Origin of the sequence: Streptosporangium saharense (genome assembly GCF_014203715.1) — a bacterium.
GTDB classification, from domain to species: Bacteria; Actinomycetota; Actinomycetes; order Streptosporangiales; family Streptosporangiaceae; genus Streptosporangium; species Streptosporangium saharense.
In genome coordinates this window covers 1-113749 of record NZ_JACHJP010000010.1, presented here as the reverse complement: position 1 = coordinate 113749, position 113749 = coordinate 1, and the positions used below count along the sequence as shown (strand labels likewise).

At 70.8% G+C, this 113749-nt stretch carries 107 protein-coding genes and 1 rRNA gene (1 of these 108 cut by a window edge); 37 read left to right on the top strand and 71 right to left on the bottom strand.

Annotated features, from left to right (window positions below; all coding sequences use genetic code 11):
- Positions 1-258, bottom strand: the beginning of a protein-coding gene (locus FHS44_RS32770) for an AMP-dependent synthetase/ligase (protein ID WP_184721885.1). 1587 nt of this gene lie to the left of the window's left edge; only the first 258 of its 1845 coding nucleotides appear in the window; the start codon lies at positions 256-258; its stop codon lies beyond the left edge, outside the window.
- Positions 259-436: 178 nt separating this feature from the next.
- Between FHS44_RS32770 and FHS44_RS32765 the strand changes: the two genes are divergently transcribed.
- The 3 genes from FHS44_RS32765 to FHS44_RS32755 all read left to right on the top strand — a co-directional run bounded on the left by FHS44_RS32765 (position 437) and on the right by FHS44_RS32755 (position 2932).
- Entirely contained in the window at positions 437-1939 is a 1503-nt protein-coding gene (locus FHS44_RS32765) for a peptide MFS transporter (RefSeq protein ID WP_184721882.1), read from the top strand.
- 38 nt (positions 1940-1977) lie between these two features.
- A complete protein-coding gene (locus tag FHS44_RS32760) occupies positions 1978-2589 on the top strand; it encodes a trimeric intracellular cation channel family protein (protein ID WP_184721879.1) in 612 nt (203 codons plus the stop codon).
- A 106-nt stretch (positions 2590-2695) separates the two neighbouring features.
- Entirely contained in the window at positions 2696-2932 is a 237-nt protein-coding gene (locus FHS44_RS32755; RefSeq protein WP_184721876.1) for a hypothetical protein, read from the top strand.
- On the opposite strand, the gene yczR is transcribed toward FHS44_RS32755, so the two are convergent.
- On the bottom strand, positions 2933-4354 hold the full coding sequence (gene yczR / locus FHS44_RS32750) for a MocR-like transcription factor YczR (RefSeq protein ID WP_184722396.1): 1422 nt from the start codon (positions 4352-4354) through the stop codon (positions 2933-2935).
- 86 nt (positions 4355-4440) lie between these two features.
- Here yczR and yczE point away from each other — a divergent pair, with 86 nt between their 5' ends.
- The 4 genes from yczE to grpE all read left to right on the top strand — a co-directional run bounded on the left by yczE (position 4441) and on the right by grpE (position 8143).
- Entirely contained in the window at positions 4441-5046 is a 606-nt protein-coding gene (gene yczE, locus FHS44_RS32745) for a membrane protein YczE (RefSeq protein ID WP_184721873.1), read from the top strand.
- A gap of 33 nt (positions 5047-5079) precedes the next feature.
- Positions 5080-6840 (top strand): glycoside hydrolase family 15 protein, encoded by a 1761-nt coding sequence (locus FHS44_RS32740; RefSeq protein ID WP_184721870.1) that lies wholly within the window; start codon positions 5080-5082, stop codon positions 6838-6840.
- A gap of 133 nt (positions 6841-6973) precedes the next feature.
- Positions 6974-7222, top strand: coding sequence for a hypothetical protein (locus FHS44_RS32735; protein ID WP_184721867.1), 249 nt, complete (start codon positions 6974-6976; stop codon positions 7220-7222).
- 84 nt (positions 7223-7306) lie between these two features.
- The gene (gene grpE / locus FHS44_RS32730; protein ID WP_184721864.1) at positions 7307-8143 is read left to right on the top strand and encodes a nucleotide exchange factor GrpE; all 837 of its coding nucleotides are present in this window, start codon (positions 7307-7309) and stop codon (positions 8141-8143) included.
- Between the two features lie 2 nt (positions 8144-8145).
- Here grpE and FHS44_RS32725 read toward each other — a convergent pair whose 3' ends face one another.
- Positions 8146-8706 (bottom strand): RNA polymerase sigma factor, encoded by a 561-nt coding sequence (locus FHS44_RS32725; protein ID WP_184721861.1) that lies wholly within the window; start codon positions 8704-8706, stop codon positions 8146-8148.
- Positions 8707-8969: 263 nt separating this feature from the next.
- Between FHS44_RS32725 and FHS44_RS32720 the strand changes: the two genes are divergently transcribed.
- Positions 8970-10805, top strand: coding sequence for a dynamin family protein (locus FHS44_RS32720; protein ID WP_184721858.1), 1836 nt, complete (start codon positions 8970-8972; stop codon positions 10803-10805).
- A gap of 38 nt (positions 10806-10843) precedes the next feature.
- Positions 10844-12775 carry a dynamin family protein gene (locus tag FHS44_RS32715; protein ID WP_184721855.1) on the top strand — a complete coding sequence of 644 codons (1932 nt, stop codon included), beginning with the start codon at positions 10844-10846 and terminating at the stop codon, positions 12773-12775.
- 52 nt (positions 12776-12827) lie between these two features.
- On the opposite strand, the gene FHS44_RS32710 is transcribed toward FHS44_RS32715, so the two are convergent.
- The 3 genes from FHS44_RS32710 to FHS44_RS32700 all read right to left on the bottom strand — a co-directional run bounded on the left by FHS44_RS32710 (position 12828) and on the right by FHS44_RS32700 (position 17396).
- Positions 12828-15299, bottom strand: a complete 2472-nt coding sequence (locus tag FHS44_RS32710) for an Hsp70 family protein (RefSeq protein WP_184721852.1) — start codon at positions 15297-15299, stop codon at positions 12828-12830.
- Between the two features lie 190 nt (positions 15300-15489).
- Positions 15490-16425, bottom strand: a complete 936-nt coding sequence (locus FHS44_RS32705) for a hypothetical protein (RefSeq protein WP_184721850.1) — start codon at positions 16423-16425, stop codon at positions 15490-15492.
- A gap of 38 nt (positions 16426-16463) precedes the next feature.
- Positions 16464-17396 carry a S66 peptidase family protein gene (locus FHS44_RS32700; protein WP_184721847.1) on the bottom strand — a complete coding sequence of 311 codons (933 nt, stop codon included), beginning with the start codon at positions 17394-17396 and terminating at the stop codon, positions 16464-16466.
- A gap of 30 nt (positions 17397-17426) precedes the next feature.
- Here FHS44_RS32700 and FHS44_RS32695 point away from each other — a divergent pair, with 30 nt between their 5' ends.
- On the top strand, positions 17427-18308 hold the full coding sequence (locus FHS44_RS32695; RefSeq protein WP_184721844.1) for a sulfotransferase family protein: 882 nt from the start codon (positions 17427-17429) through the stop codon (positions 18306-18308).
- Here FHS44_RS32695 and FHS44_RS32690 read toward each other — a convergent pair.
- From FHS44_RS32690 to FHS44_RS32670, 5 genes are all read right to left on the bottom strand, one after another.
- Positions 18299-20209: an ABC transporter ATP-binding protein gene (locus FHS44_RS32690; protein WP_184721841.1), complete on the bottom strand. Its 1911-nt coding sequence runs from the start codon at positions 20207-20209 to the stop codon at positions 18299-18301. The genes FHS44_RS32695 and FHS44_RS32690 overlap by 10 nt on opposite strands.
- A gap of 52 nt (positions 20210-20261) precedes the next feature.
- Complete coding sequence (locus FHS44_RS32685) at positions 20262-21071, bottom strand: enoyl-CoA hydratase/isomerase family protein (RefSeq protein WP_184721839.1); 810 nt, start codon at positions 21069-21071, stop codon at positions 20262-20264.
- 128 nt (positions 21072-21199) lie between these two features.
- Complete coding sequence (locus tag FHS44_RS32680; RefSeq protein WP_030507271.1) at positions 21200-21415, bottom strand: helix-turn-helix domain-containing protein; 216 nt, start codon at positions 21413-21415, stop codon at positions 21200-21202.
- 114 nt (positions 21416-21529) lie between these two features.
- A complete protein-coding gene (locus FHS44_RS32675) occupies positions 21530-23128 on the bottom strand; it encodes an ABC-F family ATP-binding cassette domain-containing protein (protein ID WP_184721837.1) in 1599 nt (532 codons plus the stop codon).
- A gap of 217 nt (positions 23129-23345) precedes the next feature.
- On the bottom strand, positions 23346-24002 hold the full coding sequence (locus tag FHS44_RS32670; RefSeq protein WP_184721835.1) for an acVLRF1 family peptidyl-tRNA hydrolase: 657 nt from the start codon (positions 24000-24002) through the stop codon (positions 23346-23348).
- A 117-nt stretch (positions 24003-24119) separates the two neighbouring features.
- Here FHS44_RS32670 and FHS44_RS32665 point away from each other — a divergent pair, with 117 nt between their 5' ends.
- Entirely contained in the window at positions 24120-25253 is a 1134-nt protein-coding gene (locus tag FHS44_RS32665) for an EAL domain-containing protein (protein WP_312863900.1), read from the top strand.
- Positions 25254-25270: 17 nt separating this feature from the next.
- Here FHS44_RS32665 and FHS44_RS32660 read toward each other — a convergent pair whose 3' ends face one another.
- Positions 25271-25657: a nuclear transport factor 2 family protein gene (locus FHS44_RS32660; RefSeq protein WP_184721831.1), complete on the bottom strand. Its 387-nt coding sequence runs from the start codon at positions 25655-25657 to the stop codon at positions 25271-25273.
- Positions 25658-25945: 288 nt separating this feature from the next.
- Between FHS44_RS32660 and FHS44_RS32655 the strand changes: the two genes are divergently transcribed.
- Complete coding sequence (locus FHS44_RS32655; RefSeq protein ID WP_184721829.1) at positions 25946-26788, top strand: siderophore-interacting protein; 843 nt, start codon at positions 25946-25948, stop codon at positions 26786-26788.
- A gap of 14 nt (positions 26789-26802) precedes the next feature.
- Here the strand turns inward: FHS44_RS32655 and FHS44_RS32650 are convergent, their stop codons facing one another.
- The 16 genes from FHS44_RS32650 to FHS44_RS32575 all read right to left on the bottom strand — a co-directional run bounded on the left by FHS44_RS32650 (position 26803) and on the right by FHS44_RS32575 (position 41320).
- Entirely contained in the window at positions 26803-27408 is a 606-nt protein-coding gene (locus FHS44_RS32650; RefSeq protein ID WP_184721827.1) for a response regulator transcription factor, read from the bottom strand.
- Positions 27405-28574 carry a sensor histidine kinase gene (locus FHS44_RS32645; protein WP_184721825.1) on the bottom strand — a complete coding sequence of 390 codons (1170 nt, stop codon included), beginning with the start codon at positions 28572-28574 and terminating at the stop codon, positions 27405-27407. The genes FHS44_RS32650 and FHS44_RS32645 overlap by 4 nt, the downstream gene beginning before the upstream one ends.
- The gene (locus tag FHS44_RS32640) at positions 28571-29305 is read right to left on the bottom strand and encodes an ABC transporter permease (protein ID WP_184721823.1); all 735 of its coding nucleotides are present in this window, start codon (positions 29303-29305) and stop codon (positions 28571-28573) included. Before FHS44_RS32640 ends, FHS44_RS32645 begins: the two co-directional genes overlap by 4 nt.
- The gene (locus FHS44_RS32635; protein WP_184721821.1) at positions 29305-30189 is read right to left on the bottom strand and encodes an ABC transporter ATP-binding protein; all 885 of its coding nucleotides are present in this window, start codon (positions 30187-30189) and stop codon (positions 29305-29307) included. The genes FHS44_RS32640 and FHS44_RS32635 overlap by 1 nt, the downstream gene beginning before the upstream one ends.
- 70 nt (positions 30190-30259) lie before the next feature.
- A complete protein-coding gene (hisG, locus tag FHS44_RS32630; protein ID WP_184721818.1) occupies positions 30260-31105 on the bottom strand; it encodes an ATP phosphoribosyltransferase in 846 nt (281 codons plus the stop codon).
- 57 nt (positions 31106-31162) lie between these two features.
- Positions 31163-31426 (bottom strand): phosphoribosyl-ATP diphosphatase, encoded by a 264-nt coding sequence (locus FHS44_RS32625; RefSeq protein WP_184721816.1) that lies wholly within the window; start codon positions 31424-31426, stop codon positions 31163-31165.
- 198 nt (positions 31427-31624) lie between these two features.
- The gene (locus FHS44_RS32620) at positions 31625-33352 is read right to left on the bottom strand and encodes a DEAD/DEAH box helicase (RefSeq protein ID WP_184721814.1); all 1728 of its coding nucleotides are present in this window, start codon (positions 33350-33352) and stop codon (positions 31625-31627) included.
- A 367-nt stretch (positions 33353-33719) separates the two neighbouring features.
- Entirely contained in the window at positions 33720-34085 is a 366-nt protein-coding gene (locus FHS44_RS32615) for a metal-sulfur cluster assembly factor (protein WP_184721812.1), read from the bottom strand.
- Positions 34082-34519, bottom strand: coding sequence for a Fe-S cluster assembly sulfur transfer protein SufU (sufU, locus tag FHS44_RS32610; RefSeq protein ID WP_184721810.1), 438 nt, complete (start codon positions 34517-34519; stop codon positions 34082-34084). Before sufU ends, FHS44_RS32615 begins: the two co-directional genes overlap by 4 nt.
- A gap of 19 nt (positions 34520-34538) precedes the next feature.
- On the bottom strand, positions 34539-35798 hold the full coding sequence (locus tag FHS44_RS32605; RefSeq protein WP_184721808.1) for a cysteine desulfurase: 1260 nt from the start codon (positions 35796-35798) through the stop codon (positions 34539-34541).
- Positions 35798-36529: a Fe-S cluster assembly ATPase SufC gene (gene sufC / locus FHS44_RS32600; RefSeq protein ID WP_312863916.1), complete on the bottom strand. Its 732-nt coding sequence runs from the start codon at positions 36527-36529 to the stop codon at positions 35798-35800. The genes FHS44_RS32605 and sufC overlap by 1 nt, the downstream gene beginning before the upstream one ends.
- A gap of 44 nt (positions 36530-36573) precedes the next feature.
- Positions 36574-36891 (bottom strand): Rieske (2Fe-2S) protein, encoded by a 318-nt coding sequence (locus FHS44_RS32595; RefSeq protein WP_184721804.1) that lies wholly within the window; start codon positions 36889-36891, stop codon positions 36574-36576.
- A complete protein-coding gene (gene sufD, locus FHS44_RS32590; RefSeq protein ID WP_184721802.1) occupies positions 36888-38018 on the bottom strand; it encodes a Fe-S cluster assembly protein SufD in 1131 nt (376 codons plus the stop codon). Before sufD ends, FHS44_RS32595 begins: the two co-directional genes overlap by 4 nt.
- A complete protein-coding gene (gene sufB, locus FHS44_RS32585; protein WP_184721800.1) occupies positions 38018-39430 on the bottom strand; it encodes a Fe-S cluster assembly protein SufB in 1413 nt (470 codons plus the stop codon). Before sufB ends, sufD begins: the two co-directional genes overlap by 1 nt.
- Positions 39427-40218 (bottom strand): helix-turn-helix transcriptional regulator, encoded by a 792-nt coding sequence (locus tag FHS44_RS32580; RefSeq protein WP_246436465.1) that lies wholly within the window; start codon positions 40216-40218, stop codon positions 39427-39429. The genes sufB and FHS44_RS32580 overlap by 4 nt, the downstream gene beginning before the upstream one ends.
- A 361-nt stretch (positions 40219-40579) precedes the next feature.
- Positions 40580-41320: a VOC family protein gene (locus tag FHS44_RS32575; RefSeq protein WP_184721798.1), complete on the bottom strand. Its 741-nt coding sequence runs from the start codon at positions 41318-41320 to the stop codon at positions 40580-40582.
- 214 nt (positions 41321-41534) lie between these two features.
- Between FHS44_RS32575 and FHS44_RS32570 the strand changes: the two genes are divergently transcribed.
- From FHS44_RS32570 to FHS44_RS32560, 3 genes are read left to right on the top strand one after another with little or no spacing between them, the layout of a single operon-like run.
- Positions 41535-42443, top strand: a complete 909-nt coding sequence (locus tag FHS44_RS32570) for an ABC transporter ATP-binding protein (protein WP_184721795.1) — start codon at positions 41535-41537, stop codon at positions 42441-42443.
- Between the two features lie 43 nt (positions 42444-42486).
- Positions 42487-43254 (top strand): ABC transporter permease, encoded by a 768-nt coding sequence (locus FHS44_RS32565; protein ID WP_376771626.1) that lies wholly within the window; start codon positions 42487-42489, stop codon positions 43252-43254.
- Between the two features lie 59 nt (positions 43255-43313).
- Positions 43314-44243 carry an EamA family transporter gene (locus FHS44_RS32560; RefSeq protein ID WP_184721793.1) on the top strand — a complete coding sequence of 310 codons (930 nt, stop codon included), beginning with the start codon at positions 43314-43316 and terminating at the stop codon, positions 44241-44243.
- 13 nt (positions 44244-44256) lie between these two features.
- Here FHS44_RS32560 and FHS44_RS32555 read toward each other — a convergent pair whose 3' ends face one another.
- The 6 genes from FHS44_RS32555 to FHS44_RS32530 all read right to left on the bottom strand — a co-directional run bounded on the left by FHS44_RS32555 (position 44257) and on the right by FHS44_RS32530 (position 49941).
- A complete protein-coding gene (locus FHS44_RS32555) occupies positions 44257-44940 on the bottom strand; it encodes a GntR family transcriptional regulator (RefSeq protein WP_246436463.1) in 684 nt (227 codons plus the stop codon).
- A gap of 322 nt (positions 44941-45262) precedes the next feature.
- Positions 45263-46264 carry a proline racemase family protein gene (locus FHS44_RS32550; RefSeq protein ID WP_184721791.1) on the bottom strand — a complete coding sequence of 334 codons (1002 nt, stop codon included), beginning with the start codon at positions 46262-46264 and terminating at the stop codon, positions 45263-45265.
- The gene (locus FHS44_RS32545; protein ID WP_184721789.1) at positions 46261-47151 is read right to left on the bottom strand and encodes a dihydrodipicolinate synthase family protein; all 891 of its coding nucleotides are present in this window, start codon (positions 47149-47151) and stop codon (positions 46261-46263) included. Before FHS44_RS32545 ends, FHS44_RS32550 begins: the two co-directional genes overlap by 4 nt.
- On the bottom strand, positions 47148-48518 hold the full coding sequence (locus tag FHS44_RS32540; RefSeq protein ID WP_184721787.1) for an FAD-dependent oxidoreductase: 1371 nt from the start codon (positions 48516-48518) through the stop codon (positions 47148-47150). Before FHS44_RS32540 ends, FHS44_RS32545 begins: the two co-directional genes overlap by 4 nt.
- On the bottom strand, positions 48515-48781 hold the full coding sequence (locus tag FHS44_RS32535; RefSeq protein WP_184721785.1) for a (2Fe-2S)-binding protein: 267 nt from the start codon (positions 48779-48781) through the stop codon (positions 48515-48517). Before FHS44_RS32535 ends, FHS44_RS32540 begins: the two co-directional genes overlap by 4 nt.
- The gene (locus FHS44_RS32530) at positions 48778-49941 is read right to left on the bottom strand and encodes an NAD(P)/FAD-dependent oxidoreductase (protein ID WP_184721783.1); all 1164 of its coding nucleotides are present in this window, start codon (positions 49939-49941) and stop codon (positions 48778-48780) included. The genes FHS44_RS32535 and FHS44_RS32530 overlap by 4 nt, the downstream gene beginning before the upstream one ends.
- 123 nt (positions 49942-50064) lie before the next feature.
- Here FHS44_RS32530 and FHS44_RS32525 point away from each other — a divergent pair, with 123 nt between their 5' ends.
- Together FHS44_RS32525 and FHS44_RS32520 are read left to right on the top strand one after the other, a co-directional pair.
- The gene (locus tag FHS44_RS32525; protein ID WP_184721781.1) at positions 50065-51033 is read left to right on the top strand and encodes a COX15/CtaA family protein; all 969 of its coding nucleotides are present in this window, start codon (positions 50065-50067) and stop codon (positions 51031-51033) included.
- A gap of 49 nt (positions 51034-51082) precedes the next feature.
- Positions 51083-51796 (top strand): SanA/YdcF family protein, encoded by a 714-nt coding sequence (locus FHS44_RS32520; RefSeq protein ID WP_184721779.1) that lies wholly within the window; start codon positions 51083-51085, stop codon positions 51794-51796.
- On the opposite strand, the gene FHS44_RS32515 is transcribed toward FHS44_RS32520, so the two are convergent.
- Positions 51778-52983 (bottom strand): PrsW family intramembrane metalloprotease, encoded by a 1206-nt coding sequence (locus FHS44_RS32515; RefSeq protein ID WP_184721777.1) that lies wholly within the window; start codon positions 52981-52983, stop codon positions 51778-51780. The two genes, FHS44_RS32520 and FHS44_RS32515, sit on opposite strands and share 19 nt — an antisense overlap.
- 117 nt (positions 52984-53100) lie before the next feature.
- Positions 53101-54054 (bottom strand): heme o synthase, encoded by a 954-nt coding sequence (locus FHS44_RS32510; protein WP_184721775.1) that lies wholly within the window; start codon positions 54052-54054, stop codon positions 53101-53103.
- Between the two features lie 322 nt (positions 54055-54376).
- On the opposite strand from FHS44_RS32510, the gene tkt reads away from it, so the two are divergent.
- The 6 genes from tkt to pgl all read left to right on the top strand — a co-directional run bounded on the left by tkt (position 54377) and on the right by pgl (position 62676).
- Entirely contained in the window at positions 54377-56473 is a 2097-nt protein-coding gene (tkt, locus tag FHS44_RS32505; protein WP_312863899.1) for a transketolase, read from the top strand.
- A gap of 2 nt (positions 56474-56475) precedes the next feature.
- Complete coding sequence (gene tal / locus FHS44_RS32500; protein WP_184721773.1) at positions 56476-57579, top strand: transaldolase; 1104 nt, start codon at positions 56476-56478, stop codon at positions 57577-57579.
- Positions 57580-57584: 5 nt separating this feature from the next.
- On the top strand, positions 57585-59213 hold the full coding sequence (locus FHS44_RS32495; protein ID WP_184721771.1) for a phosphoglucose isomerase-related protein: 1629 nt from the start codon (positions 57585-57587) through the stop codon (positions 59211-59213).
- Positions 59214-60881 (top strand): glucose-6-phosphate dehydrogenase, encoded by a 1668-nt coding sequence (gene zwf, locus FHS44_RS32490; protein WP_246436458.1) that lies wholly within the window; start codon positions 59214-59216, stop codon positions 60879-60881.
- Entirely contained in the window at positions 60882-61793 is a 912-nt protein-coding gene (locus FHS44_RS32485) for a glucose-6-phosphate dehydrogenase assembly protein OpcA (protein WP_184721769.1), read from the top strand. It begins immediately after the preceding gene.
- A gap of 109 nt (positions 61794-61902) precedes the next feature.
- Positions 61903-62676, top strand: coding sequence for a 6-phosphogluconolactonase (gene pgl, locus FHS44_RS32480; RefSeq protein ID WP_184721767.1), 774 nt, complete (start codon positions 61903-61905; stop codon positions 62674-62676).
- Positions 62677-62682: 6 nt separating this feature from the next.
- Here pgl and add read toward each other — a convergent pair whose 3' ends face one another.
- Together add and FHS44_RS32470 are read right to left on the bottom strand one after the other, a co-directional pair.
- Complete coding sequence (add, locus tag FHS44_RS32475; protein ID WP_184721766.1) at positions 62683-63723, bottom strand: adenosine deaminase; 1041 nt, start codon at positions 63721-63723, stop codon at positions 62683-62685.
- A 61-nt stretch (positions 63724-63784) separates the two neighbouring features.
- The gene (locus FHS44_RS32470) at positions 63785-64831 is read right to left on the bottom strand and encodes a GNAT family N-acetyltransferase (RefSeq protein WP_184721764.1); all 1047 of its coding nucleotides are present in this window, start codon (positions 64829-64831) and stop codon (positions 63785-63787) included.
- Between the two features lie 166 nt (positions 64832-64997).
- On the opposite strand from FHS44_RS32470, the gene FHS44_RS32465 reads away from it, so the two are divergent.
- From FHS44_RS32465 to FHS44_RS32445, 5 genes are all read left to right on the top strand, one after another.
- On the top strand, positions 64998-66398 hold the full coding sequence (locus FHS44_RS32465; RefSeq protein ID WP_184721762.1) for an NAD(P)/FAD-dependent oxidoreductase: 1401 nt from the start codon (positions 64998-65000) through the stop codon (positions 66396-66398).
- Positions 66399-66454: 56 nt separating this feature from the next.
- Positions 66455-68068: an amidohydrolase gene (locus tag FHS44_RS32460; protein WP_184721760.1), complete on the top strand. Its 1614-nt coding sequence runs from the start codon at positions 66455-66457 to the stop codon at positions 68066-68068.
- Positions 68069-68124: 56 nt separating this feature from the next.
- Complete coding sequence (locus tag FHS44_RS32455; RefSeq protein WP_184721758.1) at positions 68125-68868, top strand: hypothetical protein; 744 nt, start codon at positions 68125-68127, stop codon at positions 68866-68868.
- 104 nt (positions 68869-68972) lie between these two features.
- Complete coding sequence (locus tag FHS44_RS32450; RefSeq protein WP_184721756.1) at positions 68973-69356, top strand: hypothetical protein; 384 nt, start codon at positions 68973-68975, stop codon at positions 69354-69356.
- Positions 69357-69398: 42 nt separating this feature from the next.
- The gene (locus FHS44_RS32445; RefSeq protein WP_184721754.1) at positions 69399-69722 is read left to right on the top strand and encodes an SseB family protein; all 324 of its coding nucleotides are present in this window, start codon (positions 69399-69401) and stop codon (positions 69720-69722) included.
- Here FHS44_RS32445 and FHS44_RS32440 read toward each other — a convergent pair.
- The gene (locus tag FHS44_RS32440) at positions 69685-70719 is read right to left on the bottom strand and encodes a M4 family metallopeptidase (protein ID WP_184721752.1); all 1035 of its coding nucleotides are present in this window, start codon (positions 70717-70719) and stop codon (positions 69685-69687) included. The genes FHS44_RS32445 and FHS44_RS32440 overlap by 38 nt on opposite strands.
- Positions 70720-70985: 266 nt before the next feature.
- On the opposite strand from FHS44_RS32440, the gene FHS44_RS42535 reads away from it, so the two are divergent.
- Positions 70986-71342 (top strand): transposase, encoded by a 357-nt coding sequence (locus FHS44_RS42535; protein ID WP_184721750.1) that lies wholly within the window; start codon positions 70986-70988, stop codon positions 71340-71342.
- A 48-nt stretch (positions 71343-71390) separates the two neighbouring features.
- On the opposite strand, the gene FHS44_RS32430 is transcribed toward FHS44_RS42535, so the two are convergent.
- Positions 71391-73898: a collagenase gene (locus tag FHS44_RS32430; RefSeq protein WP_281401653.1), complete on the bottom strand. Its 2508-nt coding sequence runs from the start codon at positions 73896-73898 to the stop codon at positions 71391-71393.
- Positions 73899-74082: 184 nt separating this feature from the next.
- Between FHS44_RS32430 and FHS44_RS32425 the strand changes: the two genes are divergently transcribed.
- Positions 74083-75039 (top strand): LysR family transcriptional regulator, encoded by a 957-nt coding sequence (locus FHS44_RS32425; RefSeq protein WP_184721748.1) that lies wholly within the window; start codon positions 74083-74085, stop codon positions 75037-75039.
- Positions 75040-75134: 95 nt separating this feature from the next.
- On the opposite strand, the gene FHS44_RS32420 is transcribed toward FHS44_RS32425, so the two are convergent.
- On the bottom strand, positions 75135-76295 hold the full coding sequence (locus tag FHS44_RS32420; RefSeq protein ID WP_184721745.1) for a UDP-N-acetylglucosamine--N-acetylmuramyl-(pentapeptide) pyrophosphoryl-undecaprenol N-acetylglucosamine transferase: 1161 nt from the start codon (positions 76293-76295) through the stop codon (positions 75135-75137).
- A 207-nt stretch (positions 76296-76502) separates the two neighbouring features.
- Entirely contained in the window at positions 76503-76973 is a 471-nt protein-coding gene (locus FHS44_RS32415; RefSeq protein WP_221461568.1) for a GNAT family N-acetyltransferase, read from the bottom strand.
- Between the two features lie 229 nt (positions 76974-77202).
- On the opposite strand from FHS44_RS32415, the gene FHS44_RS32410 reads away from it, so the two are divergent.
- Positions 77203-77865, top strand: a complete 663-nt coding sequence (locus tag FHS44_RS32410; RefSeq protein WP_312863915.1) for a TetR/AcrR family transcriptional regulator — start codon at positions 77203-77205, stop codon at positions 77863-77865.
- 99 nt (positions 77866-77964) lie between these two features.
- Here FHS44_RS32410 and FHS44_RS32405 read toward each other — a convergent pair whose 3' ends face one another.
- The 12 genes from FHS44_RS32405 to uvrA all read right to left on the bottom strand — a co-directional run bounded on the left by FHS44_RS32405 (position 77965) and on the right by uvrA (position 90996).
- The gene (locus tag FHS44_RS32405) at positions 77965-78312 is read right to left on the bottom strand and encodes an RNA polymerase-binding protein RbpA (RefSeq protein WP_012892502.1); all 348 of its coding nucleotides are present in this window, start codon (positions 78310-78312) and stop codon (positions 77965-77967) included.
- Between the two features lie 80 nt (positions 78313-78392).
- Positions 78393-78623 carry a preprotein translocase subunit SecG gene (secG, locus tag FHS44_RS32400; RefSeq protein WP_184721741.1) on the bottom strand — a complete coding sequence of 77 codons (231 nt, stop codon included), beginning with the start codon at positions 78621-78623 and terminating at the stop codon, positions 78393-78395.
- A gap of 125 nt (positions 78624-78748) precedes the next feature.
- Positions 78749-79534, bottom strand: a complete 786-nt coding sequence (gene tpiA, locus FHS44_RS32395; protein ID WP_184721739.1) for a triose-phosphate isomerase — start codon at positions 79532-79534, stop codon at positions 78749-78751.
- A 109-nt stretch (positions 79535-79643) separates the two neighbouring features.
- Complete coding sequence (locus FHS44_RS32390) at positions 79644-80831, bottom strand: phosphoglycerate kinase (protein WP_184721737.1); 1188 nt, start codon at positions 80829-80831, stop codon at positions 79644-79646.
- Positions 80831-81835, bottom strand: a complete 1005-nt coding sequence (gap, locus tag FHS44_RS32385; RefSeq protein ID WP_184721735.1) for a type I glyceraldehyde-3-phosphate dehydrogenase — start codon at positions 81833-81835, stop codon at positions 80831-80833. Before gap ends, FHS44_RS32390 begins: the two co-directional genes overlap by 1 nt.
- Before the next feature lie 289 nt (positions 81836-82124).
- A complete protein-coding gene (whiA, locus tag FHS44_RS32380) occupies positions 82125-83105 on the bottom strand; it encodes a DNA-binding protein WhiA (protein ID WP_012892507.1) in 981 nt (326 codons plus the stop codon).
- A gap of 90 nt (positions 83106-83195) precedes the next feature.
- Positions 83196-84131: a gluconeogenesis factor YvcK family protein gene (locus FHS44_RS32375; protein ID WP_184721733.1), complete on the bottom strand. Its 936-nt coding sequence runs from the start codon at positions 84129-84131 to the stop codon at positions 83196-83198.
- Positions 84128-85000 (bottom strand): RNase adapter RapZ, encoded by an 873-nt coding sequence (gene rapZ, locus FHS44_RS32370; RefSeq protein ID WP_184721731.1) that lies wholly within the window; start codon positions 84998-85000, stop codon positions 84128-84130. The genes FHS44_RS32375 and rapZ overlap by 4 nt, the downstream gene beginning before the upstream one ends.
- Positions 84997-86910: an excinuclease ABC subunit UvrC gene (uvrC, locus tag FHS44_RS32365; RefSeq protein WP_184722376.1), complete on the bottom strand. Its 1914-nt coding sequence runs from the start codon at positions 86908-86910 to the stop codon at positions 84997-84999. Before uvrC ends, rapZ begins: the two co-directional genes overlap by 4 nt.
- A 134-nt stretch (positions 86911-87044) precedes the next feature.
- On the bottom strand, positions 87045-87488 hold the full coding sequence (locus FHS44_RS32360; RefSeq protein ID WP_184721728.1) for a Rieske (2Fe-2S) protein: 444 nt from the start codon (positions 87486-87488) through the stop codon (positions 87045-87047).
- Positions 87489-87649: 161 nt separating this feature from the next.
- Positions 87650-88063 carry a Rieske (2Fe-2S) protein gene (locus FHS44_RS42530; protein WP_184721726.1) on the bottom strand — a complete coding sequence of 138 codons (414 nt, stop codon included), beginning with the start codon at positions 88061-88063 and terminating at the stop codon, positions 87650-87652.
- Between the two features lie 92 nt (positions 88064-88155).
- A complete protein-coding gene (gene uvrA, locus FHS44_RS32350; RefSeq protein WP_184721724.1) occupies positions 88156-90996 on the bottom strand; it encodes an excinuclease ABC subunit UvrA in 2841 nt (946 codons plus the stop codon).
- Between the two features lie 222 nt (positions 90997-91218).
- Between uvrA and FHS44_RS32345 the strand changes: the two genes are divergently transcribed.
- Positions 91219-92022, top strand: coding sequence for a maleylpyruvate isomerase family mycothiol-dependent enzyme (locus FHS44_RS32345; RefSeq protein ID WP_184721722.1), 804 nt, complete (start codon positions 91219-91221; stop codon positions 92020-92022).
- Entirely contained in the window at positions 92019-92660 is a 642-nt protein-coding gene (locus FHS44_RS32340; RefSeq protein ID WP_184721720.1) for an MBL fold metallo-hydrolase, read from the top strand. Before FHS44_RS32345 ends, FHS44_RS32340 begins: the two co-directional genes overlap by 4 nt.
- A gap of 61 nt (positions 92661-92721) precedes the next feature.
- On the opposite strand, the gene pssA is transcribed toward FHS44_RS32340, so the two are convergent.
- The 12 genes from pssA to FHS44_RS32280 form a co-directional block, all read right to left on the bottom strand.
- Entirely contained in the window at positions 92722-93567 is an 846-nt protein-coding gene (pssA, locus tag FHS44_RS32335; protein WP_184721718.1) for a CDP-diacylglycerol--serine O-phosphatidyltransferase, read from the bottom strand.
- Complete coding sequence (locus FHS44_RS32330) at positions 93554-94228, bottom strand: phosphatidylserine decarboxylase (RefSeq protein ID WP_184721716.1); 675 nt, start codon at positions 94226-94228, stop codon at positions 93554-93556. Before FHS44_RS32330 ends, pssA begins: the two co-directional genes overlap by 14 nt.
- 100 nt (positions 94229-94328) lie before the next feature.
- A complete protein-coding gene (locus FHS44_RS32325; protein WP_312863914.1) occupies positions 94329-95324 on the bottom strand; it encodes a TerC family protein in 996 nt (331 codons plus the stop codon).
- A 246-nt stretch (positions 95325-95570) separates the two neighbouring features.
- Complete coding sequence (locus FHS44_RS32320) at positions 95571-96683, bottom strand: glycosyltransferase family 4 protein (RefSeq protein ID WP_184721712.1); 1113 nt, start codon at positions 96681-96683, stop codon at positions 95571-95573.
- Positions 96676-98352 (bottom strand): murein biosynthesis integral membrane protein MurJ, encoded by a 1677-nt coding sequence (murJ, locus tag FHS44_RS32315; RefSeq protein ID WP_184721710.1) that lies wholly within the window; start codon positions 98350-98352, stop codon positions 96676-96678. Before murJ ends, FHS44_RS32320 begins: the two co-directional genes overlap by 8 nt.
- Positions 98352-99215: a hypothetical protein gene (locus FHS44_RS32310; RefSeq protein WP_184721708.1), complete on the bottom strand. Its 864-nt coding sequence runs from the start codon at positions 99213-99215 to the stop codon at positions 98352-98354. Before FHS44_RS32310 ends, murJ begins: the two co-directional genes overlap by 1 nt.
- 5 nt (positions 99216-99220) lie before the next feature.
- Positions 99221-100186: a copper transporter gene (locus FHS44_RS32305; protein WP_184721706.1), complete on the bottom strand. Its 966-nt coding sequence runs from the start codon at positions 100184-100186 to the stop codon at positions 99221-99223.
- Positions 100183-101394, bottom strand: a complete 1212-nt coding sequence (gene steA / locus FHS44_RS32300; protein ID WP_184721704.1) for a putative cytokinetic ring protein SteA — start codon at positions 101392-101394, stop codon at positions 100183-100185. The genes FHS44_RS32305 and steA overlap by 4 nt, the downstream gene beginning before the upstream one ends.
- Positions 101395-101556: 162 nt before the next feature.
- Positions 101557-103269 (bottom strand): DNA repair protein RecN, encoded by a 1713-nt coding sequence (recN, locus tag FHS44_RS32295; protein WP_184721703.1) that lies wholly within the window; start codon positions 103267-103269, stop codon positions 101557-101559.
- A gap of 90 nt (positions 103270-103359) precedes the next feature.
- On the bottom strand, positions 103360-104265 hold the full coding sequence (locus tag FHS44_RS32290; protein ID WP_184721701.1) for an NAD kinase: 906 nt from the start codon (positions 104263-104265) through the stop codon (positions 103360-103362).
- Positions 104266-104290: 25 nt separating this feature from the next.
- Positions 104291-105109: a TlyA family RNA methyltransferase gene (locus tag FHS44_RS32285; RefSeq protein WP_184721699.1), complete on the bottom strand. Its 819-nt coding sequence runs from the start codon at positions 105107-105109 to the stop codon at positions 104291-104293.
- The gene (locus tag FHS44_RS32280; RefSeq protein WP_184721697.1) at positions 105106-105279 is read right to left on the bottom strand and encodes a hypothetical protein; all 174 of its coding nucleotides are present in this window, start codon (positions 105277-105279) and stop codon (positions 105106-105108) included. Before FHS44_RS32280 ends, FHS44_RS32285 begins: the two co-directional genes overlap by 4 nt.
- Before the next feature lie 394 nt (positions 105280-105673).
- Between FHS44_RS32280 and FHS44_RS32275 the strand changes: the two genes are divergently transcribed.
- Complete coding sequence (locus FHS44_RS32275) at positions 105674-106021, top strand: SCP2 sterol-binding domain-containing protein (protein WP_184721695.1); 348 nt, start codon at positions 105674-105676, stop codon at positions 106019-106021.
- 26 nt (positions 106022-106047) lie between these two features.
- Here the strand turns inward: FHS44_RS32275 and FHS44_RS32270 are convergent, their stop codons facing one another.
- Together FHS44_RS32270 and FHS44_RS32265 are read right to left on the bottom strand one after the other, a co-directional pair.
- Positions 106048-107067 carry an HAD-IIA family hydrolase gene (locus tag FHS44_RS32270; RefSeq protein WP_184721694.1) on the bottom strand — a complete coding sequence of 340 codons (1020 nt, stop codon included), beginning with the start codon at positions 107065-107067 and terminating at the stop codon, positions 106048-106050.
- A gap of 37 nt (positions 107068-107104) precedes the next feature.
- Positions 107105-107536: a tetratricopeptide repeat protein gene (locus FHS44_RS32265; protein WP_184721692.1), complete on the bottom strand. Its 432-nt coding sequence runs from the start codon at positions 107534-107536 to the stop codon at positions 107105-107107.
- Positions 107537-107653: 117 nt separating this feature from the next.
- On the opposite strand from FHS44_RS32265, the gene FHS44_RS32260 reads away from it, so the two are divergent.
- Positions 107654-109003, top strand: a complete 1350-nt coding sequence (locus FHS44_RS32260) for a DUF1015 family protein (protein ID WP_246436452.1) — start codon at positions 107654-107656, stop codon at positions 109001-109003.
- A 37-nt stretch (positions 109004-109040) separates the two neighbouring features.
- On the opposite strand, the gene FHS44_RS32255 is transcribed toward FHS44_RS32260, so the two are convergent.
- The gene (locus FHS44_RS32255; protein ID WP_184721688.1) at positions 109041-109580 is read right to left on the bottom strand and encodes a single-stranded DNA-binding protein; all 540 of its coding nucleotides are present in this window, start codon (positions 109578-109580) and stop codon (positions 109041-109043) included.
- Between the two features lie 161 nt (positions 109581-109741).
- Here FHS44_RS32255 and FHS44_RS32250 point away from each other — a divergent pair, with 161 nt between their 5' ends.
- Positions 109742-110617: an MBL fold metallo-hydrolase gene (locus tag FHS44_RS32250; protein WP_221461581.1), complete on the top strand. Its 876-nt coding sequence runs from the start codon at positions 109742-109744 to the stop codon at positions 110615-110617.
- Positions 110618-110668: 51 nt separating this feature from the next.
- Here the strand turns inward: FHS44_RS32250 and FHS44_RS32245 are convergent, their stop codons facing one another.
- Complete coding sequence (locus FHS44_RS32245) at positions 110669-111715, bottom strand: hypothetical protein (protein WP_184721684.1); 1047 nt, start codon at positions 111713-111715, stop codon at positions 110669-110671.
- Between FHS44_RS32245 and FHS44_RS32240 the strand changes: the two genes are divergently transcribed.
- On the top strand, positions 111659-113182 hold the full coding sequence (locus FHS44_RS32240) for a hypothetical protein (RefSeq protein WP_184721682.1): 1524 nt from the start codon (positions 111659-111661) through the stop codon (positions 113180-113182). The genes FHS44_RS32245 and FHS44_RS32240 overlap by 57 nt on opposite strands.
- 483 nt (positions 113183-113665) lie before the next feature.
- Here FHS44_RS32240 and rrf read toward each other — a convergent pair.
- Positions 113666-113749, bottom strand: a 5S ribosomal RNA gene (gene rrf / locus FHS44_RS32235); the annotation flags it as partial.

Below are 113749 nucleotides of genomic sequence, written 5' to 3'. Positions count from 1 at the left end.
GCTGCGGTTGGCCATCATCAGCGCGACCGCCTCGCCCTCGCGCAGCCCGAGGACCGTGAACCCCGCGGCGATCTCCAGCACCCGCCGCCTGACCTCGCCGTAGGTCATGGTCGTCCAGCCCTGCCCTGAGGGCCCCGAGGGGTCGGAGTATGCGGGTGCCCCCGCGTCCCGTTCGGCCGCCTCCCACAACTGGGCACAGACGGTACGGCCCGCGATCTCCCGTTCGATCGCGGCCCGCTCCTCAAGGACACCGGCCATCGAAGCGCCTCCTGGAAGTGCTCACTCGCCTTGTGAGGCATGCATCGCATCACACGGGATACGGGGGAACAAGACCTTCGGCGTTAAGGGACCAACCACGTACGACCTTTCGGTCCGCCCTCGCCGGAACGGACACACAGAGTTACAGTGCGATCACAGGGCGAGGCCGGGAGGCGACATGACATCGGGGACAAAGGCGGACGATAAGACCTTCTTCGGGCATCCACGCGGCCTCGCCACACTGTTCGGCACCGAGATGTGGGAACGCTTCAGCTGGTACGGCCTGCGCGCGATCCTGGCCACCTTCATGGCCGCCTCCCCCGCCGTCGGCGGGCTGGGCATGGGCAAGGGGACCGCGCAGGCGCTCGTCGGCGTCTACGGCGCCCTGATCTATCTGGTCGCCCTGCCCGGCGGTTGGATCGCCGACCGGGTCCTCGGCGCCCGCAGGGCGGTGCTGTGGGGCGGCCTGGTCATCATGTTCGGGCACATCAGCATGGCGATCCCGGTCGGGACGGGCGTCTTCGTGGCCCTTGGCCTGCTGCTCATCATCGCCGGGACGGGGCTGCTGAAGCCGAACATCTCCGCGATGGTCGGCAAGCTCTACCCGGAGGACGCCGACGCGCGCAGGGACGCGGGCTTCTCCCTGTTCTACCTCGGCATCAACCTGGGGGCCTTCATCGCCCCGCTCGTGGTCGGCTGGCTCGCCTCCGGCGACCGCTGGCACCTGGGCTTCGGGGCGGCGGCCGTCGGGATGGCCCTGGGCCTGGTGCAGTACGTGGCGGGCCGCTCCCACCTGCGGGGGGTCGGCGACGAGCCGGGGCACCGGCTGACCCCCGCCGAGCGCGGGCGCTTCACCCTCGTCGCCGTCGGCTCGGCCGTGGCGGTCGCCGTGGTCCTGGCGCTCTGGGCGGCCTCGGGCACCTTCAGCCTCGACGCCTTCGCGCTGGCGCTGACCGTGGTGATCGTGATCGTCCCGGTGGTCTACTTCGGCTACATCCTGCTGGGCAGCCACAACCTGACCCCGGCGGAGCGCGCGGGGATGCGGGCCTATATCTGGCTGTTCGCCGCCGCGGCCGTCTTCTGGATGATCTACGACCTGGCCCCGACCGTGCTGCTGTTCTTCGCCGACGACCACACCGACCTGACGCTGTTCGGCGTGCGCATCACCGCGGCGGCCACGCAGTCGTTCAACCCGCTGTTCATCATGCTCCTGGTGCCGGTCTTCGCGGCGCTGTGGGTGAAGCTGGGCGAGCGGGTCACGGCCCCGCAGAAGTTCGCCTTCGCGCTGCTCATGGTCGGCCTGAGCTTCGTGATCATGGCGGTGGCCTCCACGCTGGCCGGCAGCGGGCGGGTCTCGGTGTGGTGGCTGGTGCCGGTCTACCTCGTCCAGGTCTTCGGGGAGCTGGCGCTGAGCCCAGTCGGGCTCTCGGTCACCAGCAAGCTCGCCCCCCAGGCGTTCAAGGGGCAGATGCTCGGCGTCTGGTTCATCGCCATCTCGATCGGCGACGCGGTCGGCGGGCAGACGGGCAGGCTCAGGGAGTACATGTCAGATCCGGCCTACTTCCTCACGCTGGCGGCGATCGCGGTGGTGGCGGGCGTGCTGCTGTTCCTGTTCGTGCCACGGCTGCGGGTGCTGATGCGGGAACATGACCACACAGCCCCCAGAACCTCGGAAATGTGACGTAAAACCCATAGAGCCGGTCATGGGATGATTTATCAGTGAATCAGCTGCTCGACCTCGTCGGAATATTCGTCTTCGCTCTCTCCGGGGCGCTCGTGGGAGTCCGCAGGCGACTGGACGTGGTCGGCATGGCCGTACTGGCGGAGATGACCGCGCTCGGCGGCGGCATCCTGCGCGACCTGATCCTCAACGTGCGGCCCGCCGCCTTCACCAGCACCGGCTACGTGCTCGCCCCCGTGATCGCGACGGGCATCGTGTTCTTCTGGCATCCGCACGTGCAGCGGGTGATGCCCGCCGTCAACGTGTTCGACGCGGCCGGTCTCGGCCTGTTCTCCGTGGTGGGCACGGAGAAGGCGCTGAGCTACGGCCTGAGCCCGCTGCACGCGACGCTGCTCGGGGTCACCACGGGCGTCGGCGGCGGCGTGCTGCGCGACGTCCTGTCCGGGCAGATCCCCATCCTGCTGTACGACCGCCAGCTCTACGCGGTGCCCGCCCTGTTCTGCTCGGCGGTGATGGCCGTGCTCTACAGCATGGACCTGCACGGATGGCCCGCGACGCTGGCCGCGGCCGTGCTCGGGTTCGGGCTGCGCATCGCCGCGATGCGGCTGCGCTGGCGCGCCCCGCTCGCCAGGGGCGTCGCCTCGGAGTAGCGCCCCCCGAACGGCCCGTGTGGTGAAAAGCCTGGTCAAGTCGCGTTACGCGGCCTATCAGCCCGGGCATCGCGCCGGTAGGCGCCCCAACTCACGGGAGGCCACCATGGCCAAGGCGAAGAAGTCCGGGGGCTGGCCCCACGAGGTCACACTGCCGCTGGCGGGGACGGTGAAGGTGCCGCCGCCGGAACGGCTGGCCTTCTACGCGGTGCTCGGGGTACTCGGCGCCCTGGAGATCATCGACTGGCCCGTCGCGGTCGTCGTCGGCGTCGGTCACCTGCTCTCCGAGCAGCACCGGTCCCACACCCTGCAGGAGGCGGGACAGGCGGCCGAGGCCGCCTGATCACAGGGCGGGGGTCAGCGGCGGGGCGTGGCGGGTGCCGTACGGGCCCCTGATCCTGGCCTCGGCGATGCGGGCGACCGCCTCCGTGACGACCTGCAGTGACTGGGTGAAGGGAAGGCGCAGCCTGCCTTCGAGCGTGCCGTCCACGCCGAACCAGGTGCCGGGGGCGAGCCGTACACCCTGGCAGGCGGCGGCCTCGGCCAGCAGGCTGCCCGAGGGCTCCGGCAGCCTGACCCACAGCGAGCCCCCGCCCTTGGGCACGGTGAAGTCCCAGTCGGGCATGTGCTCGGCCAGCGCGGTGACCAGGGCGGTCCTGGAGGCGCCGAGGCCGCGGCGGCGCTCGGCCCTGGTCTCCTCGATGTCCTCGAACAGCCTGGCCACGACGAGCTGCTCGAACAGGGAGCTGGCGATGTCGACGAAGGCGCGCAGGGTGGCCAGGCGGCGCACCATGGCGGACCCGGCGCGGATCCAGCCGATGCGCAGGCCGCCCCACCACAGCTTGGAGGCGGAGCCCAGGCTGATCACCCTGCCGTCGGTGTCGAAGGCGGCCAGCGGGCTGGTCCTGGGCACCTCGTCGATGTCCAGTTCGCTCCAGGTCTCGTCCACGATCAGCGTGGTGTCGTATCTCCTGGCCGCGCCCACCAGCCCGGCCCTGGTGGCGTCGTCCATCAGGTGCCCGGTGGGGTTGTGGAAGTCGGGGATGACGTAGGCCAGGCGGGCCGCGGACTGGCGCATCGCGCAGGTGAGCAGGTCCAGGTGCCAGCCGTCGTCGGGGATGCCGACCGGGACGATCCTGGCGCCGCGCTCCCTGGCCACGTCGATCGCGTGCGGGTAGGTCGGCGACTCGATCAGGAACGGGTCGCCCGGCGAGAGCAGTGCCATGGCCAGCAGGTGGAGGCCGTGCTGGGCGCCCGCGGTGACGAAGATCTGCTCGGGCCTGGTGGCCAGCCCACGCTCGCAGTAGCGGTCGGCGATGGCCTGGCGCAGCGGCGCGATCCCGACCGGGTCGTAGCCCATGCCGAGCGTGTAGCGCGGATAGCTCTCCCCCGCCGCGGCGATGGCGGCGGGCAGCGTCCTGGACGCCGAGGGGGCCGCGCAGTGCAGCGGCATCATCCCGTCGTCCTCGGCGGCGATCCAGGGGTTCTCCGCGCCCAGCGAGCCCGCGTCCGGCAGCGCCGTCCAGCTTCCCGCCCCCTGTCTGCTCTCCAGGTAACCCTGCTCGCGCAGCCGGTCGTAGGCGGAGGTCACGGTCGTACGGCTGACGCCGAGCGCCTCGGCGAGGTGCCGCTCGGCGGGGACGCGCACCCGCACGGGCAGCCGCCCGTCGAGGATCAGCGATCTCACGGTCTCGGCCAGGGTCCTGTAGTACGGCTTGGCGCCGGGGTCGATCGCCAGGAGGCGAGCGAGCTGGACGCCGCTCATGTAGCGGTCCACCTCACCCACTATAAGGCCATTTTTCGGGATTGGCCCTTTTGGTGAGGAGTAATGGCATGGACGATAAGGCCATTATGAGCGAGGCTTCTCTTCCCACCCTCGGGTCGTTCCCCGGTCGTCTCCTGCGCCTGTACTCCGGGCTGGCGCTCTACGGCGTCGGCATCGGCCTGCAGATCGAGTCACGGCTCGGCGGCAGCCCGTGGGACGTCTTCCACCAGGGACTGTCCATCCACCTCGGCCTGTCCATCGGCACCTGGATCATCCTGGTCGGCGCCGCGGTCATGCTGCTGTGGATCCCCCTCAGGCAGCGGCCCGGCATCGGCACCCTCAGCAACGTCCTGTTCCTCGGGCTGTTCGCCGACGCCGCCATGTGGCTGGCTCCGGAGCCGGGACCGCTGGCCGTACGGTGGGCGTATCTGCTGCTCGGCGTCGTCGCGACCGGTGCGGCGACCGGCCTGTACATCGGCGCGGGCCTGGGGCCCGGGCCGCGCGACGGCCTGATGACCGGCCTGAACCGCCTGGGCCTGTCCATCCGCTCGGCCAGGACCCTCATCGAGGTGACCGCGCTGGCCGTGGGCTGGCTGCTCGGCGGAACCGTGGGTCTTGGCACCCTGGTCTTCGCGCTGGCCATCGGCCCGCTGACCCAGTTCTTCATGCCGTTGATGCGGCCCAAGGACTGATCGGGGCGCCGCGGAGGCGTTAGCGTCAAGCACATGCGGATCGAGGACTACGCCCTCATAGGCGACATGCAGTCGGCGGCCCTGGTCGGCCGCAACGGCTCCATCGACTGGCTCTGCCTGCCCAAGTTCGACTCACCGGCGTGCTTCGCGGCGCTGCTCGGCGACAAGCACCACGGGCAGTGGTGGCTCGGCCCCGCCGACACGGGGCGGGCCGACGCCACCCGGCGGAGCTACCGGGGTGAGTCCCTGGTGCTGGAGAGCGAGTGGGACACCCCGACGGGCACGGTCCGCGTCACGGACTTCATGCCGACCAGGCACGTCAACCCCGACCTGGTCAGGATCGTCGAGGGCGTCTCCGGCACCGTCGAGATGGCCACCGAGATCCGCATCCGCTTCGACTACGGCCGCATCGTGCCCTGGGTGCGCCGCAGCGACGGGCTGCTGCAGGCCGTCGGCGGCCCCGACTCGGTGTGGCTGCACTCCCCCGTCCCGCTGCACGGCGGCGACTACGCCCACAAGGCGAGGTTCCGCGTCAACGAGGGCGACCGTCTGGCCTTCGTCTTCACCTGGCACCCCTCCCACGAGGCCAGGCCCGTCGAGATCGACCCCTTCGAGCAGCTCGCCCAGACCGAGCAGCTCTGGGAGGAGTGGCTCGGCCAGTGCACCTACCAGGGCCCGTGGCGCGACGCCGTGGTCCGCTCGCTCATCACGCTCAAGGCGCTCACCTACGCCCCGACCGGCGGCATCGTGGCCGCCCCGACCACCTCGCTGCCCGAGGACCTCGGCGGGGTCCGCAACTGGGACTACCGCTACTGCTGGCTGCGTGACGCGACCATGACGCTCGAAGCGCTCATCGGCGCCGGTTACCTGGACGAGGCCCGCTCCTGGCGGGCGTGGCTGCTGCGCGCCATCGCGGGCCGCGCCCAGGACCTGCAGATCATGTACAGCGTGACCGGCGAGCGCAGGCTGACCGAGCTCGAACTGTCCTGGCTGCCCGGCTACGAGGCCTCCCGCCCGGTCAGGATCGGCAACGACGCGGTCACCCAGCTCCAGCTCGACGTCTACGGCGAGGTGATGAACTCCCTGTACCTGTCGCGCGTCTCGGGCATGGAGCCCGACGACAGGGCGTGGACCATCCAGCGTGAGCTGATCGGCTACGTGGAGGCCCACTGGGACGAGCCCGACGAGGGCCTGTGGGAGGTCAGGGGGCCGCGCAGGCACTTCACCCACTCCAAGGTGATGTGCTGGGTCGCCCTCGACCGGGCCGTCAGGCAGGTCGAGCGGTTCGGCAGGACGGGCCCCGTCGAGCGCTGGCGGGAACTGCGCGACCGGATCCACGCCGAGATCTGCCACAAGGCCTTCGACACCGCGCGCGGCACCTTCACCCAGTCGTACGGCTCGGCGGAGCTGGACGCCTCCCTGCTGATGATCCCCATGGTCGGCTTCCTGCCCCCCGAGGACCCCAGGGTGGTCGGCACCATCGAGGCGATCCAGCGCGAGCTGATGGTGGACGGCTTCGTGCTGCGTTATCCGGTGCAGGAGGACAACGACGTGGACGGCCTGCCCGGGGGTGAGGGCGCGTTCCTGGCGTGCAGCTTCTGGCTGGCCGAGGCGCTGGCGATGATCGGGCGCAAGGAGGAGGCCGTCGAGCTGTTCGAGCGCCTGCTGGCGCTACGCAACGACGTCGGGCTGCTCGCCGAGGAGTACGACCCCCGCTACGGCCGGATGGTCGGCAACTTCCCGCAGGCCTTCAGTCACGTCCCGCTGATCCATGTGGCCCGCGCGTTGAGCTGAACCGGTCCTGACGAGCCAGAATGCGGCAGATCCGGAAGGTCGGAAAAGTCGTGAAAAAATTTTCCCCCTCGGGTGCAACTAAACACGGCCAAGGTCACTCTCACCTGTTGAACACCACCCGAAAGGAACGAACATGAGCGACTTCGCCACCTCCGACCTGGTCGACTACGACGGTGACGGCAGCGCCGACGCCCAGCTGATCGACACCGACGGCGACGGCTACGCCAACGAGGAGCGCTACGACACCGACGGCGACGGGGTGACCGACGTCGTCTACCTCGACAACGACGGTGACGGCTACATCGACGAGGCGCGGATCGACTACGACGGCGACGGCGTCGCCGACTACACCCAGACCTCGGGCCCCTTCCCCACCGCCTGACCGCACGAGCAGCGTGAGCCCGTGTGACCACCAGGGGGGAACCCGGTCGCGATCCACACGGGCGACAGACGAGAAAGACACCCGATGAGAGACCGACGCGCGCTCCTGCCCCTGTTGTTCCTGCTGGCCTGCGCGGCGCTCGGCGCCTGCGGCCTCGTGGGAGGGGCGGCGGACGGGCGGACGCGGACCGTCGCCACCTCATCGGAGCCCGAGGGGCCGGACGTCTCCCAGGGAGAGGCCGTACGGCCCCTGCGCAGGGGGCAGGGGGTGACGCCCGGCGAGGCGGGGACGCCGGGCGGACCGTTCCCGCTCCCCGTCCCCCTGCTGGTCGCACTCGCCGCCGCGCTCGCCGTGGCGGGCGCGGGAGGCTTCTATCTGTGGTCACGGGGTCGGCGGACGGCCTCCCCCGCGGCTTCCTGGCAGGGCGCCCCCGTGGCTCCTGAGGGGGCTCCCGGGGCGCCGCCGTACCCGTGGCAGCCCTCCCCCTCGCCGGCGCCGCCCGCCGTACCGGAAAGAGATCCGCTGGCCGAGGCGCTCACCGAGGTCGCGGGCAGCGGGATCAGCCAGGCGCTCACCCAGCAGGTCGAGCGGCTGTTCTCCGGGGGGCATCCGGGCAGGCAGGCCCTGGTCGAGGCCTGCATCGGCTGCCGCGACCAGGTCGCCGAACGCCATCCCCGGCTGGCCGACGTCCTCGGGGACGGCCTGAACAGGGCCGGGGTGCGGGAGATCGTCCCGGACGGGCAGCGGTTCGACCCGCGCCTGCACGAGGCGTTCGGCACCGAGCCGACCGACCGGCCGGAACTGCACGACACGGTCGCCGAGACCGTCAAGAAGGGCTACGCCGACGGCGGCCGGGTGATCCGCGTACCGCAGGTCGCCGTCTACCGCCACGAGGCGCCCAGGAGCGAGAGTGCGGGGTGAGATCAGCCGTCGGCCAGGCCGGTCCGCAGCCGTCCTCTGGCACGGTGAATCCAGGTCCTGACCGTGTTCAGCGGCACCCCGAGCGAGAGCGCGACCTGCTCGTAGGTCAGACCACCCGCCCACAGCAGCAGTGCCTCCCGGTGGGAGGCGGGCAGACCGGCGAGCGCCCTGCGCAGGTCGGCCAGCCGGGCGACCGAGTCCTCGAAGGGGTCGGCGACCAGCAGTTCCTCGGCGACCTCGGCCATGTGAGCGCCGAGGGGAGGACGGCGCCTGATCACCGAGTGGGAGGCGTTGCGCGCGATGGCCAGCACCCAGGCCCTGAAGGGCGACCTGCCCTGGAAGCCCGACAGGTTGCGCCAGGCCGCGAACTGCGTGTCCTGGAGCGCGTCGAGAGCGTCGGCGCGGTTGCCGGTCAGGTGGTAGCAGACGCCGAAGGCCGGGCTCCGCGCCATCGACCACAGCTCCGCGAAGGCGCTCTCGTCACCCCGGCGGGCCGCGGCGACGAGCAGGCTCTCGTCCTCGGTTCCGTCCTTCACGGCCCCGCCCAACGACACGCTCGTCATCGGTCACCCATCGTCCGGGAGCGGAAAATCAGCCAATGACATCACGTCCCACGATCGCCCGGTATGCGGTGGTCCGCCATGATATTGGACCGTGATAATCCCCCCCTCGGATCGTCCCGTGACGAGTCAGACAACCTGACTGACCTGCGTCGACTCCCCTCCGGGACGACCAGGAACCCGACACAGGAGGAGAATCTGCCCATGTTCCCGCGGACGTTCTCGTCCCCCGCCCTCCATGTACGGCCCGCACCCGGCGGTGCCACGTGACGGCGGGCCCCGCGGACCTGCTGCGCCGCCTCTGCGACTCCACCTCGGCCAGGCTCGCCGGGGCCGAGCTGCGCGAGCGGGTCGCCCAGGTGCGCGCGAGCCTTGACGCCCCGCTGCGGGTCGCGGTCGCGGGCGCGGTCAGCAGCGGCAAGTCGACCCTGGTCAACGCCCTGCTCGGACTGCCCGTTGCCCCGGTCGACGCGGGCGAGTGCACCTTCGTCGTCACCCAGTACGAGTACGGCACCGACGACGGCCACATCACGATCGAGCTGCGGGACGGCGAGGTCGCCCACTCACGGCTGCTGCCCGGCCACCGGCTGCCCTCGGACCTGGGGGTCGAGGTCTCCAGGATCCGGCGGCTGCGCGTCACGCTGGACCAGCCCTCCCTGCGCACGGTCACCATCGTCGACACCCCCGGCATGAACACGGTGACGGCCGCCAACGAGCAGGCCGCCAGGAGCATGCTGTTCGGCTCGGGGGACGAGGACGACCGCGCCCAGGCGATGATCTACGTGCTGCGCTACGTCCAGAAGTTCGACGACACCACCCTCGCCGAGTTCCGCGGCCTCACCGGCGCCTGCGGGATGAGCTGCGTCAACACCCTGGCCGTGCTCGGCCAGGTTGACCGGCGCGGTGACGAGGACGACCCCTGGCCGACCGCGCGGCGCCTCGCGGCCAAGGGCTACCAGGACCTGCGGACCTCCGTCTTCGACGTGGTCCCGGTGATCGGCCTGCTGGCCGAGACCGCGCGGGCGTGCCCACCGGGCGCCGAGGAGTTCGCGGCGCTGTCCACGCTGGCCGGGATGGACGAGGACGACCTGGAGGACTATCTCCTCGACCTGGAAGACTTCCGCACCGCCCCCGACCTGCCCGTCTCCTCCGAGGTACGGCACCGCCTGGTCGAGCGGCTGCACCGCTACGGCATCATGACCGCGGTGCGCGCCCTGCGCGAGGGCGTCGTCAGCGACCCCAAGGGGCTGGCGGCGCACCTGCTTGAGCGGTCGGGATACGCCTCCGCCGGACGGGCCGCGACCGGCTCGGTCGCCGCGGGCATCGCCCACTTCGCCCGCCGCGCCGACCACCTGAAGGCGCTCGACGCCCTGACCAGGCTGCGCGCCATAGCCCGCACCCCCGCGCTCGGCTCGGACCGTTCCACCCTGGACGCGCTGGCGGCCCAGCTCGACGAGAACAAGCCCATCGCGACCGCGCTCGGCGGCCTGCGGATCTTCGCCGCGGCCGAGGCGCTCGGCAGGGGCACGCTCGTCCTGAACGAGGAGATGACGGCCGAACTGCTGCGCATGGCCCGCCACGACGACCCCGCGGAACAGCTCGGGCTGGCCGCGGGGGCACCGAAGCCGGAGATCGCGACCGCGGCCACCGCCGCCTCGATGCGCTGGCGCACCCTGGCCATGATGAGCGAGGGCCGTACCGGAGGGCACCGGGCCAGGGACGTGCTGACCGTCCTTGAGGACGTCGTCGGCGCGGCACTCGCCGAGGACCGCAAACCGGCCACGGCCACCGGCGGGGGGCCGCTTCCCCCGGTCTCCGTCGACCGGGCGGCGGCCGAGGCGCTGCGCCTGTCCCCGATGGTCCCCGTGGACGACCGGCGCGCCCTCGAACTGCTGCTGAGCGGGACCGAGCTGGCGGTCCAGCTCGGCGCTCCTCCCTCGGCCCCCCGCACGGAACTGGCCGGCTACGCCGCCGCGCTGGCCGCCAGGTTCCGCGTGCTGACCCACAGACCGCTCCCCATCAGGCAGCGCAGGGCGGCCGAGACCCTCTGCGAGGCCTACGAGGCCATCTGGGCGCGCTGCGACCGGCCGGACGGCCCGTGACCCCCCACCGGCACGATCCCGACAGGAGAACACCTCAGATGACCACCCCCGAGCAGGCGGGCCCGGTGGCCCGGCTGTTGCGCTACGCCAACGAGGTCCACGGCCTTGCGGGCCGCTGCGGCAGGCAGGACCTGGCCGAGGTGCTGGCCGCGAGCGCGGCCAGGTGGAAGGACGAGTGCACCGACATCGTGGTCGCGGGCGCGCAGAAGCGGGGCAAGAGCCGCCTGCTCAACACGCTCGTCGGCCACCCCGACCTGCTGCCCGTGGATGCCGACGTCGCGACCAACTGCTTCCTGTCCCTGCGGCGCGGGCCCCGCCTCACCGCCGTCGTGCACCGCAACACCGGCACCGGGCTTGTCGAGACGCCGATCACCGTCGAGTCGATCCCCGACTACGCCTCGATGCGCGGCGACGCGGGCAAGCGGCGCGACGTCGTCAGCGTGGACATCACCCTGGACAACCCGCTGCTCGACGGCCTGCGCCTGCTCGACACCCCCGGCGTCGACAGTCTGACCGTCGGGCACAGGCAGGTGACCGTGGCCATGCTCCAGCGGGCCGACGCGCTGCTGTTCACGCTCAGCGCGCAGGACCAGCCGGTGCTCAGGCACGAACTCGAGTTCCTCGCCGAGGCCGCGGAACGGGTCCAGGCGATCGTGTTCGTGCTGACCAAGGTGGAGGACTCGACCAACTGGCGGAGCCTTCAGGAGGAGAACCAGGCCAGGCTGCGGACCTTCGTCACCGAGGCGATCGCCGCCGACCCCGGCAGGGCGGCGACGCTGAGCCCGCTGCTGCGGGCCCCCTGGATCCCGGTCAGCTCGAAGCTCGCCGAGGCCGCGGCGGCCAAGCGCAGGGAGGGCCGCGCCGAGCGGGCCGACGCGCTACGGGCCCGCAGCGGCATGGACGTGCTGGAGCGGCACCTGCGCGGGTTCGCCGAGGGCAGGGAGTCGGCACGCGGCGCGACCGTGGTCTCCGCCGCGCTCTCCGTGCTGAACGCGCTGGCGACCGGGGCGCAGGACGACGTCGCCGCGGGCTCCGACGACGCCGGGGACGTCACCGCCAGGCTCGCCGAGCTGGACGCGGAGCTGGCCGCCCTCGGGGAGCTGGTGGCCAGGCGCAGGGCGGGGGCGGTGGCCAACACCTTCCTCGGTCGCGAGGTCGGCGGCATCGTGGCCGCCAGGGTGGCCGAGATCCGCCAGCCGTACGAGAACGCGATCGCCACGCTGAAGAAGCAGGAGCAGATCGACAGATACATGGCGGAGCTGCCGGAGAGCGTCCAGCGCTCCCTTGAGGCCGCCTGGTCGCAGATCGTCTTCGACGTGGAGAAGCTGGCCAGGACCACCCTGGACGCCTTCGCCCGCGACCTGGGCCTCGGCCCTGTCGAGCTGTCGGCGGACAGGAGCGGGATGCCCAACCTGTCGCAGGTCCAGGTCAAGGGGGACCAGGCCGCGGACGCGCCAGTCGACGTGGACATGGTGCGGGACGTGCTGCCCTCGATCTCGATGGCCGCCTCGTTCGGTGGCCTGGCCGCGGCCATGCTCGGCCCCATCGGCTTCCTTCTGGTGGCCCCGGCCATCGGGGCCTCCATCTTCCTCGGGCGGCGCTCGCTGGAGAAGGTGCAGCGCAACCAGGCCGCGATCAGGGGGGCGCTGCGAGACCAGTTCTCCGTCGTGGCCAGGGAGATGACCCTCGACCTGGAGCGGATGGTCGCCACCTGGCGGGTCGGCGTCGAGCAGGCGGCCGACGACAGCCTGACGCGGCGGCGCAAGGAGCTGGAGAGCAGGCGGGCGGAGCTGAAGTCCGCCTCGGCCCGCTCCGCCGCCGACCGCCAGAAGTCACGGCAGTCCGGTCAGGACCGCATCTCCGCGATCAACACCCTCACCAGGCGCGGCCACGCGCTGCGCGAGGAACTGGCCACCGCGGTCGCCGCCCTCGGCGCGGCCCCCGCTGCGGCTCCCGCGCCGGTCTCCTGAGGCCCTGTACGGCTGTGCCCCCGGCGGATTCGTCCGCCGGGGGCACACGCGTTCACAACGGCAGGTGCACCAGGGCCGCGGGCTGGTCGCGGGTCGCCCCGGTGGTGTCCCCGGGCCGGTGCAGGCACAGCAGGCCACTGGGAACCCGCACGACCGGCTCGAACAGCCCCGGCGTGCGGTGCACCTCCCGCGCCCCCGCCGGGGTGACGTGCACGAGCCTGCTGCGGCCCGCGTCCAGCATGGTCAGCCAGATCGAGTCGCCGTCGGCCACCAGCCTGGGCCGCTCCCAGCGGTGACGCGAGGTCAGGTGCCCGGCCAGGGTCGCCGACTGCTTGCCCATCAGGAACTCCAGCGTGTGCGAGCGCTGGTTGAAGATCCCGACCGACCAGCCCCGCGCGGGACTCACCTGGTCGGTGCCGACCGCGTAGATCTGGCCGCCCGCGGGGACCCAGCGCAGGGCGCCCGCCCTCGGCCTGGGCATGACGAGCTTGGTCCTGCCGTCGGCGGCGTCGGCCTCAAGTCCTGCCGAGCTTGAGGTGAACCACCTGCCGTTGTGCAGCACGACCTGGTGCAGCCAGCTACGCCCCGGCTCCCTGACCGTCGGGCGCACGACGCCGCCCGGGTCGATCAGGCACAGCACCTGCCAGGGCCTGAAGTCGTGGTGCCTGTTCTGGAACATCGGCTTGTTGCTGCTGAACTGCCCGAGCACCACCGTGCAGCCGGGCGCCCCGACGGAGGGCGCGGGGTCGTTGCCGCTCGGCCCCTCCTGGTCCACGAGCCGCCGCAGCCGGTTGTCCTCGTTGAGGAACCACTGGGTGTACGGTCCCAGGTCGCGTGGCTGCGGCGCCTGGAACATGAAGCCCCCGCCCAGGTCGAACTCCACAACCGAGAGCTGGCCGGTCTCGCCCCAGGGCAGGCCGACCGAGCTGTCCACCGGGGTCGGCTGGCGCGGCTGGAAGAAGACCCACGAGGTACGGCCGTGCGCGAGCACCGTGGGGTTGCCCCACACCTGGAGCGGGTGGGTGCCGCGGATGGCCAGGTCGGGGGTGAGGACGCGCACCAGCGTCTGCGCCGGGCCGACCTGCTCGACCGCGGCGACGCCCTCGCGGGAGACGGCCCATTCGACCAGCCTGCCGAAGCGCAGTTCCCGGTCGTATCTCCCCTCGACGCCGTCGAGCCTGCGCAGCAGGTGGCCGCTGTCGAAGGCCTGGTGGACGAAGACCCTTCCCCCCTCCACCCGGGCGTCGAGCACGCCGTCCAGCACCTTGGCGACGCCGGGGACGACCGGCCCGCCCGGCTGCGCGACCTGTGGCCTCGCCCTGGGGCCGCCCTCGGGGACCGGGTGGCCCCCGGTGTGCCCGCCCGCGGGGCCGGTGAAGGTCCGCTGCCCGCCGGTCGGCTCGACACGGCTCACCGGCAGGCTCTGGGACTGCTCGGGGTCGCGCTGCTCGACCTTGAGCTTCCAGGCGAGCTGGGCGGCGCCGTACGCGACGACGATCTTCGGGTCGTCGTAGGTGCGCACCCGGTCGCCGAGCCGGTCGCGCACGGCCTCCTGGACCAGCGGCATCCGGCTCGCGCCACCGGTCATGAACACCGCCGCCAGCTCGTCCCGGGTGATCCCGGCGCCGCGGATCGTCTCCTCCAGGATGTCGACCGTCTTGACGATCTCGGTCCCGATGAGGTCCTCCAGGTCGCCCCTGGCGATGTGCACGTCCTCGTTGATGCCGACCACGTAGTGGGAGGAGGTGTCGAACTTCGACAGCGCCTCCTTGGCCTCCCTGGCCATCTTGAGCAGGTCGGCGGCGTAGCTCACGTAGCGGCGCTCCGGGTTGGTGGTCACCTGCTGCCACCACTCGGCGTCCAGGCGCTCGATCTGCGTGCCGAGGAAGGCGAAGACCTGCTCGTCGAACACCTCCCCGCCGATCTCGTCGCTGCCGCCGGGCTCGCCGACGACCTTGAAGTCGCTGCCGTCCACGGTGAGGACGGCGGCGTCGAACGTGCCGCCGCCGAGGTCGTAGACGGCCAGGTGCGAGCCGCCCGCCCGCCCGGCCCCGGCGAAGTAGCGGGCCGAGGCGACGGGCTCGTCCACGAGCACGATCCGCACCCCGCGTACGACCTGCCTGGCGGCCTCCAGCAGTACGGCCTTGCGGTCCTCTCCCCAGGCGACGGGGTGGGTCAGCGCGATGCAGTCGGGCGGGGCGCCGTCGAAGCGCCGTTTGCCCTCGCTGACGAACAGTTCGAGCAGCGCCGCCATGGCGTCGGCGACGGCGACCGGCACCCCGCCGAGCAGCATCCGGCCCCGGCCGACGTAGCGCTTGGGGTTGCGCTCGACGCGTTCCGGGTTGAGCGCGATGCCCCGCTGGGCGACGCGGCCCGCGACCAGCGTGCCGCGCTCGTCGAGCATGACGGCCGAGGGGATGCGCCGCTCCCCCTCGACCTCCAGGACGTCGAAGCGCCCTTCGGCGGCTATGACCCCGGCGGAGAAACTCGTCCCGAGATCGACACCGAGGCACCACTGCGCCATTTGCCACTCCTCGTAGATGCGGACCCGGTCATCCCGCATTCACGGGCCGCGGCCGATCGTGGCGGGCACGCCGGAGGGACGGCCGGGGTGCGCGGGAGGCTCCTCGGGGTGAGTGCGGGGCGGGAAGGCACCATCTTACGGTTCCCCGAGCTCCCACGGTGATCCCGTGGCGTCCCTCCGGGGATCGTTCTCAGCCTCCGGGACCGCCCTCCGGACGGGCCGCCAGGGCGGCGAGCACCCGCGCGAACGCCTGAGGTGGGGCGACGACCAGCCGGACCTGCCCGTCCTGGCTGACGAGGTCGGCCCTGATGAGGGTGAGCCTGCCGTCGTGCCACCAGTAGACCTGGGGGCTGAGCCCGCCGGCCTCCGGGTCGCACTCGCGCTGGGCGAACAGCCGCAGCCGTTCGATCGCGCGGACGACCTCGATGCCCTCGACCGGGTGGACGACCATCGCCGAGTGGCTCGGCAGGGCGACCAGCACGCCGTCGGCGGGCACGCGGAGATAGTCGCCGAGGCGGCGCAGGTGGGCAGCGGCGCTTCCGGTGGTGCCGCTCAGCCGCAGCGCGGTCGCGCCGCCGAGGTCGATCGCCTCAACCGAGAGCCGCCCGTCGCGCGCCGCGTTGCCCACGGCCTCCTCAAGGGCCTGCGCGGCGGCGATCGGCCAGCAGCCGACCTCCTCCGGGCGGACCGGCCTGGCGGCCTCGCCGTACCCGACGGTGAGCACCTCGACCAGGTCGGCGCTGAGGTGGCGGCCAACGACACCGGTCTCGGCGTCGTCGGCGGGCCGGAGCCTGGTGCGCAGCAGCGGGCGGACCTGGTCCAGGTCGCAGGCGTCGAAGGGCTCCCCCGCCGTGGCCAGCACGTGGGACAGGTGCCCGGAGACGAGCACCGGCCAGTCCTCGCGCGAGCGCCTGCGCGCCTCGGCCCGCAGCCCCGCCAGCCGTACCGTGTGCCCGGTCTGCTGTTCGTCCGACGTCAGGGTCAGCGTGCCGCCGTCGGCGGAGAAGGCGCAGGCGTAGCCGAGGCTGTCGGCGACCAGGGCGAGCAGGGAGTCGAGATCGACGTCTTCGACCGGCCGCGCGGCTCTCCTCGTCTGCCGGTCACGACGCCGCCGGAACAGCCTCACACGCCCATCCCCTCTGCTCTCTCCTCCTAGGTCCGCACCTAGACTGCCTTCACGGGGGCGGTGTTTGAGCCGGTCAGAGAGCACGATTCTGCATCAATAGCACCAAGTGCCCCTAAGAGCACACTCAGCTGTGGTGTGCCGTGCCCCACGGGAAGACCGGCGATCACCGGCACCCTGAGCGGTTCAAGCCGCTCCCGCAACACCGGGTAGGGGTCGCCGCAGCGGACCCAGGAGCCGAGGGCGAACCCGGCCGCCCCGTCCAGCGCCCCCGACATGAGCAGCTGGGTGATCATCCGGTCGATCCGGTAGGGCGCCTCGGTGACGTCCTCAAGCAGCACGATCCTCCCCCGCGCCCTCAGCTCGTACGGCGTGCCGCACAGCGCCGCGAGCAGGCTGAGGTTCCCCCCGGTCACCGGCGCCTCGACCCGTCCCGGGACGATCACCCGGTCCCCCACGACCGGCGCGGGCGTGCCGAACAGGGCGGCGGCCAGGTGTTCGAGGGTACGCGGCTCCGGCCCCTCGGGGTCGCTGAGGGTCGAGCAGGCGGGCATCGGCCCGAACCACGAGGCGACGCCCAGCATGACGGAGAAGGCCCGGTGCAGCGCGGTGACATCGCTCGAACCGACCAGCGTCTTGGGCCCCGCGGCCCGCATGGCCTCCCAGTCGAGCAGTTCGAGCACCCGCGTCGCCCCGTAGCCGCCCCTGGCGCACAGCACCGCGGCCACGTCGGGGTCGCACCAGGCCGCCTGCAGGTCGGCCGCCCGCGCGGCGTCCGTCCCCGCGAGGTAGCCCTCCCGGTCGAGCACGTGGGCACCGGTGACGACCTCAAGCCCCAGCTCCCGCAGCAGTGACGCCCCACGGGCGAGCCGCTCGGGGTCGGGAGGCCCGCAGGGCGCGACGACCGCGACCAGGTCACCGGGGCGGAGCCTGCGCGGGACGGTCACCGGATCGGGCGCGACCGGTTCGCTCATCCCCCAAACGGTGCCACACTGGGCTCACATATGCGACCTCCGACCCACATCCTCGTGGTCAACGGCATCAAGGTCCGCCAGCCGGTGTTCGTGCTCGCCGCCCCGCACTCCGGTTCGGACCTGCTTGCCCGGGCCCTCAAGCGCTCCCCCGGCTTCCACGTCACGATGGGGCGCGCCTCGGTGACCCATGTCGTGTACGCCTTCGCCAGGCGTCCCTCCATCACCCGCAGGGGCATGGGCGCGACCCGGGTGCTGCGCGACGCCCTGGCCGAGTCGTGGCAGATCCTGCCCGGCGCGTGCCTGGAGTGCCCGGCCCCCTGCCGGGAGGCGGGCGGGGTGACCGGGGAGGGGCCGTGCGTGACCTCCGGTTCTGTGGCCCGGTTCGGTGACGCCAGCCCCGACCTGATCTACAGCGCCTCGGTGCTGCTGCAGGCCTTCCCCGACGCCAGGTTCGTCCAGCTCATCAGGGACGGCCGTGACGTGGCGGCCGACATGATGGCCGATCCCGCGGTGCTGTCGTGGTTCAGGCCCGCCATGCTGAGCGAGGAGACCGAGTTCCCCAACCCTTTCCTCGGCGTCAACTCCGGCGAGCACGGGGAGCGCTGGAAGGCCATGCCGACGGCGGGAAAGTGCGCCCTGCGCTGGCGCAGCGCCGTACGCCTGTCGGCCACGCTCCACAGGGAGCTGCCCCGCGAGCAGCTGCTGACCCTGCGCTACGAGGACCTCGCCACCTCTCCTGCGGAGGCCGCCCAGGGCCTGTCCGACTTCCTGGGCACCCGGGTCTCCAAGATCGGCCTGTACGGCAGGCACGCGCCGCAGGTGGGCGTCTGGCGCGCCCGGCTGCGCGGCACCGACGCCGAGCTCGTCGGGAAGGTCGCCCGTGAGGAGCTGACCCGCCTCGGCTACCGCTGAGCCGTCTCCCGCGGCGCGTCCGCGGAGGCCGCCGGGGAGCTGAACTGGGTGCGGTACAGCTCGGCGTAGAGGCCGCCCCCGGCGAGCAGCTCCTCGTGGCGGCCCCGCTCCACGACGCGGCCTTCCTGGAGGACCAGGATCTGGTCGGCCTCGCGGACGGTGGACAGCCGGTGGGCGATGACCAGTGAGGTCCGCCCGGCCAGCGCGCTCTTCAGGGCCCGCTGCACCGCGGCCTCGGACTCGGAGTCCAGGTGCGCGGTCGCCTCGTCGAGCACGACCACCCCGGGCGCCTTGAGCAGCAACCTGGCCAGCGCCAGACGCTGTTTCTCCCCGCCGGACAGCCGGTGCCCCCGGTCGCCGACCACGGTCTCCAGCCCCTCGGGCAGCGCCGAGACCAGGTCGGCGATCTGCGCGGCGCGCAGGGCCTCCCAGATCTCCGCCTCGGTCGCCCCCGGCCTGGCGTAGGTGAGGTTGGCCCCGATGGTGTCGTGGAAGAGGTGGGCGTCCTGCATGACGACGCCGACGTTCTCGCGCAGCGAGGCGAAGGTGGCGTCGCGGACGTCGAGGCCGTTGATCCTGACCGTGCCCTCGGTCGCGTCGTAGAGCCGGGAGACCAGGCTCGTGACGGTAGTCTTGCCCGCCCCCGAGGGACCGACGAGCGCGACCATCTCCCCTGGTCTGGCCGTGAAGGAGACCCCGCGCAGCACTTCCTGCCCGGGAGAGGTCTCGGGGCGGGCCACCGCCTCAAGGGAGGCGAGCGAGACCTCGGAGGCCGCCGGATAGCGGAAGCGGACGTCCTCGAACTCGACGGTCACCGGCCCCGGCGGGACGGCGACCGCGTCCGGCCGCTCGGCGACCATCGGCCGCAGGTCGAGCACCTCGAAGACCCGGTCGAAGCTGACCAGCGCGGTCATCACGTCCACGTGCACGTTGGACAGGCTGGTCAGCGGGCCGTACAGGCGCATCAGCAGGGCGGTCAGCGCCACGAGCGTGCCCAGCTCGAAGGCGCCGCCGACCGCCAGCACGCCACCGACGCCGTAGACCAGGGCGGTGGCCAGCGCGGCGACCAGGCCGAGGCCGACCCGGAAGACCGTCCCGTACATCCCGACGACGACGCCGACATCACGCACCCGGCCCGCCCTGCGCCCGAAGGACTCGGCCTCCTCGTGCGGCCTGCCGTACAGCTTGACGACGGTCGCGCCCGCGACGTTGAACCGCTCGGTCATCATGGAGCTCATCTCGGCGTCGAGCTGCATCTGCTCGCGGGTGAGCCCGGACATCTTCCTGCCGATCCACCTGGCGGGCAGCAGGAAGAGCGGGAGCAGCACCAGCGCGACGAGCGTGATCTGCCAGGACAGCACCAGCATGGCGCCCAGGACGAGCACCAGCATGACCACGTTCGACACGACGGAGGACAGCGTGCTCGTCAGCGCCCGCTGCGCGCCGATCACGTCGCTGTTGAGCCGGGAGACCAGGGCGCCGGTCTGGGTGCGGGTGAAGAAGGCCACGGGCATGTGCTGCACGTGGTCGAAGACCTCGGTGCGCAGGTTGTAGATCAGGCCCTCGCCGATCCTGGAGGAGAACCAGCGCTGCGCCAGCGTCAGGGCCGCGTCGGCGACCGCGAGCGCCGCGATGACCGCGGCCAGGGTGACCACGACGCCGGAGCGGCCCGGGGTGATGCCGTCGTCGATGATCGCCTTCATCAGCAGCGGGTTGACGACCACGATGACGGATCCGGCCACGACCAGCGTGAGGAAGGCGAGGATGTGCCGGGTGAAGGGACGCGCGTAGCGCGCGATGCGCCCGACCGTGCCCGGCGTGAGCCGCTCCTTGGTCACCGAGCTGTCGCGCCGCAGGGAACGCATCGCCTGGGGTCCGAACCCCCCGCCCATCATCGTCATGTGGCCTCCTCCGCCGGTGTGAGCACCGCGGCGGCCCCTGGCATTCCTTGCGTCAGCTACCGGCGAACAACGCCCTGACCCGGGCGATCTGCTCCTGACGCTCGGCTGCGGCCTGCTCCTCCAGCGTGCGCTCCCGCGCCCCCTGGAGCAGGCGCTTTGTCGCGGTCGCGGCGCCCCTGTCGACGGAGAGCAACGCGGCTGCCAGGTCCTGTACGGCCCGCGTCAGCTCGTGCGGGGCGACGACCAGTTCGGCGAGACCGAGGGCGAGCGCCTCCCGCGCCCCCACGGCACGGGCGGTGAGACAGATCTCAAGGGCCCTTGGCAGGCCGACCAGGTCGGCCAGTGGCTTGGTGCCCGTCAGGTCGGGGACCAGCCCCAGGGCGGGCTCCCTCATGCACAGTGTGGCGTCCTCGGCCAGGATCCTCAGGTCACAGGCCAGGGCCAGTTGGAATCCGGCTCCGATCGCGTGCCCGTTGACGGCGGCGACGGAGACGATGTCCGGGCGGCGCAGCCACAGGAACCCCTGCTGTGCCTGGGCTATCCGCTGTTCGAAGATGGGGTCTTCGGCCGCCGCGAGAGTCGCGAGCGAGCCCTGACCCGGGATTCCCTCGGGGGCGAGCAGACGCAGGTCGATACCTGCCGAGAAGGACGGCCCCTCACCTCGGACCACGACGACCCTCACCTGCTGCGGCAGGGTGTCACCGATGCGAGCCAGCTCCGACCAGGTAACGAACGTCTGTGCGTTACGTTTCTCCGGCCGGTCCAGCGTGATCGTCGCGATCTCGCCGTCCACCTCGAAGCGCAGACCGGCCTCCTCGTGAGAGACCTTCTCCGCGCTCCCCCCGATCGCCGCTTCCGCCATCGCCCGCTCCAAGCTGTCGTGTGCGTCTCGCCCGAGCCTATCGACTCTCTAGAAGGAGGTTCTACAGGCCCGAGCGGGACGTGTCAGCGGAGGACGAGCGGCTGCGGTCGCGCGTTTCCGAGGCGGGGTCAGCGCTTCGACTTACCTCGGGTGGCGCCGCCGCGTCCACGCAGAGTCACACCGGACTCGCTGAGGATGCGGTGGATGAAGCCGTATGACCTGCCGGTTGAAGCGGCCAGCGCCCGGATGCTCTCACCGGCGCTGTAGCGCTTCTTCAGATCGGCGGCCAGTTTTTCACGGTCGGCCCCGGTCACCCGGGTGCCCTTCTTGAGAGTCTCGGCCACGAGTACCTCCTGTAGTGCCAGACTTCCGCAGCGTTACTCACGCCATGATCAGTCATTTCTGCGAGATCGGCTACCTACTCCATGGGAAAAGATCCGTACCCGCTCAAATTAAGATCAGGCAAGTGCCACAAGATCGGAAAATTCCTCGCTCCAAGCGTCTTCGACTCCGTCTGGTAGCAAGATCACCCTATCGGGTCGTAGAGCCTCTACAGCCCCCTCATCATGCGTAACAAGGACAATCGCCCCAGAATAGGATCTTAGTGCAGATAGAACCTGCTCCCTGCTGGCCGGGTCCAGGTTGTTCGTCGGCTCGTCGAGCAGCAGAACGTTGGCGGACGAAAGCACCAGCGTGGCCAGGGCGAGCCGCGTCTTCTCCCCTCCCGAGAGAACCCCCGCGGGCTTGTCCACGTCGTCCCCGGTGAACAGGAACGACCCGAGAACCTTCCGCAGGTCGGAGTCGGCCAGTTCCCCGCCCGCGGAGCGCATGTTCTCCAGCACGGTCCTCGACGGGTCGATCGTCTCGTGCTCCTGGGCGTAGTAGCCGAGTTTGAGCCCGTGGCCCGGCCTGACCTCCCCGGTGTCGGGCTCCTCGATGCCGCCCAGAATGCGCAGCAGAGTGGTCTTTCCCGCGCCGTTCAGGCCCAGGATGACGACCCTGCTGCCCCTGTCCACGGCCGCGGCGACGTCGGTGAAGACCTCAAGCGAGCCGTAGGACTTCGACAGGCCCTCCGCGCTGATCGGCGTGCGGCCGCAGGGGGCGGGCTCGGGGAAGCGCAGCTTGGCCACCCTGTCACTGCGCCGCTCGGCCTCAAGACCGGACAGCAGCCGCTCGGCGCGACGCTGCATGTCCTGTGCCGCCTTGGCTTTCGTCGCCTTGGCCCGCATCTTGTCGGCCTGCGACATCAGCGCCGAGGCCTGCTTCTCGGCGTTGGCCCGCTCGCGCCTCCTGCGCTTCTCGTCGGTCTCCCGCTGGGTCAGATAGGCCTTCCAGCCGACGTTGTAGGTGTCGATCACCGCCCGGTTGGCGTCCAGGTGCAGGACCCGGTTTACCGTCGCTTCAAGAAGCCCGACGTCGTGGCTGATAATGATCAAACCGCCCTGATGGGATCGTAAAAAATCACGAAGCCACCCAATTGAGTCTGCATCGAGGTGGTTTGTCGGCTCGTCAAGCAGGAGAGTCTCCGCTCCGGAGAACAGGATCCGGGCCAGCTCGACCCGCCTGCGCTGGCCTCCTGACAGCGTCTCCAGCGGCTGTCCGAGCACCCGGGCGGGCAGTCCGAGGCTGGAGGCGATCGAGGCGGCCTCCGACTCGGCGGAGTAGCCCCCCAGGACGTGCAGCCGGTCCTCAAGGCGGCCGTAGGCGCGCACCGCGCGGTCCCTCGTGCGCCGGTCCTCCGAGGCCATGCCCTGCTCGGCCTCGCGCAGCTCGCGCAGGACCTCGTCGAGCCCGCGCGCCGACAGGATGCGGTCACGGGCCAGCACCTGGAGGTCGCCGGTGCGCGGGTCCTGCGGCAGGTAGCCGACGGAGCCCGTCGTCGAGACCGTGCCCGCGGCGGGCAGGCCCTCACCCGCGAGCACCCTGGTCAGGGTGGTCTTGCCCGCGCCGTTGCGGCCCACCAGACCGACCTTGTCGCCGGGGCCGATCCGGAAGGAGGCCCCTTCGATGAGCAGCCGGGCCCCGGCGCGAAGTTCGATGTCAGAAGCTACGATCATGGTTGGAGAACACTCCCAGAATGGACATAAACCGGCTCACCTCACTGGCCGAACCCGCCGCCGCCCCGTGTCTCCCGGCTCCGGCCCGGCTGTCTCGCCTCATCGGGGGGCGGCGTCAGTCGGAAGTGCGCATACCGATCAGTGTACGGCGCGCCCGCACAGCCCCGACCTCCCCGAAGCGCCGGTGACCGGCCCGGCGACGCCGTACGGCTCGCGCTCAGTCCGGGTGGGTGACCCTGATCCTGACGGCGCGGAACTCGGCGGGGGTTCCCGCGAGCACCACGAGCCGGGGGTCGGGCACCGTCAGGAAGGGCTCCGCCTCCAGCGCGAAGACCGGGGCGAGCCTGCGGTCGGCGCGCAGCGCGTCCACCGCCCTCCTGTCCCCGCCGAGGACCACGGCCTCAAGCTCCGCCACGTGCGGCCCGAGGACGCGCAGCGCCACCTCCGCCGCCGCCTCGTGCGCCTGGCCGACCTGCTTCTCCCTGCGCCTGGCGAACCTCTGCTGGGACCAGCCGCCCGCCGCGCTGCGGCCGTGGACCTGCCGGGAGCCCACCTTCGAGGACAACAGCTCCTCGCCGTGGAAGATCCCGGCCGCGTGGCCGCCGAGCCGTACGAGAAAGACGCCGATCCTGCGCTCGGTGCGCGCGTGGGTGATGAGGCGGGCCAGCGGGCCGCCACCGGAGGCGGTCAGCGGCGGGAAGGGCACCTGGCACTCGGCGACGGCGCCGTCCGCGCCGAGCAGCCGCACGACCTTCTCCTGCGCCGTCACCGAGGGCGGCCCGTGCCGCTCGACGAAACCGTCGATCCAGCGGCCGAGGCGGGCGGGGCCGACCTGGACCCAGCGTCCGCCCCCCTTCGCCGGTCGTGACGTCATGTGACGGGACACTACCGGCTCCTCCCCGGGCGGTCCGCCTTCAACGAACAGCGAAATATCGGTGAACATCGCTGAACGTCACTTATGCGGCTGCTGACGATGGTTCATTCTCTGTACGTGTCGAGCAGAACACGTCTCCTCCCGCCGGGCACCGCGACAGCCGCCACAGCGGCCACAGCGGGGCCCACCGCGACGTCCCTCTCGGACGTCACCCCGATCGTCGACCTCGACACCGGAGGCGTCATCGCCCTCCAGGCTCCCGGTGACGGTCACGGCAACATCTCCTCCGCCGTCCGCACGGTCCTGCAGGTCTCCAGGAGTGAGGCCCTGCTCCCCCTGGTGCTGCCGATCCCCTCCTCCGCGGTGATCGGCGGGTCGGCCGCGCTGGCCCCGCTCCACGAGGCGCTGCGCACCGCGGGCCGCAGGCCGCGCGAGGTCATCCTGATGGTCAGGGGCGACTTCGCGCAGGTCGAGCGGCAGTCCCTGGTCACCGGGCTCGACGGGCTGCGCGCCATCGGCTACCTGATCGCGGTCGGCGACCTGGGCACCGCCTACATCCCGCTGGACCTGCTCACCGACGCGGCGCCGTACCTCGCCGTGCTCTCCCCCGACCTGGTCGCCAGGATGCCGCGTGACCCGCGCCGCGCGGCCCTGGCCGAGTCGCTGGCCACGCTCGCCCGCGGGATCGGCGCCCACGTGCTGGCCCCCGGCGTGTCCGAGGAGGTCCAGCTCACCGCGCTGCGCTCCTGGGGGGTACGGCTGGCGCAGGGCCCGCTGCTGGTCCCCGGCCCCTCGGGGAGGGTCCACGTGCCCATCGCGGCCCCCAGGCAGGAGCCGTCGCAGGCGCTGCGGGGTCCCCGCGTCCAGGAGTTCCTGCTGCCCGCGATGACCGTGCCCGTCGAGGCGACCGCCGAGGAGGTCGTCGAGGCCTTCGGCACCGACCCGTCCATCACCAGCGTGATCCTGGTGGACGAGTACCAGCGTCCGAAGGGCAGTCTCGACCGCAGCCGCTTCCTGCTGTCCATCGCCAGCCGCTTCGGCCACGCCCTGCACGGCAAGAAGCCCGCCCTGCGCCTGGCGGACGCGCCCCGCAACGCCCCCAAGACCATCCCGGTCATCGCCGCCATGCAGGTCGCGGGGCGTGACGCGGAGCGGGTCTACGACGACCTGGTCGTGGTGGACGAGTTCGGCCGCTGCATGGGCATCGTCCGGGTGGCCGACCTGATCCGGCAGGTCGCCGCGCAGCGCTGACACCTTTACATCGTAGATCAATCAGCGAGGGCCTCAACCCACCTGGCGGTGTCGGTGATCTGGACCAGCGAGGCGACCAGGCCGTCCCTGACGCGCAGGTCATGGGCGAAGGCCGCCTCGTGCGCGCGGCCGCTCGCGCGGGCCGTCCCCCGGTAGTGCCCGAACACCACGACCCGCTCGGGGTTCGACCAGACCTGCTCCTCGGGGTACGGCGCGGTGTCCAGGTGGGTGAAGACCACTCCCCAGCAGTCGCCGAGCATCGCCGCCGGACCCGTGTGCGTGCCGCCGACGCCCAGCGGCATGCCCGCGCTCACGGTGCCGACGAACTCCGGGTGGAGCGCGCCCAGGATCGCCTCGGGGTCGCGGGCGGCGAAGCCCCGGTACAGACGGTCTACGGCGTTCACGGAACCTCCGGTAGTTTTAGAGACTTCTCTCCAGAATAGTACTCCAGAGTAGGCACGGCCGGGACACGTGCGGGCCGTGCGGACGAGACGTGTGGCCGAGAAAGGACAGGGAAGCGGACTCCAGGCACTCGCCGACGATCCCTATATAGGGATATTGATCCACAAAAGGGATTTATGGCGATGGGTGCCAGGGGCTACTCAAAGAAACCATCAAACGGCTATGCCACTTAAATCACCGTATGCTACTACTTAGGGCAACCTAACCTAACGACCATCGGGGAGTTACCTATGGCAGAGGGCAGACCTGCGCGTAAGACCATCCGTGGCCAGGTGAAACGGGTCGAGTGGATCACGCCGCACATGATCCGCGTGGTGCTCGGCGGCGAGGGACTCGCGGGTTTCGGCGCGGGCGCGTTCACCGACCACTACGTCAAACTTCTGTTCCCCCCACACGGGGTGACCTATTCCGGGCCGTTCGATCTGGAACGGATCCAGAACGAACTTCCCCGCGAACAGTGGCCGACCACCCGCACCTACACCGTGCGCTCGTGGGACCCCGAGACGCTCGAACTGGCCATCGACTTCGTCCACCACGGCGACAGCGGCATCGCGGGCCCCTGGGCGGCGGCCGTACAGCCCGGGGAGGAGATCCACTTCTTCGGCCCCGGCGGCGGGTACGCCCCCGACCCCGAGGCGGACTGGCACCTGTTCGTCGGCGACGAGAGCGCGCTTCCCGCCATCGCGGCCTCCCTTGAGCGGCTGCCCTCCGGCGTGCTGGCCCACGTGCTGGTCGAGGTCGCGGGCCCGCAGGAGGAGCAGCGGCTCGACTCCCCCGGCGACACGAAGATCGTCTGGTTCCACCGGGGCGACGCGCCGGTCGGCGACGCGCTGGTCACCGCGGTGCGCGAGCTGGACTTCCCCGAGGGCACCCCGCACGCCTTCGTGCACGGCGAGGCGGCCTTCGTCAGGACGCTCCGCCGCCACCTGCGGGCCGAGCGCGGGATCCCGCTGTCACGGCTGTCCATCTCCGGTTACTGGCGGGTCGGCCGCGACGACGAGACGTGGCGCGCCGTCAAGCAGGACTGGAACCGGCAGATCGAGGAAGAGGAGGCCGCGAGCCTGTCGTCCTGACGCGGGCGGGCGGATCAGAGCCAGCCCTGCGCCTGGGCGCGCCGTACCGCCTCGATGCGGTTGCGGGCCTGGGTCTTCTGGATGGCCGAGGACAGGTAGTTGCGGACCGTCCCCTCCGACAGGTGCAGGTTCAGCGCGATGTCGCCGACGGTCGAGCCGTCGGCCGCCGCGGCCAGGACGTCACGCTCTCTCGGTGAGAGCGGATTGGGCCCGGCGCTCAGCGCGGCGGCGGCCAGCCCCGGGTCGATGACCCGCTCACCGGCGCGGACCCGGCGGATGGCGGCGGCGAGCTCCCGGGCCGGGCTGTCCTTCACCAGGAAGGCCACCGCCCCGGCCTCCATCGCCCGCCGCAGGTAGCCGGGACGGCCGAAGGTCGTCAGGATCATGACCTGGCAGCCGGGCAGCGCCTCGCGGATGCCCGCCCCGGCGGTGATCCCGTCCCCACCGGGCATCTCGATGTCGAGCAGCACGACGTCGGGGCGCGTCTCAAGGGCGACCTGGAGCGCCTCGTGACCCGAGGCGGCCTCGCCGACCACCTCGATGTCGGGTTCGAGCCCCAGCAGCGAGGCCAGCGCGCCCCTGACCATCGCCTGGTCCTCGACCAGCAGGACCCTGATCACGCGCCCGCCCCCGCGGAGGGCACCGCGACCCGCAGCGCGAAGCCCCCGCCGCGGGGGCCCGCGGACACCGTGCCGCCCGCCGCCTCGACCCGCTCGGCGAGCCCGGCCAGCCCGTTGCCCTGCTCCGTCCCGTACGGCACGGCCCCGTCCCCGTCGTCGACGATCTCCAGGACGCCGGTGCTGCCGTCGTAGCTGACCTCGATCGCGCAGCTGTCAGCCCCGGCGTGCCTGATGACGTTGGTGACCCCCTCGCGCACCGCCCAGCCGAGCAGCCCGTCGAGGTGGTCGGGCAGCGGGGTGCCCGCGAGCCTGACGCTGACCCGCGTCCCCGCCGCCTCAAGCGCGGCCCTGGCCCCGTCGAGCTCGCCGGACAGGCCGCGCTGCCGGTAGCCGGTGACGGCGTCGCGCACCTCGACCAGCGACTGCCTGGCGACGGACTCGATGTCGCGGATCTCCGGCAGCGCGCGTTCAGAGCCGCTCTCGGCAAGCCGCCCGGCCAGCTCGCTCTTCAGCACGATCAGGGAGAGGCTGTGGCCGAGCAGGTCGTGCAGGTCACGGGCGATGCGCAGCCGCTCCTCCCCCGCGGCCAGCCGCGCCACCTCCCGCTGCGCCTGACGGAGCTGGACCACCAGGATCTTGGTCCTGCGCACCCGGGTGAACAGGACCGTCAGGGTGAGGACCTGGAAGACGAGCACCACCGTGCTGCCGAGGTCGTGGTCCTTCAGCAGGCCGATCAGCAGGACGACAGTCCCCATCGCGACGGCGGCGACGGCCGAGACCCGTGAGCTCAACGCCATGCTGTAGATCACGGTCGTGTAGATCGGCAGGGTCAGCCAGCCGCCGCCGAAGGCCACCGGCAGCACGACCGCCAGCACGGTGGCGACCGCGACCATGGTGTAGGTCACGGGGCCGACCCGCCCCTCGCCGTCCTCCCCGTCCTGCCAGCGGCTCAGCGCGGCCCCGAGGTAGGCGAGGACGAAGACGCCCAGACCGAGCACGGCCCACACCGCCTGGGGACCCCGCAACTTCCCCGAGGCGATCTCCGAGACGGGGAAGAACAGGTAGACCATGCCGATGGACAGCCAGCCGATCCGCTTCCAGCGGGGCTGGGGACCGTCCGTCCCCGTCTGGACCTCCTCGGTGAGGAACCTCAGGCCTCTCGTCATGCCCGTGCTGTCGCCCTGCGGTAGGCGAACACGGCGGCTGCGCCGAGAACGACGGCCCAGACCAGGGTCGTGACCACATCCTGGAGCGGCGGCGCCTGCCCCGAGACGAGGTTCCAGCCGATGTCCGCGTACGAGAAGGAGGGCAGCGCGTGGGCGATGGTCTGCATGGTCGCGGGCATGGTGTCAACAGGGAACCACAGGCCGCCCAGGATCGCCAGCCCGAACATGCCGATCATGGCGGCCGGCTGGGCGGTGTCCGGGGGGACCAGCGAGCCGACGGCGAGGCCGAGCGCGGCGAAGGGCAGGATGCCAATCCACATGCCCAGGAACAGCAGGGCCCACCGCCCCGGCGCCAGCGAGACCCCCTGCGTCGTCATGGCGACCACGAAGACCAGCGCCAGCGAGGGCAGCGCCAGCAGCAGCGTGGAGACCAGCTTGGTCAGGATGATCGACCAGCCCGGCAGCGGGGTGATCTGGAGCTGACGCAGCCACCCGGCCTGCCTCTCCTGCGCCCAGGGTACGGCGGTGCTCATGATGGAGGCCGAGAGCGCGCCGTAGGCGCCCATGGACACCATCAGATAGGCCGCGGCCCCTCCTCCACCGGAGCTCGCCTGGCCCGCGACGATGTTGCAGAAGAGCACGTAGAGCACCACGGGGAAGGCCACGACGAAGATGACGTAGCGCTTGTTGCGCAGCATTCTCAGGATCTCGACCCTGATGTGGTTCGGCATCACGGCTCCCGGGTGAGGGCGAGGAAGGCGTCTTCGAGGTCGGCTCCGGCGAGCCTGAGGTCGCGGATCTCCAGCGAGGTGCCCCGGTAGAGGGCGGCCACGGTCGCGTCGGGGTCTGCGGTACGCAGCGTCGCCGTACCCCCCGTGACCTCGACCGCCGAGACACCGGGCAGGGCGTCCAGTCCGGCAGCGGACTGCCCGTCGAGGGTGAAGCGGACGGCGTGCCCGCCCGCCTTCGCCTTGATCTGCGCCGCGGTGCCGTCGGCGACGACCCGTCCCCTGGCGACCACGATCACCCGGTCGGAGTTCTCGTCGGCCTCCTCCAGGTAGTGGGTGGCGAACAGGACGGTACGGCCGCCCGCCGCGTAGTCGCGCATGGCGGCCCAGAACCGCTGCCGCGACTCCACGTCCATGGCCGCGGTCGGCTCGTCGAGCACCAGCAGCCTGGGGGCGCCCGCGACGGCCAGGGCGAACCTGACCCGCTGGCTCTGCCCGCCGGACAGTTTGCCCGCCCTGCGTCCCGCCAGGTCGGTGAGGTCGGCCATCTGGAGGATCGCGTCCAGGTCGAGCGGCTCCGGGTAGAGCCCGCGCACGAAGTCGACCAGCTCCCTGACGGTGAGCTCGGGAATCAGCTCACCGTCCTGCAGCATGGCGCCGACCTCACCCCTGGCGACGGCCTGCTCCGGGGGACGTCCGAACAGCTCGATCCGGCCCCCGCTCGGACGGATCAGGCCAAGCAGCATGTTGATCGACGTGGACTTCCCAGCCCCGTTCGGGCCGAGGAGCGCGACGGTCCTGCCCGTCTCCACGGTGAGGTTCAGGCCGTCGACGGCGAGCACGTTCCCGTAGGACCTGCTCACGTCGGTGAAGGCGATGGCGTTCATGGACGTAACGCTAGAAGCGGGCCCGCCTACGGCGTCAGTGCCGGTGATCCCGCCTTGACGATGACATTTGTCAGACGCGGCAGGCGAAGATGGCGGTGACCAGGATGGCCTTGGCGCCGATCTCCCAGAGCTGGTCCATCACCTGCTGGTGGCCCTTGCGCGGCACCATGGCGCGGACCGCGACCCAGCCCTCCCGGTGCAGCGGGGAGACCGTGGGCCCCTCCATGCCGGGGGTCAGGGCGATGGCCTCCTCGATGCGCTCGACCCTGATGTCGTAGTCCATCATCACGTAGTCACGTGCCATCAGCACGCCCTGCAGGCGGCGGACGAGCTGCTGCACCCTGGGGCTGTCCCCGGTGCCGGTCCGCTTGATCAGCACGGCCTCGGAGGTGGCGATCGGCTCGCCGAAGACCTCAAGGCCGATGTTGCGCAGCGTGGTGCCGGTCTCGACGACGTCGGCGACCGCGTCGGCGACCCCCAGCCTGATCGCCGTCTCGACCGCGCCGTCCAGCTTGATCACCCGGGCGTCCACGCCCTGTTCTCCGAGGTAGGCGCTGAGCAGACCGGCGTAGGAGGTGGCGACGCGCTTGCCCTTGAGGTCCATGACCGAGGCGAAGGCGCCCGGATTGGCCGCGAAGCGGAAGGTCGAGGCGCCGAAGCCGAGCGGCATGATCTCCTCGACCTGCGCGCCCGAGTCGTGGAGCATGTCACGACCCGTGATGCCCGCGTCGAGGGTGCCCTCGCCGACGTAGACGGCGATGTCCTTCGGGCGTAGGAAGAACAGCTCGCAGGAGTTCTCCGGGTCGACGACCACGAGCTCCTTGCTGTCCTTGCGGGAACGGTATCCGGCTTCCTTGAGGATGGTCTGGGCTGCCTCGTTGAGGGCGCCCTTGTTGGGAACGGCGAGACGGAGCATGGCTGTGGCTTCCTTGGACTGGTCTGCGGTCTGGGAACGTGAGCCGGGCGCACCGGCTCACAGATGCTTGTAGACCTCGTCCAGCCCGATCCCCTTGGCGAGCATGAGGACCTGCACGTGGTAGAGCAGCTGGGAGATCTCCTCCGCGGCCCGCTCGTTCGACTCGTGCTCGGCGGCCATCCAGCTCTCCGCGGCCTCCTCGACGACCTTCTTGCCGATGGCATGGACTCCGGCGTCCAGCGCGGCCACGGTGCCCGACCCCTCGGGGCGGGTGCGCGCCTTGTCTGACAGCTCGGCGTACAGCTCTTCGAAGGTCTTCATGGTCTCTCTCGGCGTCGTGGGATGTCGCTGCCAAGCCTAACGGCCTCGCGGACCGCGGTGGATGAGAGTCCACGCTCTGGACATCCCGCGTGTTCCGGGTCCGCCGCCGAACGCCGGACGGGGCCGGTACGGCGTGTGCCGTACCGGCCCCGTCGGGGTCGTCATGCGTCGTGCCTCGTGAAAGGCACGGCAGGAGGGTCAGCGACCGTGGTAGCCGCCGCGCCTTCCCCTGCTCTCGGGACGGCCGCCCGAGCGGAACTCGCCGCCACGGGCCTCGCCGCCACGGAACGGCTCCCGGCGCTCGCCACCGCGGAAGGGCTCGCCGCGATCGGCAGCGGGACGCTCCGCGGACCTGAAGGGACGCTCCCCACCGGCGCGGAAGGGACGCTCGCCGCCGCCACGGAAGGGCTCCCTGCGCTCGCCGCCACGGTAGCCACCGGTGCCGCGGCTCTCGGGACGGCCGTCGAAACGACGCTCCTGCCGGTGCTCGGGACGCTCGGAGCGGAACTCCGAGTGCTCCGGGCGCTCGGCGCGGTAGGGACGCTCGGCGCGCCCGCCCTCACCGGCGGAACGCTCGCGCGGCTGGTAGCCGTCGCCACCGTGACCGGGACGGTCACGGAAGCGGCGCGGGCCACGTCCCCCGCCGAAGCCGCCGCGCCGCTCGCGCTGCTTGGCGACCGGGGCCGCGGGCTCCCAGACCGGGATCGGCTCGCCGCTGGGCTGACGCGCCCCGGCGACCTCCTCCAGGCGCGGGTGGCCCGGGGTGGCCTTGAGGCGGAAGGGCTTGATGCCCGCGCGGCGGGTCATCGCGTCGGTCGAGCGGCGCTCGTTGGGGAGCACCAGCGTCATGACGGTGCCCTTCTCCCCCGCGCGCGCCGTACGGCCGCCGCGGTGCAGGTAGCTCTTGTGGTCCTGCGGCGGGTCCACGTGCAGCACCAGGCTGATGTTGTCGACGTGGATGCCACGGGCGGCGACGTCGGTGCAGACCAGGACGTTGATCTCGCCTTCCTTGAACTCGGCGAGGATGCGGGTCCGCTGGTTCTGGCGCTTGCCGCCGTGCAGACCGCCGGACTTGACGCCGACCTGGGCGAGCTGCTTGCACAGCCGGTCCACCCCGTGCTGGGTGCGCACGAACATGATGGTGCGGCCCTCGCGGTTGGCGATCTCGGCGGTCACCGGGAACTTGTCGTCGCGGTGGACCTCGAGCACGTGGTGCTCCATGGTCTCGACCGAGGAGGCGGGCGGCGCCATCGAGTGGGTGATCGGGTCGGTGAGGAAGCGCCGCACCAGCTTGTCCACGTCACCGTCGAGGGTGGCGGAGAACAGCAGCCGCTGGCTGTCGGAGGGCGTCTGCTGCAGGATCGCGCTGACGACCGGGAAGAAGCCCAGGTCACACATGTGGTCGGCCTCGTCCAGGATGGTCACCTGGACCTCGTCCAGCGTGCACTCACCCTGCTGGATCAGGTCGGTGAGACGACCGGGGGTGGCGACGACGACCTCGACGCCGCGGCGCAGCGCCTCGATCTGACGGCCCATGGACATGCCGCCGACGACGGTCTTCATCCGCAGCGACAGGCCACGGCCAAGCGGCTCCAGCGCGTCGGTGACCTGCATGGCAAGCTCGCGGGTCGGCACCAGGACGACCGCCAGCGGGCGGCCGGGACGGGCCTTGCCCCCGGCGATACGGGCCATCATCGGCAGGCCGAAGGCCAGCGTCTTGCCCGAGCCGGTCTGGCCGCGACCGAGAACGTCGTTACCCGCGAGAATGTCGGGGATGGTGGCCCGCTGGATGGGGAAGGGGCTGTCGATGCCCTGACGGGCGAGCCCGTTCACCAGCGGCTTGGGCAGGCCGAGGAGGGTGAACTCGGACACGTCAGACGGAGTCTCGGAGATCTCGGTGATTTCGGGCAGGGCAGCGTCAAGCATGGTCACGAAGATTCGTGCCTTTCGATAGAAGGACGGGGGCACGTCACTTCTGCGAAAGGACGAGCCTGGAACGCGTGACCTGAGGTCACGCTCGATCTACGCCCACTGTGGGGGCGGTGGTGCGGTGCAAGTCGAGGCGCACCGCACGAAACGGGTCAATCATACCCGCACGCAGTCAAACCACGATCAAGCATACCCGGCGTTCGCAGTGCCAGGTCCGGCCGGGGCGTACGGCACGGGCCGACGCTTGTCCGTCACGAAGTCAACGCTCCGCAGCCAGGCCTTTCTTCCCGGCCTGGGCATTCTCTCACACATTCTTGTACGGCCCGCACCCGTTTTCGGGCGCGAGCCGTACCGGAGACGTGGGTCAGACGTTGAAACCGAGCATGCGCAGCTGGTCACGCCCCTCGTCGGTGATCTTGTCGGGACCCCACGGCGGGAGCCAGACCCAGTTGATCTTCACGTCGGAGACCATGCCGTCCAGGGCGGAGTGCGCCTGGTCCTCGATGACGTCGGTCAGCGGGCAGGCCGCGCTGGTCAGCGTCATGTCGATGGTGGCGATCGGCGCGCCGCCCGCCTCGGTCTCGTCCAGGTTGATCCCGTAGATCAGGCCGAGATCGACGACGTTGATGCCGAGCTCGGGGTCGACCACGTCCTTGAGGGCCTCCATGACCTCCTCAAGGGTGGTCTCCCCGTCGTACGCCGAGGTCGGCGTCTCAACAGGCTTGCTCATTCCGTACTCCTCACAACCGCGTCCTTGTAGGCCATCCAGGCGAGGAGCGCGCACTTGACGCGCGCGGGGAACTTGGCGACCCCGGCGAAGGCCACCGCGTCGCCAAGAACGTCCTCGTCCGCCTCGACCTGTCCCCTGCTCTGCATGAGCCGGGTGAACTCCTCGACGACGGCGAGGCTGTCCTCGACCGTCGAACCCGTGGCCAGCTCGTACAGCACCGAGGCCGCCGCCTGGCTGATCGAACACCCCTGGCCGTCGTAGGACACGTCCTCGACCTTGCCGCCGTCGCCCAGTTTCACGCGCATGGTGATCTCGTCGCCGCACGTCGGGTTCACGTGGTGAACCTCGGAGTCGTACGGGTCTCGGAGTCCCCGCCCCTGGGGATGCTTGTAGTGCTCCAGGATCAGCTCCTGGTACATGGACTCGGCGATCATCTGGGCTGCTCCGGCATGGCTAGGCGAACACCTTCCGCACGTGGTGGAGGCCGCGGACCAGGGCGTCGATCTCGGCCGGGGTGTTGTAAAGATAGAAGGAGGCCCGCGTCGTCGCGGGAATCCCGAACCTCAGGTGCAGCGGACGGGCGCAGTGGTGCCCGACCCGCACGGCCACCCCGAAGTTGTCGTCGAGGATCTGCCCGACGTCGTGCGGGTGAATCCCCTCCAGGGTGAAGGAGACCACCCCGCCGCGCTCATCGAGGTTCTCCGGGCCGATGACCCGCAGCCCCTCGATCTCCCGCAGGGCCTCCAGGGCGTAGCCGGTCAGCTCGCGCTCGTGCTGGGCCACGGCGTCCAGTCCGACCGCCGACAGGTAGTCGAGCGCCGCGCCGAGACCGATGGCCTCGACGATGGGCGGGGTGCCCGCCTCGAACTTGTGCGGCGCGGGGGCGTAGGTCGAGTGGTCCATCCAGACCGCCTCGATCATCTCCCCGCCACCCAGGAACGGCGGCATGGCCTCAAGCAGCTCGCCGCGCGCCCACAGCACGCCGATCCCCGAGGGGCCGACGGCCTTGTGGCCGGTGAAGGCGAGGAAGTCGACGCCGAGCTCGGTGACGTCGACCGGCCGGTGGGGCACCGACTGGGAGGCGTCGAGCATCGTCAGCGCGCCGACCTCGCGGGCCCTGGCGACCACGCGATCGACCGGGTTGACCGTGCCGAGCACGTTGGACTGGTGCGCGATGGAGACGATCTTCGTGCGCTCGGTGACGAGCTCGTCGAGGTTCGACAGGTCCAGGCGGCCCTCGTCGGTGACGGAGAACCACCGCAGCGTGACGCCGGTGCGCTGCGCGAGCAGCTGCCAGGGCACGATGTTGGAGTGGTGCTCCATCTCGGAGATGACGACCTCGTCGCCGGGGCCGATCCTGAACCTGGGGTCGTCGCCCGCCGGGTTGCCGAAGGCGTAGGCGACCAGGTTGAGCGCCTCGGAGGCGTTCTTGGTGAAGACGATCTCGTCACGGCTCGGCGCCCCGACGAAGGCGGCGACCTTGTCGCGGGCGCCCTCGTAGGCCTCGGTCGACTCCGCGCCGAGCACGTGCATGGCGCGGCCGACGTTGGCGTAGTGCGTCGTGAAGTGCTCACGCATGGTCTCGATGACCTGCGTCGGCTTCTGCGAGGAGTTGGCCGAGTCGAGATAGACCAGCGGCCTGCCGCCGGGCAGCTCGCGGGAGAGGGCGGGAAAGTCCTTCCTGATCCTCTCCACGTCGAATCCGGTTTCCATCAGGCGGAGGCCTTCACGTACGCCTCGTAGCCCTCGGCCTCCAGCTTGTCGGCCAGCTCGGGGCCACCCTGCTCGACGATGCGGCCGCCCGCGAAGACGTGGACGAAGTCCGGCTTCACGTAGCGCAGGATGCGGGTGTAGTGGGTGATGAGCAGCACGCCGGTCTCGCCGGTTGAGCGGAAGCGGTTGATGCCCTCGGAGACCACCCGCAGCGCGTCGACGTCGAGACCGGAGTCGGTCTCGTCGAGGACGGCGATCTTCGGCTTGAGCAGCTCAAGCTGGAGGATCTCGTGGCGCTTCTTCTCGCCGCCGGAGAAGCCCTCGTTCAGGTTGCGCTGGGCGAAGGCGGCGTCGATGGACAGCGCGTCCATCCCGGACTTGAGGTCCTTGGCGAACTCGCGGAGCTTCGGCGCCTCGCCGCGCACGGCGGTGACGGCCGAGCGCAGGAAGTTGGAGACGCTGACCCCGGGGACCTCGACGGGGTACTGCATGGCCAGGAACAGTCCGGCGCGGGCGCGCTCGTCGACCGACAGCTCCAGCAGGTCGACGCCGTCGAGCAGGACCTGCCCGCCGGTGACTGTGTACTTCGGGTGGCCGGCGATCGCGTAGGCGAGCGTGGACTTGCCCGAACCGTTGGGGCCCATGATGGCGTGGGTCTCGCCCGCCCGCACGGTGAGGTTGACCCCGCGCAGGATCTCCTTGTCGTCGACCGCGACATGCAGGTCACGGATCTCAAGGGTGGAACCCGGGCGGACTCGGCTCGAATCAGACACTGTTACGACTCCTTCGAGAGCGAGACGAGGACGTCATCGCCGTCGATCTTCACTTGGTAGACGGGGACGGGCTTGGAGGCGGGAGGCCCGGTTGGCTTGCCGGAACGCAGGTCGAAGCACGAGCCGTGCAGCCAGCACTCAAGGGTGCCGTCGTAGACCTCGCCCTCGCTGAGCCTCACCTCGGCGTGTGAGCACACGTCGTGCAGGGCGTAGACCTCGGCGCCCCTGCGGACCAGGGCGACGGGGGTCTCCTCGACCTCGACGCCGATCACCCCGTCGTCCGGGATGTCGGTGATCTTGCAGACCTTCTCGAACGTCACTTCTCCAGCTCCGCCTCGACCTTGGCGAACACCCGCTGACGCAACTCGTCGAGCTCGATCTTCTCCAGGAGCTGCTTGAAGAAGCCCCTGATGACCAGGCGGCGGGCCTCCTCGAACGGGATGCCACGGGCCTGGAGGTAGAAGATGTGCTCGTCGTCGAGACGGCCTGAGGCGCTGGCGTGGCCCGCTCCCGCGACCTCCCCGGTGAGGATCTCCAGGTTCGGCACCGAGTCGGCGCGGGCGCCGTCGGTGAGCAGGAGGTTGCGGTTGAGCTCGTAGGTGTCGGTGCCCTCCGCCTCGACCCGGATGATCACGTCGCCGATCCACACGGCGTGCGCGTCCTCACCCTGCAGCGCGCCCTTGTAGACGACGTTGCTCCTGCAGTTGGGCGTGGAGTGGTCGACCAGCAGGCGGTGCTCAAGGTGCTGGCCCGCGTCCACGAAGTACAGGCCGGTCAGGTCGGCGTCCCCGCCCGGTCCCTCGTAGGAGACCGAGGGCGAGAGCCGTACCAGATCGCCGCCGAGGGTGACCACGAAGCTGCGGAAGGTCGCGTCCTTGGCGAGCAGGGCGTGGTGGTGCGAGACGTGGACGGCGTCGTCGTCCCACTCCTGCAGGCTGACGACCTTGAGCGTGGCGCCCTCACCGACGACGAACTCGACGTTGTCGGCGTAGACCGCGCTGCCCTGGTGCTCCAGGACGACGACGGCCTCGGCCATCGGCTCCAGCCTGACCAGGGTGTGGCCGTAGGCGGCGCCGTCGCCGGAACCGGTCACGGTGACGACGGTCGGGGCGGAGGCGACCGCCTCGCGCGGCACGGTGATGACGGTCGCCTTCTCGAAGGAGCTGTAGGCCTGGGCGCTGACCCGGTCGGCGGGCACGTAGGCCCTGCCGAGCCGCTCGTCGTCACGGCCCACGGTCTCGACCGTGACCTCGGGCGCGGCATCGACCCTGACCACGACGCCACCCGAGGCGGCGGCGCCGGTGTGCAGGCCCTTCAGACGCGACAGCGGCGTGAAGCGCCACTCCTCCTCGCGGCCCGTCGGAACGGGGAAGTCCGCGACGTCGAAGGAGGCCTTCTCGTGGAGGGTCGACAGGGGCTTCGTCTGAGAGGCTGTTTCGAGACCCATCAGCCGACGGCTCCTTCCATCTGCAGCTCGATCAGGCGGTTCAGCTCAAGGGCGTACTCCATGGGGAGCTCGCGCGCGATCGGCTCGACGAAGCCGCGCACGATCATCGCCATGGCCTCGTCCTCGTCCAGACCGCGGCTCATGAGGTAGAAGAGCTGGTCGTCGGAGACCTTGGAGACCGTGGCCTCGTGTCCCATGGAGACGTCGTCCTCGCGCACGTCCACGTAGGGATAGGTGTCCGAGCGGCTGATCTGGTCGACCAACAGGGCGTCGCACTTGACGGTGCTGGCGCTGCCGTGCGCGCCCTCCTCGATCTGCACCAGACCCCGGTAGGAGGTACGGCCGCCGCCCCTGGCGACGGACTTGGAGATCACCGTCGAGCTGGTGTTGGGAGCCAGGTGCACCATCTTGGCCCCGGCGTCCTGGTGCTGGCCCTCGCCGGCGAAGGCGACGCTCAGCGTCTCACCCTTGGCGTGCTCGCCCATGAGGTAGACGGCGGGGTACTTCATCGTGACCTTGGAGCCGATGTTGCCGTCGATCCACTCCATGGTCGCGCCCTCGTAGGCGACGGCGCGCTTGGTGACCAGGTTGTAGACGTTGTTCGACCAGTTCTGGATGGTCGTGTAACGGCAGCGGGCGCCCTTCTTCACGATGATCTCCACGACGGCGCTGTGCAGCGAGTCAGAGGAGTAGATCGGCGCGGTACAGCCCTCGACGTAGTGCACGTAGGAGTTCTCGTCCACGACGATCAGGGTCCGCTCGAACTGGCCCATGTTCTCGGTGTTGATCCGGAAGTAGGCCTGCAGCGGGATCTCGACGTTGACGTTCGGCGGCACGTAGATGAAGCTGCCACCGCTCCAGACTGCCGTGTTCAGCGAGGCGAACTTGTTGTCGCCCACCGGGATCACGGTGCCGAAGTACTCCCTGAAGAGCTCCTCGTGCTCCTTGAGGGCGGTGTCGGTGTCGACGAAGATGACACCCTTCTCCTCAAGGTCCTCACGGATCTTGTGATAGACGACCTCGGACTCGTACTGGGCGGCGACGCCGGCGATCAGGCGCTGCTTCTCCGCCTCGGGGATGCCGAGCTTGTCGTAGGTGTTCTTGATGTCCTCCGGGAGCTCCTCCCAGGAAGCGGCCTGCTTCTCGGTGGAGCGCACGAAGTACTTGATGTTGTCGAAGTCGATCCCGCTGAGGTCGGAGCCCCAGTTGGGCATGGGCTTCTTGCCGAAAAGCCGCAGCCCCTTCAGGCGGAGGTCGAGCATCCACTCCGGCTCACCCTTGAGCGCGGAGATGTTGCGGACGACCTCTTCGGACAGGCCACGGCGGGCCGCGGACCCCGCGGCATCGGAGTCGGCCCAGCCGAACTTGTAATTCCCGAGGCCTTCCAGCTCCGGGCGGTCGGTGATAGTCACCTTCCGGTCTCCTTGCTCGTTTCGTCGATCACTTCATGGGTTGCCGGGGCGTCATCCCGCGGATCCGTCGCCGCGCCTGCCACGCGGTCGTCACGGGTCCGGCCGTCCCCTCTGCGGGGACTCACGTGGGTGGTGCACACCCCGTCGCCGTGGGCGATGGTCGCCAGCCTCTGCACGGGAGTGCCGAGGATCTGCGCGAAAGCCTCCGTCTCCGCCTCGCAGAGCTGAGGGAACTCGGCGGCGACGTGCGCCACCGGACAGTGGTGCTGACACAGTTGCTCACCGCCGAGGCTCGCCTTGCTCGCCGAGGCCGCGTAGCCGTCGGCGGACAGGGCCTCGGCCAGGAAACGCACCCGCTGGTCGGCGGGGACGTCACGCAGCTCGTGGCGCAGGCGCCGGACCAGGCCCGCCACCTGTGATCTGGCGAACTCGGCGACGGCCCCCTCGCCCGCCCGCTCGGCCAGGAAGCGCAGCGCGTTGCCCGCGAGCCCGTCGTAGGCGTGCTCGAAGGCGCTGCGGCCCGCGTCGGTTATGGCGAACAGCTTCGCCGGCCGTCCTCTTCCGCGCTGGCCTCGGGGGCGCGCCGTACGGTGCTCGATCATCCCGTCGGCGAGCAGCGCGTCCAGATGGCGGCGGACCGCGGCGGGGGTGAGGCCGAGCCGCTCGCCGAGGGCGGCGGCGGTGATCGGTCCGTGCTCCAGGATGAGCCGGGCGACACGCGCTCGCGTGCTGCGCTCGGCGGACACGCCTGAGAGCCGCGCGGGGGCGGTCTCATCCGTGCCTGACATCTTGGCCACGTATTTCACAACATCAGTGTGCCGTAATTGCTTCCCCGCTTACAAACCGTCGTCCGGCTTGCGGAGAATGCGATTTATCACGCAGGTAAGCCTTACCTAAGCTGCGGAAACGTCATCCGGGGGCTCGCGCACGCGGCAAGCCATAGAAGAGCGTCGTACGACCGGTATGTCCTCGTATCTCCTGTCTCGCACCGATCGGAGACAGCCTTTCGTCCCGTACGGCGGGCGGCACCCCATCCGTCCCTGTGACGGTCGCGGTCATGCCGGTCCCTCACGGACCGGGCCGCCCGGTTCCCGGACGTGAAAAATCTCCCCAAAGAAGACTTTGCTCAGCGGAACTTCCCCTGGGACCTCACCCGCGAGCGGCCTCGACCAGCCCGAAGACCGCGGACTGCGGGTCGGCGAGCACCGCCCTGAGCCCCTGCGGCGTCATCGACGGCGGCACCAGCACGCGGGCGCCCAGCTCGGCCGCCCTGGCCACCGCGGCGTCGAGGCGGGAGACCGCGAAGCAGCTCCGCCAGTGGGCCAGCGGCTCGGGCCCGGTGAGGCCCGCGACGGGGCGGCCGTGCAGGCACCACCACCCGTACCCTCCGGCGTCCTTGACGGTCCAGTCGAAGACCGCACGATAGAAGAAGTCCTCCCGGACTGCCGTCTCCCCGGTGACCAGCTCGCTCCACGCGAGCGTGCCCGCCTCGCCCACGACCTCGGCCCCCGCGTGCCGTACGGCCTGCCAGAGGATGAGGCAGGCGCCCGCGGAGTCCCGCACGGTCGCGGCGATCCCCTCGTCGAGGACCGGGGCGGGTTCGAGGACGACGGCGCCTCCCGCCGCGCGTGCCCTGGCGGTCGCGGCAGCGGCGTCGGCGACGGCCACGTAGGTGTTCCAGGCGCAGGAAAGTCCGTCTCCTGGGCCGACGCCCGCGACCACCCTGCCGTCCAGGGTGAACCTGCCGCGTCCGCCGGACTCGGGACGCGGGTCGAAGACCGCCTCCCAGCCGAAGACCTCCCGGTAGAACCGCACCGACAGGGTGACGTCGGTGCTCGACAGCTCAGCCCAGCAGGGGGCACCCGGTTCGTGGCCACTCCACTCGGACATACCGAGCCTCCTCATGTCATGATTCGGGACAGGCTCAGCGTGGCACGCGTGGTCGCGAGGGCCCGGAGACGATCAAGAGCCTTGGTGCGATCCGCTCCGAGCCTTTGACCGGGCTTTGACCGGACATGGCCGTGACGGGCGCGGAGGCGACGGTGCGCTCCCCGGCTCAGGTCCGCCAGCGTGACCGCCCCGGCGAGTCCCTAAACTCGTGCCCATGGAATCCCCAGCCGTCGAGATCAGCGATCTGGTCAAGAGATACGGCCGCACGACCGCGATCGACGGCCTCACGCTGGGCGCGGCCCGGGGCGCCGTGACCGCCATCCTCGGGCCGAACGGCGCGGGCAAGACCTCGACCATCGAGATCTGCGAGGGGTTCCGCAAAGCCGACGGCGGCACGGTCAGGGTGCTCGGGCTCGACCCGTCCAGGCCCGAGCTGCGCGCCAGGGTCGGGGTGATGCCGCAGGCGGGAGGGGTTCCCCCGGCGGCGCGCTGCGGTGAGTGGCTGCGCCTGATGTCCCGCTTCCACGCCCACCCGCTCGACCCCGCGGCCCTGCTGGAACGGCTCGGCCTGTCCGAGCACGCCCGCACGCCCTACCGCAGGATGTCCGGGGGCCAGCAGCAGCGCGTCTCACTGGCCGCGTCCGTCATCGGCCGTCCCGAGCTGGTCTTCCTTGACGAGCCGACCGCGGGTCTCGACCCGCAGGCGCGGCACGCCTGCTGGGAGCTGGTCGGCGACCTGCGCGCCGCCGGAGTGTCCGTGGTGCTCACCACCCACCACATGGACGAGGCGGAGAAGCTCTCCGACCGGGTCGTGATCATCGACCGCGGCCGGGTCGTCGCCGACGGCACCCCGGCCTCGCTCACCGGCGCAGAACGGCAGCTGCGCTTCCGCGCCCGCCCCGGCCTCGCCCTGGACGAGCTGCTCACCGCGCTGCCCTCGGGAAGCGCGGCCAAGGAGTCGCCCTCGGGGCACTACATCATCGAGGGGCAGGTCGTGCCCGAGCTGCTGGCCACCGTGACGACCTGGTGCGCCGCCGAGGGGGTCACCGCCGACGACCTGAGCATCGAGCGCCGCACCCTTGAGGACGTCTTCCTGGAGCTGACGGGACGTGAGCTGCGGTGACCCTCCCCGAGCCCGGCCCGTGTCAGACCAGCAGGAGAACGCAGTGACCACCCTGGACCTCACCCCCGCCCCCGGCGCCGCGCCGCTGAGCCGGATGGTGCTCGCGCAGACCGGGGCGGAGATCAGAGCCACGCTCCGCAACGGGGAGCAGCTCCTGCTGACGTTGATCATCCCGGTGCTGCTGCTCGTCGGTTTCTCGGCCGCGCCGCTGGTGAACGTCGGCGGCGGTTCCCGGGTCGACTTCGTCACCCCCGGGGTGCTCGCGCTCGCCGTGATGTCCACGGCCTTCACCGGGCAGGCCATCGCGACCGGCTTCGAGCGCAGGTACGGCGTGCTGAAGCGGCTCGGTGCGACCCCGCTGTCGCGGACGGGGCTGATGCTGGCCAAGACGCTCGCGGTCGTCGCCGTCGAGGCCCTCCAGATCGCGATCCTGTGCGTGGTGGCGCTCGTCCTGGGCTGGAGCCCCACGGGATCCCCGTTCGCCGCGGCGCTGCTGCTCCTGCTGGGCACCGCGGCCTTCAGCGGGCTCGGGCTGCTGATGGCGGGCACGCTGCGCGCCGAGGCGACGCTCGCCGGGGCCAACCTGGTCTACCTGGTCCTGCTCGGCTGCGGCGGGGTCGTCTTCCCGCTCTCGGTCTTCCCCGACTCGGTCGAGCCCGCGCTGCGGCTGCTGCCGATCAGCGCGCTGACCGGGGGGCTCCGCTCGGTCCTCACCTCGGGCGCCGGGCTGCCGCTCGGGGCGGTGCTCGTGCTGGTGGCGTGGGCCGCGCTGACCCTCGGTCTCGCATCCCGGACATTCCGCTGGGAGTGACCCACTCAGCCGGTAAGGTGTGAACGCCCGTGTGATTCCTGACGCGAGGAGTTCGTTCCATGACCGCCGACGCCCTGCAGGGGCCCGCCGAGCCGTACAAGTCCGGCATGCCCAGGGCGGGAGCGCTGCTTCGGAACGCTTCGGACGCCATCCCGCCGTCGGGGCTGGTGCTGCTGGCGATCCTGTCCGTCCAGTTGGGGGCGGGGTTCGCCAAGGACCTGTTCGCCCAACTGCCGCCGAGCGCGGTGGTCTTCCTGCGGATCGCGACGGGCGCGGTGGTCATCGGCCTGGTCGCGCGGCCCAAACTGCGGGGGCTGAGCCGCTCCGACCTCGGGGTCGGGATCGGGTTCGGCGTGACGCTGGGCGTGATGAACCTGTCGTTCTACCAGGCGCTGGCCGAGCTGCCCATGGGCATCGCGGTCGCCATCGAGTTCCTCGGCCCGCTCGGGGTCGCGGTCGCCGCCTCGCGCCGCCGCCTCGACCTGCTGTGGGTCGTCCTGGCGGGCTCCGGCGTGGTGCTGCTCGCGCCGTGGGGAACCTCGGCCTCGCGCATCAGCTGGGTAGGCATCGGATTCGCCCTGATCGCCGCGGTCTGCTGGGCGGGCTACATCCTGCTGGCCGCCGCCGCGGGGCGCCGTTTCCCCGGCGCCACCGGACTGTCCTTCGCGATGATCATCTCGGTCCTGCTGGCCGCCCCGGCGGGGATCGCGGCCGGGGGTGCCGACCTGCTGCGTCCCGAGATCCTGCTGATCGGCCTCGGGGTCGGCCTGCTGTCCTCGGTGATCCCGTACTCGATCGAGATGGAGGCGCTGCGCAGGATGCCCAAGAGAGTCTTCGGCATCCTGATGAGCCTGGAGCCCGCGGTCGCCGCGCTGGTCGGCCTGCTGGTGCTGGGTGAGGTGCTCCAGGTGCGCGAGTGGGCGGCCATCGGCTGCGTGGTCATCGCCAGCGTCGGCGCCACCCGCACCTCGGGAGGAGCACCCGGCTGAGCCGTACCCCTAGCTAGTCGGGTTTGGCCCAGATGCCCCTGACGTGCCGGATGTGCTCGCTCATCAACTGTTCCGAGCCCTGGGTGTCACCGGCGGCGAGCAGGTCGAGGAGCTGCAGGTGCTCGCGGGCCGAGCCGACCAGGGCGCCACGGGCCGACAGGGCGGACAGACCGTAGAGACGGGCGCGTTTGCGCAGGTCACGAACCACGTCAACGAGGTGGGTGTTGCCCGCGAGCGTCAGCAGGTCCACGTGGAAGCGGATGTCGGCGTCCACGTAGGCGAGCAGGTCGCCGCGCTCGGCCGCGTCGACGATCTCCTGCGCCACGGGCCTCAGCGCCTCGAAGCTCTCCGCGCGGTCCACGTCGGCCAGCCGCGCCACCGTGGGCACCTCGATGAGCCTGCGGATCTCGGTGATCTCGTCCAGGTCGCGTTCGGACAGCTCGGTGACCCGGAAGCCCTTGTTGCGCACCGCCTCGACCAAGCCCTCCTTGGCCAGGTCGAGCATCGCCTCGCGCACCGGGGTCGCGGAGACCCCGAACTGGGCGGCGAGCACCGGCGCCGAGTAGATGACGCCCGGCCGCATCTCACCGGTGATCAGAGCGGCCCGCAGCGCGTGGGCGACCTGCTCGCGCAGGCTCTGCCGCTCGCCCACGGCCGGCAGGTCGAGCCGGTCCTGCGCCGAAGGAGCCATTCCCATGCCTCTCGTCTCGCCCTCGTCCACCTTTGCAGACGGCGGACGCCCGCCAGGGGCCTCCCCGCTCCTTGCTCACGTTCTCGAACGCCCGGGCCCCGCGCCGTGAGGCACCGGCGACCGGTTTCCCGGGTTCCCGGCCGGATGACCGGTGGTGATCATATCGCTCCGCAGCGGGATGAACCGACCCCCGCACGCGGGCCCTCGGCGACCGCGGTACGCGCTCCGCCGTATCCGGCGGACGGCTCGCGGGAATCGGCCGCGACCACGGTAGCTCGTCGCGGGTCAGCCTACTCTCGAAGCGGGGAATCCCGGGGGTGTACGGCGGTCACAGCAGGAAGCCCTCGGGGAAGGGGTCTCGGGGGTCGAGGAAGTACTGCGCGGTCCCGGTGATCCACGCCCTGCCGGTGATGGCCGGGACCACCGCGGGCAGTCCCGCGACGCTCGCCTCCCCGGTGATCCTGCCGGCAAAACGAGTGCCGATGAACGACTCGTTCACGAAGTCGGCGCCGGGGGCGAGCTCACCCCTGGCGTGCAGCTGGGCCATCCTGGCGCTGGTGCCGGTGCCGCACGGCGAGCGGTCGAACCAGCCGGGGTGGATGGCCATCGCGTGCCGCGAGTGGCGGGCATCCGAGCCGGGGGCGAGGAACTGCACGTGGTGGCAGCCCCTGATCGCGGGATCGAGGGGGTGCACCGGCTCGTCCCGCTCGTTGATCGCCTCCATGATCGCCAGGCCCGCGTCGAGGATGTGCCGCCCGTGCGCGCGGTCGAACGGCAGGCCGACGGACTCGACCGGCAGGATCGCGTAGTGGTTGCCGCCGTAGGCCAGGTCGTAGACGACCTCGCCGAACCCCGCCACCCGGACCGTACGGTCCAGACCGACGACGAAGGAGGGCACGTTGGTGATGGTCACCGAGGTCGCGGCGCCGTCCTCGACCCGGACCTCGGCGACGACCAGCCCGGCGGGGGTGTCCAGGCGCACGACCGTCACCGGCTCGGTGACCTCGACCATCCCGGTCTCGACCAGGACGGTCGCCACGCCGATGGTGCCGTGCCCGCACATGGGCAGGCAGCCGGAGACCTCGATGTAGAGGACCCCGAAATCGGCGTCGGGGCGGGTCGGCGGCTGCAGGATCGCCCCGCTCATCGCCGAGTGGCCGCGCGGCTCGTACATGAGCAGGGTCCTGACGTGGTCCATCTCGGCCATGAAGCGCAGGCGGCGCTCGGCCATGGTCGCGCCGGGGACGACACCGACTCCCCCGGTGATCACGCGGGTCGGCATACCCTCGGTGTGGGAGTCGACCGCGTGGAAGACCCGTTTCGTCCTCATAAGTCCTCTTTTATAGCGATAAGTGCCCGCAGTGTCGCCTCGCGCACGGCCGTCTCCTGCTCCGGTGACAGCGGCAGCCTGGGGGGACGGCACGGCCCGCCCCGGTGTCCCGCCAGGTCCATGGCCAGCTTGACGGCCTGGACGAACACGGTTTCCGAGTCCCAGCGCAGCAGCGGGTGCAGCGCGCGGTACAGCGGCAGCGCCACGGCGAGGTCGCCCGCGACGGCGGCACGGTACAGGGCGGCGCAGGGTCCCGGCAGCGCGTTGGGGAACCCGGCGACCCAGCCCGTCACACCCGCGACGGCCAGTTCGAGCAGCACGTCGTCGGCGCCCGCGAGCAGGTCGAGGCCGGGGGCCAGCTCGACGATCCGGTAGGCCCTGCGGACGTCGCCGCTGAACTCCTTGACCGCGACGACCAGGCCCTCGCCGTACAGCCTGGCCAGTAGATCGGGGGTGAGATCGACCCTGGTGTCGTGGGGGTTGTTGTAGGCCACGACCGGCAGGCCCGCCCTGGCCACCTCGCGGTAGTGCTCGACCACGGAGCGCTCGTCGGCCCGGTAGGCGGTCGGTGGCAGCAGCATCACCGCACCGCACCCGGCCTCGCGGGCCTGTTCGGCCCAGCGGCGCGCCTCAGGGGCGCCGTAGGCGGCGACCCCCGGCATGACGCGCTCCCCGCCCACGGCCGCCACCGCCGTCTCGACCACCCGGGCCCGTTCCTGCGGCGTCAGTGTCTGGTACTCGCCCAGGGAGCCGTTCGGCACGACGCCGTCGCAGCCCTCGTCGATCAGCTTTCCGCAGTGGGCCGCGTAGCCGTCCAGGTCGATGGACAGCTCGTCCGTCAGGGGCAGCGCGGTGGCGACCATCACGCCGTGCCAGGGCTTCGTCATCGGGGTCCTCCTGGAGGCTCGGGGGCTTGCGGGGAGGCGTTCGCCAGGTCGCCGAGCCGTACGGGCTGGGCGATCGGGCGCCGGGGCGGCTCGGGGTCGTCACCCACGAGGGCGGCGACGACGTGACCGCACATCCGGCCCTGGCACCAGCCCATACCGGGCCTGGCCAGGAGTTTCACGGCGCGGGCGTCGCGGGCGCCCAGGGAGACCGCCTCCCGCACGGCCGACAGGGGCACCTCCTCGCACCGGCAGACCAACGTGTCGTCACGCAGCCAGTCCTGCCAGCCTTGCCGTACCGGATAGGCACGGGCCAGCGCGGCGGCGAAGGCGGACAGGCGGGCCGCGCGCCGGGAGAGGGCGGGCAGCGGCGGGACGTGACGGCCCAGGTCGGCGGCGGCGGCCCGGCCCGCGAGGCGTCCCTCCGCCTCGGCGAGCGGCGCTCCGCCGACCCCGGTCGTCTCCCCGGCCGCGTAGACGCCGGGCACGCTGGCGCGCATGCCCGCGTCCACCGCGACGACGGGAGCACCGTCTGTCCCCTGACGGGTCAGGCAGCCGAGCTGGACGGGCAGCTCGATCTGGGGGACGAAGCCGTACCCGTAGGCGAGGGTGTCGCACTCGACGGTCCTGGTGGCCAGGGGGCGCCAGCCGGCGTCCAGCCTGGCCACCGTGACGTGGGTCAGCGCGTCGTGGCCGTGTGCCTCGATGACCGCGTGACGGCCCAGGTAGGGGATGCGGTGCCTGGCGAGGCCCAGGCCGTACCCGAGGGCCTCGGCGGCCCTGCCCGCGGTGAGCAGTGGGTGTCTCGCCAGGCCGAGACGGCCGTTCGCCTCGTAGACGCCGCGCACGTCCGCACCGGCGCGGGCCAGGCCCGTGGCCACCGGCAGCAGGAACGGCCCGGTCCCGGCGACCACGATCCGCCTGCCCGCGACGACGAGGTCGCCCTTGAGCAGGGCCTGCGCCCCACCGGCGGTGAGCACGCCCGGCAGGTCCCAGCCGGGGAAGGGCAGCGGCCTGTCGTGGGCGCCGGTGGCGAACAGCAGCGCCCTGGCGGTGACCGTGCGGGGCCGCTCCTCGCGGTCGCCTTCGAGGCAGCGTACGGCGAACCCGTCGCCGGTGTGCTCGACCGCCCAGACACGGTGCCCGAGCAGTACGGCGGCGCGGGCGGTGAGCGTCTCCCACTGCCTGGCGAACCTGGCGGAGCCCGGGGTCGCCCGGTTGGGAGCGCCGAAGCCGCGGAAGTACTGGCCGCCCGGACTCGTGGCCCCGTCGATCAGCACGACGTCCAGCCCGGCCAGGCAGGCGCTGAGGGCCCCGGCGACCCCGGCGGGACCCGCTCCGACGACGGCGAGGTCGTAGGTGCCGGTCACCGCTCGTTCTCCGTGGTGATCCGGTCGCCGGGGCGCGCCTCGGTGAGGCAGGCCCGCAGGGACGGGACACCGTTGACCGTGACCAGGCAGTCGAAGCAGACGCCGATGCCGCAGAACAGCCCACGTGGCCGTCCCTCACGGCGGGTACGGCGCCAGGAGCGGATGCCCGCGCCGTGCAGGGCGGCGCCGACGCTCTGCCCCGGGACGACGGGGACGGCCACGCCGTCCACGGTGATCTCGAACTCGCGATCCACGGGTCTCATCGGCGGGCCTCCTGGAATCGGCCTGGCAGGAAGGGGCGCAGGTCCAGGTCGGGGACGGCGCCGGTCAGGGTCTGGGCGATCAGGTGGCCGGTGGCGGGGGCCAGGCCGATGCCCGCGCCCTCGTGCCCGCAGGCGTGGTGCAGGCCGGGGACGGCGGGGTCCTGCCCGATCACGGGCAGGTGGTCGGGGCAGTAGGGCCGGAAACCGCAGTAGGCCCGGATCGCCCTGAGCCCGGCGAGGACGGGGAACAGCTCGACGGCCTGGCGGGCCAGGCGTTCCAGCACCGGGACCGAGGTCGTGCGGTCGAAGCCAACGCGCTCCCGGCTGGCGCCGACGAGCACGGGTCCCGAGGGGGTCGCCTCGACGACGGCGGAGGTCTCCAGGTCCTCGGAGTCGCTGGCCACGTCGGTGACGTAGGCGGCGGTGTAGACCTTGTGCCTGATCAGCGGCTCCCTGATCGGCTCGGTGACCAGCACGAACCCCCTCCTCGGCAGGATCGGCAGGGGGGTGCCCGCCATGGCGGCGATCTCACCGCCCCAGGTGCCCGCCGCGTTGACGACGGCCCCGGCGAGGATGTCGCCGTGGTCGGTCGCGACGCCGGTGACCCGCTCCCCCGCGCGCAGCAGGCCGGTGACGGTGACGCCGGTGCGCAGCATCAGGGTGCCTCTGCCGAAGCGCTCCGCGCCGCGCCGGATCAGCCTGGCCGCCGCGAGCGCGGGCTGGACCTGGGCGTCCTGCGGGTAGAGCACACCTCCGGCCAGGCCGGGGGCCAGGTGGGGTTCGTGGTCGGTGAGCGCGTCGGCGGGGACGACGACGTGCTCGGCCCCCTGCTCCGCCTGCGCCCCGGCCAGGGCGGTGAGGGCGGCGAGCTCGTGAGGGGTTCTGGCGACCACCAGTCCGCCCTTCGGCTCGTACTCGAACCCGCCGTCGCCGACGCCGTCCTCGGCCAGGCCGAGCCAGAGGTCGCGGGAGAGCAGGGCCAGGGCCAGTTCGGGGCCCGGCGCCTTGTCGGAGACCAGGACGTTGCCCTCCCCCGCCCCCGTGGTGCCCGCCGCGACCGAGCCCCGGTCGACGACGAGGGTGTCCAGCCCCGCGCGTGCCGCGTAGTAGGCGCAGGCGGCCCCCACGGCCCCCGCGCCGATCACCACGACGTCCGGCATGATCCACCTCGTTCCGGATCGACCTATCAGTACCATGTCACATGCTTTTGAGGGGATCAATCGGTCGGCCGAGCGTGTGGGGCAGCGGCGGGACCACCACCCACGCCACCTAGCATGTGAGCCGTGAACCAGCTCCTCGACCAGGCGCGCCCGCGTGCCCTGAGCCTCCTGCCCGGGGTGTGGTCGCCCACGCCCGTGACCATGCGCCGGTGGGCGCTGGCGACCGTCGCCGTCAACGTGGGCATCGTGGTGACCGGCGCCGTCGTGCGGGTCACCGGCTCCGGCCTCGGCTGTCCCACCTGGCCCCGGTGCACCGCCGACAGCTTCGTCCCGGTCGCGCACGCCGACATCTCCCCGCTCAACATGGCCGTCGAGTTCGGCAACCGGCTGCTGAGCTTCGTGGTCCTGATCGTCGGCCTGGCCTGCCTGATATCCGCCATGCGGCTGCGTCCCCGGCGCCGTGACCTGGTGACGCTGGCCTGGATCCAGCCGGTCGGGGTGGCCGCGCAGGCGCTGTGGGGCGGCCTGGTCGTGCGCACGATGCTCAACCCGGTGACCGTGAGCGTGCACTTCCTGCTGTCCATCGGCATGCTCGCCGCCGCCGTCGTCTTCCTCGCCCGCTCCCAGGAGGGGAACGCGGCACCCGAGCCGCTGGTCCACCCGGCCATCCGCACGCTCGGCCTCGCGCTCGTGCCCTCGGTCGCCCTCCTGCTCGTCGCGGGCGTGGTGGTGACCGGCACCGGGCCGCACTCGGGGGACGAGGCCGCCTCCCGCTTCGCCTTCGACATCGAGACCGTGGCCAGGATCCACGCCGACGTGGTCTACGTGGTGGTCGGGCTCACCTTCGCCCTGCTGTTCGCGCTCCACGTCACCAAGGCGCCGGTGGCCGCCAGGCGCGCGGCGCTGACGCTGCTGGGTGTGGAGCTGGCCCAGGGGATCATCGGATACGTCCAGTACTTCCTGGCGCTGCCCGCCTTCCTGGTCGGCCTGCACGTGTTCGGCTCGACGCTGGTGTGGATCTGCACGCTGCGGGTGGTGTTCACGCTGCGCTCACGGGGAGCCTTCGGCACCGAGGCGCTCGCTTCCCCCTGATCTCCCCAAAGATCACGAAATATCGGTAAAACTCGGTGAGAATTGTCGTATGACCGGCATCTTCTCGCTGTCGCGTCCCACCGCGCGGCGTCTCTACCAGGGCGGCGTCCTGCTGAGCGTGCTGGCGCTCGCCCCGCTGACCTGGGCCTGGCTGTCCAGCTCGGGGCACACGGCGGTCGCCGACTCCTCTCCCTCCTGGACCTCCGAGGTCCCCGCGGCCCCCACGGCGCTGGTCCTCGGGGCCGCCGCCCCCGGGGGTCAGCCCTCGCCGATGCTGGCCAGGCGGCTGGACATCTCCGCCGAGCTGTACCGCTCGGGCAGGGTCCGGGCCCTGCTGCTGTCCGGCGACAACGGCAGGAAGGACTACGACGAGCCGACCGCCATGCGCGACTACCTGCTCGCCCGTGGCGTTCCCGCGCGTGCCCTGGTGCTCGACTACGCGGGCTTCGACACCTGGGACTCGTGCGTGCGGGCCCGCCAGGTGTTCGGGGCGAGCAGGGTGACCGTGGTGACCCAGCTCTTCCACCTGCCCAGGGCCGTGACGCTGTGCCGAGCGGCGGGCCTGGAGACGTTCGGCGTCGGCGACGACTCGGCCACCCGATGGGCCTCGACCACCTACGCCGGTGCCGTCCGCGAGTTCGGCGCCACCGCCAAGGCCTTCCTGGACGCGGTGGTCCTACGCTCCTCCCCCGTCTTCCCCGGCCCGCGCGAGACCACCCTGGACACCGCGCTCGACACGGCGGATCAGTCGGGACGCGGGTAGGGAGCCTGCGCCGGTCCCCAGGGCTGCGCCTGCGTGCCGTACGGCCCGGCGCCGTCGGGAGGCCGGGGCGGCGGGAAGGCGGCGCGGGCGTCGGCCATGCACTGCAGCAGGGCCTGCTGCTCCTCGTTGAACGTGCGCTCGTCGATCACGTGACGCCTGGCCCGCTCGTGCAGCAGACCGATCTCGGTCGCGGCGAGCTGGTAGTCGTTCATCGCCCGCAGCCCGGGCCTGCCGCCGTTCTCCCTGGCCCACTGCCTGGCGTTGCGGCGCCCGGGGAGCGAGGAGAGCATGGCCACGTCGTACGGCCCGACCAGGCCGGTGGCCCCGTAGGCGGGCAGGTAGGTCATGATCAGGCCGACGATGCGCTTGCGGTCCCTGAAGACGATCCAGATCAGCACGACCAGCACGACCATCAGCAGCAGGTAGGCGGCGGCCAGGCCCCCGATGCCCACGTAGGAGGCCAGGCCGTTCCAGATGCCGTGCAGCAGCATGGCGCCGACCCAGCCCGCCGCGACCACCCAGATGCGTCCCGGCCCCCTGCGCTGGGCGGCGTAGGCGACCGCGACGCCGATCATCGAGGTGAACAGCGGGTGCGCGAACGGCGACAGGATGCCCCGCAGCACGACCGTCACGGCAAGTCCCCTGGCCCCCATCTCGTGCAGGGCGGCCACGTAGTAGCTGACGTTCTCGCTCATCGCGAAGCCGAGGCCGACCATGCTGGCGTAGATGACGCCGTCGGTCGGCCCGTCGAGCTCGGCCCTCCTGAACCTGAGCAGGCCCAGCAGGACCAGGCCCTTCATCGTCTCCTCGACCACCGGGGCGCCGAAGGTGGCGGCGATGTTGCGGGCGGTGTCGTAGCCGAGGCGGACGGTGCTCTCGATGTAGATGAGGCCGAGGGAGTTGACCACCCCGGCCACCAGGACCGCGACCCCCGCACCCCAGGCGAAGGCGAAGATCAGGTTGCTGCGGGGTTCGGGCTCCATGCGGTCGAGCGCGAGGACTGCGGCCAGCAGCACGGGAACCGGCGCCAGCGCGAGCGCCAGGGCGATGAAGAAGTAGACCGGATCTCCGTTGATCAGGTCGAAGGAGAAGGAGGCCAGCGCGCACAGACCGGCCACGACGAGCCCCGAGATCAGCGCGACGGACGGGCGGTCCCTCAAGACCCAGCGGGGATCACGGCTCGCCATGCGGCAACCGTAACCGATCAGCCACGACGTGTCCCCTCTCCTCCGGCGGCGGTCCGTAACCGGCCACGAGGAGGTATTGCCGGACAGGGCGGCACGAAACGGTGATACCCCTCAGGCTCAGACGAGCAGGGAGTCGACGGCGACCGCGAGGAAGAGCAGCGCCAGGTAGGCGTTCGACCAGTGGAAGAAGCGCATCGGCCGCAGGTCCACCCCGGTCTTGCCCGCGTTGACCCGGCCGAGAAGGCGGTAGACCTCCCACAGGCAGGCCACGCCGAGGACGGCCGCCACGACGGGGTACAGGAGCGTCGTGCCCGCGACCGGCCACAGCAGTAGCGAGCACAGCACCGTGGCCCAGGTGTAGGCCAGGCTCTCCAGCACCACGCGGCGCTCGGTGGCCACGACGGGGAGCATGGGGACCTTCGCCGCGGCGTAGTCGTCCTTGTAGCGCATGGCCAGGGTCCAGGTGTGCGGCGGCGTCCAGAAGAACACCACGCCGAAGAGCACGACCGGGGCCCAGGAGAGGCTGCCCGTGATGCCCGCCCAGCCGATCAGCACCGGCATGCAGCCCGCGATGCCGCCCCACACCACGTTCTGCGGGGTCCTGCGCTTGAGGATCATCGAGTAGACGAGCACGTAGAAGAGGTTGGCCCCCAGCGAGAGCAGCGCGGCCAGCCAGTTCACCGTCAGCCCCAGGCCGAGGGTCGACAGCACGCCGAGGGCGATGCCGAAAATCAGCGCGTTGGTGGGCGGCACCTGGTCACGGGCCAGCGGGCGGCGCCGGGTACGGCGCATCGCGGCGTCGATGTCACGGTCGATGTAGCAGTTCAGCGCGTTGGCGCTGCCCGCGGACAGGGTGCCGAAGACCAGCGTGCAGACGGCGATCCACAGCGGTGGCAGTCCCTTGGCGGCCAGGAACATCACCGGCAGCGTCGTGATCAGCAGCAGCTCGATGATCCGCGGCTTGGTGAGGGCGACATAGGCCTTCACGGCGTCGCCGAACGAGCGCGGCACGACGGACGCCGCCGCCCCCGTCGTGGGCGGGGCCGTCGATTGCTTGTCGGTCAGCACCATTTACGGCGCTTCCAGCACGTGCGGGGTCAACGCGTAACCTCTGATTAGAGCGAATCCGTGGATGCGGGCACCAGCCAGCCTGAGTCCCCAACTGTAGTTGTTGGGGTGGCCGGTTCCGGCATGGGGTGGGGAAGCGGCGTGATGTGACGCCTTCAGGGGGTTGTGTCCAGGTCTGTTCTGGCTCCTGCGGACTCGCCCCGGCTCGGCCTTACGCAACGGTAGTGATGCCGAACCGTTAGGGTCCGGTGTGGGCGGGAAAAGCCAAACCGGCGCCACCATCACACGACTAGATCCGGAGATCGAGCAGTTGAGCAGCGAACTCGTGCCAGCCCTTGAATGGAGCGACCTTGACCGCCGCGCGGTCGACGTCGTACGGGCCCTGGCGATGGACGCGGTAGAGAAGGCGGGGTCCGGTCACCCGGGCACCGCGATGAGCCTGGCGCCCGCCGCCTATCTGCTTTTCCAGCGGGTGATGCGCCATGACCCCTCCGACCCCACCTGGGTGGGCCGGGACCGCTTCGTGCTCTCGGCGGGGCACTCAAGCCTGACCCTTTACATCCAGCTCTTCCTGTCCGGCTACGGGCTGTCCCTCGACGACCTGAAGGGGCTGCGCCAGTGGGGCAGCCTCACCCCGGGTCACCCCGAGCACGGCCACACCGTCGGCGTCGAGACGACCACGGGCCCGCTGGGCCAGGGCATCGGCAACGCCGTCGGCATGGCCATGGCGGCCCGCCGTGAGCGCGGCCTGTTCGACCCGGCCGCCGCCGAGGGCACCAGCCCCTTCGACCACACCATCTGGTGCATCGCCTCCGAGGGCGACATCGAGGAGGGCATCAGCCACGAGGTCAGCGCCCTGGCCGGTCACCAGAAGCTCGGCAACCTGGTCGTCGTCTTCGACAGCAACCACATCTCCATCGAGGACGACACCCAGATCGCGCTGAGCGAGGACATCGTCAAGCGCTACGAGGCGTACGGCTGGCACGTCCAGACCGTCGACTGGACCGAGGGCGACACCTACTCGGAGAACGTCGAGGCGCTCCACGAGGCCCTTGAGGCCGCCCGCGCCGAGACCGGCAAGCCCTCCTTCATCAGGCTTCGCACGATCATCGGCTGGCCCGCGCCCAACAAGCAGAACACCGGCAAGGTCCACGGCTCCGCGCTCGGCGCCGACGAGGTCGCCGCGACCAAGAAGGTCCTCGGCCTCAACCCGGCCAAAAGCTTCGACGTCCCCGATGAGGTGCTTGAGCACGCCCGCGAGGTCGTCGCCCGGGGCCGCGCCGCCCACGCCGAGTGGGACACGGCCTACGCCGCCTGGCGCGAGGCCAACCCGGAGCGGGCCGCGGAGTTCGACCGCATCTCCGCCAGGCTGCTGCCGCCCGGCTGGACCGAGGCGCTGCCGGCCTTCGAGCCCGGCGCCTCCGTGGCGACCCGCAAGGCCTCCGGCGAGGTGCTCAGCAGCCTGGCGCCGGTGCTGCCCGAGCTGTGGGGCGGCTCCGCCGACCTGGCCGAGTCGAACAACACCACGATGAAGGGCGAGCCGTCCTTCATCCCCGACGAGTACCAGACCAAGGAGTTCCCCGGGAACCGCTACGGCAGGACGCTGCACTTCGGCATCCGCGAGCACGGCATGGGGGCCATCCTCAACGGCATCGCGCTGCACGGCGGCACCCGGCCCTACGGTGGCACGTTCCTGGTCTTCAGCGACTACATGCGCCCCGCCGTACGGCTGGCGGCGCTGATGCAGCTGCCGGTCATCTACGTCTGGACGCACGACTCCATCGGCCTGGGCGAGGACGGCCCGACCCACCAGCCGATCGAGCACCTGTGGGCGCTGCGGGCCATCCCCGGTCTCGACGTGGTGCGTCCCGCCGACGCCAACGAGACCGTCACCGCCTGGCGGACCGTGATCGAGCACACCGACCGTCCGGCCGCGCTGGCGCTGACCCGGCAGAACCTGCCGGTCTACGAGGGCACCGGTGACGCGTCGAAGGTCGCCAAGGGCGCCTACGTGCTCCAGGAGGCCTCCAACGGGCAGCCGGACGTCATCCTGATCGGCACCGGCTCCGAGGTCGAGCTGGCCGTGGGGGCCCGTGAGCTCCTTGAGGCCCAGGGCATCTCGACCCGGGTCGTCTCGATGCCGTGCGTCGAGTGGTTCCACGCCCAGGACGCCGCCTACCGGCAGACGGTGCTGCCGTCCGCGGTCCACGCGCGGGTGGCCGTCGAGGCGGGAATCGGGCTGGGCTGGCGGGAGTTCGTGGGAGATGAGGGGGAAGTGGTCAGCCTGGAGCACTTCGGTGCCTCGGCTCCCTACAGGACCCTCTACGAGCAGTTCGGCCTCACCGCCGAGCGCGTGGCCGCCGCAGCCAAGGCGAGCCTCGCCAGGACCGGGGCCGACAAGGGCGAGACGACGGGAAACTGATCATGAGTGAGATTCTCAAGAGCCTGACCGACCAGGGCGTCTCCATCTGGCTTGACGACATCAGCCGGGAGCGCCTGCGCACCGGCAACCTGGAGGCGCTGATCCGCGACAAGCACGTGGTGGGCGTCACCTCCAACCCGACGATCTTCGCCTCGGCGCTGAGCAAGGGCGACGCCTACGACACCCAGATCCACGACCTCGCGGTCCGGGGGGTGGATGTCGAGGAGGCGGTGCGCGCCATCACCACCTACGACATCCGCTGGGCCGCCGACGTGCTCAGGCCGGTCTACGACGCCACCGGCGGCGTGGACGGCAGGGTCTCAATCGAGGTCGATCCCCGCCTGGCCAAGGACACGGACAAGACCGTCGCCGAGGCGCGGGCGCTGTGGTGGATGGTCGACCGTCCCAACCTGTTCATCAAGATCCCCGCCACGGTCGAGGGACTGGCCGCGATCACGCAGGCGATCTCCGAGGGCATCAGCGTGAACGTCACGCTGATCTTCTCCCTGGAGCGCTACCGCGCGGTCCTGGACGCCTGGCTGACCGGCCTTGAGCGGGCCAGGGCCAACGGCCTGAACCTCGCGGGCATCGAGTCGGTGGCCTCCTTCTTCGTCAGCCGGGTCGACACCGAGATCGACAAGCGCCTGGACAAGATCGGCACCCCCGAGGCCAAGGCCCTCAAGGGCAAGGCCGCGGTCGCCAACGCCCGCCTGGCCTACGCCGCCTACGAGGACGTGGTCAACTCCCCGCGCTGGCAGGCGCTGAGCGCCGCTGGTGCCCGCCCGCAGCGCCCGCTGTGGGCCTCGACCGGCACCAAGGACCCCAGCTACCCCGACACCCTCTACGTCGACGAGCTGGTCACCCGCGACACGGTCAACACGATGCCGGAGAAGACCCTCGGCGCCGTCGCCGACCACGGGCGCATCAGCGGCGACACCGTCCGCTCCCGCTACGAGGAGGCCTGGAACACCATGGCCGCCCTCAAGGAGGCCGGTATCGACTACGACGACGTGGTGCGGGTGCTGGAGGAGGAGGGCGTCGAGAAGTTCGAGGCCTCCTGGAACGAACTGCTGGCCACCGTCTCCGCCGAGCTCCGGAAGGCGTGAACCACATGTCGGTTTCCGTGACGTTCGGTGAGGACAGGCTGGCCGAGCAGGCCGCTGAGGCGGCCGCGCGGCTCGTCTCCGAGGGCGTTCCCGAGGCCCTCTCGAACGGGGACCCCACCCTGTGGGGTCCGGACGCCGAGCCGGAGGCCGCGATCCGTCTCGGCTGGCTCGACCTCCCGCAGAGCAGCAGGCGGTTGCTGCCGCAGATCGGCGAGCTGGTCGAGCGGGCCCGCGAGCGGGGCCTCGACCACGTGGTCCTGGCCGGTATGGGCGGCTCCTCGCTGGCCCCCGAGGTCATCACCACCACCGCCGACGTGCCGCTGACCGTGCTTGACACGACCGACCCAGGTCAGGTGCTGCGCGCGCTGCGCGACCGGCTCGACCGCACCGTCCTGGTGGTCGCCAGCAAGAGCGGCGGCACGGTCGAGACCGACAGTCACCGGCGCGTCTACGAGCGGGCCTTCCGCGAGGCGGGCATCGACCCGGCCGAGCGGATCGTCGTGGTCACCGACCCCGGCTCCCCGCTTGAGCGGACCGCCGTCGAGGCCGGTTACCCGGTCGTGCTGGCCGACCCGAACGTCGGTGGCCGCTACAGCGCCCTGACGGCCTTCGGGCTGGTGCCCAGCGCGCTGGCGGGCGCGGACGTGGAGAGGCTGCTCGACGAGGCCGCCGAGGTGCGGCCGCTGCTCGCGCGGGCGGAGGGCAACCCTGGTCTCGACCTGGGCGCCGCCCTCGGCGCCGCCGCGCTCGCCGGGCGCGACAAGCTCGTGATCGAGGACGGCCTGTCCGAGATCAACGGCCTGCCCGACTGGATCGAGCAGCTGATCGCCGAGTCGACCGGCAAGTCCGGCAGGGGCATCCTGCCGGTCGTCGGCGCCGAGCCGGGCGACGCCCCCGACGAGCTGCTCGCCGGGATCGACTCCGACGGCGTGCTCACCGTCAGCGGGCCGCTCGGCGGCCAGTTCCTGGTGTGGGAGTACGCCACGGCCATCGCGGGCCGCCTGCTGGGCATCGACCCCTTCAACCAGCCGAACGTGGCCGAGTCGAAGGAGAACACCGGCAGGCTGCTCGACCGGGAGGAGCTGCCTACCGGCACGCCGATCCTGGTCGACGGCCCGGTCGAGGTGTACGGCGAGCTGCCCGGCGGCGAGGTCCCCAAGGACCTGCCCGAGGTGCTCACCCGCCTGCTTGAGGCCATCCCCGAGGACGGCTATCTCGCGATCATGGCCTACCTCGACAGGGAGGCGGCCTTCGACGCCCCGCACGCCGAGGACGCCTCCTTCGAGGAGATGACCGACGCCTGGAGCGCCGCCGACCCCGCGACGCTGCGCGGGCGTCTCGCGGTGCGCACCGAGCGGCCCGTCACCTTCGGGTGGGGTCCCCGCTTCCTGCACTCGACCGGCCAGTACCACAAGGGCGGTCCGCAGAACGGGGTGTTCCTGCAGATCACCGGGGCCGTCGACGAGGACGTCGAGGTGCCCGGCAAGCCGTACACGCTGGGCAGGCTGCAGCTCGCGCAGGCCCTGGGCGACCAGGACGCGCTGGCCGGGCGGGGACGGCCCGCCGTACGACTGCATCTGACCGACCGCACCGCCGGTGTCGCACGCCTCCTTGAGGCTGCGCGGGAGGCCTGAATGAGTGACAAGCAGTCCGGAACCCGCCCGGCAGAGGCGGAGCCGGAGGACGTGCGCGGCGAGAACGCGCACGCCGACCCGGTGGAGAGCGAGCGGGCGGCGGCCGAGACCTCGGCGGCGGCGATCGTCGGCACCACCGAGGCCCTGATCGAGTCCAACCCGCTGCGTGACCCTCGTGACAAGCGGCTGCCCCGGGTCGCGGGCCCGTGCGTGCTGGTCCTGTTCGGTGTGACGGGTGACCTGGCGCGCAAGAAGCTGCTGCCCGCGATCTACGACCTGGCGAACCGGGGGCTGCTGCCCCCCGGTTTCTCCCTTGTCGGTTTCGCCCGCCGCGACTGGCAGGACCAGGACTTCGCGCAGCTCACCCATGACGCCGTCAAGGAGCACGCGCGCACGCCCTTCCGCGAGGAGGTCTGGAAGCAACTGTCCGAGGGCATCTTCTTCTGCCCCGGGGAGTTCACCGACGACGGCGCGTTCGACACGCTGGCCATGATGCTCAAGGAGATCGACCAGACTCGGGGAACGGGCGGGAACTACGGGTTCTACCTGTCGGTGCCGCCGAAGTTCTTCCCGGTCGTGGTCCAGCAGCTCAAGCGCACCGGGCTGGCCAACGCCCCCGAGGGCTCCTGGCGCCGGGTGGTGATCGAGAAGCCCTTCGGGCACGACCTGAAGAGCGCCCAGGAGCTCAACGCGATCACCAGCGCGGTCTTCCCGGAGAGCTCGGTGTTCCGCATCGACCACTACCTGGGCAAGGAGACCGTCCAGAACATCCTGGCGCTGCGCTTCGCCAACAACCTGTTCGAGCCGATCTGGAACCGGGGCTACGTCGACCACGTCCAGATCACGATGGCCGAGGACATCGGCATCGGCGGCAGGGCCGGATACTACGACGGCATCGGCGCGGCCCGTGACGTGATCCAGAACCACCTGCTGCAGTTGCTCGCCCTGGTGGCGATGGAGGACCCGACGTCGTTCGGGGCCGACTCGCTGCGCAGGGAGAAGGAGAAGGTCCTCAAGGCGGTGCAGTTGCCGCCCGACCTGGCGGTGTCCACCGCGAGGGGCCGCTACGGTCCCGGCTGGCAGGGCGGGGAGCCGGTGGCGGGCTACACCCAGGAGGACGGCATCCCGCCCGACTCCATCACCGAGACCTACGCCGCGGTCAAGCTGGAGATCGCCAACCGCCGCTGGGCCGGGGTGCCGTTCTACCTGCGCACCGGCAAGCGGCTCAGCCGCAGGGTGACCGAGGTCGCGGTGATCTTCCAGCGCGCGCCGCACCTGCCCTTCAGCAAGGACGACACCGAGATCCTGGGGCAGAACGCCCTGGTCATCCGGGTCCAGCCGGACGAGGGCATCACGGTGCGTTTCGGCTCGAAGGTGCCGGGGACCGCCATGGAGGTCAGGGACGTCTCGATGGACTTCGCCTACGGCGAGTCGTTCATGGAGTCCTCCCCCGAGGCCTACGAGCGGCTGCTGCTGGACGTGCTGATCGGCGATCCGCCGCTCTTCCCGCACCAGCGCGAGGTCGAGCTGTCGTGGTCGATCCTCGACCCGATCGAGGACTTCTGGACCACCCAGGGCCCGCCGGAGGAGTATCCCTCCGGCACCTGGGGTCCCACCTCGGCCGACGAGATGATGGCCCGCGACGGACGCGAGTGGAGGAGGCTGTAGATGACGAGCTTCATGCTCACCGGCACGACCGCGTCGAAGATCTCCTCCCAGCTCACCCAGCTACGGCACCAGATGGGCACCCCCGCGGTCGGCATGGTGCTGACGCTGGTGGTGGTCTGCGACGAGGGCAACCAGTACGACGCGGTCAGGGCGGCGACCGAGGCGGCCAGGGAGCACCCCTCCCGGATACTGGTCGTCATCCCCCGCGATCCGAACGAGCCCAACCGGCTCGACGCCGAGATCCGGTTCGGCGAGTCGACGCCGGGCGAGGTCATCCTGCTGCGGCTGTACGGCGAGCTCACCAAGCACGCCGACTCGGTGGTCGGCCCGCTGCTGCTCACCGACACCCCGGTGGTCGTCTGGTGGCCCGGTTCCTGTCCCCCGGTCCCGGCGAAGGACCCGATCGGCCTGCTCGCCCAGCGCCGCATCGTCGACGCCAGGTCGGCGGCCGACTCGGTCGAGGCGATCACGAGCCGGTCGAAGGGGTATGTGCCCGGCGACACCGACCTGGCCTGGACCCGGCTGACGACGTGGCGGAGCCTGCTGGCCGCCGTGTTCGACCAGCCGGTCGGCAAGGTCAAGAAGGGGGTCGTCGAAGCGGCTCCCGGCCACGCGAGCGCGCTGCTGCTCGCGGCCTGGCTGAGCGAGCGCCTCGGCGTCCCGGTCAAGGTCGTCGACTCCGCGGGGCCCGGCCTGACCGCGGTCAGGCTGACCACCGCCAACGGTGACATCGTCATCACCCGTGGCGACGGGCGGCTGGCCACGCTGTCGCTTCCCGGCAGGCCCGACCGTCAGGTCGCGCTGACCAGGCGGCCGACCGCGGAGCTGCTGGCCGAGGAGATGCGCCGCCTCGACCCAGACGAGATCTACGAGGCCGCGATCCGGCGGATCGCCCGCGGCCGCAAGTCCTGACAGCCGGGTGAGGCGTCCCGCGGTCCGCCGCGGGACGCCTTCGCGGCGGGGCTCCCGTACCGAAGGCCCGGCCGTGGCATCCGCCGAGAGTTCGTGAGAGAGAAGTCCCGTGAGCGTTCCCTCTGTGATCATCCATCGCGACGCCGACATGCTCGCCAAGGCGGTCGCCGCCCGGGTGATCACCGGCCTCGTCGACGTCCAGTCCAGCCGGGGCTCGGCGTCCCTGGTGCTGACCGGCGGCACCGTCGGCATCGCGACCCTTGCCGAGATCGCGGCCAGCCCGGCCCGTGACGCGGTCGACTGGCGGCACCTGGACATCTGGTGGGGTGACGAGCGTTTCCTGCCGTCCGGCGACCCCGAGCGCAACGAGACCGGTGCCCGGGCGGCCCTGCTCGACCACGTCGATCTCGACCCGGCCCGCGTCCACGTGATGCGCGGTCCCGACTCGGGGATGACGGCCGAGGAGTCGGCCGACGCCTACGCCGAGGAGCTGCGCCGGGCCGCGCGTCCCGAGGACCACGCCCCGGCGCCGTCGTTCGACATCCTGCTGCTGGGCATGGGGCCTGACGGCCACGTGGCCTCGCTGTTCCCCGGGATGCCCGCGCTCTACGACACCCGTCCCGTGGTCGCGGTGCACGGCGCGCCGAAGCCGCCGCCCACCCGGATCTCACTGACGCTGCCGGTCATCCAGGCGGCGCGCGAGGTGTGGGTGGTCGCCGCCGGTGAGGAGAAGGCCTCGGCCGTACGGCTCGCGCTGTCCGGCTCCGGGCCCGTGCAGATCCCCGCGGCGGGTGCCCGGGGCAGGCAGCGGACGCTGTTCCTGCTGGACAGGGCCTCCGCCTCCAAGATCCCCGCCTCCCTCGGCCGGATCTCCTCCCCCTGATCCCGGTCAGACGAGGGCGTCGATCTCGGTGAGGAGGCGCCCTCGGCTCTCCCGGTCCAGGCAGGAGGCGTTGACGGCGTTGCGGGCCAGGGCCGCGAGCTCCCGCTCGCCGAACCCGAACACCTCGGCGGCGACGCGGTACTCCCCGCTCAGGGTGGTCGCGAACATGGGCGGGTCGTCGCTGTTCAGCGTGACGAACAGCCCCTCCTCGACCAGCCGGGGCAGGGGGTGGTCCCCGATCGTGGCGACCTGCCCGGTGCACACGTTCGAGGTGGGGCAGACCTCGATGGGGATCTGCCTCTCGCGGAGGTGGGCGAGCAGGCGGGGGTCGTCCAGGCAGGCGATGCCGTGGCCGATCCGCTCGGCGCCGTAGCCGTCGAGGGCCTCCCAGATGGTCTCGGGACCGGTCATCTCCCCGGCGTGCGGGAGGCTGCGCAGCCCGGCGGCCCGCGCGGCCCCGAAGGCGTCCCGGTAGACGTCGCGGTACTTCACCCGCTGCTGTTCGATCCCGCCGATACCAAAACCTACCAAATCCCTGGGAGGTTCCTGTAGGGCGTGGTCCAGGGTCACCCTGGCCGCCTCCTCCCCCCACTCCCCGGCGATGTCGAAGACGTAGGCGACCCGGACGCCGTACTCGGTGCGGGAGCGCTCCGCGGCCAGGTCGAGCGCCTCGGTGACGGCCCGCATGGGCATGCCCGCCAGGTGGTGACCGTACGGCGTGACCGTCAGCTCGACGTAGCGCCCGTTCTGCGCGGCGAGGTCCCGCGCCAGCCCCGTCACCAGGGTCTCCACGTCCTCCGGCTCCCTGACCAGGGAGTTCACCGCGAGGTAGACCTGGGCGAAGTGCGGGAAGTCGCGGAAGGCGTAGAAGGCCCGCAGCTCCTCCTCCGTGGTGGGCACCGGGCCGCCGGGGTGACGGCGGGCGAGTTCGAGGACCGTGGACACGGAGGCGGAGCCGACCAGGTGGACGTGGAGTTCGACCTTGGGCAGCGCGTCGATGAAGGCGGCGACGTCCCTGGAGGCGATGTCGCTGGAGGAGTCGGTCATGCGGCCGACCTTACGCATGCCGTACCGTCATCCGATAATTTCTGACGTTGAAATGTCAGCTTCAGTGTTCGTCGGGCACCGGGGCTGTCTCGGTCAGCGCGCCGACGGCGAGCCTGGCCTCGACCACGCCGGGGTCGTCGGTCGGGGTGACGGCGGCGCCCAGCGAGGTCAGCAGGGCGCGCATGCGCGCGTTGTCCGTGTGCATCGCGGCCCTGACCTCGGCGAGCCCGAGGTCGCGAGCGACGGCGAGGATCGTCCTGGCCAGCGCGGCGCCCAGTCCCATGCCCTGCCAGCGGTCCTCGACCAGCATGGCCAGCCTGGCGGTCCCCGGCTCGGGGGTGAGGGCGAGGGTGGCCACGGCGATGACCTGCCCGTCGTGTCCGGCGACCAGCGACCGGCCCCGGGAGCGGTCGCAGAGCCGGTCGAAGGCGTGGGGCGGCAGCGCGGGCATCGTGGTGAAGTAGCGGAAGCGGCGCGTCTCCGGTGAGCAGCGGTCATGCAGGTCGCGGACCGCCTCGCGGTAGAGCTCGGTGAGCGGGAGGATCCGCGCCTCGGTGCCGTCGGACAGCGTGACGACCCGCTCCGCGCCGGGCCGCCGCCTGAGGGACGGCTGCGCGAGCCGTACGAAGGAGGCGGCCCTGGCGGCCTCCGTCAGCGTGAAGGGCAGCCCGGCCCTGCGCAGCCGGACGGAGCGGCGCGTGGCGACCGGGACGGTCAGCAGCGTCGGGTCCGGCAGGTCGCTCATCTCGGAGCCGTAGACCCAGCGGGCGTCCTCGGCGCGCAGCAGTTCGGCGAGCAGTTCGGGAAGGCGCCAGGGCTCGGCGCGCAGCCTCGCGGCGAGTAGGAGGGCGCGGGTCGGCTCGTCGGTCAGCTCGTGGGCGGTCGCGGGGACGACCTGGACGTGGCGACCGCCCGCCGCCTCCAGCGCCTCGCGCACCGTCTCGGCCCCCGCGGGGATGTCGGCGACGAACTCGTCCACGGTGCCGTCGGTGTTGGACTGGACGCTCAGGCCCAGGATGTTGCCGCCCTTGTCCGCGAGCGCGGCGGCCAGCGAGGCCAGTCGTCCGGGACACTCGTCAACCGTGGTACGAATCCTCAGGAACCCCATCGGAACACTCCCTCCGTCAGGCACAGCCTGCCGTGCCTCTGTTACGGGACCGCTACGCGGGAGTGAGACCGCAGTTACGTCATGAAATATCACCCATGATGCGGTTATACAACGCTTTCCGTTGGAAGGTTCGTGCTAATTGACGGATATAGCAGGATGTATGGCCATGAGCACGCGTGTTCCACTCTCCGAGGACTTCGTCAACGGGGACGTCTCCTTCTGGTACCGCTCCCTCGGCATCCCCGAGGCGGGCTCCCCGCTCGACGGTGACCGCGACGCCGACGTGGTGATCGTCGGCGCGGGCTACACCGGCCTGTGGACGGCCTACTACCTGAAGAAGGCGAGCCCCGGGCTGCGGGTGGTCGTGCTGGAGAAGGAGTTCGCGGGCTACGGCGCGTCGGGACGCAACGGCGGCTGGCTGGTCGGCGAGCTGGCCGGGACCCCGGAGCGCTACGCCAGGACCCACGGCGTCGAGGCGGCCAGGCGGCTGCAGCGCGTGATGTTCGAGGCGGTCGACGAGGTCGTCGCCGTCGCCGGGCGGGAGGGAATCGACGCCGACATCGTCAAGGGCGGCGTGACCACGGTCGCGACCAACGCCGCCCAGGACCGGCGGCTGCGCGAGCTGCTCGCGCACGAACGGCACTGGGGCTGGACGGAGGAGGACGTCAGGCTGCTCGACCCGGCCGAACGGGAAGCCCGCCTGCGGGTCGAGGGAGCTGTCAGCGCGATCTGGAGCCCGCACTGCGCCCGCATCCAACCGGCCAAGCTCGCCCGTGGCCTGGCGCGGGCCGTACGGGACCTGGGGGTCGAGATCTTCGAACGCACCCCGGTCACCGAGATCGCCCCTGGCCGGGCCCGCACGCCGTACGGCACCGTCCACGCGGGCCACGTCATCCGGGCGACCGAGGGGTTCACCGCGGAGCTCCGGCAGTACCACCGGGCGTGGCTGCCGATGAACAGTTCGATGATCGTCACCGAGCCGCTCGGCGAGCTGTGGGACGAGATCGGCTGGGAGGGCTGCGAACTGCTCGGCGACATGGCGCACTACTACATGTACGCCCAGCGCACCGCCGACGGCAGGATCGCCTTCGGCGGGCGCGGCAAGCCCTACCTGTACGGCTCCCGCGTCGACGACAGGGGACGCACCCACGACTGGACGATCGAGGCGCTGTGGGAGCTGCTGACCGGTATGTTCCCCGCCGTCCGGGCCTCCCGGGTGGCCCACGCCTGGTCGGGCGTGCTCGGTGTGCCCCGCGACTGGTGCGCGACCGTGCACGTGGACCACGCGACCGGTGTCGGCTGGGCGGGCGGCTACACCGGGCACGGGGTGACCACGACCAACCTCGCGGGCCGTACACTGCGGGACCTGATCCTGCGCCGGGACACCGAGCTGACCTCGCTGCCCTGGGTCGGCCGCAGGGTGCGAGGCTGGGAGGTCGAACCGCTGCGCTGGATCGGGGTACACGCCATGTACGACCTGTACCGCCGCGCGGACGCCAGGGAACGGGCGGGACTCGGCCGTACCTCCGTCCTGGCACGGTTCGCCGACTCCATCACCGGACGCTGAAGGAGAGCCATGACCCACCCGTCCCACCCCCTCGTCCACGTGCCGGAGCGGCGGCGGTGAGCGACATCCTGTTCCGTGGCGGCCGGGCGTTCCTGGCCGCGGACGCCTTCGCCGAGGCGGTCCTGGTCCGCGACGGCAGGATCGCCGCCGTCGGCCCCGAGCCCGATCTCGTACGGCGAGCGGCCCCCGGCCACGAGACCGTGGACCTCGGCGGCGGCCTGCTGGTCCCCGGCATCACCGACGCGCACATCCACCCGGTGCAGGCGGGCCTCGAACGCGCCAGGTGCGACCTGTCCGAGGTGTACGGCCTGCCGGAGTACCTCGACCGGATCATCTCCTACGCCGAGACGAACACCACCCGCGAGTGGATCGAGGGCGGCGGCTGGGACATGGCGGCCTTCCCCGGCGGCCTGCCGCACCGCTCACAGCTCGACTTCCTCGACCGGCCCGCCTACCTGCTCCAGCGCGACCACCACGCGGCCTGGGTCAACGGCCTCGCCCTGCGGCTTGCGGGCATCACTCGTGAGACGCCCGACCCGCCGGACGGCCGCATCGAGCGCGACCCGGATGGCACACCGAGCGGCGTGCTGCACGAGGGCGCGATGGACCTGGTCGGGGTCCTCACCCCGCGCCCGACGCCGCAGGACCTGACCGACGCGCTCGTCGAGGCCCAGAACCACCTGTTCTCGCTGGGCGTCACCGGCTGGCAGGACGCCATCGTCGGCTCCTACGCGGGCTGGGACGACCAACTGCCCACCTATCTGGCGGCGGCCTCCTCGGGACGGCTGAGGGCCAGGGTCGTCGGCGCGCTGTGGTGGGACCGTACCCGCGGCGCCGAGCAGATCCCCGAGCTGATCGAGCGCCGCGCCGCCGCGGAGGGCCTGGAGCGGTTCCAAGCGACCTCGGTGAAGATCATGCAGGACGGCATCACCGAGAACTTCACCGCCGCGGTGATCGAGCCCTACTGCCGCTGCGGCGGCACCGGCCTGTCGTACGTGGACCCGGTGTCGTTGAAGGAGTACGTGACCGAGCTGGACCGGCACGGTTTCCAGGTGCACTTCCACGCGATCGGTGAACGCGCGGTCCGCGAGGCCCTCGACAGCCTGGAGGGGACGGACCGCGCCAACCGGCACCACATCGCGCACCTGCAGATCATCGAGCCCCCCGACGTGCCGCGCTTCGCCGCCCTCGGGGTGACGGCCAACATCCAGCCGCTGTGGGCGACCCACCACGCGCAGATGGACGAGCTGACGATCCCCTTCCTCGGCGACGAGCGGGCCTCCTGGCAGTACCCCTTCGCCGACCTGCTGCGCACGGGCGCCCGGTTCTGCGCGGGCAGCGACTGGCCGGTCTCGACCGCCGACCCGTTCCAGGGCATGCACGTCGGGGTCAACCGCACCGAGCCGGGGGGTTCGGTCCACGCGGACTACCCGACCGCGCAGACGCCGTTCCTGCCGGGTCAGTGCCTCGACCTGGCGACCGTGCTGACCGCGTACACCGCGGGTTCGGCCTGGGTCAACGGCGACGACGAGGCGGGGGTCATCGCCCCGGGCAACCGCGCCGACCTGGTCGTCCTCGACCGCGACCCGTTCACCGAACCCCCCGGCGACATCTGGCGGACCGGGGTGGTCACGACCTTCGTCGGCGGCGAGGAGGTCTACCACCGCTGACTCCGTTCATGGGTTCCACGGTTCCGTGTTGAGAACGTCACGACGGATGAGGACGGATGACCGCACCCGAAGACGTACCGGGGGCGTTACGGACGATCTCCCAGCTCGCCGAGGAGTACGGCCCCGCACTGGACAGGGCCTTCCGCGTCCTGGCGGACGGCGCGCTGACAGGTCCCGGAGCCGAGAAGCTCCATGCCGGCATGGCCGAGCGGCACGCCGCCGTACGGCACGCGTTCACCCTCGCCTTCCAACAGGTGAGGGCTCTCGGGGGCGGCGACCATCCGGCACCGCACATCGCGGCCCCCCGCCCGATGCCGCCTCCCTCACCCGGTGGTTATGTCGGCGGGGACCCCGACCGGCTGAACGCCCTGTCCACGGAGCTGGGGTCTGCGGGACGGGGCTGGGAGAGCGCGGGCGCGGCGCTGGCGGCGCTGCTGGCCCGGCTCGGACTCGGCACCGGGCCTGGCCGGGAGGTCGGGCAGGCGGGCGAATGGGTCTCCTCCCAGGTGAGGGAGGTGAACCGGCGCCGGGACGACCTGATGAAACAACGGCCACAGCCCGGCGAGAGCTTCGGGACCGGGGACTTCGGGACGGGAGAGTTCGGGGCGCCCACCGAGCCCGACAACGTGATCGACGCCCTCGGCGACGAGGTCTTCGCCGCCGTGGAGAAGGGCGCGGACGCGCTGGGGTTACACCCGCTCGGGGACGCCGCGCGCTTCCTCAACGACAACGTCGCCGAACCGATCGGCAGGCCGCCAACAAGCTCGGGGTCCCGGTCCTGGCCCCAACGAGCAGAGTAGGCGTCAGAAAAATGGCCCTTGCGCCCGAAGAGCCGAAAGTCGACGGAGACGGATACTGGAGACTTTCCCTTCCCGTCACAGATCAGTGACCTCGAAAGGACGACATGAAAATCCTGGGATTCTACGAGGAACTGTGGTCACACAGAGCAGGTGAACCTGAAGGAAAAATCAAGGATTCCATCCGGGACGTCCCGCTTCCAGATGAGTCCGACATAGTCGAGTATCTGGCCCGTGGACATGACCTCTTCTCCGTCATGGGAGCGGAAGAGGACGTCCTGGGAAGCGACTACCGCATTCTCGGCGGCTGTTCCGTCAAGACGGACGGTGAGTGGGTCTGGCGGGACGCGCTCTGGTTCTACCTGAACAGGTATCACATCGCCCTGCCCGACGAGTTCACCAACAAGGTGCGCGCCTACAACTACGAGGTTCCCTACGTGCCCGAATCACTGCTCGACGAGCTGGCGGACAAAGTCGTCGACATCTGGTGACCCACACGACGCACACCACGGACCCGGCGGAAGGGAACAGCGATGGACCGACAGGACCGTGAGGCGTTCAACTCCACCCGGTTCTACTGCCAGGCGACCGAGCGCCCAGGGACACTGGCCCTCGGAGACCCCGGATCAGGAGTCGTGCCCGTCTTCACCTCCCTGGACGGACTCGCCGCCTACCTGACGGCCAGAGGAGAAACCGAGGACGCGCGGTGGTTCTCCACCCTCGGCGCGGACCTGCTCACCCTCCTGCCCGCCGGGTACGGCCTGCTCATCGACCCGGGAACCGGCCACGCGACCGTCCTGACACCCCGGAGACAGGGCCTCAGCAGGTCGGCTCTCCGGTCTTGGGAGGAACGTTGATCGCGCTCCAGGCGGCCTTGACGGCGTCCACCTCGGTGCAGCTCCCCGGGTAGAGGGTCAGGGCGGCCTGTACGGTGGCCGCGCGCGCCTTGGCGTAGTTCCAGGGAGCGGTCTTGAGCTGGACGCCCTGGTAGAAGATCTTCCCCGCCTTACGGACGCCGATGCCCGTCAGCGTCGAGGGCCCGGAGCAGACGGGACTCGTGGGTTTGCCCGCCGGGTTGGTCCCCTCGGCCAGCAGGTAGAACCAGTGGTTCTGCGGCCCCGTGGCGGTGGTGTAGGGGGTGTAGCAGTTCTGGCCGCCGAGCTGCGCGGGGTCGTACAGGTTGCGGACCGGCCCGTTGCCCAGCAGGTCAACTTCCTCGCCGATCAGGTAGTCCGGCTCGTCGAGCGTGGCCGGATGATCGACGTAGTGTTCGAGCAGCGTGGCGAAGATGTCCCCCGACGACTCGTTGAGCCCCTGGTGCTCCTGGCCGTCGCCGCCCGAGGAGCCGCTCCAGCCGGAGCCAGACTCCAGGAAGGTCCGCAGGCCGTACTCGTGCCCGACGGAGTCCAGTGAGGTGACCCACCTCGTGCCCGCCTGGTTGCGGCCCAGGGCGACCCACCCGCTCAGGTAGGAGCCGACCAGGTCCGGCTTGAGGCGCACGGGAATGCCGCGTCCCTGCCCGTCGAGGCCGTCGCGCCCGAACCACTCGCGCAGCATGTCCATGTACCGCTGCGCGGCGAACACGCCGTCGACGCAGGCGGTCTCCTCGGTGACCGGGCTCCCGTTTCCCCAGTCGTTGCCGCGCTTGGTGAGGGTGATGCCGAGGGGACCGACGTCGCAGCGCAGTCCCGGGTAGGTGGGGTCGCTCAGGGTGAAGAAGTCCGGCCCTCCCGTGGTACGCAGGGACACCGGGTCGCCGTTGTAGTGACTGTGCCCCACCCCGTCGCGGACCGGTGCGCCCAGCGTCGATGCCGTCACGACCGCGACGGCGCCCAGCAAGATCTTGGAGGTCATCCGGTGTCTCCCCGGGAACGGCACACGGGCGGTTTTCTCCTGGAAAGTACAAACCCGCAGGCGGGAAGGCAATGTCCCGCGCTTTTCGGTCGCCCCGCGACGCGGAAGGCCCACCGGGAGCGGCCACGCCGTACCTGAACAGCCCACGCGCGGGCAGGCCGGGCCCGCCTAACGGGCACCCGATAAACCGTCGCGACACGCCGTGCCGTCAGGGCGAAGTCACGGCAGATGGATCAGCGGGAACGAATGGTGTACATCATGAGGTCGTGGACAACCGGTTGAAGCGTGACGACCTGACCGAGGACGAGTGGGTACGGCTGGCGCCGCTGTTACCCGCGCATCCTCGCCGGGGGCACCGCTGGGCCGACCACCGGGCGACCATCAACGGGGTGTTCTTCCGCAACCGGGCCGACTGCTCGTGGCGCGCGGTCCCCGAGATCTACGGCAGGTGGAAGACCGTCTACAACCGTCATCGGCGCTGGTCGACGGACGGCACCTGGGAGACGATCCTGCAGGCGCTGCTCTCCGACGAGACCGTGCCCGAGCCGGACAGGACGGCGGGCGGCGGCCGTACGCGTCAGGACATCAGGCCGGGCATGATGTTCGAGGTCGCGCACTGGTGACCCGCCGAGGCACCCGCCCCCGAGGGACGGGTGCCGAAGATGACACGGTCAGTACTGGACTCTGACCGATGCTCCGGAGAAGGCCTGGTTCGCGTACAGGCTGACGTAGACGTACCCGGTCGGAGGGTTGGTGACGGTCAGGGTCTCGGCGTTGCCGGGCCCCGTCGAGCGCCGGGTGTACGCCGAGGTGGTGGCCCAGCCGGTGGCGCTGTAGTAGAGGTCGGCGTTCCCGGTGCCGCCGGACGAGGTGATGGTCAGGGACGGGGTGCCCGAGGGTACCCGGAGGTAGAAGTAGACGTAGCCGCCCGAGGCCGCAGACAGGTTGCTCCGCCGGCAGTTCCTGTCGAGCTGCCGGGTGTCGGCCCCCGCGCACTCGGGGGTCGGCGAGCCCCCGTTCGACACCGTGACCTGCCGGGTGCTCGATGCGGTGGCGCCCGCGTCGTCGGTGACGGTCAGCTTCACCGCGTAGGTCCCGTCAGCGCCGTAGGTGTGGGAGGGGTTGGCCGCGGTCGACGAAGTACCGTCGCCGAAGCTCCACTGGCGGGACGCGATCGTCCCGTCGGGGTCGGCCGAGGTGTCGGTGAAGGCGACCGTGAGGCCGTTGGCGGTGAAGGTGAAGGCCGCCTCCGGCGCCCGGTTGCCGCCGCCTCCGCCGGAGCAGGCCCCCGAGGCGCAGGCCGCGAGCCAGGTCTGCCAGTCGCCGTCGTAGCGGCTGCCGACCGTGCCGGTCAGGAAGGCGCGGGCGGCGTTCCAGTTGCCGGTGCGGTAGTGGCCGAGGACGGTGGCGACGTCGGCCGGGTGCCTCTCGAACATGTACCGGACGGCCAGGTAACCCCACCGGTAGATCCGCGTCGTGTCGTGGGAGTAGGTGGTGTCCCACAGCGTGCTGAGCGCGTAGGTCCGCCTGGCCGCCTCGGCGACGGCGGCGTCGTAGACGACCTTCCGATAGGAGTAGGAGACGTACTCGGCGAAGCCCTCGATCCACCAGATGGTCGGGGTGGTGACCCCGGCGCCGAAGTCGCCGTACATGTCGTAGCGGCCGTCGAGGTAGTGGGTGTACTCGTGGTTGAGGTTCCAGATCTCGAACGCGGGCCGTACCCACTCGGCCTCGTAGGCGACGAACCTCGGCTGGTTGCCCGCCGCGGCCGGGTCACCCTCCAGATACATGCCGCCGTTGTTGGTGTCGATGCCGAACATCGCCCCGGCGTAGGTCTGGTAGTCGGTGCTGGAGTCGAAGACGCAGACCTCGATGATGGTGTTGTTGTCGCCGGAGACCGGCCGGTTACCGTCCTTGACGAGGTCGTGGAAGTAGGCGTCCTGGTTGAGGAGGCTCCGGCAGCTGTCGGCGAGCTGGGTCGCCGTCATCTCCTGGGCCCGGATCCTGATGCTGGGGCTGCAGGTGTGGTTGACGGTCAGGACGCTGTCGGCCAGGCGCCGCTGGAGGTCGCAGGTGTCGTAGTAGGAGCAGTTCGTCCTGTCGTAGGAGTCGGCCATCTCCGCGACGCCGACCCACAGCGAGGCGGTCCGCCCGGTGATGGCGCTGCGGGTGAGCAGGTTCCTGGCCAGCGGCCGTACCCGGCTCAGCAGCGCGGGGTGCTGGAGGAAGCGGCCCAGTTCCCGGCCCGCGTTCGAGGTCAGGTAGCTCCGGTCCGTGCCGAGCAGGCCGAGGTGGGTGGCCGCGAAGGAGTTGAGGGTGTCCAGGACGCTCGGGTCGCTCTGGACGGCGCTGACGAACGCCGGGACCTGGTGGCCGCGGAAGAGCACGGTGTAGACGTTGTTGACCGCGTTGAGCATCCGCCATGAGGCGTCGTAGGAGCTGTCGTAGCTCGTGAGCAGCCGCTTGACGACGCCGAGGTAGCGGGCGTTCTCCTCGGCACTGTCGATCAGGGTGACGGCCTCGGCGAGGACCTCGCCGTTGGCGTCGCTCACCGTGAGGGCCCGGGAGCTGCCGAAGAAGGCGTCGAGGCCGCTCTGGATCGCGGTCCTCAGGGCGCTGCCGTAGGTGCCGACGGTGGCCGGGTCGTACCAGTGCACGTAGTAGCCCGCGCGCAGGTACAGCACCAGCTGGGCGGTTCCCGTGGTGTTGTCGCCGGGATACGCCGCGGCGTTGTCGCGCAGCGCGTAGGCGACGGTGACCATCTGGGACTCGCGGAAGGCGTAGTAGGCGTCGTCGCCGCTCAGGTCGAACAGCGTGTTGACACAGTCGGTCGTCGAGGCCCTGATCTGCTGGACGAGGGCGCTTCCCGAGCGGCCGGTGAAGTCACCGACGTTGCACGCCGCCGCCCTGGCCGCCGTGGTCACGGGCGCGTCGTAGTCATGCCGCAGCGCGTCCTTCGACGCCGCGACCGGGGGACGCTCCCCCGTCACCAGCGGATACTTCCTGACATGTCCTGCCTCGTCCACGGCTGAGCGCGCGCTGACAGGCGGCGGCTTGGGCACGGCACGCGGTACGGCACGCGCCGGGGTGGCCACCAGGCCCTGGAGCGCCAGCCCCAGGCCGAGGGTGAGGGCGAGCAGCGCCGCCAGGCGCTCACGCCGGGATGGTGTGGTCGTCAACGTACAACCTCCGGGGGGAATCCATGGAGCGGACATGAGGTTGGGGTGCTGGAACGGCTGGGCGCCCATTCAGCCGTACGCCCTCCGGGGATCTCACCCCCGAAAGGCGGGAGAAGGACCTTCTGCCGGAAGTTTGTGGGCGTGTACCGCCTTCAGCTCATAAAGCGGCACATAATTCTTGACTATGGATCTCGACACCAGGCATCTCCGGATGATCTGCGCGATAGCCGAAACGGGCAGCGTCACACGGGCGGCGGCCAGGATGGGACTGTCGCAGCCGGCCATCACCAACCAGCTGCACCGGGTCGAGAGTCTCGTCGGCGGGTCCCTGTTCGTCCGCAGCCGATCCGGGGTCGAACCGACCCCGCTGGGCCGTCAGGTCATCGCCCGCGCCAGGATCGTGCTGTCCGAGATGGACGCGCTCTTCGGCGACATGCGCGCTCCCGCCGACCCCACCGGGATCCTGCGCCTGGGCTGCGTGCACCTGGCCTGTGTGGCGAGCATCGTCAACCGGGTCGGCGAGGCGCTGCCGGGCCGGGAGATCTCGCTGCGCATCGAGCCGTCGGCGACGCTGCTGGCCGAGGGGCTCACGCACGGCCACCTGGACGCGGCGCTGCTCGGCGTCATCGAGGGCTTCGACGTCACGCTGACGGCCCCCGTCGTCAGCCGCACCCTGGTCCCCCGGTATCCGATATTCATCGCGATGTCGGCGGCCCACCGGCTGGCCGGGCGCGAGGAGATCGACCTGGCCGACCTGCGGGAGGAGGCGTGGATCAGCCCACCCGGCGCCGACGACGGCTCCCTCGCCGCACTACGGGCCTCATGCCGTACGGCGGGCTTCGAGCCACGGGTCCTCTACGACGCGCCGAGCGGCGCCGCCAGGCCACTGGTCGCGGACGGGCACGGGGTGCGCCTGGTGGATCCCACCTGGCCGCCCGCCCAGGGCACGGTCGTCCGTCCGCTCGCCGGGGAACCGCAGGTCGCCCGGCTCGTCATGGCCTGGCGCAGGGACAGGCTGAGCACCGAGGGAGCGGCCGACCTCTACCGCGGCCTCGCGACGGCCTTCGCCGACCACGTGGACGGCAACCCGGCCTTCAGCCGCTGGTGGCACACCCACCCGGAGGTGCACCCCCTCCCCTGAACCTCAGACCCACCCGTCAAGCACGGCCACAAACGCCTCATGCCGGCCGTACCAGACACTGTGCCCGGGCACATACCGGCTCGGCTTGGCACGGGTCACGAGAGAGCCGCCTCCTGCAGGACGACGCGGGCGAGGGCGTCGGCGGCGTCGAGACGGCCGAGGGACTTGGCGGCCTTGGCCATGGCGGCGCGGGCCTGGGGGTCGGCGAGCAGCGGGAGGAGTTCGGCGAGCAGGTGCTCCGGGGTGGGCCCGGCGTCGAGGAGCGCCCGCGCCGCGCCCGCCTCGGCCAGGTAGCGGGCGTTCTGCCGCTGTTCGTCGCCCGCCGACGGGATCAGCGGGATCAGGACGGACGGCTTGCCGATCGCGGTCAGCTCGGCGATGGTGCCCGCGCCGCTGCGGGAGACGACGACATCCGCGGCGGCGAACACGTGGGCCAGTTCCTCCCCCACGTAGGCCACCGGCTGGTAGCGGCCCGCCAGTTCGGGGGGCAGGGCGGCGGCGGTCCGGCTGAGCCCGTCGATCCAGCCCGCGCCGCACTGGTGGAGCACCTGCGCCCGGGTGAGCAGCGACGGCAGGATGGCCTCGATCATGGTGTTGATCTGGCGGCTGCCCTGCGCCCCGCCGGTCACGTAGACCAGGGGCAGTTCGGGCGAGAGGCGGAAGTGCCAGCGCCCCGAGGGGGCGTTGCCGTTCAGCAGGTGGGGGCGGACGGGGTTTCCGGTGACCACGGCCCGCTCCCGCGCCGAGGCGGGCAGGTGCTCGACCGAGGAGGGGTGGGTGAGCGCGACGCGGGTGGCGAAGCGCGCCAGGATGCGGTTGGCCAGGCCGAGCGCGGTGATCTGCTCGTGCATCACCAGCGGACGGCCGAGCAGCCTGGAGGCCAGCCCCAGCGGCACGCACACGTATCCCCCGGTCGACAGCACCACGTCGGGACGGTAGCGGGCGGCGATGCCGAAGGCCTGCAGGACGCCGACGGGGATGCGGAACATGTCGGCGAGGTTGGTGAGCAGTTCGCGGGGGTTCGGGGAGCGCCGGAGCTTGCCCGCCTTGATGGCCCGGAACGGGATGCCGTGCTCGGCCGCGACACGCGCCTCAAGGCCGCTGGCCGTACCCACCCACAGGACGTCGAGGCCGAGGCCACGGGCGGCGGCCTGCTCGCGGACGGCCGCGACGGTGGTCAGCGCGGGGTAGGTGTGACCGCCGGTTCCGCCTCCGGTGACGAGCATCCGCAGGGGACGGGGGTTTCCGGCGTTCATGTGCGTGTCCTTCCAGCGTTGCGGTCATCCGGGTCCTGGGCCACGTCGGCGCGTCCGGCGGCCTCGCGCACGCTACCCGGAGTCACGACGAAGATCCAATTAACCGGATACGTCCGCCCGCTCCCGGAAACACCGGAAACGATATTTGGTTCCATCCCCTTCCGAGGGCTTATCCCCGTTTTCCCCATGATGCCGTGACTGTACGGCTCACGCGCCGTCCGGCGTCCACCGCAGGGTCATGTCGGGCAGTTTCTCCATGTTCCTCCGGCCGTCGTCGGTGTCGAGGACCGTGAAGCCGTGGCGCTCGTAGAAGGCGCGGGCCTCGGCGTTGCGCTGGAAGACGTGCAGGGAGAGACCGTGCGGGCTGTGCCGTCTGACCTCGTCGAGCAGGAGGGTGCCGATGCCCCGGCGACGGACGTCGGGCCGCAGATAGAGGTGTTCGAGCATGTCCCCGTCAAGGGCCGCGTAGCCGACGACCTCCCCCTCGCGCACCGCGACCCAGGTCCGGCACGCGGGAAGCACGCTCTCCTCGATCCACCGGGCGACCTGCGCGTGATCCCGTCTCTGCGGCGGCAGGTACGGCATGGCCGCCGCCCTTGAGGTCATGTGGATGCGCGCGATCACCGCCGCGTCCGCCGTTTCCGCGGGCCTGATCTGGATCGTTCCGGTGTCGTCCACGGCAGGGAACCTACAGTTCCCGCCGGGACGCGGGCCAACGGATAAACCGGCGCGGCCGGGCGAAAACGCCTTCGGAGTCCGAGATGCCCAGGAAGGAAGGTATAAGGATCTTCGTCGCTCCAGGCACGCGGGGGCCCCGGCCTGGATACGATCATGAATATGAAGAAGGACATGGGCGCGGCCGGGGATACGGGCGCCGCATCCGGAACCGCCTTCGATGGCTGAGCCGATCAGGAAGGAGCCCTCAGTAACGGGGAGGGAGCTACCACTCGTCGGAGGCGCTCCCAGAGAGCGAGCTGACGCGGCGGAGAACCGAAGGAAGATTCTCTCCGCCGCCCGGCGCATCACCGCCTCCGGCGGTGTGGAGAGCCTGTCGATGGACGAAGTGGCTCAGGCAGCGGGTGTCGGGGTCGGCACGGTCTACCGGCGGTTCGGGGACCGGGCCGGTCTGGCGTACGCGCTGATCGACGAGCGAGAACGCAGGCTGCAGGACGCGTTCCTGCACGGGCCGCCACCACTCGGGCCGGGGGCACCAGCCTCCGAACGGATCATCGCCTTCATGGAGGCGCTGGTCGACCGCACCGAGGAACAGGCCGACCTGCTGCTCTTCGCCGAAGCCAGCGCACCGGAGGCCAGGTACACCGGGGGCTCATACGCCGCCTACCACCTGCACCTGACAACGCTGCTGCGACATCTTCGCCCGGACACGGACATCCATTATCTCGCGGACGCCCTGCTCGCCCCGCTGGCCGCTCCTCTCTACCTGCACCAGCGCAGGACGCTCGGAATGGACGTCGAACGGGTCAAGGCCGGACTGGACGAGCTGGTACGCACTCTCGGACAGCCGGAATCCGAGGAGCGGTTCCAACCGGAACCTCCACCCCCCATATAAGCGGAGAAATCTCCGCCTCGCAAGGTCCGTGATCATTCCGTAGTCATGCCGAGAGGCCCCCGCGAAGGTGTTCCACGAGGGCCTCTCGGCATGGCCGTACTAGTAGATGGGTCGCGAGGAGGAGCGCAGCCGCTCCAGGGCTTCGGCCAGGATCTGGGCGCCGTCCTTGTCGCTGCGACGCTCCTTCACGTAGGCCAGGTGCGTCTTGTAGGGCTCGTTGCGCGGCGGCGCGGGCGGGTTCGCCTCGTCCTGACCGGCGGGAAGGCCGCAGCGAGGGCAGTCCCAGAACTCAGGCACGGCGGCGTCGCTGGCGAAGCTGGGGCGCGTCTCGTGCATGTTCGCGCACCAGAACGGAACCCTCACACGGGGAGCCGCCTCGCCACGCTCCGCCTCCCCCATCGGGCCGGCGCCGACACGACTGCCACGGATCGCGTTGCCACTACCCACGGATGAACTCCTCGCTCGATGGCCCCTGCGCTCGGTTGGATGCGGGGGGCTGAACCACTGTCACGCTTGCCGTAGCCGGATCAGGGCTTAAGGATGAGGCCCAACGCGATGATGCACACGAACCAGACCACACCGGTGATGACGGTGAGACGGTCGAGGTTGCGCTCCACCACGGAGGAGCCGCCGAACGACGACGTGAAGCCGCCGCCGAACAGATCCGACAGGCCGCCGCCCTTGCCCTTGTGAAGCAGAACAAGCAGCACCATCAGCATGCTCGCCAGAATGAGGGCGATGGAGATTCCGATTGTCACCGTGACCTGTCCCTATGTGCGACCCGCGTCGGGTGCGTCTCTGTATGACGCCTGTGGCGTGACGATTCAAACTTGCTCTAAGAGGGTACGACCTGTTGTCAAGTCGTACCCTCCGAACGGCCCAGTCAGCCAGACATTTCGCTAAAGCGGCAGATTTTGGCAAACTCTCCCGGGTCCAGACTTGCGCCGCCGACCAGGGCACCGTCCACATCGGGCTGGGCCATGATGCCGGCGACGTTGTCAGACTTGACCGAGCCTCCATAAAGGATACGGACGGCAGCGGCCACCTCGCCGTCATACAGCTCGGCGAGTCGGGAACGCAGCGCCGAACAGACCTCCTGCGCGTCGGCCGGGGTCGCGACCTCACCGGTCCCGATCGCCCAGACCGGCTCGTAGGCCAGCACGATCGACCTGACCTGCTCCGCGGGGACCTTCCTGAGCGCCCCGTCGAGCTGCGAGACGCTGTGGGCGACCTGGCCACCCGCCCTGCGGACCTCCAGCCCCTCCCCCACGCACAGGATCGGCGTGAGCGAGTTGCGGTAGGCCGCCTGGACCTTGGCGTTGACCACGTCGTCGTCCTCGCGGTGGTACTGCCGCCGCTCCGAGTGCCCGATCACGACGAAGGTGCACCCGAGCTTGGCGAGCATCGCCCCGGAGATCTCCCCGGTGTAGGCGCCCGCGTCCTGCTGTGAGAGGTCCTGCGCGCCGTACAGGATGCGCAGTCTGTCGCCGTCGATGAGGGTCTGCACGCTGCGCAGGTCCGTGAACGGCGGCAGCACCGCGACGTCGACCCTGTCGAAGTCCTTGTCGTTGAGGGCGAAGGCCAGCTTCTGGGTGGTGGCGATGGCCTCAAGGTGGTTGAGGTTCATCTTCCAGTTGCCGGCCATGAGCGGCTTGCGCGTCGTGCTCATCCGTGGCTCACCGTCTCTCGTCCGCCTTCGTCTCGATCATGTTCCGCGCCCGCCGCCCCCGTGTTCCGGGGACGGCGGGCGGCACGGCGCTCGTCGCGTCGCTCCACCCCTACGCCTCCAGGGCGACGAGGCCGGGCAGGGTCTTGCCCTCAAGATATTCGAGGCTGGCCCCGCCACCGGTCGAGATGTGCGAGAAACCGTCCTCGGGAAGGCCCAGTTGCCGTACGGCGGCGGCGGAGTCACCACCCCCGACGACCGTGAAGGCCTCCGACCCGATCAACGCCTCGGCCACGGCACGGGTTCCCCCGGAGAACGCCTCGAACTCGAAGACGCCCATCGGGCCGTTCCAGAACACCGTCCGCGCGTCGGCGAGCTTCGTGGCGAACAGCTCGCGGCTGCGCGGGCCGATGTCCAGCCCCTGGCGGTCGGCCGGGATGGCGGTAGCGTCCACGACCTCGTGGCCGGCGTCCTCGGCGAAGTGCGTCGCGGCCAGCACGTCGACGGGCAGGACGATCTCCACGCCGCGCTTGACCGCCTCGTTGAGGAACTCGCGCACCTGGTCGAGCTGGTCGCTCTGCAGCAGCGACTGACCGACCTCGTGCCCCTGGGCCGCCAGGAACGTGTAGGCCATGCCGCCGCCGATGAGCAGGCGGTCGACCTTGGTGAGCAGGTTGCCGATGACGCCGAGCTTGTCGGAGACCTTGGCCCCGCCGAGCACCACGACGTACGGCCTGGCGGGCTCCTCGGTCAGCCTCTTGAGGACCTCGACCTCGGCCAGGACGAGCCTGCCCGCCGCGTGCGGCAGCAGCAGCGGCACGTCGTAGACGCTGGCGTGCTTGCGGTGGACGGCGCCGAAGCCGTCGCCGACATAGAGCTCGGCCAGGGCGGCCAGCTTCTCGGCGAAGGCGGCGCGCACCGCGTCGTCCTTGGACTCCTCGCCCGGCTCGAAGCGCAGGTTCTCCAGCAGCGCCACCTGGCCGTCCTCAAGGCCCGCGGCGACGGCCTGGGCCGAGGGCCCGACCACGTCGGAGGCGAAGGCGACCTCGGTGCCGAGCAGCTCACCCAGGCGCTTGGCGACGGGAGCCAGGGAGTACTTCGGGTTGGGCTCTCCCTTGGGACGCCCCAGGTGGGCGCAGGCGATCACGCGCGCCCCCCTGCCCGCGAGCTCCTGGATCGTCGGGACCGAGGCCCGGATGCGGCCGTCGTCGGTGATGACGTCCCCGTCGAGGGGGACGTTGAGGTCGACGCGCACCAGGACGCGCCGACCCTTCACGTCGAACTCGGAGAGGTCCTTCATCAGAGGTCGGCGCCGACCAGCTCGATGAGGTCCACGAGGCGGTTGGAGTAGCCCCACTCGTTGTCGTACCAGCCGACGACCTTGACCTGGTTGCCGATCACCTTGGTCAGGCCCGCGTCGAAGATGCAGGAGGACGGGTCGGTGACGATGTCGGAGGAGACGATCGGGTCCTCGGTGTAGGTCAGGATGCCCTTGAGCGGACCGTCGGCGGCGGCCTTGAACGCGGCGTTGACCTCCTCAGCCGTGGTCTCACGGCTGACGTCCACGGTCAGGTCGGTGGCCGAGCCGGTGGGGATCGGCACGCGCAGCGCGAAGCCGTCGAGCCTGCCCTTCAGCTCGGGGAGCACCAGGCCGATGGCCTTGGCCGCACCGGTCGAGGTGGGCACGATGTTCAGCGCGGCGGCGCGGGCGCGGCGCAGGTCGCTGTGCGGGCCGTCCTGCAGGTTCTGGTCCTGCGTGTAGGCGTGGATCGTGGTCATCAGGCCCTTCTCGATGCCGAAGGTGTCGTTGATGACCTTGGCAAGCGGAGCCAGGCAGTTGGTGGTGCACGAGGCGTTGGAAATGATCGTGTGCTGGGCGGGGTCGTACTTGTCCTGGTTGACGCCGACCACCACGGTGACGTCCTCGTTCTTGGCCGGGGCCGAGATGATGACCTTCTTGGCGCCGTTCTCCGCGTGCACCCTGGCCTTGTTGGCGTCCGTGAAGAAGCCGGTGGACTCCACCACCACGTCCACACCCAGGTCGCCCCAGGGAAGCTTGGCGGGGTCGCGCTCGGCGAAGGCCTTGATCGCCTTGCCGTCCACGATGATCTCGTCGGCGGTGCTCTTCACCTCGTACGGCAGGCGGCCGAGGATGCTGTCGTACTTGAGCAGGTGGGCGAGCGTGGCGTTGTCGGTCAGGTCGTTGACCGCAACGATCTCGATGTCCTTGCCGCTGGCAGCGACCGCACGCCAGAAGTTGCGGCCGATGCGGCCGAATCCGTTGACGCCTACGCGGATGCTCACGGTGCCGATCTCCTCGTACGTCGTGCGCCGGCCGAAAGCCGGCGACTTGGGCGGGCTGAAACCTCAATCACGAACACTATCGGACCCAAATTGGTTTAGACCACTTGCGGGGGCAGGTCCGTTCACCTTCATCCCATGCGTAGGTATCGCACTATTCAAGTGAAGTGCCCGGCTTGTCACGATAAATCCGTACAACACCATGGTGACCTGCTATGACATCCCAAAACGATGCCCGGGCACGCGGACGGGCGGCCCCGGAACCGGGACCGCCCGCGTGAGAGAACGCCGGCTACGGCGCCAGCATGTCCACCGTGAGGTTGGCCTCGGTGTTGGGGATGCCGATGTCCTGGGCGCGCTTGTCGGCCATCGCCAGCAGGCGCCGGATGCGTCCCGCGATGGCGTCCTTGGTCAGCGGCGGGTCGGCGAGCTGCCCCAGCTCCTCAAGGGAGGCCTGCTTGTGCTCGACCCGCAGGCGGCCCGCGATCACCAGATGCTCGGGGGCCTCCTCCCCGAGGATCTCCAGCGCCCGCTGCACCCTGGCCCCGGCCGCGACCGCGGCGCGGGCCGAGCGCCGCAGGTTGGCGTCGTCGAAGTTGGCCAGCCGGTTGGCCGTGGCCCGCACCTCGCGGCGCATCCGCCGCTCCTCCCAGGCCAGCACGCTGTCGTGGGCGCCGAGCCGGGTCAGCAGCGCACTGATGGCGTCACCGTCGCGGACCACCACGCGGTCGACGCCCCGCACCTCGCGCGCCTTGGCGTGGATCTTCAGCCGCCGCGCCGAGCCGACCAGCGCCAGCGCCGCCTCAGGACCCGGGCAGGTGACCTCAAGCGACATGGAACGGCCCGGCTCGGTGAGCGAGCCGTGCGCCAGGAAGGCACCCCGCCAGGCGGCCTCGGCGTCACAGGTCGCCCCCGCGACCACCTGACGCGGCAGGCCGCGGACCGGACGGCCGTGGTTGTCGATCAGCCCCGTCTGGCGGGCCAGAGCCTCGCCGTCGCGGTAGACCCTGACCACGTAGCGCGACCCCTTGCGCAGCCCCGCGGGCGCCAGGACGAGCACCTCCGCCTTGTGCCCGAAGACCTCACCGATGTCCTTGATGAGCCTCCTGGCGGTGACGTTGGTGTCCAGCTCCGCCTCGATCACGATCCGCCCGCCGACCAGGTGCAGCCCGCTCGCGAACCGCAGCAGCGTCGAAACCTCAGCCTTACGGCAGCAAGGCTTCAGGACCGGCAAGCGGCTCAGCTCGTCCTTCACCACACCTGTCATCGCCATGCGCGTTCGTCCTCCCCCATACAGACCTCATGCGGCCGAGAAACCAGGCTCACAGAAGTTTCTCGCACTCCTGAGCACCGCTGACCAGGATCAACGCTTCTCACGGAAAATCTCGTCCAGGACGGAGGCAAGACGTTGCGCATCATGCCGTGGTGAGCCGTCCTCGTCGGCGACCGGGGCCATGACGAGCCGCCCGCCCAGTTCGGCCGCGGCCTTCTCCAGCTCCTCACCGTCCTCGGCGACACCGGTGTCGGCGAGCACCACGTCGATCGTCAGGGAGGGGGCGTGCTGACGCAGCACCTCCAGGTGCTTCTGCGGGGAGAAACCGTCGGTTTCTCCCGGCTGGGGGGCCAGGTTGAGCGCGACCAGCCTGCGCGCCCGGGTGCGCAGCAGCGCCTCGGCCAGCTCGGGCACCTTCAGGTGGGGCAGCACACTCGTGAACCACGAGCCCGGCCCGAACACCACCCAGTCGGCCTCAAGCACCGCCTGGACCGCCTCCGGGCAGGCGGGCGGGTCGGTCGGCAGCAGCGAGATCGCGCGGACCCTTCCCGGGGTCAGCGCGCAGGCCACCTGGCCGTAGACCGTGCTCACCCGGCCGTCCAGCTCGACCTCGGCGGCGATGTCGAGCGGCACCGAGGACATCGGCAGGACCCGCCCGTGCGCGCCGAGCAGCCGCCCGACCCAGTCGAGCCCGGCGACCGTGTCACCGAGACGCTCCCACAGGGCGACGATCAGCAGGTTGCCGACCGCGTGCCCGTGCAGGTCACCCTCGCTGCGGAAGCGGTGCTGGACCACCTCGCTCCAGGTGCGGCCCCACTCGTCGTCGCCGCACAGCGCGGCCAGGGCCATCCTGAGGTCTCCGGGGGGCAGCACGCCCAGCTCACGCCTGAGCCGCCCGCTCGACCCGCCGTCGTCGGCCACGGTGACGACGGCCGTCAGCTCGGAGGTGACCCTGCGCAGCGCCGACAACGACGCGTACAGTCCGTGTCCGCCGCCCAGGGCGACGACCTTGAGATCCTCGCTCACTCCCGGCCCACATCCCGGTGGCTCACCTGCACCTCCATGCCTCCCCGATCTCGCAATCGGCCGCCGAGCTGCTCGGCCATCGCGACGCTGCGGTGCTTGCCGCCGGTACAGCCGACGGCGAGCGTGGCATAGCTCTTGCCCTCGCGGGTGTAACCGGCGGCGATGATGCCGACCACCTCCTCGTAGGCGTCGAGAAGCTCCTTGGCACCCGACTGGTTGAGGACGTAGTCACGCACGGAGGCGTCCAGGCCGTTCAGCGGGCGCAGCTCGGGGACCCAGTGGGGGTTGGGCAGGAAACGGCAGTCGACGACCAGGTCGGCGTCGACGGGCAGGCCGTACTTGTAGCCGAAGGAGACCACGTTGACCCGCAGCCCGGGGCGGTCCTCCCCTCCGAAGAAGGCGACGATCTTGCCGCGGAGCTCGTGGACGTTGAGGTTGGAGGTGTCGATGACCAGGTCGGCGTTGGCGCGGACCTCGCGCAGGATGCCGCGCTCCCTGGCGATGCCGTCCACCAGGCGGCCCTCTGCCTGCAGCGGGTGCGGGCGGCGGACGTTCTCGAACCTGCGGACCAGCTCCTCGTCGCTGGCCTCAAGGAACACCACCCGTACGGCGACGCCGCGCCCATCGAGCTCCTCGATGGCGGCGTTGAGGTCGGTGGTGAAGGCCAGGCTGCGCACGTCGACCACGGCGGCCACCTTGTCCGCGGCCAGCTTGACCCGTCCCGCCTCCTCGGCCATCGCGAACAGCAGGCCGGGGGGCAGGTTGTCGATGACGAACCAGCCCAGGTCCTCCAGCGCCTTGGCCGCGGTGCTGCGCCCGGCTCCCGACATGCCGGTGACGATGACGAACGCGGTCTCTCTGTCGTTCATGGGTGCTCCCCCTTCAACGCCGACACAATCGTCTCGGCCGTGGCGGGGCCGATCCCGGGCACCTCACGGATCTGCTCCGCGGTGGCCTCACGCAGCCGCCGCACGGATCCGAAATGTTTGATCAGCGCCTGTCTGCGGGCCGGGCCGAGCCCGGGAACCTCGTCCAGGGCGCTTTCCTTCACGCTCTTCGACCGCTTGGACCGATGGTAGGTGATGGCGAAGCGGTGGGCCTCGTCGCGCACCCGCTGCAGGAGGTAAAGGGCCTCGCTCGACCGGGGGAGGATCGCGGGCAGGTCCTCCTCGGGCAGCCAGACCTCCTCAAGCCGCTTGGCCAGGCCGCAGACCGCCACGTCGTCCACGCCCAGCTCGTCGAGCGCGCGCTGGGCGGCGGCCGCCTGGGCAGGGCCACCGTCGACGACGACCAGGTTGGGGGGATAGGCGAACTTGCGTGGCTTGCCGGTCTCCGGATCGAGAGCCGCCCCGGCGCCCACCTCGACGTCCAGCTCTCCGGTCTCGGAACGCTCCTCCAGATAGCGCCTGAACCGGCGGGAGATCACCTCGTGGATCGAGGCGACGTCGCCCTCGGTCGAGTTGACGGCGAACCTGCGGTACTCGCTCTTGCGGGCCAGGCCGTCCTCGAAGACCACCATGGAGGCGACCACGTTGGTGCCCTGCGTGTGGGAGACGTCGTAGCACTCGATCCGCAGCGGCGCCTGGTCGAGCCCGAGCGCGTCGGCGACCTCCTGCAGCGCCCTGCTGCGGGCGGTCAGGTCGCTGGCCCGCTTGAGCTTGTGCTGCTTGAGGGCCTCCTTGGCGTTGCGCTCGACGGTCTCCATGAGCGTCTTCTTGTCGCCGCGCTGCGGGACGCGGATCTCGACCCTGGCCCCGCGGTGCTCGCCGAGCAGCTCGGCGACGGCCTCGGCGTCGGGGGGCATGGCGGGCACCAGGACCTCGCGTGGCAGCGCCTCGGGGGCGGCCTCGCCGTACATCTGGAGAAGGAACTGCTCGACCAGCTCGCCGGGGCCCGTGTCCTCGACCTTGTCGACCACCCAGCCGCGCTGGCCCCTGATGCGCCCTGAGCGCACGTAGAAGACCTGGACCGCGGCCTCAAGGGCGTCCTCGACCAGGGCGATCACGTCGCAGTCGGTGTTGTCGGCCAGCACGACCGCCTGCTTCTCCATCGCCTGGCGCAGCGCCTGGATGTCGTCGCGCAGCCTCGCCGCGCGCTCGTACTCCTGCTCGGCGGCCGCCTGGCGCATCTCGCGCTCAAGGCGTCTGGTGAAACGGCCGGTGTTGCCCGCCATGAAGTCGCAGAAGTCGTCGGCCAGCGCCCGGTGCTCCTGCTCGGTGACCCTGCCGACGCAGGGGGCCGAGCACTTGCCGATGTAGCCCAGCAGGCAGGGGCGGCCGATCTGGGCGGCGCGCCGGAACACCCCGGCCGAGCAGCTCCTGATCGGGAAGACCCGCAGCAGGAGGTCGACAGTCTCCCTGATCGCCCAGGCGTGGGAGTAGGGGCCGAAGTAGCGGATGCCCTTGCGCTTGGCCCCGCGCAGCACCTGGACCCTGGGGAACTCCTCCCCCATGGTGACCGCGAGGTAGGGATAGGACTTGTCGTCGCGGTACTTGACGTTGAACCGGGGGTCGTACTCCTTGATCCAGGAGTATTCGAGCTGGAGCGCCTCGACCTCGGTGCCGACGACCGTCCAGTCGACGCCGACCGCCGTCGTGAGCATGGTCTGGGTGCGCGGATGCAGCCCGGCGAAGTCCGCGAAGTAGGAGTTGAGCCGCTGGCGAAGGCTCTTGGCCTTGCCCACGTAGATGACCCTGCCCCCGGAGTCCCTGAACCGGTAGACGCCGGGGGACTCGGGGATCGTTCCCGGCTCGGGCCGGAAACTCACCGGACCGCCCATAGATCTCGCCACGCTCGAAAGCCTATCGGCCCCGACCGACAGGACCCCTTCCCAGCAAGACCCCCCATATGACCCCGTACGGCCCGGCGCCGCCCCCTCCTGTCCGGCGCCGGGCGACCGCTCCCAGCCCGGGCTCAGCCCAGGAGGATGGAGCCCCCCTCGACCTTGATCGTCTTCTTCTCCAGGGGCCTGGGCGCAGGGCCGTCGGTGACCGAGCCGTCGGCGATGGCGAACTTGCTGCCGTGGCAGGGGCAGACGATGACGCCGTCCGCGACGCTGTCCACGTCGCATCCCCGGTGGGTGCACAGGGAGGCGAAGGCCTTGAACTCCCCCGCCTTCGGCTGGGTGACCACGATCTTCTCGTCCTTGAAGACCTTGCCGCCGCCCACGGGGATGTCGGCGACCTTCGCCAGGGCCGCCCCCTTCTCCGCAGCGGGCGAGCCCGAGGGCTTGGCGGCCGGGCTCTCCGCGGCCGGGCCCTGCGCGGCGGGCTCACCGCCGCCGCACGCGGTCAGCAGCGCCGTGACCCCGAGGCCTCCGGCGCCGAGCACCACCGAGCGACGTGTCGTCTCCGTCATGGTCGTCCCTTTCGTCTTCCACTTCCTGCGGGTACGGCCAGCACACCAGCACACCGCCGCCGGATCAGCATGCCGCACCCGCCGTCAGGAGACTGTGAAGAATTACGCATGCGGAAAATTTAATCTTCTCCAGCCGAAACGATCAGGAACGCCCCGAAGGCTCACACCATGACGATGCCGTCGCCGTCGACCTTCAGGGAGTACTCGACCAGCGGGGCCTCCGCCGGGCCCTTGAGGCACTTGCCGGAGTCGGCCGCGAACTCGCTGCCGTGGCAGGGGCAGTGGATGACGCCGTCCGCCACCCGGCCGACCGAGCAGCCCCGGTGCGGGCAGCTCGCGTTGAAGGCCTTGAACACGCCCTGCGACGGCTGGGTGATCACGATCTTCCACCTGCTGACGACCTTGCCGCCCCCGACGGGGACGTCCGCGGTCTTGACGATGACCTTCCCCTTGATTCCCGGGGGCACGACCGCGGGTCCCTGCTCGGCGGCGGCACATCCGGTAAGCGCGGCCCCGCACGCCACCACGGCCGCGGCACCGATCACGTGTCTGCGTGTGGGCTCGTTACCGCTCACTGGGACCTCCCCCGGCGTCACCCCGCCGGAGGGCGGGCATTCTCGTCCTCGTCAAGGATATTGGCGAGGATGCCCGCCCCCTGGAGAGGGCCTCAGCTCCCCAGAATCTTGCGCAGGAAACGCCCGGTGTGACTGTCCTCGACCAGGGCGACGTCCTCGGGGGTGCCCGTGGCCAGCACGGTGCCGCCCCGCGAGCCGCCCTCCGGACCCATGTCGATGATCCAGTCGGCGGTCTTGATCACGTCGAGGTTGTGCTCGATGACGATGACCGTGTTGCCGCCGTCGACGAGCTTGCCCAGCACGCCGAGCAGCCGCCGGATGTCCTCGAAGTGCAGACCGGTGGTCGGCTCGTCCAGCACGTAGATGGTCCGGCCCGTCGAGCGGCGCTGCAGCTCGGAGGCGAGCTTGACGCGCTGGGCCTCACCGCCCGACAGGGTGGTCGCGGGCTGGCCGAGACGGACGTAGCCCAGACCGACGTCGTTGAGCGTCTTGAGGTAGCGCTTGATCGCCGGGATCGCGTCGAAGAACTCCAGGGCCTCCTCGATCGGCATGTCGAGAACCTCGGAGATGGTCTTGCCCTTGTAGTGGACCTCCAGGGTCTCCCTGTTGTAGCGCGCGCCGTGACAGACCTCGCACGGCACGTAGACGTCCGGCAGGAAGTTCATCTCGATCTTGATGGTTCCGTCGCCGGAGCAGGCCTCGCAGCGGCCGCCCTTGACGTTGAAGCTGAAACGGCCCTTGGCGTATCCGCGGACCTTGGCCTCGGTGGTCTGCGCGAACAGGTCACGCACCTTGTCGAAGACCCCGGTGTAGGTCGCCGGGTTCGAGCGCGGGGTGCGGCCGATGGGCGACTGGTCCACGTGCACGACCTTGTCGACCAGGTCCATGCCGTTGATCCGCGAGTGCCGCCCGGGGACGGTCCGCGCGCCGTTCAGCTCCTTGGCCAGGGCACTGTAGAGGATGTCGTTGACGAGCGTGGACTTGCCCGACCCCGAGACACCGGTGACCGCGGTGAACACGCCGAGGGGGAACTCGACGTCGACGCCCTTGAGGTTGTGCTCGCGGGCCCCCTTGACGGTGATCTGCCGCTTCCTGTCCCGCTTACGGCGGGCGGGAGGGACGGTGATGGCCTTGCGGCCCGACAGGTAGGCGCCGGTCAGCGAGTCCTCCGAGGCCAGCAGGTCGGCCACGGTGCCCGAGACGACGACCTGGCCGCCGTGCTCACCAGCGCCGGGGCCGATGTCGACCACCCAGTCGGCGGCGGCGATGGTGTCCTCGTCGTGCTCGACCACGATGAGCGTGTTGCCCATGTCACGCAGCCTGATCAGGGTCTCCAGCAGCCGCTGGTTGTCGCGCTGGTGCAGGCCGATGGACGGCTCGTCCAGCACGTAGAGGACGCCGACCAGGCCGGAGCCGATCTGGGTCGCCAGGCGGATGCGCTGGGCCTCACCACCGGCGAGGGTGCCCGCGGCGCGGTCCATGGTCAGGTAGTCCAGGCCCACGTCGAGCAGGAAGCCCATCCGGGCGTTGATCTCCTTGACCACCCGCTCGGCGATCTGCATGTCCCGCTCGGACAGCGTGAGCCCGGCCAGGAAGCGGGCGCAGTCGCCGATCGACATCGCCGAGACCTCGGCGATCGAACGCCCCTCGACGGTGACGGCCAGCGAGACGGGCTTGAGCCTGGCCCCCTGACACGCGGGACAGGGGATCTCCCGCATGTAGCCCTCGTACTTCTCCCGCATACCGTCGCTCTCGGACTCGGCGTGCCGGCGCTGCACCCAGGGGATGACCCCCTCGAAGGTGGTGTAGTAGGAGCGCTGACGGCCGTAGCGGTTGCTGTAGCGGACGTGGACCTGCTCGTCGTGACCGTACAGCAGCGCCTTCTGCGCCTTCTTCGACAGCCTCTCCCACGGGGTTTCGAGCGAGAACCCCGTGGCCAGGCCGAGCGCCTCGATGAGACGGACGAAGTAGTCGCTGGTGTGCCCGCCCGCCCACGGGGAGATCGCGCCGTCGGCCAGCGTCTTCTCCGGGTCGGCCACGACGAGTTCGGGATCGACCTCCATGCGCGTCCCGAGGCCCGTGCACTCGGGGCAGGCGCCGAAGGGCGAGTTGAAGGAGAACGAGCGCGGCTCAAGCTCCTCGAACGACACGTCGTCGTAGGGGCAGTAGAGGTGCTCCGAGTAGAAACGCTCGCGGTTGGGGTCCTTCTCGGGGAGATCGACGAACTCCAGCGTGATCGTGCCGCCGGAAAGCTGCAGGGCGGTCTCGACCGACCCGGTCAGGCGGCTGCGCGAGCCCTCCTTGACCGTGAGGCGGTCCACGATCACCTCGATGTCGTGCTTCTCCTGCTTCTTCAGCGTGGGCGGCTCGTCGAGACGGACCACGGTGCCGTCGACGCGCGCCCTGGCGAAGCCCTTCGCCTGGAGCTGGCCGAACAGGTCGGCGTACTCCCCCTTGCGGCCGCGGACGACCGGCGCGAGCACCTGGAAACGGGTGCCCTCCTGCAGCTCCATCACCCGGTCGACGATCTGCTCGGGGCTCTGCCTGGCGATCGGGCGGGCGCACTGGGGGCAGTGCGGCTTGCCGATGCGGGCCCACAGGAGCCTCAGGTAGTCGTAGACCTCGGTGATCGTGCCGACGGTCGAACGGGGGTTGCGGCTCGTGGACTTCTGGTCGATCGAGACCGCGGGCGAGAGCCCCTCGATGAAGTCGACATCCGGTTTGTCCATCTGCCCGAGGAACTGCCGTGCGTAGGCGGACAGCGACTCCACGTAGCGGCGCTGGCCCTCGGCGAAGATGGTGTCGAAGGCCAGGCTCGACTTGCCCGAGCCGGACAGCCCGGTGAAGACGATCAGAGAGTCCCGCGGAAGGTCCAGCGAGACGTCCTTGAGGTTGTGTTCACGTGCGCCACGCACGATGAGGCGGTCAGCCACTGCGATCCCGACGTCGATGTGGAAGGTTGAGAAGCGGTCGCGGGAAGACTAGCCACGGGGTCCGACAAAAATCGGTGAGCGACGACTGCGCCTGGTGGTTTTCCCCGCCCTCACCAGGTTACGGCCTTCCCGGGGGCCCTGTAGGCCGCTCCTGATATCAACCGCCGGGACACGCCCTTTATGCCCTGGCACAACCGCCCGCCCCGGTGGTGGAGTGGGGGGATGGATGTCACAGATGTTCTCCAGGCCGAACTGGCCGCCTCGAACGACCGTCTGCTGGCCGACGTCGCCAAGCTGTCGGACGCCGACGTCGCGGGGGCCTCACGGCTGCCGGGCTGGAGCAGGGGGCACCTGCTGACCCACCTCGCCCGCAACGCCGACGGTCTCGTCAACCTGCTGACGTGGGCCAGGACAGGGGTGGAGACCCCGCAGTACCCCGATCCGAGCAGGCGCGACCTGGACATCGAGGCGGGCGCCGGACGGTCCGCCGGGGAGCAGCTCGCCGATCTTGAGGCCGGTACGGCGCGCCTCGCCGAGGCCGCCGCCGCCCTGTCCCCGGAGAACTGGCCGGTGATCGTCGGCGCGCCCGCCGTCGTCCACCCCGCCTGGTACGTGCTGGTGCGCCGGTTGCGCGAGGTCGAGGTGCACCACGCCGACCTCGGCACGGGGTACGGCCCCGCCGACTGGCCCGAGGCGTTCGCCCGCAGAGAGCTCCACGACGCGATGCTGAGCTGGCCGAAGGAGTCCTCGACGGTGAGCGAGATCGTGGTCGAGGAGGTCAGGGAGGGTGAGAAGCACCACCAGGTCTGGCGGGACCTCGGCTCGGGGCCGGTGCTCCAGGGCGACGTCTGGAGCCTGCTCGGCTGGCTGACCGGCCGTACGTCCGGGGCGGGGCTTAGGGTGATGCCGGAGGGTACGGCGGGCAACCGGCCCGCGGGCGCGCAGGCGCCGCCCGCGCCACCGGAATGGCCCGCCAGGTCCGCTCCCGTCGGCCTTCCCGCGAACCCCCCTGAGGAGTATCCATGACGTACACCGGCGACGTGCGGGTCGGCGGCCCGGCCGACGTGCGGGAGCTGCCCGATCTGACGATCTCGAAGCTGGCGGTCGGCCCCTACGACAACAACGCCTACCTGGTGCGGTGCAACGAGACCGGTGACGGCGTGCTCATCGACGCCGCCGCGGAGGCCGACCGGCTGCTGGAGCTTCTCGGGGACCACCCGATCAGCAAGATCGTCACGACCCACCGGCACCGTGACCACTGGCAGGCCCTGGAGCAGGTCGCCTCGGCGACGGGCGCGACCGTCGTGGCGCACCCGCTCGACGCGCCCCTGCTGCCGGTTCCCGTCGGCCTGGAGGTCGAGCACGGGGACGGGGTCACCGTCGGCGTGGTCACCCTTGAGGTGATCCACCTGCGCGGGCACACGCCGGGCTCGATCGCCCTGCATCATGCGGGTCACCTGTTCACCGGCGACTCGCTCTTCCCCGGCGGCGTCGGCAACACCGAGAAGGACCCCGAGCGGTTCGAGCGGCTCTTCACCGACGTCTCCGAGCGGATCTTCGACCGGCTGCCCGACGAGACCTGGGTCTACCCGGGCCACGGCAGGGACACCACGCTGGGCGCCGAACGCGGATCCCTGCCGGAGTGGCGCGCCCGCGGCTGGTGAACGCGCGTCCGCCCGGGGACCGTTAACGGTTCCCGGGCGGACGGAGGAGCTTCTCAGGCGGTCACAGGGAGGTGAACTCGGACTCCCGACGCTGCTCCCTGCGCTTCTCCCGCTTGAACATGAGAACGCGCAGCGGGATGGCGGAGACCATGGCGATCTGCATGATCGCGCCGACCTTGATGAGCGTGTCACCGCCCGCCAGGCCCGCGGCCCAGATGGTCAGGCAGGCCACGTTGATCATCATCCAGGCGAGGACCGCGGCCGCCAGGTTGCCCTTCGGCTTGGGATACTCGATCCGGCTGACCATGAGATAGGCGATCCCGAAGATGGGCAGCACGGTCCAGATCGACGGCGCGAACAGCATCACGACCGCGACCACGGTCATGGCGCCCATCGGGATGGGCAGGCCCATGAAGTCGCCGCTCTTGGTCTTCACGCAGGCGAACCTGGCCAGCCGGATGACCCCGGCCAGCAGCACGGATCCCGCGGCGGCCATCACCAGCGGGAAGGGCACCTGCGGGGTGAACCCGGCCCAGATGACCACCATGAAGGCCGGGGCGAAGCCGAAGCTGATCACGTCGGCCAGGTTGTCCAGCTCGGCGCCCATCGCCGAGGCCCGGAACTTGCGCGCGACCAGACCGTCGAACAGGTCACAGGTCGCGCCGATCAGCAGCAGCACCACGGCGGTGCCGAAGAAGCGGGGGTCGGCGGCGAAGGGCTTGTGCTCCTGCAGCGCGCGGATCGCCGACCAGGCGAGCACGCAGACCGACAGGAAGCCGCACAGCGCGTTGCCGAGGGACAGGGAGTCGGCCGCGGAGAGTCGGAACGCCTTGCCGACCGGCCCCCTCGGTTCCTCGTCCGTCTCGTCTCTCTCGTCCAGGGGCCAGCTCGCGTCAGCCGTGGTCAAGGCCGGTCACCCCCGCGACGGTCCGCTGGCCGACCGAGACGGCGGGCTCGATTCCCTCCGGCAGGTAGACGTCGACCCGGGAACCGAGCCGGATGAGACCGATGCGCTCTGCCCTGGCCACCTTGGCTCCCACAGTCAGATAGGGGATGATGCGCCGCGCGACGGCACCGGCGATCTGGACCAGCTCGACGTCACCGATCTCGGTGGCGAAGTGCCAGACCACCCGCTCGTTCTTGTCGCTGTCCTTGTTGAAGGCGGGGACGAACCCCCCGGCGACGTGCTCGACCGAGGTCACCGTACCGGCCAGTGGGGCGCGGTTGACGTGCACGTCGAGTGGGCTCATGAAGATGGCCACGCGCGTGCGGCCGTCCGGCCACGGGTCGATGCTCTGCACCACGCCGTCCGCCGGCGACAGGATCCGCGCCGGGCCCGGCGTGCGTTCTGGGTCCCGGAAGAACCAGAGCATGCCGCCGGTGAGCGCGGCCAGCGGGGTCGCCGCCAGCGCCCAGCGCCGGTCACGGCGGCTGAGCAGCGCGGTTGCGGCGGTGGCGGCCACGGTTGGGAGCAACCACGGGGAGACGCCACGCGCCAGCCGTACACGGCCCGGCTTATGGCTTGCTGAATCGTGGGACACAGGAAACCTTTTGATGTCTTGCGGCATTAGACCGGTATTGTCTGCCTGCTCTCCGGCAGGATGCTACCCATCTCTCAGCCCTTGTACGGCATAACGAGACAAGCAAAGCGCGTCACAAGCCAATCCGCTAGCCCTGCTCGGCACTCGCGGTGGTGGTGATGTGCTTGCCCTCGCGCGCGTCACGGCGGGCCTTGATCAGGCTGGCTCCGGTAGTGATCACCATGGTGACGCCGATGACCGACAATGACAGCCAGATGGGCACCTCGGGTGCCCAGGACACGCCGCTGGAGTGCAGCGCCTCGGCAATCAGCTTAACCCCGATGAAGCCGAGGATGAACGCGAGGCCGTAGCTGAGGTAGGCCAGACGCTGCAGCAGATCGCCCAGCAGGAAGTAGAGCTGACGCAGTCCCATCAGCGCGAACGCGTTGGCGGTGAAGACGATGAAGGCGTCGGTGGTGAGGCCGAAGATGGCGGGAATCGAGTCGAGCGCGAAGAGCAGGTCGGTGGTGCCGATGGCGATCATCACGATGAGCAGCGGGGTGACCATGCGCCTGCCGTTCACCTTGACGATGACCTTGGAGCCCACGTAGTCGTCAGTGTGGGGCAGCGCCCTGCGGGCCCAGCGCAGCACCAGGTTCTCCTTGACCTCTTCCTCCTCGTCGTGGCCGTGCTGACGGACGAGCTGCACGGCGGTGTAGAGGAGGAACAGACCGAAGACGTAGAACAGCCAGCTGAAGTTGGACAGCGCCGCGGCGCCGACGGCGATGAAGCCACCGCGCATGACCAGGGCCATCAGGATGCCAACCAGCAGCACCTTGTGCTGGTGGACCTTCGGCACCGCGAAGCGGCTCATGATGATGTAGAAGACGAAGAGATTGTCGACACTCAGGCTGTACTCGGTCAGATAGCCCGCGAAGAACTGGCCCGCCGAGGTCGGCCCGACGAGGACCCACAGCGCCACACCGAACAACACCGCGAGCGTCACGTAGAAGCCGACCCAGAAGGACGCCTGTCGCGGGGAGAACTCCCGGGGCTCACCCCGATCGACGATCCACAGGTCAAAAGCAAGAACAACCAGCAAACCACCGATAACGGCGATCCAAGCCCATACGGGAACACTCACAACAAAACCTCCGGCGGCGCGCATGACTGACAGCCGGAGGTCTCTCCCGCCCGTGTGTAACCGAACACGGACCGACAGCCCCGGGGGCCTCGTGGAGTGAGGCAACACCGTGATGACGAGACTGTCACGAAGGGATACTCCCCCCCTAACCAAACCAGTATAGGTGCCGGGCTTGGCGGTGCCCAATTCGGCGGCGGGCTCCACAAGGATGTTCCCACGCCAGATCGCCGCCTGCCATGGGATCCTTCAGGTAATCCTTCCCCGATCCGCCCGTAGATCGGCATAGACCTCCAGGACCGCCCCAACCGCCTCAGACGCCCCGGGCAACTCTCCGCCCCGCCGTACAGCTGCCCGCCGCAGGGTCTCGGCCAGGTCCCTGTCGGTGAGCAGCCTCCCGACCGCCCCGCGCAGCGCTCCCGCGTCGCCGTACGGCACCAGCAGCCCGGCGTCCCCGGTCATCGCCGGGATTCCGCCGACCGCGGTGGCGACCACCGGTCTGCCCGCCCGCAGGGCCTCCTGCACCACGAGTGGCTGTCCCTCCCAGCGGCTGGGCACCACCAGGGCCTCGGCGACCGTGAGCAGGTCCCCGACGTCGTTCCTGTTGCCGAGCAGCCGCACGGGCAGCCCCTCCCTGGCGATGCGCTCCTCAAGCGGCCCGCGCAGCGGCCCGTCCCCGGCGACCAGGAACACCGATCCCGTCCCGGTGAAGGCCGCGGCGGCGTCCAGGAGGGTCTCCAGTCCCTTCTGCTGGGCGAGCCTGGCGACCGTCAGCAGGACGGGGCTCCCGCCGACGCCCAGTTCCGCCCTGACGTCCCCGGCCGGGCGCCCAGAGGGGGTCAGGGCGGGCGCCGGGACGACGGCGGCCTCGACGTGCCGGGCGCCCAGCCGCGTCATCCGCTCGCCCAGGTCCGGGGAGACCACCAGGATCCGGTCCGCCAGGCGGGCGACGATCCGTTCGAGCAGGGCGTACACCGCGCCGACCGCGCCGCCCGCCGTCGCGGCGTTGTGCAGGGTCACCACCAGGCCGGTCCCGGTCCCGGCGAGGGCGAGCGCGGCCAGTGCCCCGGCCCGCAGCCCGTGCGCGTGCACGACGTCGGCCCCCCGCAGCCCCCTGAGCGCCCGTACGGCCCGCAGGTCGTTCAGCGGGCGTGGCCTGTCGGAGATGGGCACGGGCAGGAAGACCGCGCCGAGCCGCCCGAAGGCGAAGTCCTCCCCGGTGCCCGGCGGCCCCGCGACGACCACCCTGCTCCCCTCGCGGGTCAGGCCCTCGGCCAGCATGGCCACGTGCCGCCCCACCCCGCCCGTGCTGGTACCCAGCACCAGCGCGATCCGCGACGCGGGCGTCGCCGGATCAGTCATCGGCACCGCTCCCTTCCCGAAAGGTCCGAGCTTCCTGGGGGCTCTCGGCGGAGGCCCGTCTGAAGCGCGCCAGCAGCATCCGGGCGTCCGGTCTGTCGATCACCGCGGCCACCGCCGCGAACGCCACCGAACCCGCCACCGCGGCCCCCAGCCCGACCGGGACGCACATCCACTTGGAGACGTCCTCGAAGGCCGTGACGACCGCCAGGCCCACAGCGTAGGCCGCCCCGCCACCGGCGACTGCGGCCAGCAGGCCCCGCCAGGCCCCGCGCAGCGCCGCCGTCCCCCTGGCCCTCAGTACGGCGAGCACCAGCAGGATCCCGCCCGCGGTCATGCCGAGGGTGCTGCCGAGCGCCAGGTCGCCGACCACGTCGGTCCGCTCGGTCGCGGCCCTGGCCAGCAGGATCTGCGCCACCAGCGCGACCGTCCATCCCACGACGGAGGCAACCGCGGCGGACCTGCCCCTGCCGCAGGCGTACAGGACCCGGGCGAGGTGGAACATCAGCGCGTATCCCGCCAGGCCAGGCGCGAACAGCACGACCGCCCGCGCCATCTCCGCCGGGTCGCCGCCCGGGGTGCCCTGCAGGAACACCCTGGACACGGGTACGGCGACCGCGGCCATCACCCCGGCCGCCAGCCCCGTGACCAGCAGCACGACCCGGGTGGTCGAGGCGGTGAGGTCGTCGAACCCCGCACGGTCGCCGTCGCCCGCCCTGGTGGCGAGCACCGGGAACGAACTGGTCGCCACCGGCACCACGAGGACCGCGAAGGGAAGCTGGTACAGCGCCCAGGCGTAGGTGTAGACGCCCGTCGCCCCGGCCCCGCCCAGGTCGTTGGCCAGGCGGACCACCACGGTCAGCGTCATCTGCTGCGCCACGAGGACCGCGACGCCCGCCGTCGCGAGCTGCCGGGCACGGGCGGCGACGCCGGGCGGGAAGGACAGCGAGGGCCGCAGCCGTAACCGCAGCCGGGCGACGGGACCGATCACCGTGACGACCATCGCCGCCGCGGCGACGGTCGCGCCGAGGGAGAGCGTCAGCTGCCCCGCCGTGGTGAGGGCGGACAGGTCGTGGGCGGCCTCGCCCGCGAGCGGCTGGAAGACCAGGTAGGAACCGACGATCAGCAGACTGGACACCAGCGGCGCCAGGGCGGGGCCCATGAAGCGCCGGTGGGCCTGGAGCACACCGTAGAGGATGACCGCGAGCCCGAAGAAGATCATCCGGGGAGCGAAGACGACGAGCATGTCCGTACCGACCCCGATGACCTGCCGCACGTCGCAGTCGCCGACGTCGCCGACCAGCAGGGTGACGACGGGCCCCGCGAAGGCGGCGATGAGCAGGGTCAGCGGGACCAGGACCAGCAGCACCCAGGTCAGCAGCGCCGAGGTGGTCCTGCCGACCTCGGCCCTCGCCTCGGGATCGGTGCCGGACCTCGATGCCGCCGCGGCCAGGACCGGGACCACGGTCCCGGCCAGCGCACCGCCCGCGACCAGCTCGAAAACGATGTTGGGGACGTAGTTGGCGGTGTTGTAGGCGGTGCTCAGGCAGAGGTTGCCGACGGTCTGGGACTGGACGAGATAGCGGCCGAATCCCACCATCCGGGCCACGACGGTCACGACCCCGATCAGGAGCGCCGCCCCCGCGACCCCCTGCCCGATCTTCCTGGTCATCAGTCGGCGGGCGCCTGCTCCACGGGACGGCGGCCGAGCATGTCGATGCGGTTGAGCACCGGGTTGGCGGCGATGACCCTGGTGAAGCTGATCCGCTCAGAGGCGGCGGTGAGCGCGACCACGGTGCCAAGCACGGCCAGACGGCCGGGCCTGCCGAGGGTGGCGGTGGCCGCCAGGCCCACGAGCGCGCCCAGGGCGTTGGCCCCCGCGTCGCCCAGCATGGCCCGCTCGCCCAGGTCCTCGGGCAGCAGCGCCAGCGCCGCCCCGGCGGGCAGCGCGGCCAGGATCGCCGCGACCGGGTCGTCCCGGCGCACCCCGGCGGCCAGCAGGGGGATCCCGGCCAGCAGGCCCACCTTGATCGCGCGCCCGGGCCGCAGGTCGAACAGGTTCGCCAGGTTGGCCGAGCCCGCGACGAGCGCCCCGTCGATCGCGACGTCCACGGGACGGCGGGCGGTCAGGGCCGCGGCGGCCAGGCCCGTCACGCCGATGCCGAACAGCTTCACGGCGCCGCTGGTGACCTCCCCCTTGGCCAGGGCGTTCAGATGCCCCCGGAAGCCCTTGGAGGCGGTCGCGCCGTACAGGTCGTCGTAGGCACCCAGGGCGCCGCTGCCCGTGACGGCGAGCAGCACGGCGGCGCGGGTCCTCGCGGGCAGCCCGGGAAGCACCGTCGCGGCCGCGGCGGCACCCGCGGCGAAGGCGGGTCCCTCAAGCAGGGTGATCTGCTCACCCCTGTGGTTGGTCCGCTCCCAGGTCTCCGTGTCACCGACCGGTGGCCTGCGGCTGAAGGCCGTGTAGGCCAGGCGGGCGGCGGCCGCTCCGGCGAGCGCGCCTGCCAGGGCGCCGAGAAGAGCGCGACGAGCCATGGGGGTCATCCTCCGGAGGTGGGCTCGGGGGCGGGGGACGCGCTGGGCTCGATGCCCGAGACGCCGGGGCCCATGCCGTACTGGCCTGAAGAGCCTGACAGTTGTTCCCGCAGAGCGTAGACCACCACGACCCTGCCCGAAGGCATATCGACGTTGTCGACGGTCGAGACCTTCTCCGCGGCGACGGTGTCCTCACGCAGCGCGGCCAGGACGCCACCGGAGGCACCGCTGTTCGGCGGACCGGCCAGCACCGTCCCCCGGCCCGCCTCGTCGAGCGCCGTGGCCATCGAGACCACCGCGGCCGACTGCGCGACGGCGGTGTCCCCGGCGTACGGCTCGGCCGGGCCGATCAGCAGGGCCAGGTCGGCACGCTTGGCGGGCTGCTCCGCGACGTTGATCAGGCCACCGCGCTGGAAGGCCTCAAGGACCCCGGCCGCGACCGGGTTCGTCTTGCCGACCTGCGCGGGGTCGCCGGTCACGATCGCGCCGGCGAGCACCGTCGCAGCCTTGTCGTAGGGCGTGTCCTCCGCGGTGAAGGCCATCTCGATCGGCTTGGTGTCGGTGGCCAGCTTGTCGATGACGCCCGACTGCGCGGCGTCGAGGTATTTGTCGGTCAGGGTGACCCGGCCGCTCACGATCGCCCCGGACGCGGTGAGCACCTGCTGCACCGCCTCACGCAGGCTCACCGAGCTGCCGGGGGCCTCGACGATGACGACGCGCTCACCGGCGAGCGCGTCACGCACGAGCTTGGGGGTGTCGGCCGTGACGAACGCGTCGTTTGCGGCGTTCTGCCCCTGCACCGTCTTCAGCTCGGCGCGCAGCTCGTTGTTACTCAGCCTGAGCTGGTTGGCCAGGGTCTCCGCCGTGTCGATGGCGGGCTCCTTCAGCAGGGTCGTGCCCAGCACGATGCCGACGGAGAGCGCGAGGAAGATCGCGACGATGGAGACGAGGTGATAGCGGAAATCAATCACGAGAAGAGTCCGACCAGCCAGAAGATGAAGCCGTTCCAGATGTCGCGGACGCTGTCGAGCCAGATCTTGCCCACCGGGGAGACCATGATGGCCAGCCCCATGGTGATCAGCGTGGTGGCGACGAGCAGGAGCAGAGACGGAGTTGAGATCCGGCTGCGGTAGAGCCGGCTGACGCCCTTCGCGTCGATGAGCTTGCCCCCGACCCGCAGACGGGTGAGGAAGGTGCTGGCCATGCCGGAGCGGCCCTTGTCGAGGAACTCCACCAGCGTCGCGTGGGTGCCGACGGCGACCATCAGGTCGGCGCCCTTGTCGTCGGCGAGCAGCATGGCGATGTCCTCGCTGGTGCCGATGGCGGGGAAGACCACGGCGCTGCAGCCGAGCTGCTGCACCCGTTCGAGGCCGGGCGCCCTGCCGTCGCGATAGGCGTGCACGACCAGTTCGGCGCCGCAGGTCAGGGCCTTGGTGGAGACGGAGTCGAAGTCGCCGACGATGATGTCGGGCACGTAACCGGCCTCCAGGAGGGCGTCGGCGCCGCCGTCCACCCCGATCATGATCGGGCGGTACTCCCTGATGTAGGGGCGCAGGACGGCGATGTCCTCCTTGTAGTGGTAACCGCGCACCACGATGAGGACGTGCCTGCCCTCCATGACGGTCGCGATGTCGGGGACGCCGACACCGTCGATGAGCAGGTCACGCTCACGCCTGACGTACTCCATGGTGTTGGCGGCGAACGCCTCGATCTGGACGGTCAGCCCGGCCCTGGCCTCGACCATCGCCGCGTCGATCGACTCGGTCGACTGCACGTCGCCCTTGGCGACCACCTCGTCGTCGAGGTAGACGACGCCGTCGTGCACCCTGACCAGGTCGCCGTCCTTGACGCGGTCGAAGACCTCGGCGGTGGCGTTGTCGACGAACGTCACCCCCGCCTCGACGAGGATCTGCGGCCCCAGGTTGGGGTAGCGGCCGCTGATGCCCGCCGCGACGTTGACCACCGCCGCCGCACCGCACGCGACAAGCGCCTCCGCGCTCACCCGGTCAACGTCAACGTGATCGATAATCGCGATTTCCCCGGCCTTGAGACGCTTGGTCAGCCTCTTGGTCCGCCGATCGATTCTCGCCACTGCCGTCACCCCGGGAAGGTCCGTGGCCTTCCTGCGGCGGAGGTAACCGTTGAGCCTGCGCTGAAGCTCGTCCGTCGGCACCTTCATCACGACCATCCTGCCAGAGGGAAAGACCGGCCGAGCCACGCGGTTGACGGTGTGTCAGGTTCGTCACTGAAGATCCCCACGCGGTCCTCGCCCCCAGCTATCCAAAACACCCCCCGTTATTCCTACCTCGCGACCATCCGTGACCTGGTCTTCAGGCCGGGGTCAGGCCTTGTCTGCGGCGGCGATCGACAGTAGTTCCTGCGCGTGCGCCCTGCCCAGTTCGGAGTCCTCAAGCCCGGCGAGCATCCGGGAGAGTTCGCGCGCCCTGCCGTCCCTGTCAAGGGCGACGACGCCGCTGCGCACCACGCTGCCGTCGCTCGCCTTCTCCACCACGAGGTGCTGGTCGGCGAAGGCGGCGACCTGGGGCAGGTGGGTGACGACGATCACCTGGGCGGTGCGTGCCAGACGTGCCAGCCTGCGGCCGATCTCCACCGCGGCCTTGCCGCCGACCCCGGCGTCCACCTCGTCGAAGACGAACGTCGGGACGGGGTCGGCACCGGCGAAGACGACCTCGATGGCGAGCATGACCCGGCTCAGCTCACCGCCGGAGGCGCCCTTGTTCAGCGGCAGCGCGGGCGAGGCGGGGTGCGGGGCCATGCGCAGCTCGACCTCGTCGATCCCGTGCGGGCCGAACTCCGCCGCGGGGGTGATGACGACGGTCACCCTGGCGTGCGGCATGGCCAGCGCGGTGAGCTCCTCGGTGACGTCCTGCCCGAACCGTTCGGCCGCGACCGTCCTGACGCGGGTCAGCTCGGCGGCCAGGTCGGTCAGCCTGCGGGTGAGTTCCTCGTGCTCGCGGGTGAGCTCGCCGATCCGCTCGTCGTCGCCTTCGAGCTCGGCGACCCGCGAGGCGGCCTGCTCGGCCCAGGCGAGCACGACACCGGTGTCCTCGCCGTACTTGCGCAGCAGGTGGTTGAGTACGGCCTGGCGTTCCTGCACGGCCGCCAGCCGTGCGGGATCTGCCTCGACCGACTCGGCGTAGGCGGCGAGCTCGGTGGCCACGTCCGAGATCAGGTAGCCCGCCTCGGCGAGCCGGTCGGCGATCCCGGCGAGCGCCGGGTCGAAGTCACGGACCGCCTCGACGGCGGCGCGGGCCCGGCCGACCAGGGTGACGGCGTCCTGCATCTCCCCCTCGACGGACATCGGGTCGCCCAGCAGCGCGACGTGCGCGGTCTCGGCGGCGCTCCTGAGGGAGTCGGCGTGGGCGAGGCGCCCCTCCTCCTCGCGCAGCTCGGTCTCCTCCCCCTGCCGGGGTTCGGCCTGCTCGACCTCCTGGAGCCCGAACCTGAGCAGGTCGGCCTCCTGGGCGCGTTCCCTGGCCCTGGCGGTGAGCTCGGCCAGCTGGTCGGTGACCTGCCGGTGCCGTTTGTAGGCCTGCTCGTAGGAGCGCAGCGGCTTGACCAGCTCCTCACCCGCGTAGCGGTCGAGGGCCGCGCGCTGGCGTCCCGGCTGCAGCAGGCGCTGCTGGTCCATCTGGCCGTGCACGGCGACCAGGTCCTCGGCCAGGTAGGTGAGGGTGCCGACGGGCACGCTCCGCCCGCCGAGCCAGGCCCTGCTGCGGCCCTCCGCGGAGACGGTGCGAGAGATGATCAGCTCGCCGTCCTCGACCTGGCCGCCCACGTCCTGCACCTGCTGGGCGACCCGCCCCGCCGGATCGACCACGAGGGTGCCCTCGACCGTCGCCTTGTCCGACCCCGGACGGACGCGGGCGGGGTCCGCCCTGCCTCCGAACAGCAGTCCGAGACCGGTCACAACCATGGTCTTACCCGCACCCGTCTCACCTGTGAGCACGGTGAACCCCGGCGAGAGCACCAGGACGGCCTCGTCGATCACACCGAGCCCTTGGATGCGGACCTCCTCGACCCTGGGTCGCACTGGTCCCTCCCGTCACATCGAATTCACCGAACATCAGTGCGGTGCGCGGGCACGATCCTACGCGTTCGGGGCGTCCGCCGCCCGGACGATCTAGGCTCGCGTCCGGCCGCGCCATCCCTGGACGGGAAGGTCGAACTTGGCGACCAGCCTGTCGGTGAAGGGTGCCCCGGTGTCCTCGATCCCGTGCAGGCGCGCGAGCCGTACGGGAAGGTCGGCTCGGCGGACCTCGACGCGCGCGCCCGCGGGCAGGTCGAAGCGGCGGCGGCCGTCGCACCACAGCACCGCCCCCGCCGTCGCGGGCTGGATCTCCAGGGCCAGCGTCGAACGCGGGGAGACGACCAGCGGCCTGGCGAACAGCGCGTGGGCGCTGATCGGCACCAGCAGCATCGCCTCGACCTCCGGCCACACCACCGGGCCGCCCGCGGAGAAGGCATAGGCGGTCGAGCCCGTCGGCGTGGCGCAGATGACCCCGTCGCACCCCCAGCGCGACAGCGGCCTTCCGTCGATCTCGGCGACCACTTCGAGCATCCGCTCGCGTTTCTCCACTGTGGCCTCGTTGAGCGCCCAGGTGTCGGCCAGCAGCTGCCCGTTGAGGCGCGCGGCGACGTCGATGGTCATCCGCTCCTCGACGTCGTAGCGGCCCCGCACCACGGAGTCGACGGCGTCGGAGAGGTTCTCGACCTCCGCCTCGGCCAGGAAGCCGACGTGCCCGAGGTTGACGCCGAGCAGCGGCACCCCGGCGGGACGGGCGAGCTCCGCGGCCCGCAGCAGGCTGCCGTCGCCGCCCAGGACGATCATCATCTCGGCGTCGTGCACCGCCGCCTCACCCGCGGGCGTCACCTCGGCGCCCGAGCACGCGATCGACTCGGCCTCGGCCCGCAGGACGCGGACGGTCAGCCCGGCCTCGACCAGTCTGCCGATCACCAGGCGGGCGCTGTCCACGGCCGCCTCCCGCCCGGTGTGGGCGGTGACCAGCACGGTGCGCTTGGCAGTCATGTTCCACTCTCCCGGAGGACGGGCACTACTGGGGACCTTCCGCGACCGCGCGGCCGATCTCGGCCGCGACGTCCTCGACCGGGGGCGGGCCTTCCCCCCTGCCCAGCCAGATGACGTACTCGACATTGCCCGACGGGCCCGGCAACGGGCTCGCGGTGACACCCCGCACGGTCAGGCCGAGCGCCCGCGCGCTGTCGGCCACATCCTGTACGGCCTGGCCCCGCAGCACCGGGTCCCTGACGACCCCGCCCGCACCGACCCGCTCCCTGCCCACCTCGAACTGGGGCTTGACCAGCATCGCGAAGTCGGCCCGCTCCGCGGCGCAGGCGACCAGGGCGGGCAGCACCAGGCGCAGCGAGATGAACGACAGGTCCCCGACGATCAGTGTGGGCGGCTGACCGACCATCTCGGGGGTCAGGTCCCTGACGTTGACCCGTTCCATGACCGTGACCCGTTCGTCGGTCCGCAGCGACCAGGCCAGCTGGCCGTAGCCGACGTCGACGGCCAGCACGTGCGCGGCGCCGCCGCGCAGCAGCACGTCGGTGAAACCCCCGGTCGAGGCCCCGGCGTCCAGGCAGTGACGCCCCGTGACGGTCAGGCCCCGTGGCCCGAAGGCCTCAAGGGCGCCGAGCAGCTTGTGGGCTCCCCGCGAGACGTAGTCGGGCCCCTCGACGGCCTCGGCCACCACGATCGCGGAGGCGGTCTCCACCTGGGTGGCGGGCTTGGCCGCGACCTGGCCGCCGACGGTGACCCTGCCGGCCTCGATGAGCTGGGACGCCTGTTCGCGGGATCTGGCAAGGCCGCGCCGTACCAGCTCGCTGTCGAGGCGGGTGCGACGGCTCACCGGGGCTGTTCCGCGGTGCCGTCCGCCGCGGCGAGCGCCTGTTCGAGCCCGGCGAACACCTCCTCGAACACGCCCGCGTGCGCCGAGACGGGCGTCGTGCCCAGCCGGGCGAGCGCGCCCAGCGCGACGTCGACCCGCTCCTCGCCGGTCTCCCCCGGAAGGTCCGTCATGCGCCCCCTTTCGAAAGCCGTCCCCCACCGGCGCGGCGGCCGGTGTGGCGGTCGCACGGGAACGCCGCGGACGATCGCGCCGCCCCGTGACGCCTTGACCGTATCGGAAGCCGCGCCGCGTTTCGCACCGGCCACTCGCCGATCGGGATGGGCCGTCCGCGAACTACTGTACGTGTCTCGCTCGTTGTCACCCTGATGGAACCGGCGGCCGCCCACGCGTACCCTCACGACATCCAGGAACGACATCCAGGAACACCGTGTCCAGGAGCGTGCCGGGGGCGTCGTGGCAGGAATCCTCCTGCGCGCACCGGATCACGTGCCGCGACGATGTGGAACGCTACCGTCCGTAGGGACAAGGAGTTCGGGCCGCCCGGACAGAAGGGAGCGCCAAGCGATGGCGACCGTCGACGAGTGCCGGGTGGCACTGCGCAAACTCGGCGAGCAGTTCGACGAGCTCGACAAGGAGAGCCGTGCCAGGCACGTGGTTGACCGCAGCATCAGCTGTCACGTCAGCGACCTGGGGGTCACCTTCTACGGCCGTATCCACCACGGGGGCCTCGGCCCCTTCGACGACCTGCCCCCGGGCGACGCCAGGACCGCCAACGTGAAGCTGACCATCGGCAGCGACGACCTGATCGCCCTGGTCAACGGCGAACTCGACATGGGACGCGCGGTGTTCGGCGGCCGTGTCAAGATCGACGCCAGCTTCGGCGACCTGATGCGGCTGCGCAAGCTCCTGTGAGCCACGTTCCCCGAGCTTGGGCAGCCTCAGTCGGCTGAGGACATCCGGCCGGAGAGCGGGGAGGTGAGGACGGCCTTCACGGCGTCCTCGTCCGCCCGTCCCTCACCGGCCGCCTCCCACGCCGCGGCGCAGGCCGCCCTGAGCCCGTCCACGGGGTCCCCCTCCCCCTCCAGCCCGAGTCGCCCCTCCTGCCAGCGGGCGTTCCACCCCCGGCAGGTCCAGCCCTCCCCGGCCCGCCGTACCTCGGGGTAGGGCAGGTGCAGGGCCGACAGGTCCGCCGCGACGTACGAGGGCCTGTGCTCTGGCGGCGCCGTCAGCAGGTCCAGCGGGGTAGCCACGCCCGTCAGCACGAGCAGCCCGTCGACCCCCGCGTTGGTCGCCCCCTCGATGTCGGTGTCGAGCCGGTCACCGACCACCAGGGGCCGCTTCGAGCCGGTCCGCAGGATCGACTCACGGTGCAGCGGCGGCTCAGGCTTGCCCGCGACGATCGGCTCGACCCCGGTCGCCGTGGCGATCACCCGGACCATCGCACCGTTGCCGGGGATCTCGCCGCGCCCCGTGGGCATGGTCGAGTCGGCGTTCGCGGCCACGAACAGCGCCCCCTGCCGTACGGCCAGCGCCCCCTCGGCCAGCAGACCGTAGGAGAGGCTGGTGACCATGCCCTGCACCACCGCCGCCGGGCTCTCCAGGGCGGTGGTGACCGGGCGCAGCCCATGGGCGCGTACGGCGCTGCGCAGTCCCATCCCGCCGACGACCAGCACCGCGGCCCCTGGCTCGACCCGCTCGGCCACCAGCCTCGCGGCGGCCTGGGCGGAGGTGACCACGTCGCCGGGCGTGGCGGGGGCGCCGAGCGCGCTCAGGTGCTGGGCGATCGCGGCGGGAGTGCGCGAGGCGTTGTTGGTGACGTACGCGAGCCGTACGCCGTGTTCCATCGCCTCGCGCAGCGCTTCGGGAGCTCCCGGTACGGCGTCGTGCCCGAGATACACCACCCCATCGAGATCAAGGAGAAGAGTGTCATATGGGTCGATCAGCGTCTGCGTGTCCACTTGCCCATTCCATCACCCGCTCCGTCACCCGCGGAGATCACGCCCGGCGGGCACGTAGCGTCGCCCGGACGCTCTTCAGGGCCGACACGTAGTGCCGCTGGTCGGGGCGCATGGCGACGGCGATGGCCAGGGGCTCCTGCGCCCCCTCCATGTCTCCGGTCCGCCACAGGGCGAGTCCGAGCCCGAAATAGGCGTAGTCCTCTGCGGGGTTCGCGTCGATGATCCATCGGAAGCTGTCGGCGGCGTCGGCGTACTGCCTGGAGTTGAACTGGGCACGGGCGAGCGCCTCACGGATGCTCCGCGACTCGGGCTCGGCGCCCGCGGCACGTTCCAGCAGCGCGGCGGCCGCGGCCGGGCTGCCCTCGCCCAGCAGTTTCATCCCTCGTTGGAACCATTCGTAGACGTCCCCGACCGGAGCGCCCGTCTCGGGGTTGGGGGAATCAGACGGACCGCTACGTCCTTGGACCATGCGTTAGGCCTCCTTCATCGACAGACGACAGATCTGACCGAATCCCTGACGGACCAAGGCGCCGCGCCATTGAGGCAACCCCTGGACGTTTCAGGCCTTTATGGCAGCATGCCCTATATGGCGAATCCTGAACTGCCGATACATGACGGGCTCGTGCTGCACCCGTTCCGCGGCGTACGGTTCGCGGTTGACAACCCTGCGGAGGTGACCTCTCCCCCCTACGATCTCATCGAGGAAAACGGCGTTCGGGACCTGCTCACCGCACATCCCAACAACGTGGTCCGCCTCATCCTTCCCGGAGCCGACCGTCACCGGTACGCCGAGGCACGGCAGATCCTGGACGCGTGGCTCTCCTCCGGGGTGCTGGTCGCCGACGAGAAACCGGCCGTCTACGTCTACGAGCAGGTGGGCCCTGGGATCCTGCAGCGCGGACTCATCGGCGACGTCGGCCTGGCCACGCCGGAGCAGCGTGTCATCCTGCCGCACGAGGACGTGATGCCCGGCCCGGTCGCCGACCGGCTGGCCCTCATGCGGGTGACCGAGGCGAACCTGGAGCCGATCTTCCTCCTCTACGAGGGCGCGGGAGGTGACGCCACCCGTCTCGTTGACCGGATCGCCGCCAACCGGCCACCCCTGGTCGAGGCACACACCCAGGACGAGGTCAGGCATCGGCTGTGGGCCGTCACCGACCCTCAGGAGCTCTCCGACATCAACGCCGACCTCCGTTCCCGTCAGGCCCTCATCGCGGACGGCCATCACCGTTACGCCACCTATCTCGCCCTCCAGCGCGAGCACCACACCGGCTCCGCCCCTCCCACCTCACCTTCCTCAGACACCACCTTCCCGGACGCCCTGCCCCAGCAGGAGGCCGGGGACGCGCGGGATCGACCGGTGGAGCCGGGGCCCTGGGACTTCGGTCTCGCGCTTCTGGTGGACTCCACCTCCTATCCGCCCAACCTCCGAGCCATCCACCGGGTCGTCCCGGATCTGCCGCTCCGGGAGGCCGTGGACCGAGCCGGAAGCGCCTGGAGAGTGCGTGAGCACGCCGACCTCGACGAGGGACTGACGGCCCTGGCCCAGGCCGGAGAGCCCGCCTTCCTCCTGTCGGACGGGGACAGCACGTATCTGCTCACCGACCCTGACCCCGAGCGGCTCGAAAGTGCGATGCCCGACCATCACTCCGCCCGGTGGCGCGCGCTGAACACCGCCATCCTCGCGGAGTTCGTCCTGCCCAGGCTCTGGGGAAGGCGGGACGGCGAGCAGTCGGTGCGCATCGTGCACCACGACCCCGCGGCAGCCGTACGGCTCGCGCGGGCGACCGGGGGAACGGCGGTGCTGCTCAATCCGCTGACGGTTGACGACGTGCTCGCGGTCGCGGCCCAGGCGGAGCGGGTGCCACGTAAGTCGACCTCCTTCGGCCCCAAGCCCCGCACGGGACTGGTGTTGCGTGTGCTGTCCCTCGGCTGAGGGTGCCCACGACCTCCGCCTTCGTAAGGGGGCCTGGTCAACCGCCGTCCGATCGGCTCATGCCCGCTGCCGGCCGATGGGTCCGCCCCGCCCGCCTGGCACCGGGGAAGGAGATCGGTTCCCCGTCTCCCGGCGAGGCGATCTCTCGGGTGCCTCCCGCGAGAACGGTCACGTCGGCGGGCGTCTCCTTCGCCGCCGGTTCCCGCACCGGGGCGGGCGGCGTCGGATCGGGAGTCTCGCCCTCCCGCCCGCCGACGGGCGCGTCCGGATGCCCGAGGCGCCGGGCCGAACGGACCTCGACCTCGTAACCCGAGGACTTCGTTCCCTCACTCCCCCACCAGCGGCGGCGCAGCGCCCCCTCCACCTCCACCATGTCGTCGGCGAGCCATTCAGCCGCGGTCACGGTGACCTCGTGCTCGAACGACGCGCAGGGAATGGTGTCCACCTGGCTTCCCCGGCCACGCCGCTGCCGCCGTACGATCATCCGCCAGGTGCCGAGCGTGCTGCCGTTCTGCAGCGAGCGGATGCGCGCCGCCTCGGGCAGACGGCCCACGAGCCTGACCTCGTTGCGATCCATCGGGTCCTCCTTCGATCTCTGCCGACCGAGGACCACTCTTTACGATGTGAGCTGTGCCGGAACGACTAGAACGCCGTTCTGGGGATAACCTTCCAGTTCTGAGGTGGCCTGTGGACAACATCACCGCCCTCGGCGGAGAGGTCTATGAGATCGACACAAGGATGGCGGGATATTCAGGTATCACGGCTGGATACCTGATTCTGGGGGATCGCCCCTGTCTGGTGGAGACAGGGACCGCGACCTCCGCTCCCGTGGTCCGTGACGCCCTCGCCTCCCTCGGCGTCGGCCCCGGCGATCTCGCGACGATCGTGGTGACACACATCCATCTGGACCACGCCGGTGGCGTCGGGGACCTCGCGGGGTTCTATCCCGAGGCGGAGATCGTGGTCCACGAGAAGGGCGCCAGGCACCTCGCCGACCCCTCCCGGCTGATGGCCAGCGCGAGAATGGTGTGGGGCGACAAACTGGATGTTCTGTTCGGCGAGATGTCCCCCACCGAGGCGGCACGGATCCGTGCGCTCGGCGACACGGGGAGCGTCGACCTCGGCAACGGCCGTACGCTGAGCAGCCACTACTCCCCCGGCCACGCCAAGCACCACGTGGGACTGATCGACTCGGGGACCGGTGACCTGTATGTCGGCGACGCCGCCGGGGTCTATCTGCCGCAGACGGGGGACCTGCGCCCGGCCACGCCGCCACCGGACTTCGATCTGCGGACCGCGCTGGACTCGATCGCCCTGTTCGAGGCGTTGGGTCCGCAGCGGTTGCTGTTCAGCCACTACGGACCCGTTGACGACGTCCAGGCGACCCTGGAGCGTTCGGCCGAGGAGCTACGGGTCTGGGTGGATCTGACCCGCCAGGCTCACTCCGCAGGCATGGACCTGGACCACGCCGTGGCGATGGTCAGGGACCGCACCCGGGAGAGATACGCGGCACTGCAGGCCGACGACGCGACAGCCGAGCAGTTCGAGCTGCTCAGCGGTGCTCCGTCCAACGTCGCCGGGATCCTCCACTGGCTGGACCGCGCCCAGCCGTAAAGCGACGTCCCGTCCCGGGCGAGCGGACGGCTCGTCCGGGACGGGCACGGATCACTTCTTCTTCTCGTCCTTGGCGGCGACGTCGTCCTCGTCGTCCTCGTCGTCCTCGTCAGCCGAGGAGTCGTCGAGCGCGTCACCGAAGTCGGGCTCGATGAAGGCGAGACCGACGCTGGGCTCGACCCTCTCCCCCGCCTTGTCCGCCGTCTCACCCTCGGTCTTACCTTCGGTCTCAGTCTCGGCCTCGGGCTCGCTGTCGGGCTCGGTGTCGCCGAGGAGCGGCTCCCCACCGGCGAGGTCGCCGACGGGTTCGAGGTCGTGAAGGTCGTCCTCCGCCTCGATCTCCGCGTTGAGGACGGCATCGTCGTCGATCACGATGGACTCCACGACGAGGCCCTCGTCCTCCCCCACGGGAAGGTCGGGGAGGTCGGCCTCATCGTCGAGTTCCTCGTCCCCTTCGAGGTCCTCGATGTCGTCGATGATCGTCCCGGTCAGCTCCGCGTACCGCTCGGCCGCGTCGGTCTCACCGTCCTCGTCGAAGGCCATGGCACGGCCGAACCACTCGGTGGCGGCCTCCTCGTGCCCGGCGTCGGCGAGCGCGTCGGCGTAGGCGAAGGCGAGCCTCGCCGACCAGGGCTGCGGACGCGTGTCACGCAGCTCCGGCAGGCGCTGGAGGGTGATGACCGCGGCGTCCTTCTGGTGGAGGTCACGGCGGGCACCGGACTCCACGATGGCCAGCTCGATCTTGCCCACCCTGTCGAGACGCTCGGCCTCCTTCGAACGGGCCAGGTCCAGAGCCCGCTCGGGACGGCCGAGGCCCCGCTCGCAGTCCGCCATGACCGGCAGGAAGGAGTCGGAGCCCGTCATACGGCGGGCGGCGCGCAGGTCGCTGAGCGCCTCCGCGAAGTGCCCGGCCCGGTAGGCGGCGATGCCGACGGCCTCACGGACCACGCCGATGCGAGCCGCGAAACGACGCGCCACCTTCGTGTGCTCGTAGGCCTGCTCGGCCTCGTCCTCACCGAGAGCCCGCTCCGCCGCCACGAGGTGACGGGCGATCAGCTCCGCGAGGTCCCCGGGAAGGGAGCTCAGCTCCTCCCTCACCTCCTTGTCGAGCTCCTCGGAGGTGATGTCGGGAGCGAGCGGAGGCAGCTCCTCGCGCTCCTTGGCCGGGGCCTCGTCACGGTCGTTCCTGCTGTAGCGCGTGCGGGACCCCTCGCCCTCACTACGGAACGCGCCGTCGCGGTCGCGGTCGCCTCGGTCATAGGAGGGCCTGGCACGGTCGCGGTCGCCGTAGGGACGACGCTCGCCGCCCCGGTCGTCACGACCACCGTAGGAGGGACGGTCGCCTCTGTCGCGGGAGCCGTACGAACCACGGGACTGGTCGCGGTCGCCGTAGGAAGGACGCTCGCCACCCCGGTTGTCGCGGTCGCCGTAGGAGGGACGCTCACCGCGGTCGCCGTAAGGACGACGCTCGCCACCACCCTGGCTACCCCGGTAGCCACCGCCGGGGCGGTCGTCACGGTTGAACGGAGAACGACCCCCACCGGGACGCGGACCGCGAGACTGGTCACGATCCCCGTAGGAACGACGCTCGCCACCCTGGTTGCCCCGGTAACCCCCACCGGGACGGTCATCACGACCGTAGGAAGGACGATCCCCACCGGGACGCGAACCACGAGACTGGTCACGATCGCCATAGGAGCGACGTTCTCCGCCCCGGTTGTCGCGGTCGCCGTAGGAGGGACGCTCACCACGGTCGCCATAGGGGCGACGTTCCCCGCCCTGGTTGCCCCGGTAACCGCCACCGGGACGGTCGTCACGGTTGAACGGAGGACGACCCCCACGGTCATCCCTGTCACGCGAACCGTACGAACCACGAGACTGATCACGATCACCGTAAGAACGACGCTCGCCACCCTGGTTACCCCGGTAACCCCCACCGGGACGGTCATCACGACCATAGGAAGGACGATCCCCACCGGGACGCGAACCACGAGACTGGTCACGGTCACCGTAAGGACGGCGTTCGCCACCACGGTTGTCACGGTCACCATAGGGACGGCGTTCGCCACCGCGGTTGTCGCGGTCGCCGTAGGGACGACGTTCTCCGCCCCGGTTGTCGCGGTCGCCGTAGGAGGGACGCTCACCACGGTCACTATAAGGACGACGCTCGCCGCCACCCTGATTGCCCCGGTAGCCACCGCCGGGACGGTCGTCACGGTTGAACGGAGGACGACCCCCACGGTCATCCCTGTCACGCGAACCGTACGAACCACGCGACTGGTCACGATCACCGTAGGAACGACGCTCGCCACCCTGGTTACCCCGGTAACCACCACCGGGACGGTCATCACGACCATACGAGGGACGGTCTCCCCGGTCGCGGGAGCCGTACGAACCTCCCGAACGCCCTTCGCGGCGCTCGCCATATCGAGGACCGTCCCCTGGACGTCCCCTGCCACCGGCTCCGCGGTTGTCGCGGTAGCCCCCCTGACCGCCCGATCCGCGGTTCTCGCCTTCTTCGCGCCGGCCCGCGCCGTCACGCCCGTTGTCACTGTTCACTTCTGATTCCATTTCGTCTGCTCACTCGGCGAGCGCGTCCCGATCTTCATCATCTTCCGATGAATGGGACGATTCGCTGTGCGGGCGGTCTCCGGCCGCGGGACGCGTCCCGTTCGCTACCGCTGCCCGTCTCATGCCGTGGTCTGGCGCAACGAAGGCCACCCTCGGTGGGGTGGCCCGGCATCACCAGCCTAGCAAGCCGCTCAAAGTCCGTAGGCCTGTGTCGTCGCATCCAAGAGTGATCAATTCCAACCCCCACCAGCCCGTACGGCCCGCAGCCCCCGTGCCCGTCCCCCGGTTCCTCCGGCCGGAGGATTTCCCTGCCTCTGAAGGCTGTTCAGCCCCAGAAACCAAAAAAAGGGGGCAGATGCCCCCTCGAATCGCAGAGAAAAGAGCCACCACGGGCGACCTCTCCTTTGCGGAGAAACAAAAAAGGAGGGGAGAGAATCAGCCTTCTCAGGCGACTCTCTCCCCTCCTCTATAAAGATTGTCCGGCGGCGACCTACTCTCCCACACCGTCCCCGGTGCAGTACCATCGGCGCTGAAGAGCTTAACTTCCGGGTTCGGAATGTA

Excerpts from the sequence above, each read along its gene's own strand:
- FHS44_RS32765 (WP_184721882.1), top strand. The coding sequence starts at position 437 with ATGACATCGGGGACAAAGGCGGACGATAAGACCTTCTTCGGGCATCCA.
- FHS44_RS32755 (WP_184721876.1), top strand. The coding sequence starts at position 2,696 with ATGGCCAAGGCGAAGAAGTCCGGGGGCTGGCCCCACGAGGTCACACTG.
- yczR (WP_184722396.1), bottom strand. The coding sequence starts at position 4,354 with ATGAGCGGCGTCCAGCTCGCTCGCCTCCTGGCGATCGACCCCGGCGCC.
- yczE (WP_184721873.1), top strand. The coding sequence starts at position 4,441 with ATGAGCGAGGCTTCTCTTCCCACCCTCGGGTCGTTCCCCGGTCGTCTC.
- FHS44_RS32740 (WP_184721870.1), top strand. The coding sequence starts at position 5,080 with ATGCGGATCGAGGACTACGCCCTCATAGGCGACATGCAGTCGGCGGCC.
- FHS44_RS32735 (WP_184721867.1), top strand. The coding sequence starts at position 6,974 with ATGAGCGACTTCGCCACCTCCGACCTGGTCGACTACGACGGTGACGGC.
- grpE (WP_184721864.1), top strand. The coding sequence starts at position 7,307 with ATGAGAGACCGACGCGCGCTCCTGCCCCTGTTGTTCCTGCTGGCCTGC.
- FHS44_RS32725 (WP_184721861.1), bottom strand. The coding sequence starts at position 8,706 with ATGACGAGCGTGTCGTTGGGCGGGGCCGTGAAGGACGGAACCGAGGAC.
- FHS44_RS32715 (WP_184721855.1), top strand. The coding sequence starts at position 10,844 with ATGACCACCCCCGAGCAGGCGGGCCCGGTGGCCCGGCTGTTGCGCTAC.
- FHS44_RS32710 (WP_184721852.1), bottom strand. The coding sequence starts at position 15,299 with ATGGCGCAGTGGTGCCTCGGTGTCGATCTCGGGACGAGTTTCTCCGCC.
- FHS44_RS32700 (WP_184721847.1), bottom strand. The coding sequence starts at position 17,396 with ATGAGCGAACCGGTCGCGCCCGATCCGGTGACCGTCCCGCGCAGGCTC.
- FHS44_RS32695 (WP_184721844.1), top strand. The coding sequence starts at position 17,427 with ATGCGACCTCCGACCCACATCCTCGTGGTCAACGGCATCAAGGTCCGC.
- FHS44_RS32690 (WP_184721841.1), bottom strand. The coding sequence starts at position 20,209 with ATGACGATGATGGGCGGGGGGTTCGGACCCCAGGCGATGCGTTCCCTG.
- FHS44_RS32685 (WP_184721839.1), bottom strand. The coding sequence starts at position 21,071 with ATGGCGGAAGCGGCGATCGGGGGGAGCGCGGAGAAGGTCTCTCACGAG.
- FHS44_RS32675 (WP_184721837.1), bottom strand. The coding sequence starts at position 23,128 with ATGATCGTAGCTTCTGACATCGAACTTCGCGCCGGGGCCCGGCTGCTC.
- FHS44_RS32670 (WP_184721835.1), bottom strand. The coding sequence starts at position 24,002 with ATGACGTCACGACCGGCGAAGGGGGGCGGACGCTGGGTCCAGGTCGGC.
- FHS44_RS32655 (WP_184721829.1), top strand. The coding sequence starts at position 25,946 with ATGGCAGAGGGCAGACCTGCGCGTAAGACCATCCGTGGCCAGGTGAAA.
- FHS44_RS32645 (WP_184721825.1), bottom strand. The coding sequence starts at position 28,574 with ATGACGAGAGGCCTGAGGTTCCTCACCGAGGAGGTCCAGACGGGGACG.
- FHS44_RS32640 (WP_184721823.1), bottom strand. The coding sequence starts at position 29,305 with ATGCCGAACCACATCAGGGTCGAGATCCTGAGAATGCTGCGCAACAAG.
- FHS44_RS32635 (WP_184721821.1), bottom strand. The coding sequence starts at position 30,189 with ATGAACGCCATCGCCTTCACCGACGTGAGCAGGTCCTACGGGAACGTG.
- hisG (WP_184721818.1), bottom strand. The coding sequence starts at position 31,105 with ATGCTCCGTCTCGCCGTTCCCAACAAGGGCGCCCTCAACGAGGCAGCC.
- FHS44_RS32625 (WP_184721816.1), bottom strand. The coding sequence starts at position 31,426 with ATGAAGACCTTCGAAGAGCTGTACGCCGAGCTGTCAGACAAGGCGCGC.
- FHS44_RS32620 (WP_184721814.1), bottom strand. The coding sequence starts at position 33,352 with ATGCTTGACGCTGCCCTGCCCGAAATCACCGAGATCTCCGAGACTCCG.
- FHS44_RS32615 (WP_184721812.1), bottom strand. The coding sequence starts at position 34,085 with ATGAGCAAGCCTGTTGAGACGCCGACCTCGGCGTACGACGGGGAGACC.
- sufU (WP_184721810.1), bottom strand. The coding sequence starts at position 34,519 with ATGATCGCCGAGTCCATGTACCAGGAGCTGATCCTGGAGCACTACAAG.
- FHS44_RS32605 (WP_184721808.1), bottom strand. The coding sequence starts at position 35,798 with ATGGAAACCGGATTCGACGTGGAGAGGATCAGGAAGGACTTTCCCGCC.
- sufD (WP_184721802.1), bottom strand. The coding sequence starts at position 38,018 with ATGGGTCTCGAAACAGCCTCTCAGACGAAGCCCCTGTCGACCCTCCAC.
- FHS44_RS32580 (WP_246436465.1), bottom strand. The coding sequence starts at position 40,218 with ATGTCAGGCACGGATGAGACCGCCCCCGCGCGGCTCTCAGGCGTGTCC.
- FHS44_RS32575 (WP_184721798.1), bottom strand. The coding sequence starts at position 41,320 with ATGTCCGAGTGGAGTGGCCACGAACCGGGTGCCCCCTGCTGGGCTGAG.
- FHS44_RS32570 (WP_184721795.1), top strand. The coding sequence starts at position 41,535 with ATGGAATCCCCAGCCGTCGAGATCAGCGATCTGGTCAAGAGATACGGC.
- FHS44_RS32560 (WP_184721793.1), top strand. The coding sequence starts at position 43,314 with ATGACCGCCGACGCCCTGCAGGGGCCCGCCGAGCCGTACAAGTCCGGC.
- FHS44_RS32555 (WP_246436463.1), bottom strand. The coding sequence starts at position 44,940 with ATGGGAATGGCTCCTTCGGCGCAGGACCGGCTCGACCTGCCGGCCGTG.
- FHS44_RS32550 (WP_184721791.1), bottom strand. The coding sequence starts at position 46,264 with ATGAGGACGAAACGGGTCTTCCACGCGGTCGACTCCCACACCGAGGGT.
- FHS44_RS32545 (WP_184721789.1), bottom strand. The coding sequence starts at position 47,151 with ATGACGAAGCCCTGGCACGGCGTGATGGTCGCCACCGCGCTGCCCCTG.
- FHS44_RS32535 (WP_184721785.1), bottom strand. The coding sequence starts at position 48,781 with ATGAGACCCGTGGATCGCGAGTTCGAGATCACCGTGGACGGCGTGGCC.
- FHS44_RS32530 (WP_184721783.1), bottom strand. The coding sequence starts at position 49,941 with ATGCCGGACGTCGTGGTGATCGGCGCGGGGGCCGTGGGGGCCGCCTGC.
- FHS44_RS32520 (WP_184721779.1), top strand. The coding sequence starts at position 51,083 with ATGACCGGCATCTTCTCGCTGTCGCGTCCCACCGCGCGGCGTCTCTAC.
- FHS44_RS32515 (WP_184721777.1), bottom strand. The coding sequence starts at position 52,983 with ATGGCGAGCCGTGATCCCCGCTGGGTCTTGAGGGACCGCCCGTCCGTC.
- FHS44_RS32510 (WP_184721775.1), bottom strand. The coding sequence starts at position 54,054 with ATGGTGCTGACCGACAAGCAATCGACGGCCCCGCCCACGACGGGGGCG.
- tal (WP_184721773.1), top strand. The coding sequence starts at position 56,476 with ATGAGTGAGATTCTCAAGAGCCTGACCGACCAGGGCGTCTCCATCTGG.
- FHS44_RS32495 (WP_184721771.1), top strand. The coding sequence starts at position 57,585 with ATGTCGGTTTCCGTGACGTTCGGTGAGGACAGGCTGGCCGAGCAGGCC.
- zwf (WP_246436458.1), top strand. The coding sequence starts at position 59,214 with ATGAGTGACAAGCAGTCCGGAACCCGCCCGGCAGAGGCGGAGCCGGAG.
- FHS44_RS32485 (WP_184721769.1), top strand. The coding sequence starts at position 60,882 with ATGACGAGCTTCATGCTCACCGGCACGACCGCGTCGAAGATCTCCTCC.
- add (WP_184721766.1), bottom strand. The coding sequence starts at position 63,723 with ATGACCGACTCCTCCAGCGACATCGCCTCCAGGGACGTCGCCGCCTTC.
- FHS44_RS32470 (WP_184721764.1), bottom strand. The coding sequence starts at position 64,831 with ATGGGGTTCCTGAGGATTCGTACCACGGTTGACGAGTGTCCCGGACGA.
- FHS44_RS32465 (WP_184721762.1), top strand. The coding sequence starts at position 64,998 with ATGAGCACGCGTGTTCCACTCTCCGAGGACTTCGTCAACGGGGACGTC.
- FHS44_RS32455 (WP_184721758.1), top strand. The coding sequence starts at position 68,125 with ATGACCGCACCCGAAGACGTACCGGGGGCGTTACGGACGATCTCCCAG.
- FHS44_RS32450 (WP_184721756.1), top strand. The coding sequence starts at position 68,973 with ATGAAAATCCTGGGATTCTACGAGGAACTGTGGTCACACAGAGCAGGT.
- FHS44_RS32445 (WP_184721754.1), top strand. The coding sequence starts at position 69,399 with ATGGACCGACAGGACCGTGAGGCGTTCAACTCCACCCGGTTCTACTGC.
- FHS44_RS32440 (WP_184721752.1), bottom strand. The coding sequence starts at position 70,719 with ATGACCTCCAAGATCTTGCTGGGCGCCGTCGCGGTCGTGACGGCATCG.
- FHS44_RS32425 (WP_184721748.1), top strand. The coding sequence starts at position 74,083 with ATGGATCTCGACACCAGGCATCTCCGGATGATCTGCGCGATAGCCGAA.
- FHS44_RS32420 (WP_184721745.1), bottom strand. The coding sequence starts at position 76,295 with ATGAACGCCGGAAACCCCCGTCCCCTGCGGATGCTCGTCACCGGAGGC.
- tpiA (WP_184721739.1), bottom strand. The coding sequence starts at position 79,534 with ATGAGCACGACGCGCAAGCCGCTCATGGCCGGCAACTGGAAGATGAAC.
- FHS44_RS32390 (WP_184721737.1), bottom strand. The coding sequence starts at position 80,831 with ATGAAGGACCTCTCCGAGTTCGACGTGAAGGGTCGGCGCGTCCTGGTG.
- whiA (WP_012892507.1), bottom strand. The coding sequence starts at position 83,105 with ATGGCGATGACAGGTGTGGTGAAGGACGAGCTGAGCCGCTTGCCGGTC.
- rapZ (WP_184721731.1), bottom strand. The coding sequence starts at position 85,000 with ATGAACGACAGAGAGACCGCGTTCGTCATCGTCACCGGCATGTCGGGA.
- uvrC (WP_184722376.1), bottom strand. The coding sequence starts at position 86,910 with ATGGGCGGTCCGGTGAGTTTCCGGCCCGAGCCGGGAACGATCCCCGAG.
- FHS44_RS32360 (WP_184721728.1), bottom strand. The coding sequence starts at position 87,488 with ATGACGGAGACGACACGTCGCTCGGTGGTGCTCGGCGCCGGAGGCCTC.
- FHS44_RS32345 (WP_184721722.1), top strand. The coding sequence starts at position 91,219 with ATGGATGTCACAGATGTTCTCCAGGCCGAACTGGCCGCCTCGAACGAC.
- FHS44_RS32340 (WP_184721720.1), top strand. The coding sequence starts at position 92,019 with ATGACGTACACCGGCGACGTGCGGGTCGGCGGCCCGGCCGACGTGCGG.
- FHS44_RS32330 (WP_184721716.1), bottom strand. The coding sequence starts at position 94,228 with ATGCCGCAAGACATCAAAAGGTTTCCTGTGTCCCACGATTCAGCAAGC.
- FHS44_RS32320 (WP_184721712.1), bottom strand. The coding sequence starts at position 96,683 with ATGACTGATCCGGCGACGCCCGCGTCGCGGATCGCGCTGGTGCTGGGT.
- murJ (WP_184721710.1), bottom strand. The coding sequence starts at position 98,352 with ATGACCAGGAAGATCGGGCAGGGGGTCGCGGGGGCGGCGCTCCTGATC.
- FHS44_RS32310 (WP_184721708.1), bottom strand. The coding sequence starts at position 99,215 with ATGGCTCGTCGCGCTCTTCTCGGCGCCCTGGCAGGCGCGCTCGCCGGA.
- steA (WP_184721704.1), bottom strand. The coding sequence starts at position 101,394 with ATGAAGGTGCCGACGGACGAGCTTCAGCGCAGGCTCAACGGTTACCTC.
- FHS44_RS32290 (WP_184721701.1), bottom strand. The coding sequence starts at position 104,265 with ATGACTGCCAAGCGCACCGTGCTGGTCACCGCCCACACCGGGCGGGAG.
- FHS44_RS32280 (WP_184721697.1), bottom strand. The coding sequence starts at position 105,279 with ATGACGGACCTTCCGGGGGAGACCGGCGAGGAGCGGGTCGACGTCGCG.
- FHS44_RS32275 (WP_184721695.1), top strand. The coding sequence starts at position 105,674 with ATGGCGACCGTCGACGAGTGCCGGGTGGCACTGCGCAAACTCGGCGAG.
- FHS44_RS32265 (WP_184721692.1), bottom strand. The coding sequence starts at position 107,536 with ATGGTCCAAGGACGTAGCGGTCCGTCTGATTCCCCCAACCCCGAGACG.
- FHS44_RS32260 (WP_246436452.1), top strand. The coding sequence starts at position 107,654 with ATGGCGAATCCTGAACTGCCGATACATGACGGGCTCGTGCTGCACCCG.
- FHS44_RS32255 (WP_184721688.1), bottom strand. The coding sequence starts at position 109,580 with ATGGATCGCAACGAGGTCAGGCTCGTGGGCCGTCTGCCCGAGGCGGCG.
- FHS44_RS32250 (WP_221461581.1), top strand. The coding sequence starts at position 109,742 with ATGGCGGGATATTCAGGTATCACGGCTGGATACCTGATTCTGGGGGAT.